Origin of the sequence: Promicromonospora panici (assembly GCF_900608595.1) — a bacterium.
In the GTDB taxonomy this organism is placed as follows: domain Bacteria; phylum Actinomycetota; class Actinomycetes; order Actinomycetales; family Cellulomonadaceae; genus Promicromonospora; species Promicromonospora panici.
Genome location: NZ_UWYY01000008.1, coordinates 57,672 through 173,014, shown reverse-complemented (window position 1 = coordinate 173,014; position 115,343 = coordinate 57,672). Strand labels below are relative to the sequence as shown.

Below are 115,343 nucleotides of genomic sequence, written 5' to 3'. Positions count from 1 at the left end.
AGTCCGCTGCGGTGGTCGTGGCGAGCGCGATGGCGCTCGGCGGCATGAGCATGCCGGCGTCGACGTCGGGCGCGGAGACCCAGCAGGACGACTCGTTCTGGTGCGTGGTCTTCGGGGCCTGCGAGGACGACGGCGCGGCGGACCCCTCCGCCTCGCCGTCGGCGACGCCGTCGCCCAGCACGTCCGAGTCGGGCGAGGGCGAGGACCCGGTCGGGGACGCCGTCGACGACGTCACGGGTGGCGTGACCGACCCGGCAGACGGCTCGGCGGGCGACGGGACCGGCTCGGCAGACGGCGACGGCGCGGGTGACGGGACCACCGCCGACGACGAGCCCGAGTGCCAGGAGCCGACGCAGGACGGCGAGGTGCCCCCGGAGGCGGGGGACAGCGCGCCGTCGGACCCGTGCGGTGAGATCGACCCGCAGCAGACGATCGAGGAAGCGCTGCAGACGGAGCTCGGCACGTGCGTCAAGGTGAGCTTCGGCGGCAAGTACGACCTCAACATCGACCTGCCCGGCCAGTGCGGCGCCAGGGAGGACGGCTCGGTCTTCTCCCTGCCCGCCGACCTGGAGAGCACGGACCTGGAGATCCCGCTGACCGGCATCAACGGCATCGGCCTGGCGAACGTGCCCGTCAAGAACGACGGTAGCCGCCGGGACGCGATCAAGATTTCGGCCGACAAGGTCGTCGTCGACGGGTTCTGGCTCAAGTCGTACGCCTACGACCACGGCTCGACGGCGGGCACGGACACCCGGGCGAACTTCGTTTCGCTCGAAGGCGACGCGCAGATGTACGTGTCGTCGATCCACGCGGACCTGCCGGACGGGCAGGACCTCCTGGAAGTGGCCACCCAGGTGCTCGAGGGTGCTTCGCTCATCTCGATCCTGCTGACCGCCTCGGACGCCCGGATGGGCTTCATGGGCGCGACGTCCGACATCCAGGTGTGGGACAGCTTCCGGGAGCAGGTATGGGGCGACGAGACCGACCCGATCGGCAAGGGCCCGACGGCGGGCACCCCCTGATTTCGCCGAGGTAGAACTCTGGCGAGGTAGAACGGCAGCGAAGTAGAACCGGAGCTCTTGGCTCCGGTCCTACCTCGCCAGAGTCCTACCTCGCCAGAGTCCTACCTCGCCAGAGTCCTACCTCGCCAGAGTCCTACCTCGCCAGAGTTCTACCTCGGCACGGTGGTGCCCAGGGCGTAGCGCATCGGCTCCAGCTTGGCCTCGGACTCCGCCAGCTCCGCCTGCGGGTCCGACGCAGCGACGATGCCGCAGCCGGCGAACAGGCGGATGTGGCGCTGGTTCCGCGGCGAGATCTCGGCCGAGCGCAGGGCGATGCCCCACTCGCCGTCGCCGTCGGCGCCCACCCAGCCCACCGGACCGGCGTACCGCGCGCGGTCCAGGCCCTCGATCTCCCGGATGAGGCTCCGCGCGACGTTCGTCGGCGTGCCGCAGACGGCGGCGCTCGGGTGCAGCGCGGCGGCCAGCGAGAGCGACGACGGCGGACGCCGGCCCGACGCCGCGCCCTGGTCCGTCAGGACGCCCGTCACGTCCGTCGCCAGGTGCATCACGTTCGGCAGGTGCAGCACGAACGGCGCCTCGGGCACGTTCATCGACGAGCAGAACGGCTCGAGGGCCGCGGCGACGGAACGCACCGCGAACTCGTGCTCCTCGAGGTCCTTCGAGGAGCGGGCGAGCTGGGCGGCGTGCAGCAGGTCGGCGTCGTCCCCGGCCGGCACGGCGCCCTCGCCGCGGCCGTGCTCCCGGCGGATGGTGCCCGCCAGCACACGCGAGGCGACCAGGCCCTTCTCGCTGCGGACCAGGAGCTCCGGCGTCGCGCCGACCATGCCGTCCACGCTGAACGCCCAGCAGGCGTCGTAGGCGGACGCGAGGCGGCCGAGCAGGTGCCGGGTGTCCAGCGGGTGCTCCGCGGTCGCGACGACGTCGCGCGCGAGCACCACCTTCTCCAGCTCGCCGGTCTTGATCCGGGCCACGCCCTCCGCGACGACGGCGGGCCAGTCCGCGGCGCCCACGGCCCCGTCGGCCAGGACCACCTTGCCCGGGTTGATGACCGGCTGGTGCGGGTAGGCGGACAGCAGCTCGTCGCCCACAGGCGCGGACCGGTCGCCCACCAGGGAGATCGTGGTCATCCAGGCCCGGTCCCCGCGCCGGCCGACGACGACGCGCGGCACGATCAGCACGCCGCTCGCGCGCGCGGGGTCCTCGGCCTCGTCGCCGGGGGACACGTCGTCGAAGGCGAAGCTGCCGAACGCGACCAGGCCGCTGCCGGGCAGGGTCACGTCGTCGTGCACGACGGCGCGGTCGAGGACGTGGCGCCAGGCGTCGTCGGCGTCGGCGAAGCGGCCCGGGCCGAACGTCTCGAACCGCAGCGCCTCGCCCCAGCCCGCCAGCCCGTCGCCGTGTCGCACCCAGGCGAGCGCGTTGGTGTCGGGGAGCCGGTCGACGAGCGCGGTCGGGGTGTCGGGGAGATCGTCGATCGCGACGGTGCGGACGACGAGCTGCGGACCATGGGGTGCGCCCCGCGGTATGTCGTCAACCGGGGCGGGCGCGACGAGGGTCCAGGTGCTGGGTACGGCGGTGCCGGTCTGCGCACCGGGGGTGCGTCCGGCTGGTGAAGCGATCATCCATCCCAGAATAAGCGCGTGCCAACCTGCCGAACGCACCGGGCCGGGGGAAGGCGGTCGATCGGCAGTTCGTCAGGTGATCGGTAACCCGAGCTACCGATCACCTGACGAACTGCCGACCATTCGGATCCCGCCGCGGCCGGCCCGGTCCCGGGCCGTGAAACGATGGCGCCATGTCCCGCGCAAGCCTGGAAAAGAAGCCGGCCGAGGTCGCGTCGATGTTCGACGGGATCGCCGCCCGCTACGACCTGACCAACGACCTCATCTCCCTGGGTCAGGACCGGCGCTGGCGCCGCCTGACGGTCGAGGCGGTCGCCGCGATGCCGGGCGAGCGCGTGCTCGACCTCGCCGCGGGCACCGGCACCAGCAGCGAGCCCTTCGCCGCGGACGGCGCCTTCGTGGTCCCGTCCGACTTCTCGATCGGCATGCTGCAGGTCGGCAAGCAGCGCCGGCCGGACCTGCCGTTCGTCGCCGGCGACGCGACGCGGCTGCCGTTCGCCGACGAGTCGTTCGACGCCGTCACCATCAGCTTCGGCCTGCGCAACGTCGTGGACACGGACGCGGCGCTGCGCGAGATGCTGCGGGTGGTCCGGCCGGGCGGGCGCGTGGTGATCTGCGAGTTCTCCACCCCCACGTGGGGCCCGTTCCGGAAGGTCTACCAGGAGTACCTGATGCGGGCGCTGCCCGTGGTGGCGAACGTCGTGACGCGCGAGAAAGGCTCCTACGACTACCTGGCCGAGTCCATCCGGACCTGGCACACCCAGGTCGAGCTGGCCCGCCTGATGCTCGACGCCGGCTGGGAGCACGCGGCCTACCGCAACGTGAGTGGCGGGATCGTGGCCCTGCACCGGGCAGTCCGCCCGGCCTGACGCACCGCCAGCGTCCTTACCGAGCAGCGGTCTTGGCGACCCGCTCGGCGCGCTCCTTCTGCTTGCGCTCCTTGGCCACCTGCTCGCCCCTGAGTGTCGTGGATTCGAACCAGTCGAGGGCGCTCGCGGCTCTGGTCTCGCGGAACACCTGGCCGTACCGGATACGGCTGAACAGGTCCGGGAGACGGTTGGTCAGGTAGCCGATCGCGATCCGGCCGAGCAGCCACGCGGCGCCGAAGCCGTTGGCGAACCCGACGGCGACCGTGAGCGCCGCCAGCCACGCTGACGGTGCCGTCGCAAGGGCGACGACCATCCCGGCGGTGGGCACTACCGCGACCGAGATCAGCATCATCACGATCCACACGTGGATGGTGATGTTCCCGACCGCGTCGTTGGGGCCGACCCGCTGCCGTGGGTCGACACCGGGCGAGACACCCACGGCCGCCACGACCACGGCGGCGCCGGAGGCTGCCCCGAACAGTGCCGGGGTCGCGGCGAGCAGGATCGGCACTGCCCACCAGGCCCGGCTGAGCACCACGAACACCGCCGTCACCACCAGCACCTTGGGCAGGAATGCGAGCACGGCGCCCCATTGGCGGCCACGGACGTCCGCCCGGACCGACGTCTCGTCCTGGCCGACGACGTCGAGCCACACCGCGCTGCCGTCCTGGCCGTACATGGTGCAGGCCGAGAGGCCGAGCATGAACGCGACGATCAGGCCGGAGAACGCGGCGATGCCCCGGAGGTCTGCGCTGGTCAGTGCGAGCGCCCCGATGAGCACGCCGGTCCAGACCCCGGACTGCACCTCGAGCAGACGCCAGCCGTCCCGGCTCCACTGCCGTACTTCCTTGGTGATCACCGCGCCGGTCTGCGTGCGCGGCAGGAGCCCGCCGCCCGCGACGAGACCGGCGGAGCGCCGTCGGCCGCGGTGCCGCTGGACGTGCGGCCGGGTCGACGGGACCAGCAGCGGGATCGTCGCCGCTACGACCGCGCCGGCACACAGGGTGAGAGCGCCGAGCAGGACGAGCGCACCGGCCCAGTCGCCACGCGCCGCACGTTCCACGGCGAGCACCGACCACGACGTGGGGCTCATGTCCAGGCCCCGCGTTACGGCGGCATCGGTGATGCCGGTCGCCAGCAGGTCGGGCGTGCGCTCGATGGCGATGGTCACCGGGATCCAGCCGGCGAACATCCCGGCGAACATGAGCCCGAACTGGATCCCCGCGATCTCGATCCCGACGCGGGAGCCCATCGCGGCCCCGAGCAGGCCATACACCAGGCGGGACAGAGCGATCACGAGCACCCAGGTCAGTACCGCGCCGGAGATGGCCACGACGAGCGTGACGGGGTCCAGCAGCACGGCGTGCAGGCCGACTGCGAGCAGCGCGACGAGCACGATCGCGGCAGCGATACTCACGTACACGCTGACCAGGAGGCCTCGGCCGAGGGTCTGCCGGGGGATCGGCAGCAGGGCGAACCAGCCTGGACGGAGCGTGCCGGCTCCGCTCATCAGAACCGGACCGATGGCCGCGCCGACGCCCCAGAACAGCAGCGCCAGCGTGAGGATCGAGTGCCGGGCAGTGTCGCCGCCGGCGAGGAGAGCGGCGACCCAGGTCGCCGCGGCGAGGGCGCCACCGATCAGCCACCCCGCCGGGCGCGTTCCGGCGGCGGTGTGCCGCAGGGCGGTCTGCTTGAGCGAGATCAGCTCCCGATCCACGTCAGGTCCTCCTCTGCGAGGTCGGTTGAGCCCACGAGCTCGACGAACCGGTCTTCGAGGGTCCGCCCGCCGCGGACCTCGTCGAGAGAACCCTCGGCGAGCACCTGGCCTCGGGCGATGATCGCGACCCGGCTGCAGAGCTGTTCGACCAGGCTCATCACGTGGCTCGAGATGATGACCGAGCCGCCCGAGGACGTGAACCGGCGCAGGATGGCCGTGAGCACTCGGGCCGAGACCGGGTCGACCGCCTCGTACGGCTCGTCGAGCACCAGGAGGCGCGGTGGGTGCAGCAGCGCCGTCGCGAGGCCGATCTTCTTGCGCATGCCCGTGGAGTACTCGCCGACGAGCGTGCCGAGCTGCTCGGCCTCCTCGAGCTCGAGGATGCGCAGCAGCTCGGCGGTGCGGTCTGCGACGGTCCGCACGTGCATGCGGCGGAACCGCCCCCAGTACGTGAGGAGCTCACCACCGGTGAGCCGCTCAGGGAGGGCAAGCCCGTCGGGGAGCACTCCGAGCAGTCGTTTGGCAGCGATCGGATCGGCCCACACGTCGACGCCGTGGACCAGCGCGCGGCCGGCGCTCGGCCGCAGCAGGCCGACCGCCATGGACAGGGTGGTCGTCTTGCCCGCGCCGTTGGGGCCTACGAGGCCGAAGAACGACCCGGGCGGTACACGGAGATCGATGCTGTCCACAGCGACCTTGTCCGCGAACTCCCGACGGAGTCCGACGAGTTCGAGCGCAGGAACCGCCGCACCCGGTGGCGGGTCGTAGGAGATCGAGGGCTCTGAGGTCATGGCTCCAGCCTGGCGTGCGGAGAACGGGCTCGCATCGGCCGATCGGCCAGTCCCGAGGCCTGGCCGATCGGCCAGACCTGCGCCGAGCCATGGCCGCACCGCGCAGCGCGTACCTATTCTCGTGGCATGGTCACCGTGGCACTCCCGGTCGAGGGCGGACGGCGGTCCGTCCTCGACGGGCTGAGCCCGCTGCGAACGTCGCGGACCGGGGTCCAGTGGGTCGTGGACTCGGTGCTGTTCGTCCTCGCGCTGATGGTCTGGATGTCGTTCTGGGATCCGGCGCCGGGCGCGGTGGCCAGCTTTCCCGACTGGTTCTTGCCCTGGGACCTCGCCATGGGCGTCGTCGCGTGCTGCGCGCTGTGGTGGACCCGCAGCCACCCGCTGGCGGTCGCGCTGGTGGTCCTCGTGCCGGCGGCGTTGTCGGCGAGCTCGGGGTTCGCCGTCGTCGTGGTCATGTACCGCATGGGCGCCTACCTGCGCCCGCGCGTCTCGGTGCCGCTCGTCGCCGGCTACCTCGCGGCAGGCGTTCCTTACCACGCGCTGTTCCCGGTCCCGGGGGTCAGCTGGGGAACTTGGCTGATCGTGATGATGCTCCTGCACCTGCTGGCGCTCAGTTTCGGGCTGTTGACCCGCTCGCGGCGTCGCGTGCTGGAAGGCCTGCGCGCCGAAGCGACCCGCGAACGGGAGCTCGCCGCCGTCCGGCTCGAGGAGGTGCGCCGGGTGGAACGGGAGCGCATAGCCCGCGAGATGCACGATGTGCTGGCGCACCGCGTCTCGCTGCTCTCCGTGCATGCCGGTGCGCTGGAGTACCGGACCGCCGGGCCGGCCCCGCCCACGCTGGAGGAGGTGCGCGAAGCGGCTGCCGTGATTCGAGACAACGCCCATCTGGCGGTAGAGGAGCTGCGGCAGGTGCTCGTCGTGCTGCGAGACCCGGGAGCGAGCGACGGCAAGCCCGTGGTAGCGCCCGCTGCCCTGCCGGAGCGTCCGCAGCCGCTGCTCCGGGACGTCCCTCGCCTGGTGGACGAAGCACGGGACGCGGGCCAGCGGGTGATGGCACGGCTGGAGCTCGAACCACTCGTCGGCCTGCCGGAGAACGTGCAGCGCACCGTCTATCGGACGGTGCAGGAAGGGCTGACGAACGCGCGCAAGCACGCCGTGGGCGCTGTCGTGACCGTCGAGGTCCGTCCCGCGGAGGGGCAGGTGCACGTCGCCGTGACCAACCCGCTGCCCGTCGGGGTGACCGCGAGCGAGATCCCCGGAGCCGGCGCGGGGCTGATCGGGCTGACCGAGCGTGTGCGCCTGGACGGCGGCAGCTTCGAGTACGGCGTTCACGATGGTGAGTTCCGCCTGGTCGCAGATTTGCCGCAGAAGCGACCATGACGCCCGGCCCGTCCGAACCCGAGACTCAGCCACCGGTCCGGGTGGTTCTCGTCGACGACGACCCGCTCGTCCTCCAGGGGCTGCGCCTCATGCTCACCGGCGCTCTTGGTATCGACGTCGTGGCTGACGCCGACGACGGCGACGGGCTGGTCGACGTCGTGCGGGAGGTGGCGCCCGACGTCGTCCTCCTGGACATTCGCATGCCAAGGCTCGACGGTGTCGCCGCGCTGCGCGACCTCCGGGCGACCGTGGACGTCCAGCAGCCGGCAGTGATCGTCCTGACCACGTTCGACACCGAGCCGGTGGTGCTCGACGCGTTGCGGGCAGGGGCGTCGGGTTTCCTCCTCAAGCACACGCCGCCCGCGGACATCGTCCGGGCGATCCGTGCGGCGGCCGAGGGAGAGCCCACAGTCTCCTCGATCGCCCTGCGACGTCTGATCGACCACGTTGCGGGCGCTTCCGGCGGTGCCGGGCAGGACCAGATGATCTCCGGTGTCACGGCAGGTGTCGCGGAGGAGACCCGACGGGACAGCTCCACAGACGGTCTCGCCCAGCTCACCGACCGCGAGCGGCAGGTGGCAGTCGCCGTGGCGGAGGGTCTCGGCAATGCCGAGATCGCCCGGCGCATGTACCTGTCGCACGGTTCGGTCAAGGCCCATATCTCGAGTGCTCTGACCAAGCTCGGCCTGGAGAACCGCACGCAGCTTGCGATCGCCGTGCATACGGCGGGACTGCTCCGGACACCGCCTCAAAAGTAAGGGGAACCTTCCTACACAATCCCCCCTAAGTGTGGCTAGGGTGTCGGTGTTGTGACAGGGTTCACAAGGGCTTGTCACGAAGCCCGGCCGAACCCTGCACAGCGAGGTCAGAACCGACCAGCAGCGGGTTCCCAACGGGGGTGAACGTGCGAAGAGAGAGACGCGACGACGCAGATGTCATCGTGGTGGGCGCCGGTCCGGCCGGCTCGTCCACCGCGCACTGGTGCGCGGCCGCGGGACTCGACGTGCTGCTCCTGGAGAAGGGCGAGTTCCCGCGGGACAAGATCTGCGGCGACGGCCTGACGCCGCGCGCCGTGGCCGAGCTGGTCCGCATGGGTGTACCCACCCGCGAGGACGACGGCTGGATCCGTAACCGCGGCCTGCGGGTGCACGGCGGCGGCCGGTCCTACGAGCTCGACTGGCCCGCCCTCACGACCTACCCGGGCTACGGCATGGCCCGCTCCCGGATGACGCTGGACCAGACCCTCGCCCAGCACGCGCAGGCGAGCGGTGCCAAGCTCCTGCAGCGCACCAAGGTGACCGGCCCGCTGCGCGACGACGACGGCGGGCGCGTGGTCGGCGTGACCGCCCAGCCGCTCGACGCGCGCGGGCGCGCGGAGGGCCTCGTCAAGGAGCTGCGCGCCCCCGTGGTGGTCGCGGCCGACGGCGTCAGCTCGCGCTTCGCGCTCCGCGTCGGTCGGGAACGTCGCGACGACCGGCCCATGGGCACCGCCGTCCGCGCCTACTACCGCACCCCGCGGCACGACGACCCGTTCATGGAGTCGCACCTCGAGCTGTGGGACGGCGAGCCGGGCAAGAGCGACCTCCTGCCGGGCTACGGCTGGATCTTCCCGCTCGGCGACGGCACGGTGAACGTCGGCCTCGGCAGCGTGCACTCGACGCCCGCGCGCCAGTCGAAGGCGGGCATCGACTACCGGCGTCTGATGGAGACCTGGCTGACCAAGAGCGCACCGGAGGGCTGGGACCTGGTGCACGAGCCGGAACGCGGCCCGATCCGTGGCGCGGCCCTGCCCATGGGCTACAACCGCGGCCCGCTGTACGCGGACGGCGTGCTCCTGGCCGGCGACTCCGCCGGCATGGTGAGCCCGTTCAACGGCGAGGGCATCGCGTACGGGCTGCAGGCCGGCCGGGTCGCCGCCGAGGCGATCAGCCAGGCCCGCCACAAGACCACCGACGCCGCCCGCGAGGCCACACTCGGCACCTACGCGGACCGGATGCGCGACGACCTGGGCGGCTACTACACGCTGGGCCGCTGGTTCGTGCGGCTCATCGAGCACCCCGAGATCATGCGGATCTGCGTCCGGCACGGCCTGCCGCGCAAGGTGGTCATGCAGTTCACGCTCAAGCTCCTGTCGGACTGCTACGAGCCGCACGGCGGCGACTGGATCGATCGCGTCATCGCGGGCCTGACCAGGGTGGTCCCGCGCTCATGAACATCACGTCCGCGAAGGGCAAGTCGTCCACGAAGGGCACAGCATGAATCCCTACGTACCCATCCTGATCCTCATGGGGATCGGGGCCGTACTGGCGCTCGGTGGTGTCGCCGCGAGCGCGATCATCGGCCCCAAGCGCTACAACCGCGCCAAGCTCGACTCGTACGAGTGCGGCATCGAGCCGACGCCGCACGCGGTGGGCGGCGGGCGGCTCCCGATCAAGTACTACCTGGTGGCGATGACCTTCATCGTCTTCGACATCGAGGTCGTCTTTCTCTACCCGTGGGCCGTGGACTTCACGACGCTCGCGACGTTCGGGCTGGTGGCGATGCTGGCGTTCCTCGCCCTGATCACCGTGCCGTTCGTCTACGAATGGCGCCGCGGCGGTTTCGACTGGGTCTGAGACAGAACTTCATGCGCGGCGCCCCAGGGCGCGGCGCAGCGACGCCGGGCGGGTCCCGGCAGCTAGGAGGGGACATGGGTGTCGAGGAAGCGCCGTCGGGGTTCCTGCTGACGACGATCGAGGATCTCGCGGGGTACCTGCGCAAGGCCTCGCTGTGGCCGGTGACGTTCGGCCTGGCGTGCTGCGCCATCGAGATGATGGCGGCGGGGGCGTCGCGGTACGACCTGTCACGGTTCGGCATGGAGGTGTTCCGCGCCTCGCCGCGCCAGGCCGACCTGATGATCGTGGCCGGGCGGGTGAGCCAGAAGATGGCCCCGGTGGTGCGCCAGGTGTACGACCAGATGAGCGAGCCCAAGTGGGTGCTCTCCATGGGCGTGTGCGCGTCGTCGGGCGGGATGTTCAACAACTACGCGATCGTGCAGGGTGTGGACCACGTGATCCCGGTCGACATCTACCTGCCCGGCTGTCCGCCGCGCCCGGAGATGCTGATCAACGCGATCCTCGGGCTGCACGACCAGATCCAGAACGCGCCGCTCGGCGTGAACCGGATCGAGGCGGCGCGGGCGGCCGAGGCGGCCGCGATGGAGGCCACGCCGACCTTCGAGATGAAGGGTCTGCTGCGATGAGCGACGTCACGCCGGGCGGCGACACCCGCTCGACCGGCGAGGTCCAGGCGCCGGAGGACGCCACCAGGCTCGAGGTCGTCGAGGTCAAGCGCGGCATGTTCGGCGTGGGCGGCTCGGGCGACACGTCCGGCTACGGCGGCCTGGTCACGCCCATCGCGATGCCCGCGGCGTCGCCGCGGCCGTACGGGAGCTGGTTCGACCAGGTGGTCGACGTCCTGAGCGAGGTGCTGACCGAGGCGGGCGTGGCGCCCGAGGAGGCGATCGAGAAGGTCGTCGTGGACCTGCACGGCGCCGACAGCGCGGACGCGCAGCAGGCGGAGCTGACGATCGACGTCGCCCGCGAGCACCTGGTCGCCGTCTGCCAGGCGCTGCGCGACGACCAGGACTTGCGGTTCGAGCTGTCCCTCGGCGTGAGCGGCGTGCACTACCCGCACGACGCCGGCCGGGAGCTGCACGCCGTCTACCACCTGGCCTCCGTCACGCACTCGCGCCGGCTGCGGCTGGAGGTCGCCGCGCCCGACGACGACCCGCACATCCCGTCGACCACCTCCGTGTACCCGTCCAACGACTGGCACGAGCGCGAGACGTACGACTTCTTCGGGATCGTCTTCGACGGTCACCCCGCCCTGACCCGCATCGAGATGCCGGACGACTGGGTGGGCCACCCACAGCGCAAGGACTACCCGCTCGGCGGCATCCCCGTCGAGTACAAGGGGGCCACGGTGCCCCCGCCGGACACGAGGAGGAGCTACTCATGAGCGCTCCGACAGACCACCGGCCGCACGCCCCGCATGCGACCAGGCCCGCCGGGAACGAGGACATGTCGTCCACGGTGCGCGCGTTCGAGGCGTACGGCGACGGCGACTGGGACGACATCGCGCGCGAGGCGATCGGCGAGGAGCGGATCGTCGTCAACATGGGTCCGCAGCACCCGTCCACGCACGGCGTGCTGCGCCTGATGTTGGAGATCGACGGCGAGACCGTCACCGAGGCCCGCGCCGGCATCGGCTACCTGCACACGGGCATCGAGAAGAACATGGAGTTCCGGACGTGGACGCAGGGCACCACGTTCTGCACCCGCATGGACTACGTGGCGCCCTTCTTCCAGGAGGTCGGGTTCTGCCTCGCGGTCGAGAAGCTCCTCGGCATCACCGACGACGTGCCTGAGCGCGCCTCCGTGATCCGGGTCCTGATGATGGAGCTCAACCGGATCACGTCCCACCTGGTCTGCCTCGGCACCGGTGGCAACGAGATGGGCGCCACCACCGTGATGACCGTCGGGTTCACTGCCCGCGAGGAGATCCTGCGGCTCTTCGAGGCCGTGACCGGCCTGCGCATGAACCACGCGTACATCCGCCCGGGCGGCGTGGCGGTCGACACCCCCGAGGGCTTCACCACCCAGGCCCGCGCGGCCCTGGTGAAGGTGCGCGGCTACCTCAAGCAGATGAGCGACCTCATGCTCGCCAACCCGATCTTCAAGGCGCGGCTGACCGGCGTGGGGGTGCTGAACCTCTCCGGGTGCATGGCGCTCGCGATCACGGGGCCGGTGCTGCGCTCGACGGGCCTGCCGTACGACGTCCGCAAGGACAACCCGTACTGCGGCTACGAGACGTACGACTTCGACGTCCCCACGTCCAAGGGCGCCGACTGCTACGACCGCGCGGTGCTCCGCATCGAGGAGTGCTACCAGTCGCTCAAGATCATCGAGCAGGCCATGGAGCGGCTCGACCTGACCGAGGGCGAGCCCGTCATGGTGGCCGACAAGAAGATCGCCTGGCCCGCCCAGCTCGCGGTCGGCGGCGACGGCCAGGGCAACTCGCTGGAGCACATCAAGAAGATCATGGGCACCTCCATGGAGGCCCTGATCCACCACTTCAAGCTGGTCACCGAGGGCTTCCGCGTCCCCGTCGGCCAAGCCTGGCAGACCGTGGAGCACCCGCGCGGCGAGCTCGGCGTGCACGTCGTCTCCGACGGCGGCACCCGGCCCTACCGCGCGCACTTCCGCGACCCCTCGTTCAACAACCTCCAGGGCGTGTCCGTGATGTGCGAGGGCGGCCAGGTGGCCGACGTCGTCGTCGCCGTCGCGTCGCTGGACCCCGTGCTGGGAGGTGTGGACCGATGACGGCAGAACCGCTCGAGACCACGACGAAGACCCGCTACGACGCCGACACCCTGGCCGCGCTGACCGCCGACGCCACGGCCATCATGGAGCGCTACCCGGACCCCCGGTCCGGCCTGCTGCCGATGCTGCACCTCGTGCAGTCCGTCGACGGGTACGTGAGCCGGGACGGGATCCTGTTCTGCGCCGAGATGCTCGGTATCACGGCCGCCGAGGTCTCCGCCGTCGCCACCTTCTACACCCAGTACAAGCGCCACCCCAACGGCACCTACACCGTGGGCGTGTGCACCAACACGCTCTGCGCCGTCATGGGCGGCGACGCCATCTTCGACGAGCTGAGCGACCACCTCGGCGTCGGGCACGACGAGACCACGCCCGACGGCGCGATCACGCTCGAACGCGTCGAGTGCAACGCGGCCTGCGACTACGCACCCGTCGTGATGGTCAACTGGGAGTTCTTCGACAACCAGACGCCCGAGACGGCGACGGCGCTCGCGGACAAGCTGATCCTCGGCGAGGACGTCGTCCCGACGCGGGGCGCCGCATCGGTGTGCTCGTTCAAGCAGATGAGCCGGGTCCTGGCCGGGTTCCCCGACGGCCGCGCGGACGAGGGCGTGGGCGCCGGCGAGCCGACGCTCGCGGGGCTCAAGATCGCCCGCGAGCGCGGCTGGACGGCGCCGGACGCGGACACGGGCTCCGAGCCCGAGGGCACCGCCCCGTCGTCCACCCAGCCCGTCGGCAAGCCGGGCTCCTCCGCGGAGCGCAAGCCGGCGACGCCGTCGGACACCGAGGTCGGCAAGGACAAGAAGCCCGGAGAGGACGCGAAGTGACCCTCACACCGGTACTCACGGACACGTGGGACAAGGCCCGCTCCTGGCGGCTGGCCACCTATGAGCGCGCCGGCGGCTACGCCGGGCTCAAGAAGGCTCTGACGATGGATCCGGCCGACCTGGTGCAGACCGTCAAGGACTCCGGCCTGCGCGGCCGCGGCGGCGCGGGATTCCCCACGGGCATGAAGTGGGGCTTCCTGCCTCCGCCCGACGGCGGCCCGCGGTACCTGGTCGTCAACGCGGACGAGTCCGAGCCGGGCACCTGCAAGGACATCCCGCTGATGCTCGCCAGCCCCCAGCACCTCATCGAGGGCGTGGCGATCACGAGCTACGCGATCGGCTGCGACCACGCGTTCATCTACGTGCGCGGCGAGGTGCTGCACGTCTACCGGCGGCTGCTGAACGCCGTCGAGGAGGCGTACAAGGCCGGCTACCTGGGCAAGAACATCCAGGGCTCCGGCTTCGACCTGGACGTCACCGTGCACGCCGGGGCCGGCGCCTACATCTGCGGCGAGGAGACGGCGCTGCTCGACTCGCTGGAGGGCCTGCGCGGCCAGCCGCGGCTCAAGCCGCCGTTCCCCGCCGTCGCGGGCCTGTACGCGCGGCCCACCGTGGTGAACAACGTGGAGTCCATCGCGTCGGTCCCGGGGATCGTCGCCAAGGGCGCCGACTGGTTCTCCTCGATGGGCACGGAGAAGTCGCAGGGCCACGGCCTGTTCTCCCTGTCCGGGCACGTCACCAGGCCCGGCCAGTACGAGGCGCCGCTCGGCATCACGCTGCGCGAGCTGCTGGACATGGCGGGCGGCGTGCGCGCCGGGCACGAGCTGAAGTTCTGGACCCCGGGCGGCTCGTCGACGCCGATCTTCACGCAGGACCACCTGGACACCCCGCTCGACTACGAGTCCGTGGGCGCCGCCGGGTCGATGCTCGGCACGCGCGCGCTGCAGATCTTCGACGAGACGGTGTGCGTGGTCCGGGCGACGACCCGGTGGACCGACTTCTACGCGCACGAGTCGTGCGGCAAGTGCACGCCGTGCCGCGAGGGCACCTACTGGCTCAAGCAGGTGCTGCACCGCATCGAGGACGGCGCCGGCCAGGAGGGCGACCTCGAGCTGCTGCTCGACCTGTGCGACAACATCCTGGGCCGGGCGTTCTGCGCCCTGGGCGACGGCGCCGTCTCGCCGATCACCTCCAGCATCCAGCTGTTCCGCGAGGAGTACCAGGCGCACATCGACGGGCACGGCTGCCCGTTCGACCCGAGCGCGTCGGCCCTCTTCCCGTACACCCCCAAGACACGGACACCGGGCGCTCTGGCGGGCGCCGGCGCGGGAGGTCACTGATGACCGTCACGACGAACAAGCCATCGACCGAAGCCGCACCGGTCGAGCTGGTCACCTTCACCATCGACGGCACCGAGGTGAGCGTCCCCAAGGGCACGCTGATCATCCGGGCCGCCGAGCAGGCCGGGATCCAGATCCCGCGGTTCTGCGACCACCCGCTCCTGGCGCCGGCGGGTGCCTGCCGGCAGTGCCTCGTCGAGGTCGCCATGCCCGACCGCGAGGGCAACGTGCGGCCCATGCCGAAGCCGCAGGCGTCCTGCACCATGACCGTCGCACCGGGCATGGTCGTCAAGACGCAGCACACCTCCGCCGTCGCCGACAAGGCGCAGCAGGGGGTCATGGAGCTGCTGCTCATGAACCACCCGCTGGACTGCCCGGTCTGTGACAAGGGCGGCGAGTGCCCTCTGCAGAACCAGGCGATGTCCAACGGCCGGCCCGACACGCGGTTCGTCGACGTCAAGCGCACGTTCCCCAAGCCGATCGCCCTGTCCACGCAGATCCTGCTGGACCGTGAGCGCTGCGTCCTGTGCCAGCGCTGCACCCGGTTCAGCGAGGAGATTGCGGGCGACGCGTTCATCGCGCTGCAGGACCGCGGCGCGCACCAGCAGATCGGCCGGTACGACGAGGACGTGCTCGGGTTCGCCGACGGCTCCACCGCGAACGGGCCCGTGGACCGCCCGATCGGGGAGGCCACCACCGACACCTCCGGGCGGCCGTTCTCCTCCTACTACTCCGGCAACACCGTGCAGATCTGCCCGGTGGGCGCCCTCACCGGCGCGGGCTACCGGTTCCGGTCGCGCCCGTTCGACCTGGTCAGCACCGAGAGCATCGCGGAGCACGACTCGTGCGGCTCCGCGATCCGCATCGACCACCGCCGCGGCCAGGTGCTGCGCCGGCTGTCGGGCGAGGACCCGGTGGTCAATGAGGAGTGGATCACCGACAAGGACCGCTTCGCGTTCACCTGGCAGTCCGCGCCGGACCGCATCACCACGCCGCTGGTCCGGGAGGACGGCGAGCTCCGGCCCGCGTCCTGGGTCGAGGCGCTGGAGATCGCGGCGGCCGGCCTGGCCACGGCGCGGCAGAACGGCGGCGTCGGCGTCCTGCCGGGTGGCCGGCTCACCGTCGAGGACGCCTTCGCCTGGTCGCGGTTCTCTCGCACAGCATTGGCCACCAACGACGTCGACCAGCGCGCTCGCGTGCACTCCGCCGAGGAGGCCGCGTTCCTGGGCCACGTCGTGGCCGGTTCGGGCATCGGCGTCACGTTCGGCGACCTCGAGCAGGCGCCCGCCGTGCTGCTCGTCGGCCTGGAGGCCGAGGAGGAGGCGGGCATCACGTTCCTCCGCCTGCGCAAGGGATCGATGGGTGGCAGGGCGGGTGGAAAGGCTGGGACCAAGGTCTTCTCGATCGCCCCCTACGCGACCCGCGGTCTGACCCGCATGGCCGGCACCCTGCTGCCGGCCGCGCCGGGCACCGAAGCCGAGTGGCTGCACAGCCTGACCACGAGCCTGGCCGGCGGTCTGCTCCCGGCCGACGCGCCGACGTCGGACATCGACACCAGTGCCCTGGCCCAGCCGGGCGCCGTCATCCTCGTGGGTGAGCGCCTCGCGGGCTCGCCCGGAGCGTACGCGGCGGCCGTCGGCCTCGCCGAGGCGACGGGCGCGAGGCTCGCATGGATCCCGCGTCGTGCGGGCGAGCGCGGCGGCGTCGAGGCGGGTCTGCTGCCCGACCTGCTGCCGGGCGGGCGCCCGGTCGCGGATGCCGCGGCGCGGGCCCAGGTCGCCGAGGCCTGGGGCGCGGAGATCCCGGCGACCCCGGGCCGTGACACGGCCGGCATCCTCGACGCGCTGACGTCGGGCGCGCTGGGCGGTGCGCTGGTCGGCGGCGTCGAGCTCGCCGATCTGCCCGACCCGGACGCCGCACGCGCGGCGCTCGACGCCGCAGGGTTCGTGGTGAGCCTCGAGGTGCGCTTCTCGGAGGTGACCGAGCGGGCCGACGTCGTGCTGCCCGTCGCGCCGCCGGTGGAGCGCGCCGGCTCGTACTGGAACTGGGAGGGCCGCGTGCGGTCCTTCGGCGCGGCCCTCGACTCGAGCGCCCTGCCGGACCACCGCGTGCTGCACGTGCTGGCCCAGCAGCTCGGCGTGGACCTGCAGGCGGCGTCGCCGGCCGAGGCCCACCTTTCGATCGCGATGACCCAGCGTGACGCGTGGGACGGCGACCGGCTGACGGTCCAGGACTCGGGCCCGGCCGAGCCGCCCGCCGTCGGGCCCGGGCAGGCGGTGCTCGCGACGTGGCGGCTGCAGCTCGACGCGGGCCGCGGCCAGGACGGCGAGCAGTTCCTCGCGGGCACGGCCAAGCAGGCCGTGGCCCGCATGTCCGCCGCCACGGCGGACGGCTTCGGCGTGGCCGACGGCAACCGGGTCGCGATCAGCACACCGCGGGGCACCGTCGAGGTACCCGTCGCGGTGACCGACCGGATGGTCGACGGCGTCGTGTGGCTGCCGCTGAACAGCGCAGGCAGCCGCGTGCACGACACGCTCGGCGCGACGGCGGGCGACCTCGTCACCGTCACCGCGACGGAACGCACGGAAGGAAACGCCCGATGAACCCGGTGATCCTGGCCGCGGCCGCACCCGGCGTCGCCGCCGACTTCTCGCAGGAGACCATCTGGGCCTCCATCGTGAAGGCCGTGCTGATCGTGGTGTTCCTGCTGACCAGCGTGCTCTTCGCGATCTGGTTCGAGCGCAAGGTGGTCGCGCGCATGCAGGTGCGCCCCGGCCCCAACTGGCACGGGCCGTTCGGTCTGCTGCAGTCGCTCGCGGACGCCATGAAGCTCCTGCTCAAGGAGGACATGACGGTTACGCGGGCCGACCGGTTCGTGTACCTGCTGGCGCCGATGATCTCGGTGTTCTGCTCGCTGCTCGTTTTTGCCGTCATCCCGTTCGGGCCGAGCCTGCCGTTCCCCTGGACGGACTGGACCACCCCGGCGCAGCTCACCGACTTCCCGGTCGCCGTGCTGTACGTGCTGGCCGCGGCGTCGCTCGGCGTCTACGGTATCGTCCTGGGCGGCTGGGCCTCCGGCTCGACCTACCCGCTGCTCGGCTCGGTGCGTTCGACGGCGCAGGTGATCAGCTACGAGCTCGCGATGGGCCTGTCGCTGGTCAGCGTGTTCATCATGGCGGGGTCGATGTCGACGTCGCAGATCGTGTCCAGCCAGACGCAGATCTGGTGGTTCATCCCGCTGGCCCCCGCGTTCGTGATCTACGTGATCTCGATGATCGGCGAGACCAACCGCCTGCCGTTCGACCTTCCCGAGGCCGAGGGCGAGCTCGTCTCCGGTTATATGACCGAGTACTCGTCGATGAAGTTCGCCTGGTTCTTCCTGGCGGAGTACATCAACATGCTGAACGTGTCCGCCGTGGCGGTGACGCTCTTCCTCGGCGGCTGGCGTGCCCCGGTGCCCGACGGGTTCCTGGGCGGTGCCCTCAACGAGGGCTGGCTGCCCATCCTCTGGTTCCTCGTGAAGCTGTGGGCGGTCATGTTCGTCTTCGTGTGGGTCCGCGGCACACTGCTGCGCCTGCGCTACGACCAGTTCATGGTCTTCGGCTGGAAGGTGCTCATCCCGGTCGCGCTCGGCTGGGTCGTCGTGCTCTCCGTCGTGCAGTGGCTGCAGCGCGTGCAGGGCGTCACCTACCAGCAGTTCATCCCGGTGATCATCGGGGCAGCCGTCGTCTTCATAGCGGTCATGTGGTTCTGGCCCGAGAAGAAGGAAGCACCACCGGGCGCCGGCCAGGAGAAGGAGCCCGTCGACGCGTTCGCCGGCGGGTTCCCGGTGCCGCCGCTGCCCGGCGAGAAGCTGCCCCCGTCCAAGCGGTTCGGAAAGGAGGTCCACGGTGAGTGAGCGAGAGGCGAGCGAGTATCAGCCCCTGCGACCCCAGCCGGGGCCCATCGGGGAGATGTTTGCCCCCGTCGCGGGCTTCGGCGTGACGCTGTCGTCGATGTTCAAGCCCACGGTCACGGAGCAGTACCCACGGGAGAAGGTGCCCACTCAGCGCCGGTTCCACGGCCGTCACCAGCTCAACCGGTACGCCGACGGGCTGGAGAAGTGCATCGGCTGCGAGCTGTGCGCCTGGGCCTGCCCGGCCGACGCGATCTACGTGGAGGGCGCGTCCAACGCCGCCCTGCCGGAGAACGCCGGCCTCCAGGTGAACGCGGACGACTCGCAGGGGGCCCACATGAGCCCCGGCGAGCGGTACGGCGCCGTCTACCAGATCAACTATCTGCGGTGCATCTTCTGCGGGCTGTGCATCGAGGCGTGCCCCACGCGGGCGCTGACGATGACCAACGACTTCGAGCTGGCCGGCCGGACGCGCGCAGGCATGATCTACGAGAAGCAGGATCTGCTGGCCCCGCTCTCGGAGGGCATGCTTGCCGCGCCGCACCCCATGGTGGAGGGCACCACGGACACCGACTACTACAGCGGCGACGTCCTGGGCCCGACGGCGGCGCAGGTCGAGTGGGTCCGCGAGCAGCGGCCGGACGACCCGACGCTCGAGGCCGCGGAAGCCGTCGTGTCCGGCAAGGCGCCCGCCCCGACGCAGCGGCAGCACCAGGCACGCCCGGACGAGGGCCCCGGCGCCGCCGAGAAGTCCGCGGGCGCGGCCGCCGTCGGCTCGGTGCGGGTCTCGCCCAGTGCGACGAGCGCGACCAGCGTGTCGCGCTCGACCAGCGAGCCGGGCTCGGTCTCCGTGGACGACCTGACCGCCGGGGCCTCGACCGGCCCGGCCCGCGGGTCGGGGGTGACGGCATGACCCCCGGCGCGCTGGAGATCTCGGGCGGTGAGACCTTTCTGTTCTGGGTGATCGCCCCGCTCATGGTGCTCGCCGCGCTCGGCCTGCTGTTCGTGAAGCGTGCGGTGCACGCGGCGATGTGCCTCGTGTTCGTCATGGTCAGCATGGCGATCCTGTACATCGCGCAGGAGGCGCCGTTCCTCGGCGTCGTGCAGGTGGTCGTGTACACGGGCGCCGTGATGATGCTGTTCCTGTTCGTGCTGATGCTCGTCGGCGTCGACGCGTCCGACTCGCTCACCGAGACCATCCGGGGGCAGCGCTGGATCGGCCTGCTCATCGGCATCGGCCTCGCGGCCGTGCTCGGCGGTGTCGTGGGCCGCGCCGCGTTCCCGCCCGCCGTCGGCCTGAGCGGCGGCGACCCGGACGGCGTCGCCAACCCGCAGGCCCTGGCCCGCGTGCTGTTCGGCGACTACGTGCTGGCCATGGAGGCCGTCGGCGTGCTGCTCGTGACGGCGGCCGTCGGCGCGCTGGTGCTCACGCACCGCCGCCGGCTCGCCCCGAAGCAGACGCAGGCGTCGGTGGCGGACGCGCGTATCAAGGCGCTGCCCGACGGCGTGGTCCTCACGCCGCTGCCGTCGCCCGGCGTCTACGCCCGGTCCAACGCGATGGACACGCCGGCGCTCGGCCCGGACGGCGAACAGGTGCCGCAGTCGGTGTCGCGCGTGCTGCGCATCCGCGGGCAGGAGCGGCCGGCGCCGCACGGGGCAGTGGTGGTCTCGACAGGCTCGACCCGCGAGGGGACGGGCTCGGCCCGCGACGAGGAGGGCGACGCCTGATGGACATCACCAACTACGTGGTCCTGGCCGCCGTGCTCTTCGCCATCGGGGCGACGACCGTGCTGCTGCGCCGCAACGCGATAGTCGTGTTCATGGGCGTCGAGCTCATGCTCAACGCGACCAACCTCGCCTTCGTCACGTTCGCCCGGATGCACGGCGACGTGACGGGCCAGGTGCTCGCCTTCTTCGTCATGGTCGTGGCCGCCGCCGAGGTAGTCGTCGGCCTCGCGATCATCGTGACGATCTTCCGTACCCGCCGCTCGGCCTCGGTCGACGACGTCAACCTGCTCAAGGGCTGAGGGGGAGACAGTGAACGACGTGATCGGGCTCGCCCCCTGGCTGGTCGGCTTTCCGCTGATCGGCGCAGCGATACTGCTGCTGGGTGGCAAGGCCACCGACCGCTGGGGCCACTGGCTCGGGGTGCTGGCCTCGGCCGCCTCCGCTGTCGTGGGCTTCATCCTGATGTCCCGCATGATCGGCCAGGTGCCGGAGGAGCGCGCCATCGACCACCACCTGTGGACGTGGTTGTCCGCGGGCGGCCTGGACGTGGACCTCGGTCTGCGCCTGGACCCGTTGTCGATGACGTTCGTGATGCTCGTGACCTTCGTGGGCACGCTCATCCACGTGTACTCCGTGGCGTACATGGACCACGACCCGCACCGGCGCCGGTTCTTCGGCTACCTGAACCTGTTCGTCGCGGCCATGCTGACGCTGGTCCTCGCCGACTCCTATCTGTTGCTCTTCGTGGGCTGGGAGGGCGTCGGCCTGGCGTCCTACCTGCTCATCGGGTTCTGGGACACGGGGCGGCCGTCGGCCCGGGAGAACGCGGTGGCGGCCAAGAAGGCGTTCGTCATGAACCGCATCGGCGACATGGGCCTGATCGCGGCGATGGCGCTGATGTTCTCGGCGGTGGGCAGCGTCAGCTTCGCGGACGTGCTGCCCGCCGCGGCCGGGGACGGCGCCGAGGGGATCTCCCCGGCGATCGCCACCGCCATCGGCCTGTGCCTGCTGCTCGCCGCGTGCGGCAAGTCGGCGCAGTTCCCGCTGCAGGCCTGGCTGGGTGACGCCATGGCCGGCCCGACGCCGGTCTCCGCGCTCATCCACGCGGCCACGATGGTCACCGCCGGTGTGTACCTCATGGTGCGGTCCGGTCCGATCCTCGAGGCGGCGCCGACGGCGCAGCTCGTCGTGGTGATCGTCGGTGCGGTGACCCTGCTCTTCGGTGCGGTCGTCGGTACCGCGAAGGACGACATCAAGAAGGCGCTGGCCGCCTCCACGATGTCGCAGATCGGGTACATGATGCTCGCCGCGGGTCTCGGCCCGGCCGGGTACGCGTTCGCGATCTTCCACCTGCTCACGCACGGCTTCTTCAAGGCGGGGCTGTTCCTCGGCGCCGGCTCGGTGATGCACGCGATGGGGGACCAGACCGACATGCGGCGCTTCGGCGGCCTGTCGCGGTTCCTGCCCATCACATGGATCACCATGGGGCTCGGCTGGCTCGCGATCCTCGGGATCCCGCCGTTCTCCGGCTTCTGGTCGAAGGACGGGATCATCGAGGCCGCGTTCATGCCCGTGGAGGGTCAGCCGTGGCGGGCCTGGGTGTTCGGCTCGGTCGCGGTGCTCGGCGCCGCGATCACCGCCTTCTACATGACCCGTCTGTTCTTCATGACGTTCGGCGGACGCCGCCCGCGCTGGACCGAGAACCAGCACCCGCACGAGGGCTCGCCGCTGATGTGGTGGCCCCTGGTGTTCCTCGGCGTCGGCTCGGCCGCGCTGGGTGCGGTGCTCGGCATCGGCGGCACCTTCACCACCTGGCTGGAGCCGGTGGTCGGACACGCCGAGCACCACGAGCCGGTGCTCCCGGTGCCGGTGATCATCACGACCACCCTCGTGGTCGTGGTGCTCGGCGCGCTGATCGCGTTCCGGATGTACGCGGTCCAGCTCGTTCCCGAGGAGGCGCCGCGCGGCTCCGTCCTGACCCGGGCGGCTCGCAGGGACCTGTACCAGGACGCCGCCAACGAGACGCTCGTGATGAAGCCCGCCTTCGGCGTGGCCCGGCTGGTGCAGGTCGGCGACCGTGACGTCGTCGACCGCGGCTGGAGCGTGCTGCCCCAGGCCGTGTCGTGGTTCGGCGCGGTGTTCCGGAGAGCGCAGAGCGGGTACGTCCGCTCGTACGCGGCGGGCATGGCGGGCGGCGTCCTCGTGATCGCCGTCGTCGCCTGGCTCGTGGTCGGCCTCGGTGGTGCCCAGTGATCGGAGGAGAGATGTTTCCCTGGCTGACCGTGCTCATCGCATGGCCGCTGGTCGGCGCGGCCGTGGTGGGCCTGGGCGCGCTCGGCCGGTCCCGCACCGGCCCGGCGAGCGCCGGGATGGGCCTCGCCCGGCCGCTGGCGCTGCTGTTCTCGCTGGTCGAGGTGGTCCTGCTGGTCGGAGCGTTCGCCGCCTTCGACACCAGTGCGGCGGGTGACCACCAGCTCGGCTCGATCTACCCGTGGATCCCGCAGATCGGCGCGTCGTACGCGGTGGGCGTCAACGGCGTCGGCCTGCTGCTCGTGGCGCTGTCGGTGCTGCTGGTGCCGCTGGTGCTGCTCGCCGCGTGGCAGGAGCAGGGCCGGGACGAGGTGCGACTGCGCAAGTTCGTCGCCCTCGTGCTGCTGCTCGAGGCCTTCATGGTGGCGGTGTTCTCCGCCCGCGACGTGTTCCTGTTCTACGTGCTGTTCGAGGCCATGCTCATCCCGGCGTACTTCCTCATCGGCGGGTTCGGGCAGGGCGCCGGACGGCGCAGGGCCGCCGTGAAGTTCCTGATGTTCAGCCTGGGTGGCGGGCTGATCATGCTCGCCGCGGTGATCGCGCTGTACTTCCTCGCGGTCGGCGCCGGCGTGGACCCGAGCCAGGCGTTCCTGGTGCGCGAGCTCATCGAGGTCGATCTGGGCACCGCCGCCGAGCGCCTCATGTTCCTCGGCTTCTTCATCGCCTTCGCGATCAAGGCACCCATGGTGCCGGTGCACAGCTGGCTGCCCGACGTCGCGGGGAACGCCACCCCGGGCACGTCCACCCTGCTGATCTGTGTGCTGGACAAGGTGGGCACGTTCGGGATGCTGACCCTCTGCCTGCCGCTGTTCCCGGAGGCGTCCCGCTGGGCGGCGCCGTTCGTGATCGCGCTCGCCGTGATCTCGGTGCTCTACGGGGCGATCATGGCGATCATGCAGACCGACCTGCTGCGGCTGGTCGGCTGGACGTCGGTGAGCCACTTCGGCTTCATCATCCTGGGCATCTTCACGTTCACGCCGCTCGGGACCGCCGGGTCGAGCTTCATGATGCTCAACCACGGCCTGGCCACCGGGGCGCTGTTCCTGACAGCCGGGTTCCTCGTGTCCCGGCATCCGGAGAAGTCGCAGAAGATCGCGGCCTACAGCGGCCTGCGGTCGGTGACGCCGGTGCTCGCCGGGACGTTCCTCGTGGCCGGCCTGGCGACGCTGTCGCTGCCCGGCCTGGCCACGTTCGTCAGCGAGATCATGGTGCTGGTCGGCGCGTTTGGCGGTGCCCCCACCGGCTCGGCGGCCTGGGCGATCGCGGCCATCCCCGGCGTGGTGCTCGCGGCGGTCTACGTCCTGCTGACGTACCAGAAGATCTTCACGGGAGCGCCGGCGGCAGGGCTCGATGCCCTGCCCGACCTCAGGGTGCGTGAGCGCATTGTCGCGGCACCGCTGGTGGCCGGACTCCTGGTGCTCGGACTCGTGCCGGGCCTGGCCCTGACCTATGTGAACGAGCCGGCCGACCGGACGGCGACGTTCCTGACGGTCGACGAACCGGCGGACGCCGCCGCGCAGATGGGGAGCGACAAGTGACCGAGTTCGTGGCACCCGAGATCGACTGGCTCGCCCTCGCACCGCTGATCGTGGTGCTGGGCGCGGGCGTGGTCGGCGTGCTCGTCGAGGCGTTCGTGCCCGCCAAGGCGCGCCGCGTGACCCAGATTGTGCTGACCCTGGCCGCGCTGGCCGGCGGGTTCGGATTCATCGCCGTCCTGTGGCCGCAGATCGTGGCGCAGCCCGTGCAGGTGGTGGGCGGCAGCGTGACGCTGACGCCGTTCGCGCTCGGCGCGCAGGGCATCATCGCCGTGCTCGCCTTCCTGGGCGTGCTCGTCGTGGCGGACCGCACCAGCACCGGGCAGGACTCGTTCGCGCCGACGGCGTCCGCCGTGCCCGGCACCTCGTACGAGGACCTGGCCCGGCGCTCCGGCCTGGAGCAGACCGAGATCTACCCGCTGCTGCTGTTCGCGGCCGGCGGCATGATGCTGTTCGCCTCCACCGACGACCTGATCGTCATGTTCATCGCGCTGGAGGTGCTCTCGCTCCCGCTGTACGTCCTGTGCGCGACGGCGCGCCGGCGTCGGCTCCTGTCGCAGGAGGCGGCGGCCAAGTACTTCCTGCTCGGGGCCTTCGCCTCGGCGCTGTTCATCTTCGGCGTCGCGCTGATCTACGGGTTCGCGGGCACGGTGCGGCTCATCGGCACCCCGGACAAGCCCGGCGTCATCGGTGTCATCCAGTCCGGCACCGCACCCCTGGCAGGCATGTCTGTCCTGCTCGTGGCCGGCGTACTGCTGGTCACGGTCGGCCTGCTGTTCAAGGTCGGCGCGGTGCCGTTCCACGCCTGGACGCCCGACGTCTACACCGGGGCACCCACGCCGATCACCGGCTTCATGGCGGCGTGCACCAAGGTGGCGGCCGTCGCCGCGCTCGTCGAGGTGCTCTACCGCATCTCCATTGGCGTGCAGGCGGTCGATCCCGAGATCATGCGACAGCTGCAGATCGTGATCGTCGTGGTCGCCGTCCTGACGATGGCGGTCGGTACCGTGATCGGCTCCGTCCAGACCGACGTGAAGCGGCTGCTGGCCTACTCGTCGATCGCGCACGCCGGCTTCCTGCTGGTGGGCGTCGCGGGCTTCAACCCGCAGGTGCAGTCGTCCACGCTCTTCTACCTGCTCGCCTACGGCATCGCCACGATCGGCGCGTTCGGTGTGGTCACCCTGGTGCGGGAGCGCCGGATCACGCCGGGCTCCGGCGAGGACAACGGCCCGGTGGGCGACGACGGCGTGGTGCTCGGCGAGGCGACGGAGATCGCGCAATGGGCGGGCCTGGGCCGCAAGGCGCCGTGGCTGACCGGCGCGTTCGCGCTGTTCCTGCTGTCGATGGCGGGCATCCCGCTCACGGCCGGGTTCATCGCCAAGTTCGGCGCGTTCTCCGGGGCGGTGTCCGGCGGCCTGTGGTGGCTCGCGGTGCTCGGTGTGCTCGCGTCGGTGGTCGCCGTCGCGTTCTACCTGCGGCTGCTGGTGGTCATGGTGTTCCAGCGGGCGCAGGACGAGCCGGAGACCTCGCAGGTCGAGCCTGTCGAGACCGGCGGCTCGACCACCGGGGGAGGCTCGACCAGCGAGGGCGCGACCGCCACCCTGACCAAGACGCAGGTCACGACCGCACAGCGGGTGGTGGTGACCGTGGTGCGTTCCCGCGGGCCGGCCGCCGTCGCCATCGCCGTCTGCGCGATCGCTACAGTGATTCTTGGCGTTTTCCCGTCTCCGGTTCTCGATCTGGTGGAACAGGCAAGTAAGTTCGTGCCGTGACCTCCGCACCGCTGCCGCCCCAGACGACGACGGGTACGTCCGCGTCGGCCCCTCCGGCCGCTTCGTCGAACCCGCCGGACCCGACCGCGCTCGGTATGCCGATCACCGACCCGGAGCTGGCGTCCCGCCTCGCGGACCGGCTGACGGTCGTCGACGAGGCGCTCCTGGAGGCCGTCGCCAGTGCCGACAAGCTGGCGGACGGCGCCTCCCGGCACCTCATCGACGCGGGCGGCAAGCGGTTCCGTCCGCTGCTCACCCTGCTGACGGGTGAGCTCGGCGACGGCGCGGCCCCCGGCGTCGTCGACGCCGCGGTGGTGGTGGAGCTGACGCAGGTCGCCTCGCTGTACCACGACGACGTGATGGACTCCGCGCCGATGCGGCGCGGGGCGCCGTCGGCCCACATGGTGTGGGGCAACTCGGTGGCGATCCTGGTGGGCGACATGCTGTTCGCACGGGCGTCCGCGCGCGTGGCGGAGCTGGGGCCGGAGGCCGTGATCCTGCAGTCCAGGACGTTCGAGCGGATGTGCCTCGGCCAGCTGCACGAGACGATGGGCCCGGACAACGGCGAGGACCAGGTGGCCCACTACCTGCAGGTGCTGTCGGACAAGACGGCGTCCCTGCTGTCGGCGTCGGCCCGCTTGGGTGCGATGCTCGCCGGCGCGCCGAAGGCCCAGATCGAGGCCGTGGGCGCGTTCGGCGAGAAGGTGGGCGTCGCGTTCCAGCTCGCCGACGACGTCCTCGACGTCGCGTCGTCCGGCGCGACCTCGGGCAAGACGCCGGGCACGGACCTGCGCGAGCACGTCCCGACCATGCCCGTGCTGCTGCTGCGCCAGCACGTCGCCTCGGACGCCGCCACCGACGAGGACCGCGACCTGCTCGCGACGCTCGACGGCGACCTGTCCTCGGACGAGGCGCTGAACGCCGCGCTGGAGCGGCTGCGGGCGCACGCGGTGCTTGCCGAGACACGGAACCTTGCGGTGCAGTGGGCGCGGGCCGCCTCGGCCGAGCTGGTGCCGCTGCCGGAGGGGCCGGTCAAGGAGTCCCTGGAGCAGTTCGCGCAGGTATTGGCGGACCGGGCGGCCTGACCCGCTGCCTCACTGCAGAATTTGCCGCGCCCGGATCTGGCCCGGTACCGCGTGGCGATCCGGCTTCTGACGCGCTCGTGTGACCTAGACCTCGTCTGGGACACACCCGTACAATCTGGACGAGTCCTGCAGGGCCGCATGGGTAGTACTACCCACCAAAACTCCAGGACGATTCACCCTCTGCCCCGGTAGGGTGCTCCCGTTACGCCCGTGTGTGTAGACCCGGCGAACAGACTTCGGTGGAGTGATGAAAGAGGAGGACGCATGAGCTTTGTCTCACGCGTGTACGAAAATCGCCGGTCAGCGGCATCGATCGGTGCGGTCACCCTCTTCGGCGCGGGCCTGGTGGGCTTCGCGCTGCTCTACGACGGCGAGGCGACGGCGGAGGTCGAGCTCAACGACTCCGGCGTCTGGGTCACGCAGACGGCGTCAGGCAAGCTGGGCCGGTTCAACTACGAGGCCAAGGCCCTGGACGGCACTCTGCTGGCCAACTCGACGAGCTTCGACGTCGAGCAGGACGCGCAGCGGGTACTGCTGGACAGCAGCGGCGACTCGTCCGCCAGCCCGGTCAACCCCGCACTGCTCTCGCTGGAAGGCACCTTGAAGTTCCCCGCGGGCGCGCAGGCCGCCGCGGGCGGTGCTACGACCGCCGTCTACGACGGTGAGACGGGTAGGACCTGGGTCCTCCCGTTTGACGGCGCCGTTGCCTTCGACGAGAAGGAGCTCAAGCCGACGCTCGAGGCCGGCACCGGCGGCAAGCTGACGGTGAGCAAGGGCGGCACGGTGTTCCTCGCCGTCCCCTCCGAGGGCAAGCTGCACACGATTCCCACCGGCGCGCAGGGCGTCGCCGAGGACCCCGAGGAAGCGGACCTTCCCGTCGAGCCCGACGCCGAGGTGCAGGTCTCCGCGGTCGGTGACGAGCCGGTGGTGCTGGACCAGTCCACGGGCACGCTGGTGCTCCCCGGCGGTGACACGGTCGAGGTCGAGGACGGCGCTCAGGCCATGCTGCAGCAACCGTCCGACGACTCGGACAACGTGGTGCTCGCCACCACCAAGGGTCTCGTCTCCCAGCCGCTCGGCGGCGGGGACGCGACCACGCGGACCGCGTCGGGCCGACCGTCGGCGCCCGTGCAGCTGGGCGAATGCACCTACGGTGCGTGGTCCGAGTCCGGCCAGGTCGTGCGTGACTGCCCCGGCCCGGACAACGACGTGGACCAGGTGCTGGAGGGCGTCGACGCCGCGGCGACGCTGGTCTACCGCGTGAACCGGAACGTGATCGTGCTGAACGACGTCAACGACGGCACGCTGTGGATGGCCGCCGACGAGTTCGAGAAGGTCGATGACTGGGACCTGAAGATGCCCGAGGACGCCGAGGGCGAGAAGACCGAGTCCGAGGACACCACCCCGGAGCAGGTCGACCAGTTCGTGGCCGAGCGCGACAAGGCGAACCGCCCGCCCCAGCCCAAGGACGACGCGATCGGCGTGCGGCCCGGCCGTACCACGGTGCTGAACGTGCTGGGCAACGACGTCGATCCCGACGGTGACGTGATGACCGTCTCGGTGCAGGGCGACGTGGACGGCGACGCCACCGTCGACAGGGTGCTCGACGGCGCGGCCCTGCAGGCCAACGTGCCGGCCGATGCGACCGGCACCACCACGTTCGACTACGAGGTGGACGACGGCCGAGAGAACGGCAAGGCCACCGCGTCCGTCGAGGTCAAGGTGGTGCCGCTCGAGGAGAACAACGCGCCGACGCAGACCGGCGAGCCCGTGCTCCGCGTGGGACAGGGTGGTCTGGCGAGCATCAAGGTGCTGCCGTACTTCAAGGACCCGGACGGCGACGACCTGTTCCTGTCCAGCGCGAGCACCGCGGATCCGCTCGACGAGGTGCGCTTCCGTCCGGACGGAACCATCGAGTTCCGGGACGGCGGTACCGCGATCGGCCGCAAGATCGTGGACGTCGCGGTCTCGGACGCGGCGGGCCTGCCCGTCGAGGGCAAGCTGCACGTCGACGTCGTGGCGAGCAACGTGCCGCCCGTGGCGGTGCAGGATCACGTCACCGTGCTCGCCGGCGAGCCGATCACCGTGAGCCCGCTGAAGAACGACTACGACCCGAACGGCGACAAGGTGCGCCTGACGACCGTCGCGGAGTCGGCGCCGGCGACGATCACGCCGAACGCGACCGCGGGCACGTTCAAGTTCGAGAGCGACGAGCCGGGCACGCACGACATCACCTACCAGATCAGCGACGGCCCCAACCCGGCGATGGGCCTGGTGCGCGTGGACGTCGTCGCCCCGTCGGACGAGGCGGGTCTACCCGTAGCGGTCTCCGACCAGGTGCTCCTCCCGACCGGCGGCACGGCGCTGGTGGATGTTCTCGCGAACGACACCGACCCCGCGGGCGGCGTCCTCGTCGTGCAGGGCGTGGACGTGCCGTCCGACTCGCCGGTCAAGGTGGCAGTGCTGAACCACCAGATCCTCAAGGTGTCGGAGATCAAGCGGCTCAACGAATCGGTGATCATCGACTACAAGGTGGGCAACGGCAGCGGGACGACAACCGGTCAGGTACGAGTGGTGCCCATCCCCGCGCCCGCCCAGCTCCGCCCGCCGGAGGCCGGACCCGACGAGGCGACCGTCCACGCGGGTGACGTGGTGACCATCCCGGTGCTGAAGAACGACTCCCACCCCGACGGTCTGAAGATGACCGTGACCGACGAGCTGCAGGAGCAGCCCCCGGCGTCGGCGGGCGAGGCGTTCGTCTCCGAGGACACCGTGCGCTTCCGCGCGGGCAACGAGGTCGGCACGGTGCACGCCGTCTACGAGGTGGTGGACACGAACGGGCAGAAGGACTCTGCTCAGGTGACCATCAACATCGTGGACGAGGAGTCGAACACGGCCCCGCAGCTGCCCGACATCGAGGCGCGTGTGCTGGCCGACGGCATCGTCCGGATCCCGCTGCCGCTGGACGGGACCGACCCGGACGGCGACTACGTGACGCTGAGTTCGATCTCCGGCGCCCCGTCGCAGGGCACGGCCACGATCGTGGACGGCTTCATCGACTACAAGGCGTCGCCCGACGCCGCCGGGCTGGACTCCTTCACCTACCAGGTGATGGACACGCGCGGGGCGCCCGGCGAGGGCCTGGTCCGGGTCGGTATCGCGCCCGCCCCGGCCACCAACCAGCCGCCGCAGGCCGAGGACGACGAGACCACGGTTCGTCCGGGCCGCACGGTGGCGATCCAGGCGCTGGAGAACGACACCGATCCGGACGGCGACCAGATCGGCCTGTTCGCGAAGGGCTTCGAGGGCACCGAGGAAGCGGGTCTCGACCCCAGGGCCGTGGAGGACGACGTCGTCGTCAAGGCCCCGGGCGACAAGGGCGCGTACTCCTTCTACTACGGCATCCAGGACACGTACAAGGCCCGCGCGAGCGGCGCGATCACGGTGAACGTAGACCCGGACGCGCCACTGCTCCGCCCCATCGCGGAGGACGACGTCGTGACGGCGGACGATGTCGAGGGCTCGTCCAGCGTCACCGTGAACGTGCTGGCCAACGACGTGGACCCGGACGGCGTGGCCGCCGACCTGGAGGTGTCCACGGACCCCTCGCTGGAAGGCGTGCGGATCACCGAGGAGAACCAGCTCGAGGTGGAGCTCACCGAGAGCGCACGGGTGATCACCTACACCGTGACGGACATGGACGGCCTGGAGGCCAAGGCGTTCGTGCGCGTGCCGGGCGACCAGTCCCGGCCGCACGTCAAGCCGGGTCTGGAGCCACTCAAGGCGACCAGCGGCGACCCGCTCACCATCGACCTCGCCGACTACGTGGTGGTCCGCGAGGGCCGCGAGCCGCGGATCACCATGGAGGACACGGTCAAGGCCCTGGAGGGCCAGGTCTCGGTCGAGGACCACGACACCGTCGTGTACACGTCCGCGGAGGACTACGCGGGCGCGGCGTCGGTCAGCTTCGAGGTGACCGACGGCGACGGGCCGGACGACGCCGAGGGCCTGACCTCGGTGCTCACCCTGCCGATCGACGTGGCTCCCTCGAAGAACCTGCCGCCCAAGGTCACGGGCTCCGCCCTGCTGGAGGTCTCGGCCGGCGACCCGGCCTCGGTCGATCTGTCGCGGTACGTCAAGGATCCGGACAAGGACCCGCTGACCTTCGACGTCGAGCCGCGCGAAGGCATCACCGCCACGGTGGATGGCACTACGATCTCGGCGCAGATCGACCCGTCGATCCCGAAGGGGACCAGCACGCTGCTGCCCTTCAAGGTGTCCGACGGCCGGAACCCGCCGGTCGAGGGCCAGCTCACCGTCCAGGTGGTCGGCTCGACCCGGCCGCTGATCCAGACCACGCCCGATGAGGTGCCGGACGCGCACCAGGGCGAGGCGGCGACGGTTCCCGTGCTCGCCAACGACGTCAACCCGTTCCCGGGCGAGCCGATGACCCTGGTGGACGCCGCGGTCGAGACGGGCTCGGGCGAGGTGTCGTTCACCGACACCGAGATCGTGGCGACCCCGTCCGAGGACTTCAACGGCGTCATGACCGTGCGCTACAAGGTGCAGGACGTGACGAAGGACCCCGACCGGCAGGTCGACGGCATCCTCAAGATGACGGTCCTCGGCAAGCCTGAGGCGCCCCGCGCCCCGCGGGTCGAGGAGGTGCGCTCCGAGACCGTCGTGCTGAGCTGGGACCAGCCCAACAACAACGGCGCCGACATCACGGGCTACACCCTGAAGACCAACACCGGCCAGGAGCACGACTGCACGACGACCACCTGCACGTTCGACGGTCTGCAGAACAACGTGAAGTACACGTTCACCGTCGTCGCGACGAACGAGGTGGGTGACTCGGAGCCGTCCCCGGCGTCCCGCGAGGTGCGGCCGGACGAGAAGCCGGACAAGCCGGAGCCGCCGACGCTGAAGTTCGGCGACAAGAAGCTGACGGTGACCTGGAAGAACCGGACCTACACGGACCGGTCGCCCATCGAGTGCGTGAACCTGGAGATCAGCCCGGCCCCGGCCGACAGCGTGACCCAGAAGACCTGTGTCACGGGCAACCAGGTGGTCTGGACGGGGCTGGAGAACGGTACGGCCTACACGGTCCGGGTCCAGGCCAAGAACGCCGCCCCCGACCCGTCGGACTGGAGCGACCCGTCGGCGCCGGAGACCCCGGCCGCTCCGCCGTCCGCCCCGGCCGCGCCGACCGCCACCCGGGTGAACACCGCCGTCGGCGGACAGATCACCGTCAAGTGGAACGCGCCGGCGAACAACGGCGACGCGATCGACAAGTACTGGCTGGGCGTCTACACGGACGGTCAGCTCGTCAAGGCCATCGACACCACGCAGACCGAGGAGACGGTCCAGGATCTCTCGACCGACTCGACGTACACGTTCCGGGTCCGAGCTACGAACAAGGCCGGCAACGGGCCCGCGAGCCCGTTCTCGAACGAGGTGGTGCCGTACGGCACACCGGACACCCCGGGCAGGCCGACGGCGTCCCTCGGGTCCAATACGAGCGGCCAGGCTGACGTGCGGTGGAACGCCATCAACGCCTTCCGTGGCACGGGCCCGCGGTACGAGGTGCAGGCGAACGGCGCGGGTGCGAAGAGCGCGGGCAACGCGACGTCGTACACGTACACGGGTCTGAGCAACGGAACGTCGTACACGTTCCAGGTGCGAGCCTGCAACGAGTACACGTGCTCGGAGTGGTCCAGCTCGTCGAACGCGGTCACTCCGTATGGCGCGCCCCCGACGCCGTCGATCAGCGCCTCCGGTGGGAACCAGCAGGTCACGTTCACGTGGGACGGGCGCGCCACGAACGGCCGGCCAACCACCGTGAGGGTGACCGGCGCGATCACCAGTACGGCCGCGAGCGGCACCCAGTCGGCGTCCGCGGGTTACAGCGACCTGAAGGAGGCGTGCGTGACGGTGACCGACTCCGAGGGCCAGGAGGCCAGCAGGTGCGCCTCGGCGAGGTCCGACGCAAGGCCGGATCCGAAGGCCTGGGTTACTCACGGCGGGTCGGTCAACAACGGTGACTGCGACCATTCCTCGTGCGCGTACTTCCTTGTCAACTGGCAGGACTTCTCGACCGGTGACCACAGCGTCGAGTGCTGGTCGGGCACCAACCCGGACGAGTCCGGCTGGCACAACATCCTGACGCCTGACCGTGCCTACACCGTGAACTTCGGGTCAGCCACCGGCAGCCGCCAGCTCAACTGCTTCTACGGTTACCCGGGTACCGAGGTCGCCGTACGGATCGACGGCAAGCTGTACGAGGCACGCAATTGGTAGAACCGATCGCGCCCGGCCGCCGCGCAGGCGGCGGCCGGACCCGCCATGATCGACACACAATTTCACCCACAGACCGAACGAGCTGTAACGAGCAGTAGGGAACACGAGATGACCACGATGACCCCCGAGCAGGCGGCCTGGTTCGCCCAGACCTTCGACCGGCTCGTCGGTAACGTCGGCCAGGCGGTCCTGGGCAAGGCCCCGGTAGTGCGTCTGGCGCTCACCTGCATGCTTGCCGAGGGCCACCTGTTGCTGGAGGACGCCCCCGGCACCGGCAAGACGATGCTCGCCCGGTCCATCGCGGCGTCGGTCCAGGGCACGCACAACCGCATCCAGTTCACGCCGGACCTGCTGCCGTCCGACGTCACCGGTGTGACCATCTACGACCAGAACACCGGCAGGTTCGACTTCCACCCCGGCCCGATCTTCAACTCGATCGTGCTGGCGGACGAGATCAACCGTGCCTCGCCGAAGACCCAGTCCGCGCTGCTGGAGGTCATGGAGGAGGGGCGGGTCACGGTCGATGGCATCGCGCACGAGACCGGCCGCCCGTTCATGGTGCTCGCCACCCAGAACCCGATCGAGCAGGCCGGTACCTACCGCCTGCCCGAGGCCCAGCTCGACCGCTTCCTCATGAAGACGTCGGTGGGCTACCCGGACCACGCGTCCACGGTGGAGATCCTGTCCGGCGCCTCCGTGAAGGACCGCAGCAAGTCGCTGCAGCCGATCATCACCACGAAGGCCGTCACGGAGATGGCCGACGTCGCGATGACCGTGCACACCGACACCGCGGTGCTCGAGTACGTCAGCCGGCTCAGCGAGGAGACGCGCAACGCGGCCGAGGTGCGCGTCGGGGTGTCGGTCCGTGGCGCGCTGGCCCTGGTGCGCTGCGCCAAGGTGTGGGCCGCGGCGCACGGCCGCAACTACGTGCTGCCCGACGACATCAAGGAGCTGGCCCAGCCGGTCTGGGGCCACCGCTTCGTGCTGGACCCGGAGGCCGAGTTCGCGGGCTCCCGCCCCGACGTCATCCTCGCCCGGATCATGGCGGACGTCGCGGCGCCGCAGGAGCGGGCCTCGGCATGACCGCGACGGGTGTCTCGTCCGGCCGGCTGTCACCTGCCGCGTACGGGAAACGGCAGGAGAAGGCCGGCGGCCTCGGCGGAGCCGTGGCCGCAGGCCGCGCGCAGGTGCTGCGCGGCCAGCGTGGCTGGGTGACCCTCGCCGCCGCCACCCGTTCGCGGGTGGCGGCGGTCGGTCGCGTTCTGGCACCCGTGCGCCGCACGTTCAGCACGTTCGGCATAGCGGTGACGCTCATGGCCGCCGGCGCCTGGGTGGCCGGCCTGATGCTCGGCTGGCTCGAGGTGCTGGTCGCCGCGATCGTGCTCTCCGTGACGCTTGCGTGCGCGATCGTTTTCGTGCTCGGCCGGTTCAAGTACGACGTGGTGCTGGATCTGGCGCAGGCTCGCGTGACGGTCGGCGACCGCGCCGTCGGGCGGCTCGACGTGCGCAACGCGTCGAGCCGTGCGCTGCTCCCGTCGGTCATGGAGCTTCCCGTGGGTACCGGCACCGCCGCGTTCCCGGTGCCGCGCCTGCCCGGCGGCGGCTCGCACGAGGAGATCTTCACCATCCCGACGCGCCGCCGCAGCGTGATCACCGTCGGCCCGGTGAAGTCCGTGCGCGCCGACCCGCTGGGTCTGCTCCGCCGCGAGATGACGTGGACGAACGAGCAGGAGGTCTTCGTGCACCCGCGCGTCAAGAACCTCACGGGCTCCTCGACCGGTTTCCTCAAGGACCTCGAGGGCCGTGTCACCAACGACATCACCAACTCGGACGTGAACTTCCACGCCCTGCGTGACTACGTGCCCGGCGACGACCGGCGGCACATCCACTGGAAGACGACGGCGCGCACCGGGCAGCTCATGGTGCGCCAGTTCGAGGAGACCCGGCGTTCGCACCTCGCGGTGCTGCTTTCCACGCGCGCCGAGGACTACGCGAACGAGGAGGAGTTCGAGCTCGCCGTGAGCGTGTGCGGTTCCCTGGGCCTGCAGGCCATCAAGGAGGACCGCGGCGTCACCGTGCTCGTCAACGAGGCCACGCTGCGCGGCGACCACCGCACCCGCCTCATGGACGACCTGTCCCGCATCGAGCTCGAGTCCCGCAAGTCCAAGCTGGTGGACCTGGCGCGGTCGGCCGCCATGGCCGCGGCGGACTTCTCGGTGATCGCGTTCGTCATCGGCAGCCGCGTCACGCCCACCGAGCTGCGCTCGGCGTCGGCCCGCGTCCCCGCCGGGGTGCAGGTCATGGCCATCCAGTGCGTGCCCGGCGCGTCCCTCGGCCGGCACGCCATCGCTGAGCTGGGCGTGCTCACCCTGGGCCGTCTCGCAGACCTGCCCCTTGCGCTGAAGAAGATGAGCGACGGATGAGCGACGAGAACACGCGCGGGAACGTCCCGCTCGGGGCGGGCGGATCCGGTTCGGGCCGGCCCTCGTCCCGCACGCGCGGTACGGGCACCGGGTACCGGACCGGTACGGGCCGGGGGACCACGCGCCGCAAGGAGGCGGAGCGCCCACGGGCGCTGACCTGGTTCGCCCTGGTCGACGTCGCGGCGCTGGGCGTGATGCTCGGCGCCGTCGCCATCGGCTTCGGGCCCGTCTGGGGCTCCCTCGGGTACGTGGTGCCGACGGTCGGCGGCGCCGTCGTCGGCCTTCTCGTGGCCTGGGTGGGCGCCTGGCGCCGGTTCCCGGCCGTGACCGTGACCGCGCTCGCCGTGCTGGGCTACCTCCTCTTCGGCGGCGCGCTCGCGCTGCCGCACACGACGATCGCCGGTGTGGTGCCCACCCTGGACACGCTGCGCGAGCTGCTGCTCGGTTCGGTGGAGGGCTGGAAGCAGTTCGTCACCACCGTGCCGCCCATGCGGTCGTTCCCCGACATCGCCGTGGTCCCGTACCTGCTCATGCTGCTCACAGCACTGATCTCGGGCACCATCTCCTGGCGTGCGAAGCACGCCGTGTGGGCCGTGGTGCCGGTCGTCGCCGGCCTGGTCGGCGTGATCCTCCTGGGTACCCTCGACGCCGCGATGCCGGTGGTGCAGGGTCTCGTGGTCGCCATAGTCGCGCTCCTCTGGGGCGCCGTGCGCGTCATGGAGGCGCGCGTCGGCACGCACTCGATCAGCACCGAGTCCAGCCGGGAGGCCACGCGGCGCCTGCGCTGGTACCGGGTCCGCACGGGCGCCACGATCCTGGGCGTCGCGGCCCTCGCCGCCGGCTTCACCGCGCCGATCCTGATGCCGGACCAGCCGCGTACCGTCCTGCGCGAGACCATCGTGCCGCCGTTCGACGTCCACCAGTTCACGAGCCCGCTCGTGGCGTTCCGGCACTACGCCAAGGACGCCCGTGAGGACGAGCTGTTCACGGTCAGCGAGCTGCCCGAGGGCAGCCGGATCCGGCTCGCTACGCTCGACCGGTACGACGGCGTCGTCTTCGACGCGTCCGGCGACGGCGGCGACACCGGCTTCTACACGCGCGCCGGCGAGGAGATCGCGACGGCTCAGAAGGGCACCCCGACGCCGATCGAGGTCAGCGTGACGGGTTACAACGGCGTCTGGGTCCCGGAGATCGGCAACCTCACCGGCGTGCAGTGGTCCGGCCCGAACGCCGAGGCCCAGACGGACGGCACGTACTACAACTCGACTACCAGCACCGCCATCACCACGGCGGGCATCAAGCCGGGTGACACGTACACGCTGCAGACGCTGGTGGCCCCGGAGCCGGACGAGGACACCCTGAAGAAGGGGACGATCCTCCCGGCCGACCTGCCGGAGACCGAGCCGAGCGCGCTGCCGCCGGGCCTGGCGGCCAAGGCAGCGCAGTTCACCGGCGAGGAGACCGACCCCGCAACGAAGCTGTTCCAGATCCGGGACCTGCTGATCGCGGACGGCCACCTGTCCAGCGGGCTCGACGGCCAGCCGCCGTCCCGCCCCGGTCACTCCGCGGAGCGCATCGACACGCTCGTCGAGCAGGAGGAGATGATCGGCGACGACGAGCAGTTCGCCGTCGCGCTCGCCCTCATGGCGCGGCAGTCGGGCATCCCCGCCCGCGTCGTCATGGGCTTCTACCCGGACAAGGACAGCACGTACGAGGAGGGCGAGCCCTGGACGGTGCTCGGCAGCGACGTGCACGCCTGGATCGAGGTGCCCTTCGAGGGCTACGGCTGGGTGCCGGTCGAAGCCGTCCCGGAGGAGAAGCCGCAGATCCAGCCAGAGCCGAAGAGCGAACAGGTGCCGAAGCCGCCGGTGCTGCAGGACCCAGAGCCGCCGGAGGAGCCGGACAAGGCGAAGGCCGGCAGCGTCGAGGACGACGAGAAGGACGACGCGGAGAACGACCTCTTCGACTGGGGCCTGCTCGGCGTGATCCTGCTGGCGGTGGGCATCCCGCTGCTGCTGATCGCCGGTCCGATCGTGGCGATCCTGGCCTACAAGGCCCGGCGCCGGGCGCTGCGGCGCAGTGCTGACCAGCTCGCGGACCGGATCAGCGGCGGCTGGCACGAGGTCGTCGACGTCGTGACGGACCTCGGCACCACGGTGCCGCGCGGGTCGACCAGGCGCGAGAGCGCCGGGGTCATCGCCGGCGTGCACCAGGTCCCGTCGACGCTCATGCTCGCGCACCGCGCCGACGCGACCGTGTTCGGTCGGGGAGAACCCACCCAGGCCGACGTCGAGGCCTACTGGATGGAGGTGGACGAGCTGGTCGGCGGGCTACGCTCCACCGTGAGCACGCGACGGAGGGTGCGGGCAGCGTTGTCGCTCCGCTCCGTCTGGGCACGAATCGGTGGTCGCCGCGGGATCCTCGCGGCACTCGGGGGACTCGGGTCCCGTCGGACGAAGGAGAGTCGATGACGGACGTGGTCTGTGCTGGATGTGGTTCTACACAGGATGGGAGCGTGCCGTACTGCGGCGTGTGCGGACGCCCGTTCCCGCGCGCCCAGACAGGTGACGTGGGGACCACGGTGCCCGAGTCGCTCTCGCACACACGGGTAGGTGTCTCGGCGGTGCAGCCGGTGCCGGTCGCGTACGCCGGTACCGGGCGCCGGTTCCTCGCCGCGCTCGTCGACGGCGCGGTGGTCGGCGTCGTGGCCTGGATCATCATGATGATCGGGCTGGCCAGCGCCGGTGGCACCAGCGCGCTGCTCATGACGCCGGACGTCATCGCGTCGTCGATGCTCGTGCCGCAGCTGATCAGCGGCGTGCTGATGCTGGGCTACTGGCTGGGCGTCTCCGCCTGGGAGGGCAAGACCGGAAAGACGGTCGGCAACCTCGTCTGCAAGATCCGCACGGTCGACGCGGCGGGGCACGGCCCGATCGGGTTCGGCCGCGCGTTCGTGCGCTGGCTCCTCGTGGGGCTCGGCTCCGTCGTCTGCCTGGTCGGGCAGATCCTGGTGCTGGTGTCCCCGGCGTTCGACGGCGGCGGCAAGCGGCAGGGCTGGCACGACAAGGCCGCCCGCGCGGTGGTCCTGATGGCGTCCGACGTCGCGGCTGCGCCGTCGGGCGTCGCCCCGAGCCCGGCGACGAGCTCGACCACGGGCGCGGGTGCGAAGGCGCCGGCCGGCACCTCCCAGGTGTGGACCGGTGCGGCGAACGGCGGCCAGGCCGCCGCCCAGCCGACGGCGCACCAGGCCCAGCCCGTCACGCCCGCCCAGGGCGCGGACCCGTGGGCGTTCCCGGACTCCTCGGCTGGTGCGGGCGCCGGCGGCGTCATCACGGGTATCCCCGGACAGGCACCGGGCGGCGCGGGTGCGCTGCCCGCGCAGGAGGAGCCGGCGACGGTCCGCAGGCCCCATCCGGGCTCCGGCGGGACGCCGCACCCGGGCCAGCCGGTGCAGCAGCCCGTACAGCAGCAGCCGGTGCAGCAGCCCGTGCGTCCGACGCCGCCGCCCGTGGCGCCCGTCGAGCCGACTCCCGCCCGGCAGCTGCAGCAGCCGGTGCAGCACGTGCGGCAGCCGGAGCCCGAGCAGCGCGACTCGGCCCCGATCGACATGACGCGGACCCACATGAGCCGCCCCATGACGCCGGCGGCAGTGACGACCGTCGTCCTGGAGGTGGAGAGCGGCGAGCGGTTCGTCGTCGACACCAAGGCGCTGGTCGGCCGCAACCCGCAGGCGCCCGACGGCTCCGGCTGGATCCTGATCAAGGTGGAGGACCCGACCCGGTCGGTGTCCAAGACGCATGCCGAGCTCGGCGTGGACACCGCCGGTCTGTGGCTCACGGACCGCGGCTCCACGAACGGCACGGTCGTCTCGGCGCCGGGCCTGCCGCCGCGCGTGGCGGAGCCGGGCGCCCGGGTGCGCGTGCCGGTGGGTTCGACGATCCACGTGGGCGACCGCCGCGTCGTCGTGCACCCGCAGGCGGCGGCATGACGGATCAAGAGGCGCTGACGCTCGCCTGGGGGGCCGCCTCCGACCGTGGCCTGCGCCGCCAGCTCAACGAGGACGGTTACTTCGCCGGTGGCGGGGCGTTCTTCGTGGCCGACGGCATGGGCGGGCACGCGGCAGGGGAGGTGGCGAGCGCCACTGCGCTGGACGCGCTGCGCGGGCTCTCGGACATCGAGCGGGTGGAGCCGCACCACGTGGAGGCGCTGCTGGAGACCGCGCAGGAGCGGGTCCGGGCCATCGACACCGCCGGCCTGGGCCGTGGTGCCGGCACGACGCTGACCGGTGCCGTGGTCGCCTACCTCGACGACATGCCGTACTGGCTGTTCGTGAACGTGGGCGACTCCCGCACCTATCTGCTGTCCAGGGGCGTGCTGGACCAGGTGAGCGTGGACCACTCCGAGGTCCAGGAGATGGTCGACGCCGGTACGCTGACCGCCGAGGAAGCGCGGAACCACCCGCGCCGGCACGTGATCACGAGGGCGCTGGGCGGGCGGGACGAGGCGCGGGCCGACTTCCGGTACATCCCGATCGGTGCGCACGACCGGATCCTGGTCTGTTCGGACGGGCTGACGGGCGAGCTCACCGACGCGCAGATCACCGAGATCATGCTGGGCCATCCCGACCCGCAGGTGGCCGCGGGGCGACTGGTCGAGGCGGCCATCGCGGCGGGGGGCCGGGACAACATCACCGTGATCGTGGTGGATGCGACAGGGGTGGCGCAGGAGACGGCGGGGTCGAGCACCGGTCCGCGGGGTGGGTTCGCGGCGGACGAGGACACGCTGCCGCGTGAGTGAGGTGACCCACGCGGGGACCACGATGTCGGACAGGGTCAATAGAGTCTGACGCGGGCGCCGGCAGGGGCGGGACACGAGCAAGGTAACAACAGGGAGGCGACCATGAGCACCTCGGACGCTGGACAGCGAACCGGGATCCGGTACACGACGGGGAAGGCGCGCGTCGTCGTGCGCGGCGACGCCGTCGTCGTGCTGCCCGGTGAAGGCGGCGGAGCGGACGGGCTCGACCCGGCAGGCCGCCTCTGGGCCGATCTCGGCGCGCCCGGGGCAGGCGTCGCGGAGGTGCTGGGCGCGTTGACGACGTCGGCGGTGGGCGGCCTGAAGGGCGTCCCGCCGTTCGCGGTGGTGGTGCTCACGGGCGCGGGCGAGGGTGAGCCCGCGAGCGCGCACGTCGTCGCGCGCGGTGACGGGCTGACCGTCACCATCGAGACGGGTGACGGCTCCCAGACCGTGTCGGGCGCGGGCGTTATCTCGTGGACCGAGCGGGTGGTCGAGGGCGTCACGGCCGTCGAGGTGGCGACGGGCGTGTCGGGCTTCGGCAGCTTCGCGGAGGGGCTGCCCGTCGAGTCGGGCGTCGTCCTGGCCGGCGTTGTGCGCCACCAGGTGGTGGAGCCTGCCGCGGCGCAGTCCGAGCCGCCGTCGTCGCTGGTCGAGCCGGTCGAGACTCCGGTTCCGACGAGCTCAACCCCTGAACCGTCCCCGCTGGTCCAGCCCGCCCCGTCGCCGGCCGAGCCGGTCCCGCCGCTGGTCGAGCCGGTCGAGTCCCCGGTTCCGACGAGCTCGACCCCGGAGCCGGCCGAGACGGCGGCCTCGATGGGCACCGTCACGATGGTCCCCGCCTCGGAGGAGACGATCACACCCGCCGAGGACAACGGCGGCGAGGCGCCGACCCCGGCCCCGGTGCCGGAGGCCGAGCCCGTCGCGGACGAGGGCCCGGACGACGACTACATGCACCTGTGGGGTGTCACGGTGGCCCACGGCGTCGAGGCCGCGGCCGTGCGGCCCGAGAGCACGGAGGAGGGCGAGGACGACGAGCCGGCCCCGGCGTCCGGACCGGTGCCCCCGGCTCCGCCGCCCCCTCGACGAGATCCTGACGAACGAGGGCAGCGGGGCCGCCAACGCACCCGAGCCGCAGATCTCGGTCCCGGCAGCGCTGTCCGCGCCGGGTGACTCCGTGGAGACGACCATCGGCGACTCGCCCGTGGTCATCCGGCAGAAGCTCCACCACGCCGACCCGATGACACTCGACGACGCCGTCTACGAGATGGAGATGGTGGGCCACGACTTCTACCTGTTCATCGACAAGGAGACGTCGCGTCCGTCGGTGCTCTACAAGCGCAAGGGCTGGTCGTTCGGTGTGATCCAGCTCGACAACCCGTGCGGCGCAGCCCCGGTCACCGACCTGACGTGACCTGATATCGCCGAGGTAGGACTGTGGCGAGGTAGGACCGCGCTTTGCGCTGCGGTCCTACCTCGCCAGAGTCCTACCTCGCCAGAGTCCTACCTCGGCGTGGGACCGGTGGTCAGCCCGGGAAGGCCACGAGTTCGACGTCCTCGTCGAACGGCTGCCAGACGCCGGTCTCCTCGTGCTCCAGGTGGCCGCCCTCGGTGATCACCAGCATCCCCGGGTCGGCCACCCCGGCCGCGAGCTGCTCGACGTCGGTGAGCCCCGGCAGCTGACGGGCCGCTCCACCGGCACCGGCCAGCCCGCCCACGCCCGCCGTCCAGACGCCGGTCACGCCGTCGTTGTCCTCCGTCAGCAGCGCCAGCGTCGTGATCCCGGCCCAGCGGGCCTCGACGATGTCGTCGATCGGCGCGGCCACCGAGAGCGGTGCCGCGAGCGCCACCGGGACGTCGTCGTGGTTCCGCACGACGCCCGCCACGTGCACCTGCGTGCCCGTCGGCGCCTCGCTCACTATCGCGACGCGCGAGCCCTCCGGGGCCACCGACACGCTGATCACCTTGCGCCCGCTGAGCCATTCGGGCTTCAGGGTGACCTCCTCCATCTCGGAGCCCACCTCGGGGGCCACGCGCAGCTCGCCGCTGCCGCCACTGGTCCACGTGGCGGCGAACTTGTCGACCGACGGTGCGGCCAGGTCCGGGCCCTCGAACAGCGACACCGGGCCGTCCTCCGCGGTCAGGTCCCAGATCTGGTCGTCGCCGTCCCGCAGCACTATCGGCTCGGTAGCGGGGCTGATCGCGAGCGCGGTCGGGTTCATGCCGGACAGGTCGAGGGGCTCCCCCGCATCCTGCCCCCAGGGCTCGAGGGCGCCGTCGGCGACGAGGTAGAGGGCATCGTCCTTCAGCGCCATCGGCTCGGTGAGGGTGGCCGGCAGGTTGACGTCGGCCGTATCGACGGAGAGCCGGTTCTGACCGCTGTACAGGTCGACGGGCACTACCCGCCCTGCGCCTTCGGACAGGGTCGCCGAGAGCTGTGCCGCGATCACGGCGCGCTCCTCGGCGGGGGCCGTGCTGATCTGCTCGCTGAGCCGCACCGCGACGGCCTCCTCGCCGTCCGTGTCGCGGACCGACGGCGAGGAGAGCTGCGTACCCTCCGGCACCAGGGACCGGGCGGCGCCCTGCAGCCACTCGGGCGGCCCGGCGAGCAGCTCCTCCACCGCGACGTTGCGCCAGGTGCGGCGCGGGAACCAGCGCAGGTCGGGGACCAGGCTCGTCGGGTCCGACTCGGCCGGGAAGAAGAGGCGGGTCGCGCGGTACTGGTTCGCGAACAGGTTGGCGGGCACCAGCACTCCGTCGTCCAGCGCGGAGATGCGCCACTCGCCGCCCGACTTCACGAGGGTGAACCGGTAGCCGAGCTCGCGCGGGTCGCCCACCTCCGTGTAGGCGCCGGCGCTGTCGACGGTGGCGATGGTCGTCGCGCGGACGACTACCTCGACGGTGTCGGTGTCCTTCAGCTCCACGCCGCGCTCGACCGGCGCCGGCACCGGCGCCTCGCGGACCACCCGCACCGATGCCTCGGGGTCCCACTTGGCGGCGACGTCGTCGGTCAGGAACTCACGGGCGGTCTGGAACTCCTTGGGGGATGTCGTCGCGGCCACCACCGCGCCGAGGAAGCCGGCCACGATGACCTGCGGGTCCGCACCGAGGGAAGGGCCTTGCGGCAGCATCGCGATATCGACCTGCGTGTCGATGTCGGCGTTCCCCACCCGCACCGGCCCGGACGTCGGGATCTGGGCGCATGCCCCGAGCCCGGCCACGCTGGACAGCGTGACGACGGCGGCGACGGCGACGGTCGCGGCTCTACGCATCAGTGCACCTCGACATCGGTTGTGGCGGTCTGCCCCACGCGGTCGCTGTCGCCGCGGTCACCGTCGCCCGAGTCGCCCTCGCCCGGATCGCCCTCGCCCGGATCGGACAGGTCAGGGATGGCGGTCGGCGTCGGCCCGGTGGGCGGGCCTACCACGGGGATCTGCCCGGTGCGGACCCCGGGCTCGTGCGACGCGGGAGCCATCGTGATGGGCGGCTCCACCACCTGGACGCCGGCACTGCGCGGCAGCGTGAGCCGGAAGCTCGCGCCCTGCCCCGGCCGGCCCCACGCGTCGAGGCGCCCGGCGTGCAGGTGCGCGTCCTCGAGTGCGATCGCCAGCCCGAGGCCGGAGCCACCGGTGGTGCGGGCGCGCGCCGGGTCGGCCCGCCAGAAGCGGTCGAAGACGTGCTCGACCTCCTGCTTCGTCATCCCGACGCCGTAGTCGCGCACCACGACCGCGACCGCGCGGTCGTCCTCGGCGACGGTCACCTCGACGGGCCGCTCCTCGGCGTGCTCGATCGCGTTGACCACGAGGTTGCGCAGGATGCGCTCGATGCGGCGCGGGTCGAAGTCGGCAGCCGCGTCGGCGTCCGGCAGCCGCACCGAGACGCGGACGTCCTTGGACTCCGCGAGCGGGGCCGCCTGTTCCACCACCGACATGACGAGGTCACGCAGGTCACGGCGCTCGGCGTCGAGCACGGCGGCGCCCGCGTCGAAGCGGCTGATCTCCAGCAGGTCCGCGAGCAGCGCCTCGAACCGGTCGATCTGGCCGAGCAGCAGCTCGGCCGAGCGGGCCGTGTCCTCGTCCATCTGGTCGCGGGACTCGTGGATGATCTCGCTGGCCATGCGGATGGTGGTGAGCGGGGTCCGCAGCTCGTGCGACACGTCGGAGACGAACCGGCGCTGCATGGCGGACAGCTCTTCCATGCGCCGAATCTGGTCCTGCAGGCTCTCGGCCATCTCGTTGAAGGAGCGCGCGAGGCTCGCCATCTCATCCGTGCCCCGGGCACCTGGCATGCGCTCGGACAGGTGGCCCTCCGCGAGGCGCTCCGCGACGGTGGCGGCCCTGGTCACCGGCGTCACCGTCTGCCGCGCCATGGTCCAGGTGACGACGCCGAGCAGCGCCAGCATCCCGAACCCGCCGGCGAGCAGCACACGATGCACGAACGACAGCGTCTCCTGCTCGGGCTGCAAGGAGTAGAGGTAGTAGATCTCGTACTCGGCGTCGGGCGAGGCCTGGACCGTGGAGCCCACGATGACGCCGGGTCCGACCATGCCCGGGTCGTCCCGCGACGGGATGCCCACCGCCTGCAGCACCTGGTCGTCCTCGGAGGCGATGTTCGCCTCGCGCAGCTCACGGGAGATCAGCACGTCCGTCAGGTCGGGCCGGGTGGTGACGTCGTTCACCTGGGAGGTGGTGCCGAGCTCGTGCATGAGGAAGTACTCCTCCGCCGTCGAACCGCTCGTGACCCCCAGTGTCGCGATCGTGTCCAGCAGCAGGGTCTGCAGCTCGCCGTTCGACGTCGTCGCCGTCTCGGAGAAGTTCTGCGACACCTGCGCGGTCAGCCGCGCGGCCTCCCGGTCGATCGCAGCGAGCCGCTGGTCGTAGATGCCGTCCCGGACCGACGTCGACAGGTACAGCCCCAGCACCGCGATCGCCGCGAAGCCGATGGCGAGCGCCGTCGTGACGACGCGCAGCTGCAGCGATGCGCGCCACTGGGCGATCCCCCGTCGGGTGGACCGCACAGCGACCACCCGAGCCCGGGACACCATCCGGCGCAGCCGCGTGACCAGGCCGTGCGGCATCAGCGTGTCGCGCCCGCCTTGTAACCGACGCCGCGCACCGTGAGTACGATCTCCGGGTTCTCCGGGTCACGTTCGATCTTGGAGCGCAGGCGCTGGACATGGACGTTGACCAGGCGCGTGTCGGCGCTGTGCCGGTAGCCCCAGACCCGCTCCAGCAGCACCTCGCGCGTGAACACCTGCCACGGCTTCCGGGCGAGCGCCACGAGCAGGTCGAACTCCAACGGGGTGAGCGCTATGCGCTCGCCGTCGCGCATGACGGTGTGGCCGGTGACGTCGATCTCGACGTCACCCACGACGAGGCGCTCCGGGCCCGGGTCCTCGCTGCGGCGCATGCGTGCCTTGATCCGGGCCACGAGCTCCTTGGGCTTGAACGGCTTGGAGACGTAGTCGTCGGCGCCGGACTCCAGGCCCACCACGACGTCGAGCGTGTCCGACTTGGCCGTCAGCATGATGATCGGCACGCCGGACTCGGCGCGGATCTCGCGGCAGACCTGCACGCCGTCCTTGCCCGGCAGCATGAGATCGAGCAGCACGAGGTCCGGCTGGTGGGTCCGGAACATCCCCAGCGCGGAGTCGCCATCGGCACAGAAAACGGTCTCGATCCCCTCGCCCTTGAGGACGATGCCGATCATTTCCGCCAGTGCGGTGTCGTCGTCGACGACGAGAACTCGTACCTTCATACCCTCCAGTGTGCCAGGCTGGTCCACTAAACCCGGCTCAACCGGCCGCGCCGCGGCTTCTTCACCCCGTCGCGCCCCGCCGCCGTGCTCCCGGAGACCGGACCGCCGGGCGGGGGAAAACCCCCGTTCAAGAGGGCGGCCGGCACCCTGTCGCGCCCCGCGCGCGAGGGGCGAACCTGGCAGCATGACAACCATGACCGTCGAGCCGCGCGCGGCCGGCCCCGCCGCACGGGGCCCTACGGCCCACCCGAACTTCCTCACCGCCCCGTTCGCGAGCCGCACGTGGCGGGAGCAGGGCTACCTGGCCCTCATGCTCCTGCTCGCCCCGTTCGCCTTCGCCTACGCGGTCTTCACCGTGAGCCTCACGGCCGTCGTCGCCGTCACGGTGGTCGGGCTGTTCGTGTCCGGCACCGTCCTGCTCGGCGCGCGCGGCTGGGGCAGCAGCTACCGCGGCCTCGCCCGCAGCCTGCTCGACGTCGATGTGGCGGTCCCCGCCCCGTACACCCGGCCGCGCGGGTTCTGGCGCACGCTCGGCTCCCTGCTCGGCGACGCCACGGCGTGGCGTGCGCTGCTCTTCATGTTCGTCACGTTCCCGCTGACCCTGCTGTCCTTCGTCACGAGCGTCGTGTTCCTCGTGGTCGGGCTGGGCGCCATCACCTACGGGATCTGGTACCGGTTCCTTCCGCCGCAGCTGGGGACCGACGGCGAGATGCACGTCGGCGCGCAGTTCGGCCCGTCGTACTACGTGGACACGCCCCCGCGCATCGCGCTGGCCGCGCTGGCCGGCCTGCTGGTGTTCTTCTGCTGGCCGTGGATACTGCGGATGTTCACGCTGCTGTTCCGGGTACTGACGGTCGCCCTGCTGAGTCCCACCCGGGCGAGCCTGCGCGTGGCCGAGCTGGAGCGCTCCCGCACCGGCGCGGTGGACGACGCCGACGCCCGCCTGCGCAGCATCGAGCGGGACCTGCACGACGGTACGCAGGCCCGCCTGGTCGCCGTCGCCATGCAGCTCGGAGAGGCGCGCGAGCACCTGGCCGACGGCGGCGACGTGGCCCAGGCGGCCGAGCTCCTCGACACCGCCCACACCTCGACCAAGGACGCTCTCACGGAGCTGCGCGAGCTGGCCCGCGGCATCCACCCGCCGGCCCTCGACAGCGGGCTCACCGTCGCGCTGGAGACCCTCGCCGCGCGGTCGGCTCTGCCGGTCACCGTGGACGTCGACCCTGCGGTGGAGGCGGGCGGCCGCCTGGCCCCGGCCCTCGAGTCGATCGCGTACTTCACGGTCGCCGAGCTGGTCACCAACGCGGCCAAGCACGCCCGGGCGACGGGCGTCTGGGTCCTCGTCGAGCCCCTGGAGGGCGCCCGCGCGAGCGGCACCGTCCGGATCCGGGTGCGCGACGACGGCCGCGGTGGCGCCCGGGTCGTGCCGCCCGACGGCTCGGGCCTGCGCTCCGGCCTGGCCGGCCTGGCCGAGCGCGTCCGCTCCGTCGACGGCACGTTCGACCTGTCCAGCCCCGCCGGTGGGCCTACGGTGGTGACCGTGATCCTGCCGACCACCAGTCTGTCGGGCCGCCCATGACCGGGCCGAACGATCCGTCGAACCTGCGCGTACTGCTCGCCGAGGACTCGGCGATCCTCCGGGACGGCCTCGCCGCCCTCCTGACGCGGCGCGGGCACACCGTGACCGCCGTCGGGGACGGCGTGGCCCTCGAGCACGAGGTCGCCCGCCTCGTGCGAGAGGAGTCGCTGCCCGACGTCGTCGTCGCGGACATCCGCATGCCACCCACCTTCACCGACGAGGGACTGCGGGCGGTGCTGAGCCTGCGGTCGCGACACCCGGACCTGCCCGTGCTGCTCTTCTCGCAGTACGTGGAGACGCGGTACGCGAGCCGCCTGCTGGCCGGCGACGCGCGCGGCGTCGGCTATCTGCTCAAGGACCGGGTGGCCGACGTGCGGGACTTCGTCGACGCCCTCGGGCGCGTGTCGCGCGGCGCGACGGTGCTGGACCCCGAGGTGGTCTCGCAGCTCATGGGCTCCGCCCGGCAGGACGACGCCCTGGAGCGCCTGTCGGCCCGGGAGCGCGAGGTGCTGGGCCTGATGGCCCAGGGCCGGTCGAACGGGGCGATCGCGGAGCTGCTGCACCTGTCGTACGGGGCCGTCGAGAAGAACGTGGCGGCCATCTTCACCAAGCTCGACCTGCCGCAGGACGCCGCGGACCACCGCCGCGTCCTGGCGGTGCTGCGCCACCTCGGGGCGTGATCGCCGGTCGGCCGTAAACCGGGACCCCTCCCGGCCGATCTTTACTACGATCTCCCAGATTGCTATCAGATCGGATAAACCGGTCAAGGCTGACAGGGAGATCAAGTGGGCAGAACTCAGAGGTTGCGCCTCGTGGCGATGGCGGCCGCCGTGGCCGCCACAGCCACGGTGACCTGCATCCCGGCCTGGGGCGCGGGCGACACCGGCAGGTCGGCCGTGCCAGCCGCGTCCACGGCAGCGGCCGCGGCCGCCGACGCCGAGATCGTCTCGACCGTCGCGCCGGTACTGAGGCCGAACGGCACCTCATCCCGCAAGTACTCGACGAACGAGATGCAGCGGGTCGACGCGGAGGGTGGAGACCCTGCCGTGCTGGCGTACTGGACGCCGGAGCGGATGGCCGCGGCCAAGCCGCTCGATGCTCCGGGGGATCCCGCGCTCGTGAAGAAGATGGCGCAGGACCTCGCGGCAGACCTAACTCCGGCTCCGGGCACGACGGCGGGCCAGGCGAGCACCCTGCGGAGCGCCCCGGCCGGCAGCTCCACCGATGGCGGCACGATCGTCACCCACCCGGCGGAGCCCGAGGACACCGGCGGCGCGAGCACCAACGCGATCAACCGGTGGCCGATCAGCACCGGCAAGCTCTTCATCGGCGGCTACGGGAGCGGGAGCTACTGCTCGGCCTCGGCGCTCAACACCAGGTCCAAGCGGGTGGTCATCACCGCCGGGCACTGCGTGCACAGCGGGCGGGGTGGTAGCTGGCACAGCAACCTGGTCTTCGTGCCGAAGTTCAACGGCGAGGCGGAGAACAAGTCGCCGTACGGGAGGTTCCAGGCCCGCACGCTGCACACCTTCCGGACCTGGATCGAGAAGGGCGGCACGAACCAGGGCTGGTCCCGCGACGTCGGGATGATCACGACGTTCGCGAACGGGCAGGGCCAGCGCGTGGTCAGCGCGGTCGGCGGCAACGGGCTGAAGACCGACAAGTACTACGCCTGGCCGACGACGACGTTCGGCTATCCGCACAACCTGGACAACGGTCGCGTGATGTGGGGCTGCCAGGGCTGGACCCGCAAGAGCGGCGTCGCGCCACGCACCTCGCTGATCAGCGGGTGCAACTTCGGCGAGGGCTCCTCCGGCGGCCCGTGGGTGTGGCACTACAGCAACACCACCCGGCTGGGATACGTCCGGGGCGTCACCTCGTACGGGACCCCGAAGAACCGGTCCATAGGGTCGCCGCACTTCGACAGCGCGGTCCGCCGGCTCGCGGTACAGACCAACAACTGAGCCACCTGACGCGAGGCCCGGTCTTGCCGAGGTAGTCATCTGGCGAGGTAGTCGCGTACGTGACCACCTCGCCAGATGACTAGTTCGGCAGATCCAGGCGCGGCCGCTCCCGTCAGAGGCGGCCCGCCGCCTTCAGGGCCAGGTACTCGTCCGCCAGGCGGGGCGCCAGGTCGTCCGGCAGCGCCTCGACGACGTCGGCCCCGTAGCGGCGCAGCATAGTGGTGACCGCCGTGCGCTCCAGGTCGCCGCGTGCAGCCGCTGCGGCGTCGTACACCTCGGCCACGGTCTCGCGGCCGGCGCGCAGGCCGGCCACCTCCTCGTCCGCGACGGAGGCGACGACGACGGTGTGGTCGCGGGCGAGCTGGTCCACCACGGGCAGGAGGCCGTTCTCCACCGCAGCCGGGTCGAGAGTGGTGAGCAGCACCACGAGGGCGCGCTGCGTCATCCGGGTGCGCACCTGCGTCACCACACCGGGCCAGTCCGTCTCCAGGAGCACCGGGTCGACGGTCGCCAGGGACTCCGCCATCGCGGGCATGAGCCTGGGCCCGGCCGCGCCGACCACACGGGAGCGCACGGTGCGGTCGAAGGCCACGAGCTCCACCCGGTCGCCCGCATGCCCGGCCAGGGCCGCGAGCAGCAGCGCGGCCTCGATGCTGGCGTCCAGCCGGGGTGCGCCCGTCGAGTCCGCGGCGCCTACCCGAGCGGCGGACGTGCGCCCGGTGTCCAGCACGATGAGCACCCGCCGGTCGCGCTCGGGGCGCCAGGTACGCACCACCACCTCGCGGCGCCGGGCGGTGGCGCGCCAGTCGATCGAGCGGACGTCGTCGCCCACCACGTACTCCCGCAGCGAGTCGAACTCCGTGCCCTCGCCGCGGATCTGCACCGCCGCGCGGCCGTCCATCTCCCGCAGCCGGGCCAGCCGTGAGGGCAGGTGCTTGCGGCTCGCGAACTCCGGAAGCACCCGCAGGCGGCCGGGCACCGGCAGTGTCACCTGGCGGCCCGCCAGGCCCAGCGGGCCGAGGCTGCGGATCGTCACCCCGCCCGCCGTCCGGTCACCGCGCCGCGTCGGCACGAGCGTCGTGGGCAGGCGCGCGGCCTCGCCGTCCGGCAGGTTCACGAGATGACGCCCCGCCCCGCCGGGCGCCGGCCGCACGCGCTCGCTGCGCCCCCGCCCCGGACCTGCTCCGGCCGACGGCCCCCACGCGTCCCGGACCACCGCGCGCAGCCGCCGTCCGGAGGCGTTGCGGACCACCAGCTCGCTGGTGGCCTCGGAGCGCAGCCGCACCGAGGCCGGCACCAGCCGCTGCACCGCCACGCGCCGCGGCGACGCGGCCAGCACGATGTCGACGACGCACGCCACGACCACCACAGTCGCCCACACCAGCACCGTTCCGTTCGCCGGCAGCAGCAGCACGGGCACCACACCGAGCCCCATCAGGGCGGCGGCCCGCCACGTCACGACCATGCGGGCCTCAGCGCGGCACGGGCACGGAGGCCAGCACCGTGTCCAGCACGCCCTCGGCGGTGACGCCCTCGAGCTCGGCCTCCGCGCGCAGCTGCACGCGGTGCCGCAGCGTCGGGTGGGCGAGCGCCTTGATGTCGTCGGGCGTCACGAACGACCGTCCGGACAGCCACGCCCAGGCCCGCGCCGTGCGTAGGAGCGCGGTGGCGCCACGCGGCGAGACGCCGAGCGAGAGCGACGGCGAGAAGCGGGTGGCGCGGCAGACGTCCACGGCGTACCCGAGCACCTCGCGCGACACCTGGACGCGAGCCACCTCGGCGCGCGCCCGCTCGAGAATCCCGGCGTCGGCCACGGGGGTCACGCCGGCCGCTGCCAGGTTGCGCGGGTCGAAGCCGGCGGCGTGCCGGGCCAGCACCTCCACCTCCTGGTCCCGCTCGGGCAGCGGCAGCACGAGCTTGAGCAGGAACCGGTCGAGCTGGGCCTCGGGCAGCGAGTAGGTGCCCTCGTACTCGACCGGGTTCTGGGTGGCGATCACCAGGAACGGGTCGGGCAGCGGACGAGGCGTGCCGTCCACCGACACCTGCCGCTCCTCCATCGCCTCGAGCAGCGACGCCTGGGTCTTGGGGGGCGTGCGGTTGATCTCGTCCGCCAGCACGAGGTTGGTGAACACGGGACCCTCGCGGAACGAGAACTCGGCGGTGCGCGCGTCGTAGACGAGCGAGCCCGTCACGTCGCCCGGCATGAGGTCGGGTGTGAACTGGACGCGCTTGGTGTCCAGCCGCAGGGCCGCCGCCAGGGTGCGGACCAGGAGGGTCTTCGCGACACCCGGCACGCCCTCCAGGAGCACGTGCCCCTGGCACAGCAGGGCGATGAGCAGGCTCGTCACCGCCGCGTCCTGCCCGACGACGGCCTTGCCCACCTCCGTACGGACCGCTGCCAGGGCGGAGCGCAGCTCGTGCGACGGCGCCGCGGGTTCGGGCGCTGCCTGCACTACCGGCGTCTGCACGGGCTGGGGAGCCGGCGTCTGCTCGGCGGGCCGCGGCGCGGCGGGAGTCTCCGCGGCGGGCTGCGGCGCGGGCTGGTTCGGGAAGGCTGGTTCGGTCACGGTCGGTGGACCTCGCTCTCCAGGATGTCGAGTCGGCGCGCGAGCTCGGCGAGCGCGGCGTCGTCAGCGGGGGGTGGGCCGTAGAGCAGGTCTGCCACCTGCTGCGACGGGCGGTTGGTTGCGGCCACTACGGCATCGACCACGGTATTGGCATCGGACGAGCGGGCCAGCCCGAGGCGGGAGGCGATCCGGTCGGCGGCCGACGCGCGCAGGCCCGCGGCCGCGTGCCCTCGTGCGCGGGCCGCCCGGTACAGGCGGGCGCGCCCCCGGGTGGCCTCGGCCGACCGGACGAGGATCGGCAGGTCCTCGACGACCAGCGGCCCCATGCGGCGCACCCGCCACAGCGCAAGCAGCACGGCGGCGAGCACGGCCACCAGAGCGACCGGGGCGGAACCCGGCGGCATCAGCTCGTTCACCTGGCCGCGCTCGGCGGGCGTGGGCTGGTCGTCGCCGGTGGAGACGTCCATCGGGTTCGGCACCAGCCAGACCAGGTCTTCGTTCTGGCCCAGCATCCACAGCGCGAGCGCCGCGTTGCCGTCCTCCAGGACCGAGCCGTTACGGAGCACCCCCGGGTCGTTGACCATCGTCACCGAGCGGTTCGGGAAGTCCAGGCGTGCATAAGCGAAGTTCCCCGAGCCGTCGGGCCAGCACAGCACCGGGCGGACGGCGTCGGAGCCGGTGGACGTGTCGTACAGGCCGGGAGCCAGGCTGACGGCGCCGGCCGCCCGGGCCGCCGGGTCGTCGCACTGCGGCTCGACCGGGCCTTCCGCCACGCCGTACGTCGAGTCGACGGTATTGCGGCTCACGCCCGCGACCAGGCCGAAGTCGGGCTGGAGCACCACGAGATCGGCGCCCGTGCGGTTCAGCGACGAGATCTGGTCGTCGGCGAAGAACGCCGGGTTGGGCGTGACCAGGAGCGTGCTGCCCGGGCCTGCGGCCGCCACGGCGTCGGCCACGGAGGTCACGTGCGTGACACGCACGCCCTGGTCCTTCAGCACCTCGGCCACGGCCATGCCCCCGCCCGGCTCCGGGTTGTCCGGGGCGTACGGGTCGGCCGACGTCGGCGGGCGCACCACCGCGAGGAACAGGACGAAGAGGGCGATAACGACGAACACCAGGAACGGCCAGCGCATCCGGCGCCAGGTGCTCGCGGCGCGCGTCCGGCCGGTGGTGTCGTCGCCGACGATCACCGGCGGCTCGTCGATCGGGCCAGCCGCCACCGAGACCGCGGCGGGCGGTGTCGGGGCGGGCGGCGCCGGGGCAGCGGGCGGCTGTGCCGTCATGCGGAGACCTCGGGCCGGGCGGCGGCGACCTCGGCGTCGAGCGCACGCAAGGCGGCGTCGTCCTGGGCAGTGGCTACCCGGTCGCCGTACTCGACGCCGTCGAACAGGTCGGCCCCCGAGTGCAGGCCGGCGGCCTGGGCCACGAGGCGCTCGCCCGCGTCGGCCGCGGCCTCCTGCGCCGTGCGGCCGGGGCGCGGCTCGATGATCACGCGTTCCTCCATTGAGCGGACGACGGCGCGGAAGCGCTCGATGGTCGCGGTCCGCCAGTCCCCGGCGGCAGCGGCCTGGTCAGCCGCCGCACGCATCTTCGCGGCGGTGCGGGCGTCGTCGGCGTCGAGGACCTCGGAGGATCCCGTGCGCTCGCGCCCGAGCCGGACCGGGCCGGCGACCAGCCAGGCGATCGCGAGGACCACCACGGCGATCACGGCGATGGTGAGGCCGAGCTGCGGGCCGGACATCGATGCGTCGGGCCACTCGATGCCGTTCAGCCAGTCCCGCACCCAGTTGATCAGGCGCGTGAGCAGCGACTCGCGCTCCGCGTACTCGGGCTTCTGCAGCTCGCTGCCGAGCCATTCGCGCGCGGTGTCCCGGTCGGGGACGACGGGCAGATCGGCCCTCATGTCACTTGTCCGCCGTGGCTGCGGCCGCGGCCTGCAGCTGCACGTCCAGTCCCTCGCGTCGCATCCGGGTGTCGATGTAGAGCAGGGCGATGACACCACCGAGGAAGAGCACGCTCATGCCGCCGGTGATGACGTAGGTGACCCCGTAGCTGATCGCGAGGCCCACGCCGCTCTCCATCACCATGAACAGGCTCATGAGCAGGCTCACCGGCACGGCGACGATCTGGCCGATGACGCCGAGGATGATCGAGGTGAGCAGGTAGATGCCCAGCACCCGCCAGAACGTGCCGTGCGTCAGCTTCCAGGCGCGCCTGCACGTGGCCCAGAAGCCGCCGCCCTCGACGGCGAGTGCCGGCGGGATCAGGGCGACGCGGGTGAACGCCCACACTGCCGCCACCACGAGCGCGAGGAACAGGACCAGCCCGGTGATCGCGCCGGCGGCCGGGTCCACCCAGATGACCAGGGCCGCGACGATCCCCGCGACGAGCAGGTAGGCCACGAGCACGACGAGGGTGCTCAGGAGCGAGAAGCCGATCAGGAACCACCAGCGCTTGCCGACGCGGGCCCAGGCGTCGGACACCGAGATCTTGCGGCCGATGACCGAGTCGCTGACAGAGATGGCCATGACGCCCATCGCGAGCGGTGTGGCGAGCGTGAGCAGCATGCCGGTGCCGAGCGCCGACCCGTAGGTCACGCCCAGCATGTCCTGCGTGAAGCCGAGCCCTTCGAGCGAGGCGTCGTCGCCGATCTCGGCGAACAGGCTGCCGAACAGGTCGGTGAACAGCGTGGTGAGGGGGATGCTGATCAGGGTGCCGACCGCGACGGCTGCGACCACGATGAGCGCCGTCAGGCCCAGGGTCACGCCCGGGTTGTGCCGGACGGCGCCGAACGCGCCGTCGTACAGCTCACCGAGGGTGAGCGGGCGCAGCGGGACGATGCCCGGCTTGTCGGCCGGGGGCCGGTAGCCGGGTACCTGCGAGGAGTACGGGGAGTACTGCCCGTACTGGCTCTGGCCGTACTGCCCGCCCGCCGGGCCGCCCGAAGGTGCGCCGTACTGCGGCTGGCCGGGTGCCGGCTGCGCGGGCGGCGCCGCCGGGTCATACCCGGGCGCGTACTGCCCGTACCGCGGCGGCTCGCCCCAGCCGGCGGGCTGGGACCCTCCGGGCTGCGGGGGCGTCGGCTGCGCCGGCTGGTCGGGTGCGCTCTCGGGCGTCGTCATGGGGCGTGCTCCGGATGTCGTCTCAAGTCGTGCCTGCGCCGCAACCCTAGTACGGGAGGCTGACAGCGAGCCGCGAAAACGGCGCGGCACACTCTGGCTGCGCGCAACCGTCACCCAGCCGTGACCAGGGTGGCTCCGGCCTCGTGCTCGGCGAGGTCGCCCGTGGCGCCGGCCCGGACGGCCCGGCGGCCCAGGACGTACACGTAGGTCCAGAAGCCGGCCAGCACTATCGCGCCGATCACTATCTTGAGCCACCAGTACATCTCCGACCCCGTGACGAAGCCTTCCACGAGGCCGGAGACGCCGAGCGCCACCGCAAGCCCGATGACCGTGGTGATCAGGGAGCGGCCCTCGGCGGCCATGGCCACCGAGCGCTTGCGGTGGCCCGGGTCGATGAGGGTCCAGAAGAGCCGGAGGCCTGCTGCTCCCGCGACGAAGATGCACGTCAGCTCGAGCAGGCCGTGCGGCGCGATGAGCGTGAGGAACAGGTCGAGCTCGCCGTGGGCGGCCATCATGCCGCCGGTGGCCCCGATCTGCACCGCGTTCTGCCAGAGCACCATGAGGGGGAAGAAGCCGGTGATCCCGCCGCCGACGGCCTGTGCGGCGATCCACGCGTTGTTGGTCCACACGACCGCGGCGAACCCGATGCCCGGGTCGTAGTAGGACGCGAACGCCTCGTTCACGTATTCCTCCTGCGCGGACGGCGTCATCATCGAGTTCATCGCGTCGACGTCGGACGCGATGTAGATGCCGGCGACGACCGCCACGAGCAGGCAAGCCGCCGTCACCGCGTGCGACCACCACCGGATCCGGTAGAACGCGGCGGGCAGCGACACGACGGCGAACCGCACGACCTCGCGCCAGGCGGGCTCGTGCGTGCCGGCGATGCGGGTGCGCGCACGGTTCAGGACGTCGGACAGCCGAGTGACCAGTGCCGGGTCCGGTGCGGCCGACCGGACCGTCGACAGGTGGGTGGCCACCGACTGGTAGAGACGCACCAGCTCGTCGGACTCGGCGCCGTCCAGACGACGCCGGGACGAGAGCTCCTTGAGGCGGTCCCACTCTGCGGCGTGCACGGCGGTGAAGGCGTCGATGTCCACGGCGGTAGTCTGCCGCACAGGAGTTACCGCGTGCCCCCCCAAGGCCCCACACCCCGACCGGAGGAACCGTGCAGGACGGCATAGTCATCGGCGAGGGCGTGGTGCTGGACGCTCGCCCGGCGTCGTTCATCACGCGCGCCATGGGCGCCATGCTGGACTTCCTGATCATCGGCGCAGTCATCCTGACGGCGCTGGTCGTGGGTGGTATCTGGTTCTTCGAGAACGCCGCCCTGGGTGAGGACATCGCGCTCGTGGTCTACATCGTCGCGACCGTCGTGGTCATGGTGGGCGTACCCGTCACGATCGAGACGCTCTCGCGCGGCCGGTCCGTCGGCAAGCTCGCCTGCGGCATCCGCGTGGTGCGCGACGACGGCGGCCCGGTCCGGTTCCGGCACGCGCTGGTCCGGGCGCTGGTCGGGGTGATCGAGCTGTGGCTCACGTTCGGCGGCATCGCGGCGATCGCGTCGCTGGCCAACGCCAAGGGCAAGCGCCTCGGCGACATCGCGGCGGGCACGTACGCGGTACGCGTGCGGGGTGGCAAGCCGCCGTCGGCCCCGGTGGTGATGCCGCAGGCCCTGGCCTCGTGGGCGCACACCGCCGACATGCGGCGCCTGCCGGACGGGCTGGCTCTGGCCGCGCGGCAGTTCCTGGGCCGCGCCGCGCGCCTCGCTCCGGAGTCCCGGGCGCGCCTCGCCGACGACCTCGCCGGGCGCATCGAGCCCTACGTCGCTCCGGGACCGCCGCCCGGCACGCACCCCGAGGCGTTCCTGCACGCCGTCCTCGCCGAGCGCCGCGAGCGGGAGCTGGGTGCCGGCCAGCGGGAGCGCAAGCGGGCCGAGGAGCAGGCCGAGCTGCTGCACCGCCTCCCGTTCGCGGTAGCGGACCCGCCGCGCTGATCCCCCGGCACTGCGACGTGTCAGACGCTCAGGTCCCCCGGGGGACCTGAGCGTCTGACACGTCCGGGGACCCCTCCCGGCGGGCCCGGGTCACGCTTGCCCCGCGCGGACAGCCTGGGGGTGACGACGATGCCGGATCAGCGCGGCAGCGAGTGGCCGCGGAAGCTGTGGCGGGAGTACGAGGGGCTCATCGGAGCAGTCCTCCTCTTCGGGGGGATGGCACTCATCTTCCTGCTGGGCTCCGACGCGCCGGTCTCCGTGCTGAACTACCTGCTCGCGCTCGGCGGCACGGTCGGCGTCTTCGTGCTGTGGTGGGTCGGCGTGGGACTGCTCTTCGCGGTCGGTACTGGCCGCCGCATCCGGTGGCGGCGGCGTCGGACCATGGCCGCCGCGGCGCGGCGTCATCCCGGAGCGGTGCTCGTCCCCGGCTACGCCGGCCAGGGGATGTACGGGCGGGCGGACGCGCGCGGGGTGCTGCCGCGCAGCTGGCGCAAGGAGTGGGAGAGCGACATGCAGGTGGTCCTCGCGGTACTCCCCGACCGGGCCGAGGTCTGGGTCCACAGTGCGAAGGAACCGCTCTGGTCGGTGCCCCGCGTCGAGCACGGCGTCCGGATCGAACGGGTGACGGTCCAGACCTACTACGGGCACGACAACGACCGGGACGAGCTGTGGTTCGACGACGGCACCGATCGCGCGGGTGTCGCCGTCGAGTACAAGGTTCGGGTCCTGGTCCTCAAGGACTACCCGGCGCTGGACCTCGAGCAGTCGCTGCGCGAGATCGGCCTGTCGCCCGGTGACCTGCCGCGGTTGGATCGCACCGAGGGAAGCGAGAAGCAGGAACCAGGTCGGTCCGAGGCGTGTAAGCAGGCTTAGGTCCTGACCTGGTCCCACACGCGCATCAGCCCGCGCGAGCGCAGCGCGTCCGAGCAGCGCAGCAGCCCGGCCTGCACCGCCCGGCGCAGCCGGGCCGACGTCGGTCGCTCGACGCCGTAGTGGATCGCCACCGCGAGGCCCAGGCTCAGCGCGCCCGCGGCGAAGAGCGCGACGGTGCGGGTGGTCTCGTGAGCCAGCAGGTCGATCACGGCGTACCCGAACTGCGTGTGCACCAGGTACACGGGATAGGTCAGGGCGCCGACCGTGCCGAGCACCGCCGCCACCCGCCGGGGCGGGGCGGACCTGCCCCGCAGCGTCGTCGCCCAGACGGCGGCGACGCTGGCCAGCATGATCATCGCCGCGATGACCGGGTCCACCGGGACGCCCTGCAGGTCGGACGCGCGGCCGGACGCCTCCAGCACCCGCACGACGCACAGGACCAGTCCCCCGGCGAGCAGCGTGCTCGTGATGACGTCGAACCCGTCGCGGTAGGCGAGGAACAGCAGCATGCCGACGGCGAAGTACGGCGCGTAGTTCGGCACCAGCAGGTCGGCGAGCCAGTGGGCGCCGAGCATCTGGGCGGCCCAGCCGGCGAGCGGCCAGATCGTGGCGAAGGCCAGGACCCGGTTGCGCGTGAGCGGGCCGAACGCAAGCACCACGAAGACGAGCAGGTAGAACTTGAGCTCCACCAGCAGGGTCCAGAACACCACCTGGACGCCCGTGACCTGGAACAGGTCCTGCACCATCGTGAGATTGAGCAGGGTCTCCGTCAGGGTCGTCCGGCGTCCGCCCGACCACACCTGCTGCAGGCCCGCCGTCAGCACTATGCACGCCCAGTACGCCGGGAAGAGGCGGCCCACCCGGGAGGCGACGAACCCCGCGATCCCCCGGCCGTCGGCGCTGAGCAGGATCACGAAGCCCGAGATCATGAAGAACAGCTCGACGCCGAGCCAGCCATACCGGGTGACCTCGTTGAGCAGCGGGAACGCCTCGACGGGGTCGGTGCCCCAGTAGCCGGTCACCGTCGAGGTCGCCGTGAAGTGGTAGAGCAGCACCGCCGCCGCGGCGGCGAAGCGCAGGCCGTCCATCGCCACGAGCCGACCGGAGGTCTTCCGGACCCGATCGCCCGCTGACGCAGGGGTCGCCTCGGGCACGGTGGGCGAGATGTCAGGGCGAGTCATCGCCGCCGACCCTAGATCACGGATCTATAACGGTCAAAGTTCACCCCATCAACTGGGCTTTTGGCGCCTCGGCCGAGGGATCACCGTGGTATCGCGTCGGGCTCCGGCACCCGATCCGCCCGGATCCGCCCGATCGCGGCGTCGTACAGGCCGAGCATTCGCCGCGCGTGGGTCTGCGGCGCGAACTCGGCGCGGGCCTGCTCGGTCGCCCGGGAGGCGGCCACGACCCGGCCGGGATGTTCGACGAGGTCGACCAGGGCGGCACTGATCTCGGCCTCGTCCACGGGCACCTGGATGCCAGGCCCGGCCAGACCCTCTCTGAGTGCAGGGTCGCAGTAGAGGACGCCGCGCCCGGCGGTGACGGCCTCGACGATGGTCATCGGCTGGTTGTCGAAGCCGTACGAGGTCAGCGCCACCAGGTGCGCCCCCGCGAGGAGCTCCGGGATCCGGTCGTGGTCCTGCCGGCCCAGAAAGTCGGTCTCGCCGGCTCCCGCGATCCGGCTCGCCTCGGCGAGCTGGCTCCCGTCGCCGACGACGACGCCGTGCAGCCGACCCGGCCCGAGCCGGCGCTGCGCGGCGGCGAGCGCCCGGACGAAGGGCAGTATCCGCTTCTCCGGCTCGCACCGGCCGATCCAGATGATCCGCATCGGGTCCTCGACCCGGTCCAGCGCCTGCGCCGCGGGCCCGGACGCCGTGACGGTGTTGGGCACCACCGCCACCCGGTCCAGCCCGGCGGCGCGCAGCCGCTCGGCCTGGTGAGCCGAGGGTGAGACCACCTGGTCGGCCCGCCGGGCGACACCGAGGGTCATGTTGCGGAGCGCGCTGTCCGCCGCTCGGTCCGCCAGGTCGGCCCGGATGGGGCGCCAGCCGGTGATCCCGCGGTGGAAGGCGCGGACGAGTGCGGCGATGAGCGGCTGGGGCCGGAGCGACGTCTGCCAGAAGAACGTGTGCACCGTATGCACCACCGGCAGCCCCAGGTCACGCGCGACGCTGGTCGCGCCGGCGGCCACGCCGAACTCGGAGTGGAGCTGGACCACCTCGGTCCGGTGCTCGGTGAAGACTGCCGCCAGCCGGCGCCGCAGCCGCGCTGAGTTCCTGATCACCGGCAGCTCCAGGCCGGGCAGCACCCACCGCGCGGGGACCTGCACGTAGGTCACGCCCTCGCCGAGACCGGCCTGTGCCGCAGCCGGGCCGGGCGACGGCGCGACCACGACCACGTCGGCACCGGCGGCGGTCAGCGCCGCGACCTGTTCGATCAGGGCGGTCTGCGCGCCGCCTAGGTAGTCCAGCGCGTAGTCGCAGACCACTGCGATGCGCCGGGCAGTGGGGTTCGCCGGCTCGGGCTGGTGCATGACGGGCGTTTCTCCTGGGGTCGGGTCTCCCGAGGCGGGGAGTCTGGTGATCACGCGGGGACCGGGGTCCCGCTCATCACCTTCTCGTAGAGCGCCTCGAAGATGCCGAGGGTCGCGCCCATCGTGTGCGCCTCGATGAGCTCGCGCCCGGCGGTGCCGTACCGCTCGCGCAGGGGCACGTCGGTCAGCAGCGTGCGGAGGTGCCCGGCCAGGCCGTCGACGTCGCCGGGCGTGAACAGCTCACCGTTGGTGCCGGGCCGCACCAGGTGCGGCAGGGCCATCGCGTCCGCGGCCACGACGGGGAGCCCCGCCGCCATCGCCTCCATAGTCACGATGCTCTGCAGCTCGGATACCCCGGGCATGCAGAACAGGTCGGCGGTCGCGTAGGCGGCCAGGAGCTCGTCGTCGGACACGCGACCGCGGAACCGCACCCGCTGGGCCACACCGAGCTTGACCGCGAGCGCCTCCCAGGTGCCGCGGCAGGCGCCGTCGCCGACGACCTCGAGGCGGCCGGGTACGTCGGGTGAGATCCGGGCGAACGCGCGGATCAGCTCGTCGACCCGCTTCTCCTGGTCGAGCCTGCCGACGAACAGGACCGTCGGCTCGTACAGCGTGTCCGGTCCGCCGGGCGTGCCCCGGCGGGAGACGACGGCCGCCCGCGCCTGCTCGTACGCGGCGGCGTCGATGCCGTTGGACACCGGGAACGCGGCGGTCAGCCCCGCGCGACGGTTGATCAGGTCGACGGCGCGGGGGGTCGGCGCGGTGACGGCGTCCGCCTTGGAGTACACACGGCCGAGGTCGCGGTACATCCACTCGGCGAACGCCGACCGCAGCGGCCCGAACAGCGGCAGGTAGCCCACGATGTTCTCCGGCATGAGGTGGTTCGTCGCGACCACCGGCACCTCGGCCCGCAGCGCGGAATGCACGACCGCCCGGCCGAGCAGCATGTGCCCGTTGGTGTGGACGACGTCGGGCCGCACGCTCGCGAACACCCGCTTCACCTCGGACGACGCGTCCCAGGGCAGGGAGACGCGCATGGCGTCCAGCCCCGGCAGGCGGCGGGACGCCATGCGGTGCACGACGACGCCGTCACGGACCTCGGTGCCGGCGCTCCCGGTGGGCGAGGGCGCGACGACGTGCACGTCGTGACCGCGCGCGGCCAGCCCGGTGGAGAGACGGTCCGCGAAGCGTGCGGCGCCGTTGACGTCGGGGGCGAACGTGTCGGCGGCGACGAGGATCCGGAGCATGTTCACTGTAGGGACTCCCATGATTCCGCCCCGGGCGGGGCTGGTTCTGGACAAATGTCTTGTTCAGGCTTCGGGCATACAGGTTCGGCGGGTCGGCGGCTCGGCGGAGCTCGCCCGGTCAGGCACCGACCGCGACGGCGTCTTCGCGCTCGGCGCGGGCGGCCACCGCGTCGGGGTGGTGGTGGGCAAGGGTGAGGACGCCGACCGTCGCGGTGAGAGCCGCGGCGCCGAGCAGCACCCAGGCGCCGACGGGAGTCGTCGCGCCTTCGCCGAGCAGGACGGCGCCGAGCACCACGGCCACGATCGGGTCCACGACGGTCAGGCAGGCGATGACGATCTCCGGCGCACCCGCGTGGTAGGCATGCTGCACGAGCCAGGCACCGGCCGCGAACGCAACGAGCGCGCCGGCCGCACAGCCCAGGACGAGCGGCGAGAGGATCCCGGTGTCGGCGGCCGCCTGGGCGGCGACCCGGACGAGCGCGGAGAGCAGGCCGTACGCCGTCGCCACGGCACTGGCCAGGGCGAGGCAGCGCAGCGGTCCACGGCCGTGCCGGGCCAGCCCCGCGACGGCGAGCACCATGACGAGCGCCGCGACGACCAGTCCGGCCGTAAGGGTCGCCGTGGCCGACGGCGTGTGCGTGGTGGCCGAGCCGGCCGACGCCACGACGAACACCGCGACGCCACCGACGGTCAGGGCCGCACCGAGCAGCACACCGTTGGAGGGCCTGCGCCGCGCCTTGGCCGCCGACAGCAGCACGGCGAGCGGAACGGCGAGGACGCCGACCGGCTGCACCACCCGTAGCGGGGCCATGAGCAGGGCGATGCCGTTCACTACCGACCCGACCGCGGCGAGGCCCGCGCCCTGGAGCCAGCGCCTTCGCCGGACGATCGCCAGGAGGTGCCGCGCGCTCAGCGGGCGCGTCCCGGCGGGCTCGTCGGCCTGCCCGATCTCACCGACACGGCCGGTCTCATCCGGGTGTTCGGTGGTCGTCACGGCGTGGTGCTGCAGCACCGACGCCACAGCGAAGCACACAGCTCCGATGAGCGTCAGGCCGATGGCGAGGATCGTCATGGGCTCCATCTTGACTGTCTCGGCACTCACCAACCATAGGGGTCTCCCCCTATTCATCTGGGGTTCACCCCCCACCTTTTCGTCGGGTTCACCCCCACCTTGTCCCGCAGTTCCCGGAAGGTCCGGTCATGGCGCCTGTTTCGCGCTTCTGAGTGGTTAGGCTCTCCGCGATGGCACGCCAATCCCTTTCCTCGCCGTACACGACGCTGGTCTCCGGCACACCCGTGACCCGCGCGGAGATCGCCCTGCGCGGCGGCACCACCCACCTGTGGCGATACGGGTCCGACGACGCCGCCGCGGACCAGCTGGTCCTGCTGCACGGGTTCCGCGGTGATCACCACGGGCTCGAGCCAATAGTGGCCCACCTGCTCAGCGACCGCCCCGACCTCCGGATCACCGTGCCCGACCTGCCGGGGTTCGGAGCGTCGCCGCCGCTGCCGGAGGAACGGCATGACGTCCCTGGTTACGCCGCCTGGGCGCGCGACCTCGTCCGGGAGGTGGCCCCGGAGGGAGCCGCGGCGCTGGCGGGCCACTCGTTCGGGTCGGTCGTCGCGGCGGCCGCGATGTCGGGGGCCACGTTCGCGGCTCCGCTCGCACGGGCGCTCGTGCTCATCAACCCGATCCCGCGGCCCCCGCTGTCGGGCCGCGGTCGGATGGGGGTCGGCGCCACCGCCGTCGTGCACAGCCTGGCCGGTGCCCTGCCCGAGGCGGCCGGCACCACGCTGCTCCGGCACGGCGCGCTGACCCGCATCGCGAGCGTCGCCATGGTCCGCACGCCGGACCGGGCCATGCGCCGCTGGATCCACGAGGAGCACGACCGGTACTTCGCCGGGTTCGCGACCCGGCGGTCGCTGCTGGAGGCGTTCCGTGCCTCGATCACGGGCAGTGTCCGGGAGTGGGCAGCGGGCATCGACGTGCCCAGCCTGCTCGTCGGCGGCGCCCGCGACGACCTCGCCCCGGCGTCCGACCAGCGGGACCTGGTTGCGCTGTTCGATGACGCCCGGCTCGTGCTGGTGCCCGGCGTCGGGCACCTGACCCACTACGAGACGCCGGGGGCGGTGGCCCGCGAGTTCGCCGCGTTCCTCGGCAGCACAGAGGCCACGCCGGCGGCCTGACCAAACCTCTTGCTGTGGGCGTGATCGTTGCGTCTACGCGCCCGTTTCAGGCGCAACGATCACGCCCACAGCCAAGGCGGGTCAGCCGCCGAAGAGTGGCGCCACCGCCTTGACCAGCTCGTTGCCGCCCAGGAACAGGAACATCGCGGCCACCAGGGCGAGGATCACATTGACCCACCACCGGTTGCGCCACCGCAGCGGCACCGCCTTCGAGTTCATCAGGATCAGCAGCGTCAGCGCGAGGAACGGCATGAACAGCGACCCCAGCGCGCCGTAGATGACGACGAGCAGGATCGGCTTGTCGAGGAACAGCAGCGCCATCGGCGGGAACGTCAGCCACAGGATGTAGGCACGGTAGTAGGTGCCGCCCGCGCCGCGGCGGCGGTCGTCGCTGGGCAGGTTGCGCATCGTGGCGACGAAGTCCGCGAACATGAGCGACACACCGTGCCAGACGCCGAGCACCGACGAGAACGTCGCGGCGAAGAACCCGACGAGGAACAGCGGCGCCATGAACGCCCCGTAACGCTCGGAGAGCACGTCGGCGAGGTCGATGAGCCCCTCCTCGCCGTCGGCCACCGCCATGCCCGCGGAGTACAGGAGCTCCGCACCCACGACGAGCATGGAGACCACGAAGATGCCCGACATGGCGTACGCCCACGCGTTGTCGATCCGCATGACGCGCATCCACCGCGGCGTGTCCCAGCCCTTCTCGGCGAGCCAGTAGCCGTAGGCCGCCAGGGTGATGGTGCCGCCGACGCCGCCCGCGAGGCCGAGCGTGTTCAGCACCGCGCCGTCGGGGATGATCGGCACGAGGCCGGCCACGATCTGGCCGAGGTTGGGCGTGGTCAGCAGCGCCGAGCCCACGACCGTCACGAACATGACGCCGATGAGGACGGCCATGACGTTCTCGAACGGCTTGTACTTGCCGAACCAGACCAGCAGCAGGCCGGCGACGCCTGCGATCATCGCCCAGTACCGCACGTCGATCCCCGGGAACAGCCCGTTCAGCGCGAGGCCGGTGCCGGACATCGCGGCGGCGCCGAAGCTGAAGCCCCACACCACCACGTAGATGCCGAAGTAGATCACGGCCCACAGGCCGAGCGACTTCCAGCCGTCGAAGATGGTGCGGCCCGTGGCGAGCGACCAGCGGCCCGCGCCCTCGACCAGCACGATCTTGATGACGACGCCGAGGATCACCGCCCACAGCAGGGCGTACCCGTAGGTGCTGCCCGCGACCATCGTGGCGACGAGGTCGCCGGCACCGATGCCGGTCGCCGCGACGATGAGGCCCGGACCGACGATCTTCCAGCGCGGCTTCTCGAGTGATCCCTCGTACCCGCCGTCACCTGCGGGTGGATCCTCGGTCAATCCTTGCGAAGTGACCTCATTGTCCTTTTCCATGGCGTGACTGTACCCAGGGATTCACCCGCCCGAAAGGATCAGCCGCGTGCGCCGTGCCGCGCGGCAACGTGAGATCACACCTCGACGCCGCGCACCCGGAACCGGCGCCACCGGGTGCTGATGCCCTGCCCTTCGAGCGACCGGCTGCGGCCGTCGCGGGGCGAGAGCATGGTCCAGATCCCGATGCCGAGCCGTACGCGCTCGGGGATCACGGCGCCGGGCGCCCGGTACACCTCGCGGCCGTCGACGCGCCACGTCGCCGTGGACGCGCCCCGGTCGAGCGTGACCGTGCACTCCCGCAGCCGCGTGAAGTCGTCGTCGAAGTCCTGGTACGGCGACTCGACGACGTGGTTGAACGGCTCGGCGGACCCCCACGGCGCCAGCTGCTCGTGCATCGCGAGCACCCGGGTGGAGGTGCCGCAGACGGCGAACACCGGGCGGCTGCCGTCCACCGCGAAGACATGGAAGGCGGCCATGCCCCGCCGGTAGTCCCCGGGTTCCCCGCCGAGGTTCTCGATCGCGAGGTCGACGGCGAAGGTCGCGCTCCCGTCCGGCGGCAGCGCGAACTCGCCGGTCGAGGACATGACGTACTTCGCGCTGTCGGCGGGCTGCCACGTGTCGTGCGACAGGGAGAAGCGCGGGATCGTCAGCCGCAGCTCGCCGCCGGCGACCGTCACCTCCGCGGCGGGATCCAGCGGTACGTGCACGCCGCCCGTCGGCTGCGGCAGGCGCAGCGGGCTCCAGAGTGCGGCGTCGAGCTCCGGGGCCTCGAGCTCGTCGTACGCGACGAAACCGTCGCGGGTCGTGGCGCTGTCCATGGTCATGATCCGTCTCCCCTCGATCGTGCTCTCGAAGGGGTGACTCGCGGGAAGACGGAAATGTGACGCGGCCTCGCGCGGGATGACGGAGGTGCAGCAGGGACGAGGTTTAACAGAACCGCAACACATTGCATACATCCATGTTGAGACAGAAGTGATTGTATGCAATCGTCCCTGACAGACCCGGATTGGATTCTCCAATGCGCACTCCCCCGCCGCCGCGGCTGCGCGGCACACTCGCCCCCGCCGCCGGCTTCCTCGCCGCGGCCCTCGTGCTGTCCGGCTGCCAGGAGGTGCAGACTGCCACCGCACCCGCCGAGGACGCCGCCGACGTCACGTCCGTCGGCCTCGACGGCAAGACCGTCAGCGAGGGCGGCGACCTCGTCATGGCCCTGTCGGCCGAGCCCGACGTGCTGGACCCGACCACCTCGTCGTCGCTCTACACGCGCTACGTCATGGAGACGATGTGCGAGAAGCTCTACGACATCGACGCCGCGGGCGAGATCGTCCCGATGCTCGCGACCGAGCTCCCCCAGGTCTCCGAGGACGGCCGCACCGTCACCTTCCCGCTCAAGAAGGGCGTGCAGTTCGCGGACGGCACCCCGTTCGACGCCGAGGCCGTGAAGACGTCGATCGAGCGTCACCTCACCAAGGAGGACTCCTCCCGGCGCAGCGAGCTGGGGCCGATCACCGAGGTGACCGCGGTCGACGAGCACACGGTCGAGATCGACTACGAGACGCCGTTCGCGCCGATCGCCGCCGTGCTGGCCGACCGCGCGGGCATGATCATGTCGCCCACCGAGCTCGAGAAGACCGGCGACGAGTTCGGCGAGCACCCCGTCTGCGTCGGCGCGTTCAAGTTCGTGGAGCGCGTGCCCCAGACGTCCATCACCGTCGAGCGCGACCCCCTGTACTACGACGCCGACACCGTGCACCTGGACTCGATCACCTACCGCATCATCACCGACGCCAGCATCCGCGCCGCGAACTTGCGCTCCGGCGACGTCCAGGTCGCCGACACCGTCTCGACCCAGGACCTCGCTGAGCTGGAGGCCGACGAGAGCGTGGGCCTGCTGGAGGTCGGGTCCCTCGGCTACCAGGCGATGACGGTCAACGTCGGCAACACCGACGGCGTCGGCGCCCCGCCCGGGAAGATCGACACCCCGATTGCCACGGACCCGCGCGTCCGCCAGGCGCTGTCGATGGCAGTCGACCGCGAACAGCTCGTGAAGTCGGTGTTCAACGACCGGTTCGACCCGGCCTGCTCGCCGATCGCCCCCGCGTCGACGTTCAGCACCGACGCCAGCGAGGCCTGCCCGGAGTACGACCCGGAGGGCGCCGAAGCGCTCCTGGAGGAGGCCGGCGTCGAGACGCCGTACAAGATCGAGATGAAGGTGACAAACACCCCCGACACGCTGCGCCTCGCTCAGGCGGTCCAGGCGTCCGTGGCCGACGGCGGGTTCGATGTCGAGATCACGCCCGTCGAGTACTCGTCGCTGCTGGAGGTCCAGGAGCAGGGCGACTTCGACCTGTTGCAGCTCGGCTGGTCCGGCCGCGTGGACCCGCACGGCAACATGTTCAACTTCCTCAGCACGGGCGCCGGGAACAACTACTCCGGGTACAGCAACCCCGACGTCGACGACCTGCTGACCGAGGCCGCCACCGTCATCGACCCGGCCGAGCGCGCCGAGCTGTACGGCCAGGTGGTCAGCCAGGTCCAGGAGGACAACCCGATCATCTACCTGTACCGGACACGCAGCCTCACCGGCTACACCAACGAGGTCGCGGGCATCTCCACCTACGCAGACGGCGTCGTGCGACTGAGCCACGCTGCGTTCGTCGAGGCAGGCGAAGGCTGAGAATGCGTAGTTACCTCCTCGCCCGCCTCGGTCAGTCGGCCGTCACGCTCCTGCTGGCTTCGGTGGTGATCTTCCTGGGCGTCCGTATGCTGCCCGGCGACCCCGCGCTCGCCATGGCGGGCGAGGAGGCCACGCCGGAGCGGCTCGCCATGATCCGCGCCGACCTCGGCCTGGACCAGCCGGTATGGGTCCAGTACGGGCGGTTCCTCGCCGAGGTCGCCTCGGGTGACCTCGGCGAGTCCACGCGCACCGGCGCGTCGGTCGCGAGCATGATCGGCGCCACGCTGCCCGTGACGCTGTGGCTGTCGCTGTACGCGATCGTCGTCGCCGTCGTGTCCGGGGTGGTGCTCGGCCTGGTCGCCGAGCGTTACCGCGGGCGCTGGCCAGAGTGGATGGCGAACGCGGCGGCGCTGACCAGCCTGTCCGTGCCGAACTTCTGGCTCGGCATGCTCGCGATCCTGTACCTGTGCATCGGGCTGGGCCTGTTCCCGGCGTCGGGGTACGTGCCGATCACCGAGGACCCGGTCGGCTGGCTGGTGCACCTGACCCTGCCCGCGCTCATCCTGGGCACCGGGCTGGCCGCCGTCATCATGCGGCAGACCCGGGCCTCCATGATCGAGACCATGCGCACCGACTACGTACGCACGGCCCGGGCCAAGGGCCTGGGTCGCACCCGGGTGCTGCTGCGCTACGGGCTGCGCAACTCCCTGATCGTCGTGGTCACGATCGCCGGGCTGCAGCTCGGCGGCCTCATCTCGGGCGCCGTCGTCACCGAGCAGATCTTCGCCCTGCCTGGGTTCGGCAAGCTCACGCTCGACGCCGTCTTCCAGCGCGACTACCCGGTCATCCAGGCCGTGGTGGTGCTGACCACCGTGGGCTACGTGCTGGTCAACCTGGCCGTGGACGTCCTGTACTCCGTCATCGACCCGCGTATCCGAGTGGGAGGACGCTCATGACCGTCATCGAGAGGGGCGACCTCGCACCCGGCTTCGCGGCGCCGTGGCGCCTGCTGCCGCGGCTGCGCACCCCGCAGGCGATCACGGGCGGCGTCCTGCTCGGCGTCGTGCTCCTCGGCGGGATCCTCGCCCCCGTCCTGGCCCCGTACGGGCCTGCGCAGGTGCACTTCGACGCGCCGTTCCAGCTGCCCGGCACCATCGGCTTCGCGCTCGGGACCGACGACCTGGGCCGCGACATCCTGTCCCGCATGATGTACGGCATCCGGGCCTCGCTGATGGTGGGGATGGTCGCGGTAGGGCTCGCGGTCGTCGTCGGGACACCGCTCGGGCTGGCCGCCGGCTGGTGGCGGTGGCTCGACGGGCCTGTCTCCCGCCTGACCGACGTCACGCTGGCGTTCCCGTTCCTCATCCTCGCGGTGGGGCTGGCCGCCATCAACGGGCCCAGCCTCGCGGGCGCCGCTATCTCGCTCGGGGTCGCGCAGGTGCCGACCATGGTGCGGGTGGTGCGCGCCGAGACGATGCGACTCAAGGAGAGCCCGTTCGTGCTGGCCGCGACCGCCATGGACGCGTCAGGACCGCGGATCCTGGCGCAGCACGTCCTGCCCAACTGCCTGTCCGCGATCATCGTGCAGGCTACGGTCATCATGCCGGCCGCAGTGCTCGGCGAGGCGGTGCTCTCGTTCCTGGGGCTCGGCATCCAGCCGCCCACCCCGAGCCTGGGCATCATGCTCGCGGACGCGCAGCAGTACCTCGGCCGCGCACCCACCGCGGCGCTGTTCCCGGGCCTCGCCATCGTGGCGATCTGCCTCGGCTTCAACCTCCTCGGGGACGCCCTGCGGGACGCCCTCGACCCGACCACCGACCGTAAGTGAGTGTCATGAGCTCGTTCACCCCGGCTGCCTTTTCCCCGCCCGCCACCCCGAGGACCCGCCCGGACCTGCAGGGCACGTTCGGGATGGTGGGCTCCACCCACTGGATCGCGACCGCGAGCGCCCAGGCCGTCCTGGAGCGGGGCGGCAACGCCTTCGACGCGGCGGTCGCGGGCGCGTTCGTGCTGCATGTCGTGGAGCCGCACCTCAACGGGCCAGGCGGGGACATGACCGGCGTCTTCGTCACCGCGGACGCGCCGTCGGCCCCACGGGTGCTGGTGGGACAGGGGCCGGCCCCGGCAGGCGCGACCATCGAGCACTACCGGGCCGAGGGCCTCGACCTCGTCCCGGGCTCGGGGACGCTGGCGGCCGCGGTGCCCGGCAGCGTCGACGCGTGGCTGCTGCTCCTGCGCGACCACGGCACGTGGGACCTGGGCGACGTGCTCGCCTACGCGATCGGGTACGCCCGCGACGGGCACCCGCTGCTCGGCCGGGTCAGCTCGACGATCTCCCTGGTCGCGGACCTGTTCCGCGACCACTGGCCCACCTCGGCCACGCGTTGGCTGCCCGACGGCGAGGTGCCCGCCCCCGGCACGGTCGTCACCGACCCGGAGTACGCCGACCTGCTGGACGCCGTCGTCGCGGCGGGCTCCGGTGCGTCGAGCCGCGAGGAGGCCATCGACCTCGCCCGCGCCGCGTGGCGCGAGCGCGTGGGCGCGGCCGTCGAGGCGTTTGTCGGTACACCGCACCGGCATGCGGACGGCGGCGACCACGCCGGCGTCATGACGGCCGCCGACGTCGCGGGCTTCGAGGCCTCGTACGAGGACGCCACCACCGTGACGTTCCGCGGGTACACGATCGCCAAGACCGGTGCCTGGGGCCAGGGGCCCGCACTGCTCGCCACCCTGAAGATCCTGGAGGGGTTCGACGACGCAGCGCTCGACCCCTCGACCGAGCTCGGCGCCCACACGATCCTTGAGGCGCAGAAGCTGGCGCTGGCGGACCGTGACGTCTGGTACGGCGACCCCGCCTCCGACGACGTACCGCTCACCTACCTGCTCAGCGAGGACTACGCGGCCCAGCGCCGGGCCCTCATCGCCGACACCGCGAGCCACGAGGTGCGCCCCGGTGACGTGCCCGGCCGCCCGACGCCGCCGGTCCCGCCCCTGCGCACCGAGTACGCGACGAGCGCACCGGCGGGGTCGCTGCCGGGCGCGCCGACGGGCGGGGCCGCGGCCGGCGTCGGTGAGCCGACGGTGCCGGCGCCGGTGCACCACGGTCACCCGGCCGGTGATACCCCCGACTCCCCCGCGCACACCGGCGCCACACGCGGCGATACCTGCCACATCGATGTCGTCGACCGCTGGGGCAACATGGTCTCGGCGACGCCGTCGGGCGGCTGGCTGCAGTCCTCCCCCACGGTGCCCGGCCTCGGCTTCTGCCTGGGCACGCGGCTGCAGATGACGTGGCTGGACGAGGCGTCGCCGTCGGCACTGGTGCCCGGACGGCGCCCCCGCACCACGCTCACACCCACGCTCGTGCTGCGGGACGGCGAGCCGGTGATCGCACTCGGCTCGCCGGGCGGCGACCAGCAGGACCAGTGGCAGCTGCTGTTCCTGCTGCGCGTGCTCGTCGGCGGGTACACACCGCAGCAGGCCATCGACGCGCCCGCCCTGCACACGACGTCGTTCCCCGGCTCGTTCTGGCCCCGCACCTGGACGCCGGCCGGGGCCGTCGTGGAGGACCGGCTCGGCGACGCCGTCATCACCGGGCTGGAACGCCGCGGGCACGTCGTGACCCGGGCCGGCGACTGGGCGCTGGGCCGGCTGTCGGCCGTGACGCGGGACCCGGCCACCGGCCTCCTGGGGGCCGCCGCCAATCCGAGAGGGGCGCAGGGATATGCCGCAGGACGCTGAGAATCCACTCCTCCTCTCCGTCCGAGGCCTGAACGTCGCCTACGGTGACACCCCCGTCGTACGCGACGTCGACCTCGACGTCGCGCGCGGCGAACGGGTGGCGCTCGTGGGCCAGTCCGGCTCGGGCAAGTCGACGGTGGTCGCGGCGCTCCTGCGGCTCCTGCCCGGCGGGGGCCGGATCACGGGCGGGATCATCGAGCTCGATCGGGAGGACCTCGCCGCGGCGTCCGAGGCGCGCATGCGCGCCGTCCGGGGCGGCCGCATCGCCCTGGTGCCGCAGGACCCGGGGACCAACCTCAACCCGGCCATGCGGCTGGGCGACCAGGTGGCCGACGCGCTGCGCGCCGACGGCCTGCGCGGACCGGCCGTGCGGCGGCGCGTGCTCGAGCTGCTGGCCGAGGCCGGCGTGCCCGAGCCCGAACGGCGCGCCAGGCAGTTCCCGCACGAGTTCTCCGGCGGCATGCGGCAGCGCGTGCTCATCGCGGTGGCGCTGGCCCGCGAGCCGGAGCTGCTGCTGGCCGACGAGCCGACGTCGGCCCTGGACGTGACCGTGCAGCGGCGCATCCTCGACCACCTGGGGGCGCTGGCCGAGGCGCACGGAACCGCGATGATACTGGTCACGCACGACCTGGGGCTCGCGGCCGACCGCGCCGACCGGGTGGTCGTGATGCTCGACGGCCGGATCGTGGAGCAGGGCACGCCCGAGCAGGTGCTGCGCTCCCCGCAGCACGAGTACACCCGGCGGCTGGTCGCGGCGGCGCCCGCCGCCGTCGTCACGCAGGCCGAGGCGGGTGCGTCACGAGAGGCGCCGCCGCCGTCGGACCGTGAAGCGAGCGGCGACGTCGTCACCGTGCGCGACCTGGTCAAGGAGTACAAGGTGCGCGGGCGCGGCGGGCTGCTGCGCGCCGTCGACGACGTGTCGTTCGATGTGCCGCGCGGCGGCACCACCGCCCTCGTGGGCGAGTCCGGCTCGGGCAAGACCACGGTGTCCCGCATCCTGCTGGGCCTGGAGGCGCCGACCAGCGGCGAGGCGCTGGTGGACGGGCGGACCATCGCGGGGGCTGCCCGCGCCGAGCGGCGCGCCCTGCGGCGGCGCGTGCAGCCGGTGTTCCAGGACCCGTACGCGTCGCTCGACCCGACGCACACGGTGGAGCGGGTGATCGACGAGCCGCTGCGGATCTTCGGCATCGGCGACCGGGACTCGCGGCGCGCCCGGGTCGCGGAACTGCTGGACCAGGTGGCCCTCCCCCGGGACGTCGCCCAGCGCCGCCCGGGCGAGCTCTCCGGCGGGCAGCGGCAGCGGGTGGCCATCGCGCGGGCGCTGGCGCCGGAGCCGGAGCTGCTCGTGCTCGACGAGGCGGTCTCGGCGCTCGACGTCCTGGTCCAGGAGCAGATCCTGGACCTGCTGGCTGACCTGCAGGAACGCCTGGGTGTGTCGTACCTGTTCATCAGCCACGACCTCGCGGTGGTCCGCGGCATAGCGGATAATGTGGTGGTACTGCGGCAAGGCCGCGTCGAGGAGCAGGGGTCCGTCGACGACGTGTTCCACGCCCCGCGCGCCGACTACACCCGAGACCTGCTAGGAGCCATCCCAGGTGCCGCCTTCGCCCGATGAGCCTGCGCTCGCTGCCGTCGTTCCTGCGGGCGCCGCTGCTGGTGGTCGTCCGGCGTCCGTCCAGGACGCGATCCGGCGGGACATCATCGCCGGCGTCCTGACCCCGGGCGCCCGCGTCACGGAGGCGTCGCTGGCCCAGCGCTACGACGTCTCGCGCGTGCCGGTCCGGGAGGCGCTGCGCGGCCTGGAGAGCGAGGGCTTCATCGACTCCCGACCGCACGTGGGCTCGCGAGTGGCCCCCATCCCGGTGCCCGATGCCGACGACCTGTTCGCGGTGCGCGAGACGCTGGAGGTGTCCACCGCCCGCAGCGCCGCCCGCCGGGCAGCCGCCCTCTACTCGGGCGACGAGAGCCCGGAGGACTGGTGGCGCATCCGCCGGGAGATCGCCGGCCTGCTCGACGCCGGGGACGCGCACGTCGCGGCCGGCGACCTGGACCCCCTCGTCGGCATCAACGACCAGATCCACATAGCGATCGCCGAGCTCAGCGGCAGCGCGACCATGACGCGGCTGCTGCGCCAGCTCTCCTGGAAGATCGAGTGGCTCTACGCCGCCGAGGTGCAGCCGCGCGGCAAGCGGCTCTGGCCAGATCACCGCGTGATCGTGGGCGCCATCGACGCCGGCGACGGCGAGCGGGCCGCCGCTCTGATGGCCGCGCACGTGCGGGAGTCCCGGATCGGCTACCTGCTGCGGTACGGCGTCACGACGCCGAGCTCGGACCCGGTAGTCGCGGCGGAGGTGGCGCGGCGGCGGGCACCTGAAGCGGCCCCTGATCGACCCTCCGGCCGAACGTAGGAGTAGTCGCTTCAAGAGACCTCTTAGAGCGACTACTCCAACGTTCGACGTCGTAAGCCTACGTTCGGCGCCGACCGCCGCCGGCGCCGGCCGCTACGTCGCCTTACCCCAGTCAGGTCGAGGCCAGGCCAGAAGCGCGAAGATCTGGGTGACGCCCGACTGGTGCAAGGTCTGCGGCCGCAGGGCCGGATCAGGGGCGCCGCCGCCCGACGCCTGGAAGCCGAACAGTCCCGTCTCGGCGTCCCGGTTCTCGGCCCACAGCCGCTCGGCGTAGCCGGTGAACTGCTCGACGATCTCGCGGGAGCGGTCAGGCTGCTCGGACGAGAACAGCAGCAGGTTGGCCAGGTAGATCGCGTTGAAGACGGCCGGCTGGCTGTAGAGGCGGTCAGCGTTCCAGTAGGCAAGCGCGCCGTCGACGTCTTCCTCAGCCGTGCGGAGCCAGGCTCGCCGGCCGGTTGCGCGGTGCAGCAGCGTGGCCGCCCCGATCATGAACCCCGAGTTGTACGTCCACAGCATTTCCTCGACCGTGCCGTCGAGCAGCACGCCATTGCGGTACAGGCCCGGTTCGCGCCGCATGCAGTCGTACACCCAGTCGTGCGTCCGCTCCGCCCAGGCGAGGTAGCGACGTCGGCCCGTCAGCTCGTAGAGGTGGGCCGCGAGCTCGGAGGCGATGCCGGTGACGTTGGTGCCGCCGCGGTACGGGTTCCAGTCGGCGTCGACCCAGTGCATGCCGCCCGGGCAGTCGACGGTGGTGTCGGTGTCCCAGGCCTGCTCGACGAAGTCGAAGGCCCGGACGGCGCGGTCCAGCATCCGCCGCTCCCCCGCGAGCCGGTAGCGACGGACGAACTCGAGCCCGATCACCCCGTTGTCGTCGTAGAACGGGTCGCCGCCGCTGCCCAGCGGCGCGGGCAGGTACGAGTCGTACGTGCCGCGCTCGTCGTTGAAGTAGCGCTCGAGCGCGTCGAACCGGCTGGACACGTCGCCGTCGTACCTGCTCCGTGCCGGGGCGAGCTGGTTGACGTTCTGGGTGGCGGCTGCCGCCTCGCGCAGCGGCCACACGTAGGAGTACGGGTTCTCGCCGTCCCTGGTCGGGTAGTTCTCCTGGTACAGGCCGCTGTCCGGCAGGTACAGGAACCGCTGCAGCGCGGCGTAGCTGCCGTGTGCGCGCCGGGCCCAGATCCCGGTACCGGACGCCGACGCCGTGGCCCGGGCCGACGCCGCAGCGCCGGCCCCCGGGACGAGCGCGGCAAGGCCGGCGGCGCCCATGCCGATCGCGAAGGTTCGGCGCGTCATTGCGCCGGTGGTCGCTCTCATGGCCATCTCCCTCGTGTGGTGTGAACAGGTCAGACGGAAGGAAAGCTCTCGGTTCCGCGGACGTAGGCCTTGACCGTGGCCAGGCTCTGCCCGGGCTCGTTCGGCCGGATGACGAAGCGCCCCACGGCGGCCGGCACGATGAACGTCTCGGCGTAGTGGACCAGGTACGGCTCGAACGCCCCGGTCGGGCTCTCGATCACGGCTTCGGGGCCCTCGACCAGGTTGAGGACCTGCACCGTCCCGCCCGTGTCGTGCTCGACGGGCCCGGTGAACCGGGTGCGCCGCACCTCGATGAACTCCAGCTCGTGCAGGCCGGTCCGCTCCTCGACCCAGCCGTCGCCGACGGCGGTGGGCTGCACTTGGTTGACCAGGTTCTCGCGCACCCAGTCCGTCCGCCGGTCCCACTGGATGTTCCGCTCGGCGTGGTCGAGGTGCACCGGCCGCGGCCGGCCGTCGAGCCCGAGCCGGCCCCAGTCCCACATCTTGAAGGTGAAGATGTACGGCGTGGCCGAGATCTCCAGCACCATCGAGTTCCGCCCGGAGCAGTGCACGGTGCCCGCGGGGATCAGCACGTGGTCGTGCTTGGCGACGTCGAAGACGTTGACGTACTTCTCGGCCTCGAACGGCTCGGCGCCGGCCTCCGCGCGGCGCAGGGCGGCCATCATCTCGGCCGGGTCGACGTCGTCCCGGACCCCGAGGTAGACCTTGGCGTCCGGCTCGGCGTCGAGCAGGTAGTAGCTCTCGTCCTGCGTGTACGGGATGCCGAAGGTCTCCTGGATGTAGTCCGTCAGCGGGTGCACCTGCAGGGAAAGGTTTCCGCCGTCCATCGTGTCCAGGAAGTCGAAGCGGATCGGGAACTCCGCCCCGAACCGCGCGAAGGTCCGCTCGCCCAGCAGCTCACGCGGGCGCTGCAGCACCAGGTCGAGCGCGGGGATCTCGACGATCGTCCCGCCGACGTCGAGCAGCAGGCTCTCCTCCTCCGGCACGCCGTCGAAGCACCACGCGTAGTTCGTGTCGGACGGCGGCAGGCCGACCACCTCGCTCATCCAGCGCCCGCCCCAGACCCCGGGGTCGAAGAACGGCACCAGGCGGAACGGGCCCGACACCGTGGCGGTCAGCGCGGCCCGGAAGCTTTCGCGCGTGATCAGCACGGCGTCGTCGGCGAGCCGGGTCGTGTCGAGGAGGTAGTCCATCGCGTCGAAGAGCCGGTGCTTCTTGTGCCGGTCCGCCGCACGCCACTCGACGAAGTAGCCGCGCTTGATCTTGCGCAGGTTGTCCTCGCCGCCGTTGTCGCAGCGCCAGTTCGGCGCGCCCCGGCGCTGACGCTGCTGGATCTCCCAGCGCGGCATGTCGGCCAGCACGACGACGGCGTCCTCCGCGCCGGCCAGCAGAGCGCCCCAGCCGATCAGCACCACCGGCGTGGTGCGGGCGACCACCTCCGTGCGGAGCCGGCGGAGCGCGTCCGGGTCATAGAAGTCGCCGACCGTCTGGTGGCCCAGCACGCCGAAGACCCGGTCGTCGGTGAGGTTGGCGGCGATCTTCGCGTCGATCTGCGCGATGGGCAGCGCCGCCTCCTGCTCGACGTCGACGATCCCGTAGGCGGGCAGGTACCGCTCGATCGCCTTGCTCAGGTCGGCCAGGTCGACGCCGGGATAGCAGTCGACGACGATCAGGGGGCGGTCGCCCCGGGACCGCGCGGCGCGGTCGAGCTCCGCCCACACCTCGGCGCCCTGGTGGGCGCGGCCGTCGCCCGGGACCTTGATCACCGGCTCGCGGACGTAGTTCCCGTACGACGGATAGGTCATCGCGCGTCCTTTCGCTCGGCGAGCACCGCGAGACCCCGCACCACCGAGTGCTCCGGCGACTCGGCGAACCGCACCTCGGGCCGGCGCAGGGAGCTCCACAGCCGAGCGCGGACGGCGTCCGCCAGAGCGTCCCGGCGGCCGGCCGCCGCGCGCATCGGGCCGCCGGAGAAGATGAGCAGCTCCGGCTGGTAGGCGTGGCAGAGGTTCACCGCCGTCGCCGCCCAGGCGTCGACCACACGGTCGGCCAGGCCCGTCGCGACGGCGTCGCCCGAGGCGGCCGCCCCAAACAGCACGGCCATCGACATCGAGTCGTCGCGGCCGGCGTCCGCCAGCGTGGATCGTTCCCAGCCGACGACGGCGCGCACCTGCGCGGCGAGGTTCCAGCTGCCGCCGATCGCCTCGGCGCAGCCGATGTTCCCGCAGTTGCACGGCGGGCCGTCGAGGTCGACCGTGAAGTGGCCACCGAGCACCCCGCCGTACCCCTCCGGGCCGACCAGGGGCGCGCCGTCGGCCAGCACGGCGGTGCCGATGCCGGTCCCGGTGATCACTATCGCGGCGTCGCGGACGGCGGCCCCGCCGCCGGTCCGGACCGCCTCGACCTCGCCGAGCAGTGCAGCCCGGGCATCGTTCTCGATGACGACGGGCAGGCCGAGCTCCTCGGTCGCCCAGCCCGGCAGGTCGAAGCCGACCAGGTAGGCGTACTTGTCGTGGATCGACGTCAGCCTGCCGCTGCGGGGGTCGACGACGCCCGGGACGGCGACGCCGGCTCGCGTGACCCGCACCCCAGATCCGGTGTGCGTCGCGATCATCCGCCGCCCCAGGTCGGCGACCGCGCCGAGCTCGCGCAGCGTCGCCGGCGCCAGGATCCGGTCCTCGTCGACCAGGACGCCGTCTGCCACCATGCCGAGCTTGACGTGGGTTCCGCCGAGATCGACCGCCAGAATCATCGTCACGTTGGGAACGTTACCTCAGATCTGGGTACCGCCATAGTCCAGGGTGCGGGTCGGCAGCTCGACTGTCTGGGGCAGTCCCTCGTCGGCGCCGTCCAAGCGCGCGATCAGCATCGACGCCGCCTGCCGCCCCAGGTCGCGGGCGTCGTGGTCGATGATCGTCACCGGTATGCCGAGTACGTCGGCCAGCTCGAAGTTGTCGAAGCTCACGAGCGCCGTCGGCCGGGCGCCGCGCTTGCGGCGCGACGTGCCGAGCAGGGCCCGGACCGCCCCGATCGCGTTCCGGTTGTTCGCGCAGAAGACGGCGGTCGGCGGGTCCTCGCGCGCCAGGAGGGACTCCATGGCGGCCTTGGCCGACTCGACGTCCTGCTGGCCGACGAGCACCAGGTCCTCGTCGAGCTCGAGGCCGGCGTCCTCGTGCGCGAGCCGGAAGCCCTCGTACCGGCGCTGCCCCGTGAACACCGAGGTCATCGTGCCGAGGAAGCCGATCCGCCGGTGCCCCGCCGCGATCAGTGCGGAGACCTGGTCATAGCTGGCCTGTACGTCGGCGACCAGGACGGTGTCCGCACGCACGCCCGCCACCGCGCGGGAGGCCAGCACCAGCGGGACGCCGCCGAGCGCGGCGGGCAGCAGATGCCGCCGGGCGCCCGTCGGCACGACGATCAGGCCCTCCACCTGGCGGCCGATGAAGTCCGCGATGAGCAGCCGCTCCTTGTCCTCGTCCTCGCTCGTGCTGCCGATCAGCAGGCCGCGACCCGAGCCGCTGACCACCTCGTCGGCGCCGAGCACGAACTCGCCGTAATACGGGTTGGCGACGTTCGTGATCGCCATGCCGATCAGCCCCGAGCGCTGGCCGGGGCGCAGGCTGCGCGCCTGCTCGTTGCGCCGGTAGCCCAGCGCGGCGACGGAGGCGTGCACGCGTTCCACCAGCTCAGGACGCACGTTCTTGCCGCCGGACAGCACCCGGGAGACCGTCATCCGGCTGACTCCGGCGTGCTCCGCGACCGTCAGGATCGTTGGCTGCCGGCGCGTCGGTGCGGCCAAGTGGCTCGCCTCCCTCGTTCGTCCTTCGTGGGCACAGACCCTTGCGATGCTCGCGAGGATCTGGCTAGGGTAAATCTGGGAACGTTACCAATGGTGGTATCTCATCCGGAGGCGAAATGGTCAGCTCAACGTCGCCCGCGTCGTCCAGGCGCCCGGCATCCCGATGGGGTGACGGCCCCACGCTCTCGCGGCGTTCCGTGCTCGCCGCCGCCGCGCTCACTCCCCTGGCCGCTGCCCTCGCCGCGTGCGGCGGGACCAGCACGCTCGGCGAAAGCAGCTCCACCCGGCTCGCGATGATGAACGACAACGCGGGATGGCTCGCGGGCTACCAGTCCGCCGGCGAGGCGCTGCAGAAGGTCACCGGGTACGACTTCGACGTCAACTCGATAGCGAACAACTACAACCAGATCGTCAAGATGTCGATCCAGACCCGCAAGATCGCCGACGTCGTGAAGTGGCAGTCCGGCTATCCGCTGACGGAGCTGGTCCGCGGGGGCCGCCTCGCCGAGCTGGACGACGTCTGGGACCAGGCGGTCGCCCAGGACCGCGTCGACGAGTCGCTGCGGCCCTTCGTCTCGGTGGACTCGCACGTCTACGGGCTCCCGCTGTACAAGTCCCACTTCGCCTTCTACTACTCGAAGGCCGCCTTCGAACGGTTCGGCCTCCACCCTCCGGAGAGCTACGACGACCTGATCGAGATCGCCAAGACCCTCAAGGGCAACGGCGTGACGCCGTTCTCCGCCCAGTACACCGCGTGGCAGCCGATGTGCTGGTTCGAGGAGCTGCTGACCAAGACCGACCCGGAGTTCTACCTGGCCCTGACCAGCGGCCAGGCGGCCTACACCGATCCGACGCTGCTCGACGTGCTCCGGCGCTGGAGCGAGCTGATGGCGAACGACTGGTTCACGGCGCTCGACCTGGACGTCGCCTCGGCCTGCGGGCCGATGCTCCGCGACGGCACCCTGGGCATGGTCCCGTACGGGACGTGGAACTCCGGCAGCTTCGTCGCGAACGGCGTCGAGCCGGGTGAGCACTTCGGGCTGTTCAACCTGCCCCCGATCACGCGGGGTGTCGAGCACACGGTGATCGTCGAGTCCGGCGTCTTCACGCTGCCCCGCCAGTCCCCCAACCATGCGGCCGCCATGGACGTGATCGGCGAGTGGCTCGCGCCCAGCGTGCAGCAGCCGTGGAGCGACTACCTCCAGGACAGCTCGGCCAACCCGAACGTCCCGGTGCGGAACCCCGCCGTCGTCGAGCTGCAGGAGCAGCTGGCCCGGACCGAGGCCACCCCGCTGCAGCGCTTCTACGAGTCGAGCCCGCCCCAGCTCGTGCAGACCGTCCTGTCGGACGTGTCGGCCTTCATGCTCGCCCCCTCCCGGTACCGCGAGGCCGCCGAGCAGATGGCCAGGCACGCGGACGAGGCCTGGACCGATTGGAACCTGGCATGACCGTCTCCGCCTCCCCCGCCCGCACAGCGGCCCATCCGACGCCGGCCGGCCCTCCCCCGGCCGCACCGCACGGCAGGTCTCTCAAGGACCGGCTGGCGGCGTCCGCCTTCATCGGGCCGGCGACCGTCTTCGTCGGCCTGGTGCTGCTCCTCCCGATGGTCTGGACGATCGCCACCAGCTTCACGCGGTACAACGGCGTGACGATGCACTGGGCGGGACTGGACAACTACACCCGCCTGCTGACGGACCCCGGATTCGGCCAGTCGCTGCTGAACACGCTGCTGTGGTCGGTCGGGTCACTCGTCCTGCCGGTCGCGCTCGGCCTGCTCATCGCTGTGGTCACGCAGGGCAGCCGCCTGGGAACGATCGCGCGGATCGCGGTCATCATCCCGTACGCCCTGTCGGGCACGGCCACCGGCGTCGTCTACAACTTCATGCTGCGCAGCGACGGTGCTGTCAACCAGGTGCTCGGGACGCTCGGCCTGGACCCGGTCGACTGGCTCCTGCACTGGCCGATGAACACCGTGACCATGATCGTCGCGAGCACCTGGCAGGCCACCGGGATCAACGTGGTCCTGTTCATGGTCGGCCTGCAGACGGTCCCGTCGTCGACCATCGAGGCGGCCCGGCTCGATGGCGCGTCCGGCGGCAAGCTCTTCTGGCGGGTGGTGTTCCCGCAGATGGCGTCTTCGACGATCGTCGTCGTCGGGATGGCGCTGGCCAACAGCCTGAAGACGTTCGACCTGGTCTGGCTGCTGACCAGCGGCGGCCCCGGCACGGCGTCCGAGACGCTCGCGCTGACCATGTACCGGCAGACGTTCCTGCTCAGCCGGTACGGGCTCGGCGCGGCGACGGCGGTGGTGCTGGCGATCATCGTGGTCGCGGCGTCCTGGCTCTATCTGCGCCGCAGCCTCCGGCCCGAACCCGCATGACCCGAACTCGTGAGGAGACGACCATGAACACCAAGCTGTGGACGGGTCTGCGTTCGATCTTCCTGGTGCTGATCACCGTGCTCTGGCTGGTGCCGGTCTGGCTGATGGTCGTCAACGCGATCACGCCGTCGGCGCAGTACTCCGGGACGCCCACGTGGTGGCCCGGCGATCTCGGGCTGCTCACCAACCTGACCGAGGCCTGGGACACGGGCCAGATGGGACCCGGCTTCCTCAACAGCCTGTACTACTCGTCGATCTGCGCGGCGGTCGCCGTGCTCCTCGCGGCGTTGGCCGGGTTCGGCACCGTGGTGCTGAAGGTGCGGCACAAGACGCTGTGGTTCTGGCTGATCTACTGCGGCACGCTGGTCCCGCTGCAGATCTTCCTCGCGCCGATGTTCACCGCGGCGGCCCGCAGCAACCTCTACGACACCCGGCTCGGGCTGATGATCGTCTACGTGGCGATCGCCATCCCGTTCGCGTACTTCCTGATGCGCAACTTCATCACGACGCTGCCGCGCGAGGTCTTCGAGGCGTCCTCGATCGACGGCGCCGGGCCGCTCATGACGTTCCTGCGGATCTGCCTGCCGATGTGTCGCCCGGCGATGTTCGCGGCGTTCATCTTCCAGTTCACGTGGGCCTGGAACGACCTGCTGTTCGGGATGACCCTGACGGCGAGCCCGCAGGTAAGGCCGATCATGGCGTCCCTGATCAACCTGAACGGCAACTACTCCGCGGTCGGACCGCCCACGGTGCTGGCCGGCGCCCTGATCGCCTCCGTGCCGACTGTGGCCATCTTCTTCGTCTTCCAGCGCTTCTTCGTCTCGAGCCTGACCCTCAGCAAGTAACGACCGACCCCGCAGCGAAGGAGCTTCACCGTGCCCTCTCACGCCTACATGTCCCCGAGCCCGGTCTGGGACGCGTCGTTGTACCGCAGCAAGATCCTCGACTACGCCGCAGACCTGGAGGTCGCCGTCGAGGGCCACCGGCTCGGCCTGGTCGCCGAGCCGCTGCTCCGCACGGACCCGGAGCGCGGCCGCCAGCAGGTGGTCCGGCTGCAGTGGCTGGACCATGAGGCGGACGCCGCTCCGAGCCTCGAAACCCTCCCGGTCACCGTCGAGCTCGACGGGAGCGCGGTCGAGCCCGGCCGCCGCCCGGTGGGCCCGGCCGGCGTCCGGCTGTTCGTGCCCGCCGTCGACGAGCCGGGCAAGCTCGTGGTCGCGCTGCCCACCCTCGGCGTCCGGTTCGAACACACGCTGGAGCCGCAGCGGCACTGGGAGGTGCACCTGATCCATCACTCGCACCTGGACATCGGGTACACCGACCCCCAGGCGATCGTCCGCGAGCAGCACCTGGGCTACCTGGACGACGCGCTCCGGATCGCCCGCGAGACCAACGACCGGCCGGACGACGCCCGGTTCCGCTGGTCGGAGGAGGCGCTCTTCTCGGTGACGGACTGGTTGGCCAACCGTACGGAGCAGCAGCGTGCGGAGCTCGTGCGCCGGGTGCACGAGGGCCGGATCTCCCTGTCGGCGATGCCGTTCAACCTGCACACGGAGATGTGCTCGACCGACGAGCTGTACGAGCTGCTGCGTCCGGCCCGCGACCTCCGGCAGCAGTACGGGTTGCGGTTCCGGTCGGCGATGCAGACGGATGTGCCGGGCGCCGTCGTCGGGCTGCCGGACGCCCTGTCGGCGCTGGGCGTCGAGTACCTGAGCGTCGCGCACAACTGGGCCGGCCGGTCGGCCCCGGACGACACGGGCGCGATCGACCTGCCGCGACTGTTCCGGTGGCAGGGGCCGCAGGGCGGCTCGGTGGTGGTGTGGCGCACGGACTCGCCGCACGGCATGGCGTACATGGAGGGGCCGACCGTCGGCTTCCACGAGTCCTACGACCTGGCGAGCAACCTCTTCCCCGCGTACCTGTCCTCGCTCGGCAAGCGGCCCTACCCGCTGATGCCGGGCAGCGTCTTCGGCTGGCTGGACACGACCGAACGCCAGGAGCGGAAGCCGTACCCGTGGGACATCCTGCACCTGCGCGTGCACGGGAGCTGGTCCGACAACGCCGGGCCGAGCCGGACCATCAGCGACGTCGTGGCCGAGTGGAACGCCGAGTGGGACTTCCCGAAGCTGCGCCTGTCCACCAACGAGGACTTCTTCGACGCCGCGGTCGAGCGGGTCGGTGACGAGCTGCAGACCTTCACGGGCGACTGGAACGACTGGTGGGCCCACGGCGTCGGCGCGGCCGCCGCGCCGGTCGCGACCGGCCGGACGGCGCAGGCGCGGCTGCGGGACGCCCAGACGCTGTCGGCCGCAGCGCGGCTGATCACTGGCGACGCCGACCGGGCGACCGGTCCTCGGGCCGACGGCCCGCTCGTCGACCCCGAGCGGGGCTACGCCCAGCTCGCGCTGTGGGACGAGCACACCTGGGGCGCCTCCAACTCCTGGGACCACAGCGACCTGGGCTCGTCGTCCGGCGAGCACCAGTGGTACTGGAAGGTGGCCCGCGCCTACGAGGCGCTCGACGAGGCCGAGCACGGCCTGCACGTGGCCGGCTCGGCGCTGGCCGAGCACCTCGGCAGCACCGGCGACGCCTCGGTCTACCTGCTGAACACCAGCGGGCAGCCCCGCACCGAGGCCGTGGAGTTCTTCCTGCCCGCCAGTGTGATCGGGCTGGACCGGAGCGTGACGATCACCGACAGCCGGACCGGCGCCGTTCTCGACCACGACGAACGCGTCGAGGAGCAGCGCAGCCGGGGCATCGGCCGGCACCTGCGGGCCACCGTGACCAACGCCCCGGCGGTCGGCCTGGTGCGCCTCGACCTCACCTCGGCGCCCGCGGCGGACGTGCTGCGTCGTCGGGCCGCCGCGGCGTCGGGCGAGCTGGCCTTCGAGAACGCGGTGGGCTCGGAGACCGGGCCCGTGGAGCGACCGCGGCTGGACGACGAGGTGGTGCTGGAGAACGACCACCTCCGGGTCGAGCTGGACCAGCGCGACGGGACCATCGCATCGATCCTCGACAAGCGAACCGGCCGGGAGATGGTCAACACCGACGCCGCACTGGGCTTCAACGCCTACGTGTACGACCGGTACGCGACCATCGGGCACTCCAACCACAACTCGTCCAAGTTCGCCGACTCCGGCAACCTGGCGCTGCTGAGCTCGCGCGGGATCGGCGGGCCGGTGGCGATCGTCGACTCCGGCAGCGGCGCGGTGGACAGGTGGCTGCAGGTGTCCTCGAAGGTCCCGGGAGCGGAGTCGCTGGTGACGACCTACCGGCTGCGGCACGACCGTCCCCAGCTCGACATCGTCAACCGGCTCGCCAAGCCGGCGGTCCGGGACAAGGAGAGCGCGTTCTTCGCGTTCCCGTTCGCCGCGCGGGAGCCGCGGCTGCTGCAGGAGTCCGCCGGCGGGCTCAGCGGCCGGGACGCCGATCGCGTGCCGGGCGGCGGCGAGTACCTGACCGCCATCCGGCACTGGATCGCCATCGACGACCTGGCCGCTGGTTCGGCTTCTCCGGCGATCGGCTGGGCGACGGCGGACGTGCCGCTCGTCGAGACCGGGCACATCGCCCTGCCGTACGTCCCGTTCCCGAACACCATGCCCGACGACGAGCCGGCAACCGTCTACTCGTGGGTGCACAACAACATCTGGGACACCAACTTCCCGGTGGAGCAGACGTTCGAGATGGACTTCCGCTACACCGTGCTGTTCGGCGAGGGCGAGGCGACGGCGGTGGCCGCGGCTGCCGCCGAGTCCCTGGTCCATCCCCTGCGCGCGGTGCTGGGCGCGGGTGCCGGGGCGCCGGTCGACGCCCTGTCGCTGCTGGAGATCGAGGATCCGCGGGTGCGGCTGGTGGGCCTGCAGGAGTGTGCCGATGGCTCGATAGCGGTCCGGCTGTTCTGCACGTCGCCCGACGGCGCCCGCACCGGCATCCGCCTCCCCGACGGCGTCACGTCCGCGCACCGGAGCAACTACTGGGGCGACCGCGCGGAACCGCTGGAGGTCGTCGACGGCCGCGTAGAACTGGACGTCGCAAACGGCGCGGCAGCCATCACCCTCGCCTGACCCGGGCTAGTTCCGCGAAGTAGAGCGTGTGTCCGGACGCACGCTCTACTTCGGCGAGCTCAGCACGCCCGGTGGGTCCAGCGGCCTGCCAGCAGCGTGCCCGCCACCGGCGTCTTCCGCAGGGCTGCTGCGGCGGCCGCGTCGGCTTCGGCACTGGCACCTTGCCCGACGGCGAACGGATCCGCGTCCAGGATCACCAGGTCCGCCGGGCCGCCCGCCTCCGGACGCAGACCGCGTCCGTCCGTCGAGGCCGCCAGCGCGGTCCGGAGCCCGATCCGCTGCTCGGGATGCCAGGGGGTGCGCCCGTCCCTGGCCCGGTAGACCGCCGCCGCCACAGCGGCCCACGGGTCCAGGAGGGCGACCGGCGCGTCCGAGCCCAGGGCGAGCACAGCCCCGGCATCGTCCAGGGCGCCGTACGGGAAGGCGCGGCCGGTGCGGCCGGCCCAGTGCCGGTCGGCGATGTCGCGGTCGTCCATGGCGTGCTCGGGCTGGACCGAAGCGACCACGCCGAGCTCGGCGAACCGGGCCAGGTCGGCGTCGTCGAGGAGCTGCGCGTGCTCGACCGACCCGCGCGCGCCGCTCGCGGCGAACGCGTCCAGCGCGAGGGCGTTGGCGTGGTCGCCGATCGCGTGGATCGCACACTGCAGGCCGCCGTCGTGGGCACGCTTCATGAGCGGGACCAGCTCGTCCGGGGGCACCGACAGGATCCCGTGCGCCTCGGGCCCGGTCAGGCCCGGGTACGGGTCGTGGCAGTAGGCGGTGCGCGTGTTGAGCGAGCCGTCGGTGACCACCTTGAACGGCCCCTGCTCCAGCAGACCGCCCGTTCCGGGCAGCACGTCGCCGGTGCGCTGGCCCTCGGCGAGCACGTCATCCAGCCAGGGCGTCCAGACGCCGGCCCGCACCCGCAACGCGTCGAACCCGGCGCCGAACCGGCGGCGCCAGGCGGTCAGGTTGTCGGTGATCTCCAGGTCGACGACACCGACCACGCCCCGCGCCGCGGCGGCCGCGGCGGCGTCGGCCACCCAGGTGTCGGCGAGGTGGTCGGGCGCCCGGTCGACGACGGCGGCCAGCGGCAGCCACTCGCTCTCCCGCAGCACGCCGGTGGGGTGCGAGCGGACGCCGACGAACCGCAGGCCCGCGGTGCTGAGCCAGGCGCAGTGCAGGTCACCGGACACGAGCACCACCGGAACGGAGCCCGCGACGGCGTCGAGCAGCGCGGCCGTGGGGGTATCTGGCCACAGGCCGTCCCGGAACCCGTAGCCGACCAGCGCGGTGCCGGGCTCCGGAGGTCCGTCTGCGAGCCGGTCGCGCACGAGCGCCGCGGCCTCGGCGGCCGAGCGGGCGCCCGACACGTCGAGCCTGCGCCGCACCAGCGCCCACTGCGTGAGGTGCACGTGCTTGTCCCAGAGGCCGGGCAGGACGAACCGCCCGTCGAGGTCGACCCGCTCCACGCCCCCGGCGTCCGTTCCGCCCCGGCCGAGCCGCCCGGCAGGCACGACGGCGTCCACCCGCCCACCCCGCACCAGAAGGTCAAAAAGCCCGCTGCCCACTGCAGACTTGGTGCCGAGTGCAGAGCTGGTTGCGCCTGCGCCCCCGGTTGAAACGATGAACTCTGCACTGGGCGGCGGTGCGACCAAGTCTGCAGTCAGCGGCTGGACGCGGGCCGTGGTCAGGCGGGCGTTCGCCAGCAGCAGTGGCTCCATGGGGCTCACAACCCGTCTGACCTGCGGTCGAGCTCCGCGCGCATCTCCGCCGCGAGCGCCGGCTGGGCGTAGTGCGGGTCGGTCTCCAGCGCGGTGGCCACCCGCTCGGCGACAGCGCGCGGCTTGTCCTGGCTCAGCTTGGCCTTGCCCTGCCACCGGACCACGCGCAGGCGGAACCCGGCGGCGCCCTTGGCGATGCGCCGGGCGTACTCCTCGACCCGGGGCAGCCGCACGGGATCGGGCAAGACCGACTCGTACCGGTCAACGGTGTCGGACAGGATCGCGTACGTCTCCTCGGGGCCGAGCAGCTCGACCGTGCAGTGCAGGTGCACGGCGACGTAGTTCCAGGTCGGGACGGCCGGGGTCAGGTCGTACCAGCCGGGCGACACGTAGCCGTGCGGGCCCTGCACGATCAGCAGCGACTCGCGTCCGCTGTCGAGCCGGTGCAGCACCTCGTCCGGCCGGCCGACGTGGCCGAGCAGGCTCATCGGATCCCCCGGCGGCGTCTCCTCCAGCAGCACGGGCAGGTGGGAGGCGACCGGGGCGCCGTCGTCGGCCACCGAGACGAGGGTGGCCCAGCCGTGGTTGCGGATGAGGTCGCGCACGCGGTCCTCGTCCTCGATCTGGTAGTCGCGGGTGTCGATCACAGGGTCATCGAACCATCCGCGGGCACCCACCGGGTGTGACGGCGACGTAAAACTTTCATTTCCTTCTGAAACTTCATTGACCTCGCTCGGCGATGTGCGCTCAACTGTTCGGCACCTGAGCACCACCCCGCAGAGCGCCGAGCGCGCCACCGAGTGGAGGAACCATGAACCCGAGACAACGGCGACTCACCGGCACGGCGGCTGCGCTCGCACTGGCCGTCGGCCTGTCCGCCTGCGGCGCGTCCGCCGGCGCCGGCGACGACGACGCCGCGTCCGGCGGCTCCATCAGCGTCGCGGTGACCGACCCGATCCAGACCGTTCCCGCCCGGCAGACGGTGGCCTACGACCTCAACATGGCCGTGTGGTCACCGCTGACCTGGGTCGACGCCGACGGCGAGCTCAGCTACCTGGCCGCCGAGTCCATCGAGTCCGACGACGCCACCACGTGGACCGTCACGCTCCGCGACGGCTGGACGTTCCACGACGGCACGCCGGTCACCGCGCAGTCCTACGTCGACACCTGGAACGCCGTCGCCTACGGGCCCGACGCGTACGAGAACTCCGGCCAGCTCGCCGGCATCGCGGGGTACGACGACCTCAACCCGGCGAAGGGCGAGCCGAAGACCACCGAGATGTCGGGTTTGGAGGTCACCGGCGACCTGACGTTCACCGTCACCCTGGACGGCCCCGACGGGCAGTTCCCGCTGCAGGTCAGCCAGGGCCAGACCGCCATGTACCCGATGCCCGCCTCCGCGCTGGAGGACATGGACGCGTACAACACCCACCCGGTCGGCAACGGCCCGTTCGCGGTCACCGGCGACTACGTGGAGAACGAACCGATCGAGACCGAGTCCTACACCGACTACCAGGGCCCGGAGCCGACCGTCGACAGCATCACGTTCGTGCCCTACACCGACACCACCACCGCGTACACCGACGTCCAGGCGGGCAACATCGACGTCGCGAGCGTCCCCGCCGCCCGGCTGCCCCAGGCCTCCGCCGACTTCGGCGAGCGCCTGTACACGTTCGAGGCGGCCGGCATCTCGTACCTCGGGCTGCCGCTGTGGGACGAGCGCTACCAGGACGTGCGCGTGCGCCACGCGATCTCCATGGCGATCGACCGCGAGACGATCAACGAGGTGGTCTACGGCGGCCTGTTCACCCCGGCCACCGCGTTCACCCCGGCCGTGGAGGCCGGCACCCCCGAGGGCATCTGCGGCGAGTTCTGCGAGTACGACCCGGAGGCCGCGCAGGCCCTGCTGGACGAGGCCGGCGGCTTCGACGGCACCATCGACATCTACTACCCCGGCGGCAACGGGCTCGACGAGCTGTACAAGGCGATAGCCAACCAGCTGCGCCAGAACCTGGGCGTCGAGGCCGTCGCGACCCCGAGCTCCGACTGGGCGGAGTTCTCCGAGACCCGCACGAACGGCGACATCGACGGGCCGTTCTTTTCCCGCTGGGGCGCGCTCTACCCGAGCCAGCAGAACACCCTGCGCTCGTTCTACGTCGAGGGCGGCGGCTGCCCCAACTGCATCCCGTACTACGAGGAGGACGTCGCGAACCTGATCGCCGGCGCCGACGCCGAGGCCGACCCGGAGGCAGCCGCCGAGGCCTACGCGGCCGTGCAGGAGCGGATTTTCGAGGACTTCCCGGCGCCGCCGCTGTTCTTCGAGACCTACTCGTACGTCACCTCGGAGCGCGTCGCGGAGCTGCCCACCTCCGCCGTCGGCAACCCGACGTTCACCGCCGTCGTCCTCGCGGAGGGTGCATGAGCGGCCTGACCGCCGGCGGGACGCTCGACGCCGGCCTGCTCGACGACGTGCTCGTCCGCGCCCGGGCGGTCCCGCCGATCAGCGACTTCCCCACCGTCGACGCGCTGCTGGACTGGTTCGCGGCCCTGGCCGACGACCACCCGTCGCTGGTGCGACGACGGCGTGTGGGGACGTCGCGGCTCGGGGAGCCGATCGAGATGTTCTCGATCGGCGACGGGCCCCGGCCGCACCTGCTGTTCGCGGGCGTGCACCCCAACGAGCCCATCGGGTTCCGCACCCTGCAGCACCTGGCCGCCGAGCTGGTCGCCGACCCGGAGCTGTGCGCGATGACGGACGCCACGTGGCACCTCGTTCCGTGCATCGACCCGGACGGGACCCGGCTGAACGAGGGATGGTTCGGCGACCCCACGGACCGGACCGCCTACGCGCGGGGCTTCTATCGCCCCGCGCCGCGGGAACAGGTGGAGTGGACGTTCCCGTTCGCGTACAAGGACGCCTACTTCGACGGCGTCATCCCGGAGACCCAGGCGCTCATGCGCCTGATCGACGAGCTCCGGCCCGAGCTGATGGTCAGCCTGCACAACGCCGAGCTGGGCGGCGTCTACTACTACCTCAGCGAGGACCTGCCCGACGCCGTCGGCCCGCTGCACGCCGTGCCCGCCGCGCTCGGCCTGCCGCTCGACACGGGCGAGCCCGAGTCCCCGGCGCTGCGGCGGCTGGCGCCCGCCGTGTACCTCGCCGGCTCCAGCCGCGACGAGTACGACTACCTGGAGTCCCTCGGGCTCGACGCCGCGGCGATGGTCGGCGGCGAAGGGTCCGCGGCCTACGCCCGGCGGCACGGGACCGTCACCCTGATCGCCGAGCTCCCGTACTGGTCGCATCCGGCCGCCGACGACACGAGCGACACGACGGCGGACTACGCCGACGTCGTGCGGGCCAAGGCCGAGGCGCTCGTCGACGTCGGCTCCACCCTGAGCCTCCTGCTCGACGCCGCCCGGCCCGACCTCACGCTGCGCAGCCCGTTCCTGCGCGCCAGCGAGTCGTTCGTGCCGATGATGACGGAGGCGGGCAACAGCGAGCTCGTGCGGGCGGGACGGCTCCCGTCGCGGCCGGCCACGGGCGCCGAGGTGTTCAGCAACGAGGAGGTCGTGCGCATGTTCCGGCTGCGCTACGGCGGCATGCTGGTCCGCGCGCTGGAGGCCGAGGCGTTCGCCGGCCTCGCCACGGCCCGGCTGCACCGGGTGCACGCCCGCGCCCGGGCCGTCTACGACGAGTGGCTGGCCGACGCGCAGGCCGTGACCGGCCTCGAGGTGCTGCCGGTGGAGCGGCTCGTCGGCGTCCAGTACGGCGCCACGCTGACCATGTCGCACGTCCTGGCCAAACGTGGGGGCCGACGCCGATGACGCGGCGCGTAGCCCGGCGCCTGGCCGACCTGGTGGTGGTCTTCCTCGGCGTCACGCTGATCATCCACCTCATGGTGTTCGCCCTGCCCGGCGACCCGATCGCCGCCCTGGGCGGGGACCGGCCGCTGGCCCCGAACGTGGTGGCCGAGCTGCGCGAGCGCTACCACCTGGACGAGCCCGTGCTGCAGCAGTACCTGCGCTACCTGGGCGGGCTCCTGCAGGGCGACCTCGGCACCACGTTCCAGGGCCAGTCCGTGGCCGACCGGATGGCGCTGCGCTGGCCCGTGACCATCACCCTGGCCCTGACCGCCTGGGGCATCGAGGTGCTGCTCGGCGTGCTGCTCGGCCTCGTCGCCGGGCTGCGCGCTGGGGCGGTCAGCGACCGGCTGATCCTCGCCGGCACCGTCGTGGCGACGTCGATCCCGGTCTTCGTGCTGGCCGTCTCCGCGCAGCTGTGGCTCGGCGCGCGGCTCTCCTGGTTCCCCGTCGCGGGCACCGGCGAGGGGTGGCCGACGGCGTACCTGCTGCCCGCCGCCGTCATCGCCGTGTTCGGGCTGGCGTCCGTGGCCCGGCTCATGCGCGGCTCCGTCGTCGACACGCTCCGTACGGACTACGTGCGCACCCTGAGGGCCAAGGGCCTGCGCGAACGGCAGGTGGTCGGGGTGCACGTCATGCGCAGCTCCGCGATCCCGGTGCTGACGTTCCTGGCGATCGACCTCGGCTACCTGCTCGGCGGGACGGTGGTGGTCGAAGGCGTCTTCAACCTGCCCGGCGTCGGGCAGCTGCTGTTCCAGGCGATCCGCGCGCACGAGGGGCCCACGATCGTGGGCGTCTCCACCGCGCTGATCGTCGTGTTCCTGCTCACCAACCTGCTGGTCGACCTGCTCGCCTCCGTCCTCGACCCGAGGATCCGCCATGAGTGAACCCCTGACCGAGTCGCTGGCCGCCGCTACCGCCGACGGACCGGCGCCTGCCGTCGCCCGGCGCGGGGTCTGGCGCACGCTGCGCCGCCGTCCGCTGTTCTGGGTGGCCGCCGCCGTGCTCACGGTGCTCGGGCTGGTCGCGCTCGTCCCGTCGGCCTTCGCCGGCTGGTTCGGCCAGCCCGACCCGCGGGCCTGCGACCTGGCCCAGAGCGCACTGCTGCCCGGCGGCGAGCACGTCCTGGGCACGGACGTCCAGGGCTGCGACGTGTGGGCCAACGTGGTGTTCGGCACCCGGGCGTCCCTCACCGTCGGCCTGCTGTGCACCGCGCTGGCGCTGGCCGTCGCGCTCGTCGTCGGCACCCTGGCCGGCTACTACGGCGGGTTCCTGGACCGGGTCGTGGCCCGGCTGACCGACGTGTTCCTCGGCTTCCCGTTCCTGCTGGGCGCGGTGGTCGTGCTGACGTCGGTCGGTACGCGCTCCGCCGTGACCGTCGCGCTGGTGCTCGCCCTGTTCTCGTGGCCGACGATGGCCCGGCTGGTGCGCGGGTCCGTGCGGACGGTGCGCGACGCGCCCTACGTCGAGGCGGCGCGTGCCATGGGCCTGCCCGACCGGCGGATCATCGCCCGCTACGTGCTGCCCAACGCGCTCGGCCCCGTCCTGGCCGTCGCGACGACGATGGTGGGCGGCGTCATCGTCGCGGAGTCCACCCTGACGTTCCTGGGCCTGGGCCTCAACGCGCCGTCGATCTCGTGGGGCCTGCAGCTGTCCAGCGCGCAGTCGTTCTTCCAGACGTCGCCGCACATGCTGGTCGCGCCGGGGGTGGTCCTCACGATCACGGTGCTGGCCATGATCACCCTGGGTGACGTTCTGCGCGACGTGCTCGACCCGAGGGGTCGCTCGTGAACCCGGAACCTAGGGTGGCCCCATGACCAGCCAGACCCCAGCTGAGGAGCTCGTGCTCGGCCCCGCGGTGGAGCACTTCGTGGAGCAGTTCGCGCTGACGTGGAGCCCGCGGATGGAGGGCCGCATCATCGCCCTCCTGATGATCGTGGACCGGCCCTACCTGTCCTCGCAGGAGATCGCGCGGCTGCTCAAGGCGAGCGCCGGGGCGGTGTCCACGGGCACCCGGCGGCTGGTCGAGGTCGGTTTCATCAAGCGGCACTCCGTGCTCGGCGACCGGCACCACTACTTCCGCGTCGAGGACGACATCTGGGGCAGCTTCCTCGCCGGCGAACGGGCCTACCTGACGCACCTGCGGGCCGTGATCGACGAGGGGCTCGCGATCGCCGGTGACGCCGAGGGCCCGCACAAGCGCCTCGTCAACGCGCGCAACTACAACGAATGGCTCGCCGGGTACCACCGCAAGATGCTCGCCGACTGGGAGGCGTACCGCGACGCCCATTCGGCGGACGGAACAGGAGAACCGTGACCGATCCCGCCTCCGCAGCCGCGACACCGGACGCCACACTGGACAACGCACCCGGCAGCGCCCCGGGCCGTGCGCCCGTGCTCGAGGTCCGCGACCTGACCGTCTCCTTCCGGGTCGACGACGGGCGCGCTCCCGACGTCGCGGCGGTGCGCGGTGTCTCCTTCGACGTGCTACCGGGCGAGGTGCTCGCGATCGTCGGCGAGTCGGGCTCCGGCAAGAGCGTGTCCTCGCTCGCGCTGCTGGGCCTGCTGGGACGCCACGCCGTCGTGGGCGGCAGCGCACGCCTGGGCGGGCCAGGGCAGGAGCCGGTCGAGCTGATCGGGCTCGACCGGCGCGCGCTGCAGGACGTGCGCGGGCGTCGTGTCGCGATGGTCTTCCAGGACTCCTCGGGCGCGCTGGACCCGGTGTTCACCGTCGGCTTCCAGCTCGACGAGATGCTGCGGCGGCACGCCCCGGACCTGTCGCGGGCGCAGCGGCGCGACCGCGCGGTGGAGCTGCTGAGCATGGTCGAGCTGCCCGACCCGGCCCAGCGGCTCCGGTTCTACCCGCACCAGCTCTCGGGCGGCCAGGCGCAGCGGGTCATGATCGCGATGGCGCTCGCGTGCGACCCGGAGGTGCTGCTCGCCGACGAGCCGACGACGGCGCTCGACGTCACCGTGCAACGCGAGGTGCTGGACGTGCTGCGCCGCCTGCGGGAGCGCGTGTCGACGTCGATAGTGCTGATCACGCACGACATGGGCGTGGTCGCCGACCTCGCCGACCGGGTGGTCGTGATGCGCGCCGGCGAGGTGGTCGAGACGGCGCCCGTGCGGCAGCTCTTCGACGCGCCCCGGGCCGCGTACACGCGCGAGCTGCTGGCCGCCGTCCCGCGCGTGGGGACGCACGAGCGGCCGAGCGGCGCCACCGAGTCCGCCCGGCCGGCCCTCGCGTTCGACGAGCTCGTGGTCGAGTACCGCGACCGGCGCGGTCGGGCGGTCCGCGCCGTCGACGGCGTGACGCTGAGCGTGCGGCCCGGCGAGATCGTCGCCCTGGTCGGCGAGTCGGGTTCCGGGAAGTCGTCGATGGGGCGCTGCGCGCTCGGCCTCGCTCCCGTCACGTCCGGCACCGTGGAGGTGGTCGGCACCCGGCCCGGCCACGACTCGCCGCGGACCGTCCGGGCGGCGCGGTCCCGGGTGGGTGTCGTGTTCCAGAACCCGGCCGCGTCCCTGAACCCGCGGTACTCGATCGGCGAGTCGGTCGCCGAGCCGCTGCTGGTCCACGCCGGCCTGCGCGGGGCGGAGCTCGAGCGGCGCACCGCGGAGCTGCTGGAGAGCGTCGAGCTGCCCGCGGCGTGGGTGTCCCGCTACCCGCACGAGCTCTCGGGCGGCCAGCTCCAGCGCGTCTCCATCGCCCGGGCGATCTCCCTGGGTCCGGACCTGCTGATCGCGGACGAGCCGACGTCGGCCCTGGACGTCTCCGTGCAGGCCACGGTGCTCGACGTGTTCCGGGAGGTGCAGCGGTCCCTCGGGTTCGCCTGCCTGTTCATCAGCCACGACCTAGCGGTGGTGGACGAGCTCGCCGACCGGGTCGCCGTCCTGCACCAGGGCCGGCTGGTCGAGGCGGGCGAGCGGACGCGCGTGCTCGGGAGCCCGGAGCAGGACTACACCCGGCGCCTGCTGGCGGCCGCCCCGGTCCCGGACCCGGCAGAACAGGCAACCCGCCGCGCCACGGCCAGGAGCTGACTCGCGTTCAGCAGGCTCGGGACGACCATCTGCCCGGGGGTTACGGCTCTGCCGGAGCCTGCTGAACCACGGTCAGGACGGCTGGCCGGGTGAAAATCCAGTGCTGGGTGTCATGTGCGGTCTACCTGCGCGTAAGGCACCACCTCTACCTTCGGCGGCGTGCCAGTCGTCACCGGTGCGCCGACGGCGCCCCCAGCCCAACGCCCGTCCGAGCGGATCGGCGCCGTCGACGGCCTGCGTGGTCTCGCGCTGATCCTCGTGGTCGCGTTCCACCTGTTCGGCCACGGCCGGGTCTCGGGCGGCGTCGACGTGTTCCTCCTGCTGTCCGGGTACTTCGCGACGGGTGCGCTGCTGCGCCGCGCGGAAGCCGGCACGCTGCGGCTCTCCGCGCACTACGCGCGCACGCTGACCCGACTGCTCCCGGCCGCGCTGGTGGTCCTGGCCGCCGTCACCGTCGCGCTCCTCACGCTGGCGCCCCGGATGCGCTGGTCGTCCGTGCTGCGGGAGGTCGGGGCGTCCGCGACCTTCTGGGAGAACTGGGAGCTCATCCAGGCCGCGCTCGCGTACGGAGCCGCCGGGCCCGACGCGAGCCCGCTGCAGCACTTCTGGTCGCTGTCGGTGCAGGGCCAGTTCTTCGCCGTCTGGCCGCTGGTGGTGCTCGGCCTGACCGCCTGCGCCCGACGGTTCGCTCGCCGCGGCGGCGGGGTTACGCCCACGGTCCTGCTGGCCGTCGTCACGGCCACGGCCACCGCCGCGTCGTTCGGCTACGCGTTGTGGCTCGTCTCTGCGGACCAGCCCACCGCGTACTTCAGCACGTTCACCCGGTTCTGGGAGATCGGCGCGGGCGCGCTGCTCGCGCTGGCCCTGCGCCGGGGAGTCCCGTTCCGCGGGCAGGACGTCGCCGGCTGGGCCGGGCTCGCCCTGGTCGTCGGGTCGGGCTTCCTGGTCGACGGCGCCGTTGTGTTCCCCGGGGCCTGGGCGCTCGTGCCGGTCGGCGGCGCCGCACTCGTGCTGCTGGCGACGGTCCCGCAGCGGACGGAGCCGGGCGAGCTTGCGCACGGCGTCGGACGGCTCCTGGACAGCGCTCCCCTGCGCTTCGGCGCGCGCATCTCGTACGCCCTGTACCTCTGGCACTGGCCGGTCCTGGTCTTCTGGCTCCTCGCGACCGGCGCGCACCACGTGAGCCCGGCCGCGGGCGCCGGGATCCTGGCGGCCTCCACCGCCCTCGCGTGGCTCACCACGCGGTACGTCGCCGAGCCGCTGCTCACCCACGTCACCGACCGCCTGGCGGCACGCCGGGCCACGACCACGAGCCGGCCGCCCGGCCCCGCCCGCTCCGGCGGCGACGCCGCCACCCGGGCCGCCACGACGCCGTCGGGCAGACGGATCCTCGCGGTCCTGGCCGGTGCCGCCGTGCTGGTGCTCGGCGGCACCCAGGCCGCGGCGACCGCACACGACGCGACGGTGCGGAGCAACGTCGCCGGGCTGCTCGAACCGTCGCCGGAGCATCCGGGCGCCGCCGCGCTGGCGCCGGGCACAGCGCGCGCCGAGGCGCCGTCCGCGGCCCCGTTCCGGCCCGCGACCTGGGTCGCGTACGACGACCACCCCGGCCGGCCCGGCTGCGTCCAGGACCGCGAGCGGGCCGAGGTGCTGGAGTGCACGGTCGTGGCGCCGGCGGACCCGGGCGCCGTCGTCTACCTCGCCGGGGCCTCGCACGAGCTGCAGTACGAGGAGGCCTTCGTGGCGCTCGCCCGCGAGCACGGCTGGGAGCTGCGCGAGATGCTCAAGCACGGCTGCCGCCTGGCGACGTCGGGCGACGAGGGCCCGGCGTACACGCCGGCGTGTGCCACGTGGAACGAGCAGGCGCTGGACGCCCTGGTCGCGGCCCGCCCCGACGTCGTCGTGGTCGTGGGCACGCGGACCTACGAGGACGGCTCGCCCGAGGAGGTGCTGCCCGGCCAGGCCGACGCGTGGCGTGTGCTGGACGACGCCGGCATCCAGGTGGTGACCGTGCGCGACAACCCGCGCTTCGAGTGGTTCGTGCCCGAGTGCGTGGACGCCGCCGGCTCCCCCGACGCCTGCGGGCGGCCGCGCGCGGAGCAGCTCGCCGCCGTCTCCCCCGTGACGACGGCGCCCGGCGTGCCCGACGGCGTCGTCCACCTGGACCTCACCGACTCGGTGTGCGGACCGGAGACCTGCGCGGCCGTGGTCGGCAACGTGCTCGTGTACCGCGACGACGACCATCTGACGAACACGTACGTCCGTACGCTCAGGCCCGTGCTCGGCAGGCAGCTCCGATCCGTCACACCCTGGCTGTTCGACGACGGGAACACGGCCGGACCCGGGTAACCTCTGCGGCGATGAGCAGCACACGGCACGACCCCGGACCGGACCAGCTCAAGGGCATCCTCTTGGTGGTGGTGATCTTCGGCCACACGTTCTGGCAGGGCGTCGGCGAATCGTGGACCAAGTGGATGATCTACGGCTTCCACATGCCGATGTTCCTGTTCCTGTCCGGGTACATGATCTCGATGGCCCGGTTCGGCACCCGACCGTGGGGCGACCTGCTGCGCCACTACTGGAAGCGCATGATCGCCGCCTGGCTCGTGGTCAGCGTGCTGTGGCTGGCACTGCAGAAGCCCGAAGCCTTCGCCGACGTGCAGACCTTCCTCGAGGTGCTGCTGCTGCGCCCGGACTTCCACCTCTGGTACGTGCCGATGCTGTTCCTCGGCGTGCTGCTGCTGCGCCTGCTCGCGCGGCCGCTCAACGGCTCGGCGGCGGCCCGGGCCGCCCTCGGGGTCGCCGCCGTCGTCGGCGCCCTGCTCTTCCAGACGCCGCTGAAGGAGCTCGTGCCGCAGGTCGTCCTGGACAACGTCGACGCCCGGTACGCCGGGTACTTCGTCTGGATCCTGCTGGGCGTGGCCGTGCGCAACGGGTGGTTTCCACGCCTGCGCGCGTGGTGGCTCGCGCTGCCGGTCGTCCTCGGCCTCGTGGCCCGGAGCTGGGTCTACACGTCCGGCGGCCCCGGCCCCTGGTGGAGCGTCGTCGCGTTCACCGTGCTCTCGCTGGGCGCGGCGCTGTGCGTGCCCGCGCTCCGCGACGCCCTGCGCGCGCGTGTGCCGATCGTCGGCGAAGGGCTGCGCACGGTGGGCCGGCACTCGCTGTACGTGTACCTGCTGCACCCGTTCGTCACCGACGCGCTGCACACCCCCGAGGTGGGCTGGATCCGCTCGCTGGTGCTCGGCGCCGCCGTCACCGTCGCGATCCTCGTGGCGAGCTGCGTGGTGGCGGGCGTCCTGGAGCGGGTGGGCGTGCGACGGCGTCAGTACCGCGGGTACGCGTAGTACAGCACCTCCGACTCCGGCACCCAGCGCTCCACCACGCCGCGGACGCCCGGGCGCAGCGCGCCGCCGCCACCGGTGTTGCCTTCGATGACCTTGATCCGTGAGCCGGTGACCTGCACCACGAACATCACGTGCGACGCCTCACCCGACGCCACGTAGGAGACGAACGCCAGCGCCCCGACCCGCGGCGACGAGCCCGTCGGCCGCGTGCGCCGGACCGTGTCCCGGTACCGCGTCCAGGTGGTCGACTGCGGCACCAGCGACGCATGCCCCGACGCCTTGAAGAACCACGACTGGAACAGCCCGCACCACGGCGCGTTCGTGCGCGCCCACACGTTGTACTTGCTGTGCCAGTCGTAGCGGGAGCCGTTGTTTGCGTCGTACCGCACGGTGTAGCCCACCTGGGAGCGCGCGGCCGCCACCACCTCGCCCCGGACGCCGGTCAGGCCGGTCAGCGCCTCGTCGCCGTCGGCGTTCGTGTAGAGCACGCCGCCCTCGAACCGCTGCACGCAGCCACCCCGGGCCAGCCCGCACAGCGGGTCCATCACCGGCGCGCCCAGACGGCCCCTGGCGCCGCCGAGATCGCGGTACTCGCCCAGGACGCCGCCGTGCACCCACCAGGTCCGCACCCGGCCGGAGCGCGTCACCTTGACGAGGATCCCCTCCCGGTACGAGCGGGAGACGACGGAACGCGTCACCTGCCGCAGGCCCGACGTCGGCCGCCCGACCGCCGGGCCCATCTGCCGGGCGCGGGACGTCATGGACCGGTCGGCCGTCGTGAGCCGGACGCCGATCCGCGGCGTCCACGACGACCGCGCGGTGGCCGAGCCGCGGTAGATGGCCCGGTACTCGTAGACCGCCCCCGCCCGGATCCGCACGCTGTACCGCCCGGAGCGGTTCGTGGTGTCGGCGCCGACGGTGCTCCAGCCGGACTCGTTCATCCGCTTCCTCTGCACCACGACCTCGCGCCCGCGCGCCGGGTCACCGCCGACCGTCAGCCGGCCGAACATCCAGAAGGTCTCGCCCTTGCGCAGCCGCCGCTCCCGCACGCCCGCGGTGAGGTCGCTCCGCGCCGCGGCCGTGACGACGGTCGGTGGGGCCCCGGTGACGACGTCCGGTGCGGTGGCGACGTCCGGTGCGGCCTCGGCGGCGATATCGCCGACCGGGAGCGCGAGCGCGACCACGAGCGAGGCGCCGAGCCAGCAGCGCAGGAGCAGCTGGGCACCGCCTCGTCCCCGGTCGGCCGGCGGACCGGGCTGCCGCGTCGGCACGCGCCCCATGCCCGGCAGGCTACGTCCGCTCCGGTGGGCCCGCACGACGAGGCCCTGCGGACGATGCCGGTCACAACGCCATGCCGGTCAGAACGACGCCGGCAGCACCTCGCGAACCCGGTCGGTGAGCTGCTCCATGTAGGTGCGCGTCACGTGGTTCGGGTCGCGGTAGACGAGCACGTTGCCGATCACGGCCGGGCAGGTCGACTCGTCGCAGAAGAAGTCCAGGAACTCGCCCGACTTCGCCCGCGGAGCCAGCTCCAGCGCGGCAGGGACCGTGTCGCGGCCGCCCACGGCGTCCGCCCGCGGCTGGTCGCACTGCGTGGGGTCCGTGTAGTTCTCGGTGACGCACTCGATGATGTCGTCCCGCGCGTGCGGCGTGTCCCGCAGCACCACGACCTGCGAGCCCTGGTCCGCGAGCTCGTTCCAGACCTCGGCGAGGCCTTCCGCGCCTGGGTGCTCCTCCGAGCCGCGCGGCGCGAGGGCGTACGACTCCTGGAAGGACGTGACCACGAGCTCGGGCGCCAGCTCGAGCACCTCGGCGCGCGTCTGGGCGTTCGCCGCCGCGCAGGCCTCGACCTCCGGGCTGTCGCCGCTGCGCCGGTCCGCGCTGAACGGGCAGGCCGAGTGCAGGTAGGTGACCACACGCCAGTCGCGCTCCTCGGCGACGGTGATGATCGGCTGCGAGAACATCGCGGCGTGCGAGTCGCCGACGATGGCCACCGTCGCCTTGGGGTTCTCCGTCTCACCGAACTCGCACATGGCGGTCACCGGGTCGCGCTGCGCCGCCTGGCACGCGTTGATCTCGGCGTCCTTGTCCTCGGCGGCCTTGATCGGGTTGGGCGAGATGGCGGTGCTGCCGTCCACGAACGGCGCGAAGTTGCGCTCGATGCCCTCCGGGATGGTCTCGTCCGCCTCGCTCGCGGCGGCCTGCGCGTTGGTGTCCCAGCGGTCGATGGTGCCCTGGACGCGCCACGGCAGGGTGAGGGTGAGGCCGGCCACGAGCACCATCGCCACCAGGGCCGCCACGAGCATGCGCCCGTCGGCCCTGAACCAGCGCACGGTGCGGATGGGCTGCTCCACCAGCGTGTAGCTCGCTATCGCCATCGCGAACGAGGCGATGAGAATGACCATGACGTCCGTCAGCCTCGGGTCCCGGTCGGTGTACACCCCGAAGAACACGACCACCGGGAAGTGCCACAGGTACAGCGAGTACGAGATGTCGCCGATGCGCTGGACGGCCCACGACTCCGCGACCACGCGCAGCGAGCCGGGGCCGGAGGTGCGGCCACCCGCGATCACGGCGCAGGCGCCCAGCGTCGGCGCGAGCGCCGCGACACCGGGGAACGCCGTGCCGTCGTCGTACAGGCAGGCCGCGGTGACGATCGTCGCGACGCCGAACACGACCAGCGTGTTGCGCAGCGGCGCGAACCGCTTCGTGTCGCGGATCACGAGCGCCAGGATGCCGCCGGCCGCGAGCTCCCAGACACGGGTCAGCGTCGAGTAGTACGCGACCGGGTCGTCGCCCGACGACTGGTTGATGCCCCAGGCCAGCGAGGCGACGGCCACCACGCCGAAGATCGCCAGCAGGATCCCCCGCAGCCTGGCCGGGTTCTTGACCACGACGCCGCCCCGGCTGCCGCCCCACAGCACGACGGCGAGCACGACCAGCAGCGGCCAGACCAGGTAGAACTGCTCCTCGACGCCGAGGGACCAGAAGTGCTGGAACGCCGTCGGGCTGTTGCTGGCGGCCTGGTAGTCGACGGACTCCGCGGCGAGCGCCCAGTTCTCCACGTACAGCACGGAGGCGAGCGCCTGTTTCCACCACGACTCCACCAGGGACGGCGGCAGCAGCACCAGCGCGATCACAATGACGCCCACGGTGGTGACCAGGGACGCCGGCAGGATGCGCCGGGCCCGGGCGGCCCAGAACTTCTTGAGGTTCACCGCGCCGGTGGCCGAGGCCTCGCGCCACAGGTGGCCCGTGATGAGGAAGCCCGAGATCACGAAGAACACGTCCACGCCGATGTAGCCCCCGGGCAGAACTGCCGGGTCGATGTGGTAGACGAGCACCAGCAGCACCGCGAGGGCGCGCAGTGCCTGGACCTCGGGGCGGAACTTGCGGGGGCGGGCGGAATGCTCGCGTGACCCGTCCGGTGCCGCGGCAGGCGCGGTCGTCGTTGCCGTCATGGCGCGTCGGGCTCTTCATCGTCGGGGGCAAGGACGGGCCCCACTGTCCCACAGAAACAGTGGGGTGAAAAAACTCTTGTTTCGCCTTTGTTTCAGATGTGCAGATGCGATGGCAATCCTCGTCAGGACGCGTAGGTTGCCCTACGGGCCCCGCACGGGGGCCCGCTTTTCACCCACAGGAGAGTGAACCATGCGCATCTCCCATTCCAGGCGAGCACTCGCCGTCGCCACCGCGACGTCGCTCGCGCTCACCGCGCTCGGCACCGTCGCCGGGAACGCAGCGGATGAGCCCGAGTCGACACCGGTCCCGATCGTCACCCCCGATGGAGCCCTGTTCTCCTACGTGGTGAACACCGAGCACACGAGCGCCCGCGAGACGGCCCTCGCAATCAGGGCGGTCCAGCGGGCCGACGGTGTCGCCGTGCAGGCGTGGCCGCAGATCGGCGTCGTCGTGGCACACTCCGCCAACGGCTCGTTCCGCGAGGACGTGCTCACCGCGGATCGCGCCGGCGTCGTCGAGTCCGTCGGTGCCACCCGCACCGTCTCCCCCACCGAGGGCACGCCGGGCGCGGACAGCCCCTCGGGCGCCCAGAAGAGCAAGTCCGTGGAGGGCCAGGCGAAGAAGGACACCACCGGCTGGACCGTCGACGAGCCGGCCGGCACCGCCGTCGTGCCCGACCCGGGCGAGGCGACGCAGTGGGACATGGAGATGATCAAGGCTGACCAGGCCCTCGAGATCAACCCCGGGTCGTCCGACGTCGTCGTCGGCGTGCTGGACTCCGGGATCGACGCCGAGCACCCGGACCTGGCCAGCCAGGTCGACGCCGACCAGTCCGTGAACTGCACGGACGGCGGCCGTCCGGACATGTCGGCGACCGGCTGGCTGCCGACCACCTCCGACCACGGCACGCACGTCGCGGGCACCATCGCGGCCGCGCAGAACGGCGTGGGCATCGTGGGCGTGGCGCCCGGCGTCAAGATGGCCTCCGTCAAGGTCGTGAACGACGACGGGTTCATCTACCCGGAGTACGCGATCTGCGGCTTCATCTGGGCGGGCATGAACCGCATGGACGTCACGAACAACTCGTACTACATCGACCCGTTCATGTACTGGTGCGAGGACCAGCCCGACCAGCTCGCCGCGAAGGAGGCCGTGCGCCGCGCGGTGGACTTCTCGACCAAGCGGGGCGTGGTGCACGCCGCCGCGGCGGGCAACGCCGCGACGGACCTGGCCAACAACACCACCGACGCGTCCAGCCCGAACGACTCGACGGCGGTGCAGCGGGTCATCAACTCCGGCTGCGAGGACATCCCCGCTGAGCTGGACGGCGTCGTGACGGTCTCGTCGCTGACCCAGGCAACCAACCTGAGCTCGTTCTCGAACCGCGGCCTCGGCAAGATCGACGTGTCCGCCCCTGGCAGCGCGATCCTGTCGACGGAGCTCGACGGCACCTGGGACCTCAAGAGCGGCACCTCGATGGCGTCCCCGCACGTTGCTGGCGTGCTGGCGCTCATGAAGTCGGCGCACCCGCGCTGGAGCCCGGCGCAGCTGGAGGCGGCGGTCCGCGCCCAGGCCGACGACCACGAGTGCACCACCACGACGGCCGGACCGGCCTGCTTGGGCGATCCGGCGGAGAACAGCTTCTACGGCGACGGCATAGCCGACGCCCTGGACGCGGTAACCCCCTGACCACCACCCCACCCCGCCGAGGTAGAACCCTGGCGAGGTAGGACTGGGGCGAGGTAGGACTGGGGCGAGGTAGAACCGCAGCGGTGCCGCGGTTCTACCTCGCCAGAGTTCTACCTCGCCAGGGTTCTACCTCGGCGGGGTGGGGTCAGAAGCGGGTGCGGACCGGCGGGGTGTCCATCGGGTCGACGAACAGCCAGGGCGCCCTCATCCGCAGCGAGTTGTGCAGCGGGCGCGTCAGAGTCGCCGCGTAGGTGGCGGTCAGGTGGTTGTCGTCGCGGTAGATCAGCACGTTCCCTGCCGCGCCCTCGCACAGCCGTACCCCGCAGATGAACCGGGTGAGGTCGACGTGTACCGCCGTCTGCGGTACTCCCTGCGCGGTCTCGACCGGGTTCACTGGCGAGTAGACGTCCGTCCGGGGCCGCGCGCAGCCGACGCCGTCCGGGTGGCTCTCCACGCACGCCGGGACGTCGAACGCGAAGCGCGGGTTGTCCCTGATCGTCACCACCCGGATTCCCGTTGCGGCCAGCCGGCGCCACGCGCGCGCCTCCGCCGGGATCACCGTGTCGCCCGGGGCGTTGGCCGAGGTCCGGCTCCCGACCACCAGCACCGCGTCGGGCCGCAGCTGCTCGAGCGCGGCCAGGGCGTTGATCCGCCACGACCAGCACTTGTCGGTGTTGCTCGCCGGGCCGAGCTGTCCCACCGGCGCGGCCAGGCGGCAGCCGCGACGCGCCATGAGCTGCACCCGCCAGTTCTCCTGCCGCCCGACCTCGGCCATGGCGGGCGCCCACTGGATGATGTGCGAGTCGCCCACCATCACCACCGTGTGGTCCGGATCCGGCCCGTCGGTCAGGACGCAGCTCCGGGCCGCGTCCGACCCGGGGGTGACCACGTTGTCCTGGATGCAGTCCTGGGCGTCGACGTCGGGCAGGTCCTGCGCGGCCACCGCGGGCGCGGGCTGGATCGCGAGGTCGCCCGGAACCGGGTCGCCGTACGCAGGGCTCAGGGCGAGTGCTCCCGGGTACTGGGACGGCCCTGCCGCCTCCGCCGCGGCCTCGGCGGCCGCGAGCAGCTGGGCGTCCTGCCGTTCGAGCTCGGTCACGGCAGCCACCGTGCCGCCCGCCACCAGCGAGGCGCAGGCAGCGGCGGCCACCAGCGCCCGTACACCGCCGAACGCCTCCCGGAACCGCTGCGCGGGGTCCGCCACGAGCTTGGTGGTGAGCCAGGACAGCACGACGGACGTCGTCAGGATGAGTGCGGCGCCGACCCAGTCCACCCGGTCCTGGCCCGTGTAGTGCAGGTACGCGATGAGCAGCGGCCAGTGCCACAGGTACAGCGCGTAGGAGATGTCGGCGACGAAGCGCAGCGGCGCCAGCTGCAGCAGGCCGCGCGGGCCCCAGCCGGCGCTCCCGCCCGAGCCCAGCAGCACGAGCAGGGCGCCCGCCACGGGCCACAGGGCCCAGGGCCCTGGGAACAGCGCACCGCCGTCGAGCACGAACCCGCTGGACACGACCAGCCCGAGCCCCGCCCACCCCAGCAGGGGACGCAGGAAGCCCGGGAACCGGAGCCACGGCAGAGCCAGGGCGAGGAACCCGCCGACGCCCAGCTCCCAGAACCGGGCCCAGGAGTGGAAATACGCGACCGGCTGATCCAGGGCGTGCAGGTTCAGGGCGTACACGAACGACGCCGCCGTCGTGCCGATGACCACCACGAGCAGCACGTCGCGGGCGCTGATCCACAGCCGGCGCGCCAGCGCGACCACAACCAGCACCACTACCGGCCAGACCAGGAAGAACTGCCCCTGCACGGACATCGACCAGAAGTGCTGCAGGGGGCTGGTCTGCGGTCCGGCCGCGCCGTAGGCGAGCTGGCCCGAGATCATCTCCCAGTTCACGTAGTACAGCGCCGACGCGAGGATCTCGCGGCCCGTCTGCACCCACATGCCACGCGGCATGATCCACCAGGCCAGGGCGGCCGTCGCGACGAGCACCAGGAGGGCAGGGGGGACGAGCCGGGAGAACGTCCGCCCGTAGTGCTCCCCCAGGCGCAGCTCGCGCCGCTCGGCGCGGCGCAGCAAAGAGCCCGTCGCCAGGAACCCCGACAGGACCAGGAAGACGTCGACGCCGCCGGACACCCGGCCGTTGCCGAACAGGTGGAACGCGACGACGAGAGCGAGCGCCAGCCCGCGCAGGCCGTGCAGCTCGGGGATGTGCACGGCGGTCGGACGGCGCCCGGTGGCGCTGCGCTCAGGCGGCGAGACGCCGTCCGGCAGCGACGGCCCGCCGGTGGCGATTCCCGGATCCGCGGGCCCGAATGTGGGCGGCAGCGAACTCGAGACGACGGTCACTGGCCAACCTCCGGGTCTGCGTGCGGGCCTGGCCGCGCGTCTCCGGATCACTCGGGACGACTACCCAGGCCAGGCGCGTTTTCTGCAACATGGGAGGGCCGCCGACGTGGGTCGGCGGCCCTCCGGCGTTGCGGAGCGTATCAGGGACTCGGTGGCTCCACCGGTCACAGTCCGGACACGTTCGAGACGGTGGTTCAGTACTGGTGCGCCGGCCCGCCGATCATGCCCGCCGCGACGGTCTTGTTGGTCGCCTCGTCCACGAGGATGAAGGCGCCGGTCTGCCGGTTCGCCTGGTAGGCGTCCACGAAGAGCGGCTGGGTCACGCGCAGGCGGATCCGGGCCATCTCGTTCAGCTTGATCTCGGTGGCGTCCTCGTCGCGGTGCAGCGTGTTGACGTCGACGCGGTAGTTGATGTTCTTGACCATCGCCCGCGCCCACCGGGTGGTGTGCTTGATCGCGTACTTCTTGCCCTGCACCAGCGACGCCGACTCGTCCATCCAGCAGATCTGGGCGTCGATGTCCTGCGTCACCGTCGGCACGTTGTTCGGACGGCAGATCATGTCGCCGCGCGAGATGTCGATCTCGTCCGCCAGGCGCACCGTCACGGACATGGGCGGGTACGCCTCGTCGACAGGGCCGTCCGCCGTGTCGATCGACTCGATGGTGGTCTCGAGGCCGGCAGGGAGGGCCAGCACCTTGTCGCCCGGCTTCATGACGCCGGACGCGACGGTGCCCGCGTAGCCGCGGTAGTCGCGCGCGTCGTTCTGCTGCGGCCGGATCACGTACTGCACCGGGAACCGCACGTCGACCAGGTTGCGGTCGGAGGCGACGTGCAGGCGCTCGAGGTGGCTGAGCAGCGGCGAGCCGTCGAACCACTGCATGTTCTCCGAGCGCGTCACCACGTTGTCGCCCTCCAGGGCGGACACCGGGATGAACGTCAGGTCGGGCACGCGCAGGCGGGAGGCGAACTCGGTGAACTCCGCGCGGATCCTCTCGAAGACCTGCTCGTCATAGTCCACCAGGTCCATCTTGTTCACGCAGACCACCACGTGCGGCACGCCCAGCAGGGTGGCCAGGAACGTGTGCCGGCGCGACTGCTCGACGACGCCCTTGCGCGCGTCCACGAGGATCAGCGCCACGTCGGCCGTCGAGGCGCCCGTGACCATGTTCCGCGTGTACTGCGTGTGGCCAGGCGTGTCCGCGATGATGAACTTGCGCTTCGGCGTCGCGAAGTAGCGGTACGCGACGTCGATGGTGATGCCCTGCTCGCGCTCGGCGCGCAGGCCGTCGGTCAGGAGCGACAGGTCCGCGTAGTCGTTGCCGCGGTCCTTGCTGACCTGCTCCACGGACTCGAGCTGGTCGGCGAAGATCGACTTGCTGTCGAACAGCAGGCGCCCGATCAGGGTGGACTTGCCGTCGTCGACCGAGCCGGCCGTCGCGAACCGCAGGAGGTCGCCGCTGACGATCTCGTGCGGCTCCGAGGGCACGCCGGCCTCGGGAAGAGTCGTCGTCATCAGAAGTAGCCTTCCTTCTTGCGGTCCTCCATGGCGGCCTCGCTCACCTTGTCGTCGCCGCGGGTGGCGCCGCGCTCGGTCAGCCGGACGGCCGCCACCTCCTCGACGACGTCGTGGAGCGTGGTCGCCGCGGACTCGACGCATGCGGTGAGGTTCGCGTCGCCGACGGTGCGGTAGCGCGTGGACCGGACCTGCGCGGTCTCGCCGTCCTTGAGCGGGGTGAAGCCGTTGACCTCGTAGAGCATGCCGTTGCGCTCGACGACCTCGCGCTCCTTGGCGAGGTAGAGGTCGGGCAGGTCGATGTTCTCGGCCTCGATGTACGCCCAGATGTCCAGCTCGGTCCAGTTGGACAGCGGGAACACCCGGATCGACTCGCCCTGGTGGACGCGGCCGTTGTACAGGTTCCAGATCTCCGGACGCTGGTTCTTGGGGTCCCACTGGCCGAAGTCGTCGCGGAAGGAGAACACGCGCTCCTTGGCGCGGGCCTTCTCCTCGTCGCGGCGGCCACCGCCGAACAGGGCGTCGAAGCCGTGCTTCTCGGCGGCCTCCAGCAGCACCGGCGTCTGGATCCGGTTGCGGGAGCCGTTGGGCTCCTCCTGCACCAGTCCGCGGTCGATCGCCTCCGGGACGGAGGCCACGACCAGCTGCACACCTGTGCGCTCCACCCACCGGTCCCGGCAGTCGAGCACGGTCTGGAAGTTCAGGCCGGTGTCGACGTGCATGATCGGGAACGGCACCCGCGCCGGCGCGAACGCCTTGACCGCGAGGTGCAGCATGACGATGGAGTCCTTGCCGCCGGAGAACAGCAGGCACGGCCGCTGCATCTCGGCGACCACCTCACGCATGATGTGGATGCTCTCGGCTTCCAGGCTGCGCAGCTGGCTCAGAACGTGACTCTTCACGACTGGGCACCTTCCTTGCTATCTGCCCCGACCACGGACGCGACACCAACGGTGTCGAGCAGCTCACGCAGGCGCGGAGCCAGTGCCGGGGGGCATACGAACAGGTCAGGGAGCCAGGGGCTCTCCCGGTTGTACTCGAGCTCGGATCCGTCGAGGCGGGTGCAGACGAGCCCCCGGGACCGGGCAACGGCGACAGGGGCCGCAGAGTCCCACTCGTACTGCCCACCCCCGTGGACGTAAGCGTCCACTGTACCGTCGGCGACCGCGAGCATCTTGACACCCGCGGAGCCCATCGGCACGAGCTCCACGTCGTCGCGCTCTGCCAGCGCGGCCACGAACTCCGGTGGACGGCTGCGGCTCGCCGCGATCCGCAGCGGCCGGTTCCCGGCCAGCACGGCGGCAGTGTCGTCGTCCCGCACGACGCCGTCCGCGGTGGTCAGGACCTGCGCACGGGCCGGCAGGGCGACGGCTCCGACGGTCAGCCCGACGCCACGCTCCCAGAGCGCGATGTGGACGGCGAAGTCGTCCCGCCACTGCCCCGCAAGGGGTCCGTCGGCGTGCCGCTCGGCGAACTCACGGGTGCCGTCGAGCGGGTCGATGATCCACACACGATCTGCACCGGTGCGGGACGCATCGTCCTTGGCCTCCTCGGAGAGGATGGCGTCGGCGGGCCGGGCGGCGGCCAGTGCGGCCGCGAGCCAGGCCTGGGCGGCGGCGTCCCCGGCGTCCTTGAGCTCCTTGGCGACGAAGGACCCGCCCGCCGCATCGACGTCGGCGCGAAGCGCCACGAGCACCTCCGCCGCCCCCGAGGCGAGTGCGTGGGCGAGGGCGTCGTCGTCGAGCGACGCCTGAGGAAGGGTGCGGGAGGGCGCGTTCATCGGTCTCCAGGTCTGCGGAATCTTCAGGTCGTTCAGTGCCCGGCGCCCTGGCCTCGGGTGGGGGGTGCGTCTCGTCCCAGGCCGCAGCCGGGTGAACTCCGGCGAATGCGCCGAGGCTACCATTCGTCAATGCGATCCACTGCCAGGGGACCAGATCCATGCTGATCATCAATCCAGGAACACCTATGACTATAAAACCGACCGGAATTATCGGGATTAGCGGCGGTGGAGGCAGGCAGGGGGCGCGCCCGTGAGCATCGATCCGGCACTGATCGCCGGCGGCCTCGTCGTCGGCTTCATCGTGGGGCTCACCGGCATGGGCGGCGGTGCGCTCATGACCCCCATGCTGATCTTCGTCTTCCGGGTGGACCCGCTGGTGGCGGTCTCCAGCGACGTCGTCGCGAGCCTGTTCATGAAACCCGCCGGCGCCTTCGTGCACCTGCGGCGCAAGACCGTCAACCTCAAGCTCGTCCTGTGGCTCTGCGTGGGCTCGGTGCCCGCCGCGTTCTCCGGCGCCCTGCTCATCCAGTGGCTGCCGTTCGGCGACTCCCTCGACGCCGCGCTCAAGATGGTGCTCGGGGTCGCGCTCCTCATCGCGTCCGGCGGCCTCGTGGTCCGCGCCGTGCTGCAGATGATGCGGGACCGCTCAGCGCTCGGCGAGGGCCCCACCGCGCCGTCCGCCCCGCGGGAGCTGGTGGTGCGCCCCGTCCCCACCGCGATCCTCGGCGCCGTGGCCGGGCTCCTGGTCGGCATGACGTCGGTCGGCGCCGGCTCGATCATCATCGTGGTGCTCCTGCTGCTCTACCCAGCACTCAAGGCGTCCCAGCTCGTCGGCACCGACCTGGTCCAGGCCGTGCCGCTCGTCGCGGCGGCCTCGCTCGGGCATCTCCTGTACGGCGACTTCTCGCTCGGTCTGACGACCTCCCTGCTCATCGGCGCGATCCCCGGCGCCTGGTTCGGCGCTCACGTGTCCTCGCGCGCACCGGGCGGCATCATCCGCCGCGCCCTGGCGATCCTCCTGCTCGCCTCCGCGCTCAAGCTGCTCGGCGCGAGCCTCCCCGTGGTGCTGGGGGCCGCGGCGGCCGCGCTGGTGCTCGGCAACCTCGTGTGGTTCCTGGTCAAGCGGCGCTTCGCGGCCGCACCCGTGCCATCTCCGGCAGACTCGGTTTCTCCGGCAGACTCGACCCTGGAAGGTGTCACCGCCGGCCCCTCGACCCCCTCCACAGACGACCCAGCCGACGATCCACTCGACGACCCGACCGACGACCCGGCAGAAACGAGCCCCCGCCGATGACCGAAACCCCCGTCCGCGTCCTGTCCGACGACGAGCTGGACCTCCTCGAGCTGGCCCTCGGGGGCGCGCTCCCGGCGTCGGCGCTTGCCGCCGCCCTGCCGGGCACCCCGGCGGACGCGATACTGACCGACGCCGAGAACACGCCCCTGGCCCGCCTCACCACCCGGCCCGGGGACCTGCCCGCCGCGCTCGAGCCGCTCAAGCCTGTCGCGGCGGCGATCGGCCCCCAGTGGGACGCCGCCGTCCGCCGTCCGGCCCGAGAGGTGCGGGCGGGGCTCGAGGCGGGCTCAGGGGACGACGCCGAGAACAGCCTCGGGCTGCTCGTCACCGAGGTCCCGACCCGTGAGGAGGTCGACGCCGCGGCCGCGCTGGCCACCGCCGGGCCTGGAACGGGACCCGGGACCGGCAGCAGCACCAGCACCGTGCTGCTGCTCGTGCCGGTCGCGCGGCACGCCCCCGAGCCCGGCGCCGTCGGCGCACCCGGCCTGGTGCGGGCAGCGCAAGGGCTGGCCGGCATCCTGGCGGAGCGCGTCGACGCGCGCGTGACCACCGTCGTCGTGCCCTGGTCGGGGGTGGGCACTGCCCCGCTCGAAGACGTGGCCGCCGCCTACGGCGCCGCGCGCGTCGAGACGCTGGCGGCACACCGGTCCCCCGCGACCGCCGAGAGCGTGGCCGCGCTGCCCCGGGTGCGGGACGAGGCGGTCCAGTCGCTGTACCCGCCCGCCTCGGCCGCCGAGGTGACGCGCGCCGCGAGCGGCGCCCACCGCCGGGGCGCCGTCGTGTTCTTCACGGGCCTGTCAGGTTCGGGCAAGTCGACGGTCGCCCGCGCCCTGGCCGCCGAGCTGGACGACGACGGGCTCGGCACCACCCTGCTCGACGGCGACGAGGTGCGGCACCACCTGTCGAAGGGCCTCGGGTTCGACCGCGATTCCCGCGAGACCAACGTGGAGCGTATCGGGTACGTGGCCGCGCTCGTGGCCAAGCACGGCGGCATCGCCGTCGCCGCGCCGATCGCGCCGTTCGCCGCCGGCCGGGCGAAGGTGCGGGCGCTGGCCGAGGAGGCCGGCGCGCACTTCGTCCTGGTTCACATCAGCACGCCGCTGGCGGTGTGCGAGGCCCGCGACCGCAAGGGTTTCTACGCCAAGGCGCGGGCGGGCGAGATCGCCGAGTTCACGGGCATCTCGTCACCCTACGAGGAGCCGACCGACGCCGAGCTCGTCATCGACACCACCGACGTCCCGGTGCCGGACGCCGTGGAGACGGTCCGCCGCCACCTGACAACCCTCCTCCCCTGACCCGCTCCGCCGAGGTAGAACCAGGGTTCTACCTCGGCAGAGCGGTTACGGCGGTCATGCGCGGGCTTCGGCTGCCTTCCTCGCCTCGGCGGTGTCGGCTTCGGACGCCGGCTCGGCGTCGGCATTCTGCGGCTCCGCCGCCTCGGCCTCCTTCTTCGCTGCCTCCTGCCTCGCGCGCCTGCGCTGCAGCTGCCTGCGGCGCGCCGGGCCCATGCCGGGGCGCTGCGCCCGCACGAACTTCTTGTACGCGTCGGCGACCTCGTGCACGGGACCGTCCATGACCAGCTGGCCCTGGTGCATCCACAGCACGCGCGTGCACATCGCCTCGATCGTCGAGATCGAGTGGCTCACGAGGAACACCGTGCCCGCGTTCTCGCGGACCTGCTCGATGCGCGCCTTGCTGCGCTCCTTGAAGGCGGCGTCGCCGGTGGCGAGGGCCTCGTCGATCATCAGGATGTCCGGCTGCGCGGACGACGAGATCGCGAACCGCAGGCGCGCGCCCATGCCGGAGGAGTACGTCTTCATCGGCAGGTACACGAAGTCGCCGATGCCGGCGAACTCCACCACCTCGTCGAACCGCTCGTCGACCTGCTTGGGCGTGAGCCCCAGCGCGAGGCCGCCGATCATGATGTTCCGTTCGCCCGTCAGCTGCGGCATGAGCGCCGCGTTCACGCCGAGCAGCGACGGCTCGCCCGAGACGTGCACGCTGCCCGACGCCGGGGGCATGAGCCCCGCGATCGCCCGCAGCATGGTGCTCTTGCCGGAGCCGTTGACCCCGACGATCCCGATCGACTCGCCGTGCCGCACGGTGAACGAGACGCCGCGCACCGCGTGCACCTCGCTCACGGCGCCGACGTGCCGCCGTCCGGCCTGGAGCAGCCGCTTGTAGAAGGGGACCTTCACCTTGACCTCGCGGATCGCGGCACCCTTCTTCTCGGCCTCGCTCTTGGCCCGGCCGCCGATGACGCGGTAGACGACGTGCAGGTCGTCCACAACGAGGCAGGGGTCGCCCAGCTCGGTCTCGAGGGCTTCCTGCCCGGCGTCCTCGGGCTCGACCTCGAGGTCGAAGTCCATGTGCTCGTCGGCCTCAGTCACGTCCGTACCTCTCCTCACCGCGCCAGAAGACGATGAACCCGATCACGAAGAACACCACTGCCCAGGCGGCGCCGAGCACCCACATCAGGCCGCTGTGCGGATACATGTTCTCCTCCGTCATCAGCACGGAGCGCACCAGGTAGAGGTACACCGACACCGGCTGATAGTCGAGCACACCGGTGAGGATCGTCTTCGCCGCCTCGGAGATGTGCAAGCTGTCCACGCGGGTGGTCACCGGGAAGATCACGCCGGACGCGTACATGACCACGCGCATGATGAAGGGCAGCACGTTCTCGATGTCCGGCGTGCCGGCCACGAACCGCGCCATCAGGAACGCAAGACCGGTGTTGAAGATCCACATCAGCGCCACGGCGGCGGGCAGCAGGAGCCACCACCAGGTCATGTGGATCGTCTCGTATCCCGGTATGTAGCCGCTCAGCAGGGTGATGCCGCACATCACCACGATCGCGGGCACGAGTGTGGTGAGCAGCGACAACACCGTCGACATCGGCAGCACGGCACGCGGGAAGTGCAGGGAGCGCAGGAGCTGCGTCTTGCCGCTGATCGACTTGGCGCCACCGGTCACCGACGACTCGATGAAGCGGTACATGAAGACGCCGATCACGATGAACGCGATGGAGTTGTCCACGCCGCGGTTGAGCTGCAGCAGGATGCCGAAGATCAGCACGTACACGGTCGCGTTGAGGATCGGGTTGAGCACTGCCCAGAGCTGGCCCAGGTAGTTGTTCTGGTTCTTCGCGTACGCGGTCGACGTCGCCAGGACCCGGATGAACGCCCAGCGTCGCGTCAGGTCGCGGATGTACTCACCCAGCGGCGGACGGACGTTCAGGGGGCGCAGGCCGTACTGCTTCGCAAGGGTCAACCGCTCGGCTGACGTCGTGCTGGGGACGAGCGGTGGCGGCGGCGTCTTGGCATCGCCGCTGGCGGCAGCCTTGGCTGGCGCGACCGCGTCGGTAGTAGGTGTGCTCACGGTGCGTGAAATACCTGTCTGGTCGGGGGCACTGCCGGAGGCGATCCGGCATTTCGATCCTAGCGGGTTACAAACCCTAGCATTATGGTAGGGATTGGTTGGCACGCCTCCCACCTCGCACGACGCCGGCGCGTCGCGACCGCGCACGACGTGTGAAACGCGTGACGATCCTGACGTGAGAGACTGCACCGCGTGCATCACCCCCGTCCCGCTCCTCGGGCCACGGACCCACGCGCCACTGCCCCACGCGCCGCGGGCGCCCTGGTCGAGTCGCCGCTGCAGCTGCTCTGCACGGTCGAAGCGCACGCCGCCGGGTACGGCGGCACCGAGACCCATGTGCACGTCCGCGACGACGTCCCCGCCCTGGGCGACGCCCTGTCCGCCGTCCGCGCGCTCACGCTGCCCGAGGGCCTGACCTTCGACCTGGCGGGCCGGCGCAGCGCGCTCACGGCGCGCGAGCCCGTCTGGCTCGTCGGCGACGCCTTCTCGGGCCTCTTCCAGGCCACCGCCCCCCTGCGCCGTCCCGAGCGCATGGTCCTGGTCGACGACGG

At 71.9% G+C, this 115,343-nt stretch carries 88 protein-coding genes (2 of these 88 cut by a window edge); 56 read left to right on the top strand and 32 right to left on the bottom strand.

Annotation, left to right across the window (positions count from 1 at the left end):
* Positions 1 to 1,022: the 3' portion of a DUF6114 domain-containing protein gene (locus EW117_RS11150; protein ID WP_129786670.1), read on the top strand. 742 nt of this gene lie to the left of the window's left edge; 1,022 of the gene's 1,764 nt are visible here — the last part of the coding sequence; the start codon falls outside the window, past its left edge; it ends in the stop codon at positions 1,020 to 1,022.
* A 149-nt stretch (positions 1,023 to 1,171) separates the two neighbouring features.
* Here EW117_RS11150 and EW117_RS11145 read toward each other — a convergent pair whose 3' ends face one another.
* A complete protein-coding gene (locus tag EW117_RS11145; RefSeq protein WP_129786668.1) occupies positions 1,172 to 2,644 on the bottom strand; it encodes an isochorismate synthase in 1,473 nt (490 codons plus the stop codon).
* Between the two features lie 173 nt (positions 2,645 to 2,817).
* Between EW117_RS11145 and EW117_RS11140 the strand changes: the two genes are divergently transcribed.
* The gene (locus EW117_RS11140; RefSeq protein WP_129786666.1) at positions 2,818 to 3,513 is read left to right on the top strand and encodes a demethylmenaquinone methyltransferase; all 696 of its coding nucleotides are present in this window, start codon (positions 2,818 to 2,820) and stop codon (positions 3,511 to 3,513) included.
* Between the two features lie 16 nt (positions 3,514 to 3,529).
* Here the strand turns inward: EW117_RS11140 and EW117_RS11135 are convergent, their stop codons facing one another.
* Both EW117_RS11135 and EW117_RS11130 read right to left on the bottom strand, forming a co-directional pair.
* A complete protein-coding gene (locus tag EW117_RS11135) occupies positions 3,530 to 5,230 on the bottom strand; it encodes a hypothetical protein (protein WP_129786664.1) in 1,701 nt (566 codons plus the stop codon).
* Positions 5,215 to 6,021, bottom strand: coding sequence for an ABC transporter ATP-binding protein (locus tag EW117_RS11130; protein ID WP_129786662.1), 807 nt, complete (start codon positions 6,019 to 6,021; stop codon positions 5,215 to 5,217). The genes EW117_RS11135 and EW117_RS11130 overlap by 16 nt, the downstream gene beginning before the upstream one ends.
* Positions 6,022 to 6,147: 126 nt before the next feature.
* On the opposite strand from EW117_RS11130, the gene EW117_RS11125 reads away from it, so the two are divergent.
* The 26 genes from EW117_RS11125 (at position 6,148) to EW117_RS11000 (ending at position 42,187) form a co-directional block, all read left to right on the top strand.
* Positions 6,148 to 7,401, top strand: coding sequence for a sensor histidine kinase (locus EW117_RS11125; RefSeq protein ID WP_129786660.1), 1,254 nt, complete (start codon positions 6,148 to 6,150; stop codon positions 7,399 to 7,401).
* Positions 7,398 to 8,159, top strand: a complete 762-nt coding sequence (locus EW117_RS11120) for a response regulator transcription factor (RefSeq protein WP_129786658.1) — start codon at positions 7,398 to 7,400, stop codon at positions 8,157 to 8,159. The genes EW117_RS11125 and EW117_RS11120 overlap by 4 nt, the downstream gene beginning before the upstream one ends.
* A gap of 146 nt (positions 8,160 to 8,305) precedes the next feature.
* On the top strand, positions 8,306 to 9,613 hold the full coding sequence (locus tag EW117_RS11115) for a geranylgeranyl reductase family protein (protein ID WP_129786656.1): 1,308 nt from the start codon (positions 8,306 to 8,308) through the stop codon (positions 9,611 to 9,613).
* A gap of 43 nt (positions 9,614 to 9,656) precedes the next feature.
* Positions 9,657 to 10,016, top strand: a complete 360-nt coding sequence (locus EW117_RS11110) for an NADH-quinone oxidoreductase subunit A (RefSeq protein WP_129786654.1) — start codon at positions 9,657 to 9,659, stop codon at positions 10,014 to 10,016.
* Positions 10,017 to 10,090: 74 nt separating this feature from the next.
* Positions 10,091 to 10,642 carry a NuoB/complex I 20 kDa subunit family protein gene (locus EW117_RS11105; protein ID WP_129786652.1) on the top strand — a complete coding sequence of 184 codons (552 nt, stop codon included), beginning with the start codon at positions 10,091 to 10,093 and terminating at the stop codon, positions 10,640 to 10,642.
* A complete protein-coding gene (locus EW117_RS11100) occupies positions 10,639 to 11,400 on the top strand; it encodes an NADH-quinone oxidoreductase subunit C (protein WP_129786650.1) in 762 nt (253 codons plus the stop codon). The genes EW117_RS11105 and EW117_RS11100 overlap by 4 nt, the downstream gene beginning before the upstream one ends.
* Positions 11,397 to 12,764 (top strand): NADH-quinone oxidoreductase subunit D, encoded by a 1,368-nt coding sequence (locus tag EW117_RS11095; RefSeq protein WP_242504225.1) that lies wholly within the window; start codon positions 11,397 to 11,399, stop codon positions 12,762 to 12,764. Before EW117_RS11100 ends, EW117_RS11095 begins: the two co-directional genes overlap by 4 nt.
* Entirely contained in the window at positions 12,761 to 13,591 is an 831-nt protein-coding gene (gene nuoE / locus EW117_RS11090; RefSeq protein WP_129786648.1) for an NADH-quinone oxidoreductase subunit NuoE, read from the top strand. Before EW117_RS11095 ends, nuoE begins: the two co-directional genes overlap by 4 nt.
* On the top strand, positions 13,588 to 14,931 hold the full coding sequence (gene nuoF, locus EW117_RS11085; RefSeq protein WP_129786646.1) for an NADH-quinone oxidoreductase subunit NuoF: 1,344 nt from the start codon (positions 13,588 to 13,590) through the stop codon (positions 14,929 to 14,931). Before nuoE ends, nuoF begins: the two co-directional genes overlap by 4 nt.
* Positions 14,931 to 17,534 (top strand): NADH-quinone oxidoreductase subunit G, encoded by a 2,604-nt coding sequence (locus EW117_RS11080; RefSeq protein ID WP_129786644.1) that lies wholly within the window; start codon positions 14,931 to 14,933, stop codon positions 17,532 to 17,534. Before nuoF ends, EW117_RS11080 begins: the two co-directional genes overlap by 1 nt.
* Positions 17,531 to 18,829 carry an NADH-quinone oxidoreductase subunit NuoH gene (nuoH, locus tag EW117_RS11075; protein ID WP_129786642.1) on the top strand — a complete coding sequence of 433 codons (1,299 nt, stop codon included), beginning with the start codon at positions 17,531 to 17,533 and terminating at the stop codon, positions 18,827 to 18,829. The genes EW117_RS11080 and nuoH overlap by 4 nt, the downstream gene beginning before the upstream one ends.
* Positions 18,822 to 19,739: an NADH-quinone oxidoreductase subunit NuoI gene (gene nuoI, locus EW117_RS11070; RefSeq protein WP_340641084.1), complete on the top strand. Its 918-nt coding sequence runs from the start codon at positions 18,822 to 18,824 to the stop codon at positions 19,737 to 19,739. The genes nuoH and nuoI overlap by 8 nt, the downstream gene beginning before the upstream one ends.
* Positions 19,736 to 20,554 (top strand): NADH-quinone oxidoreductase subunit J, encoded by an 819-nt coding sequence (locus tag EW117_RS11065; protein WP_242504224.1) that lies wholly within the window; start codon positions 19,736 to 19,738, stop codon positions 20,552 to 20,554. Before nuoI ends, EW117_RS11065 begins: the two co-directional genes overlap by 4 nt.
* A complete protein-coding gene (gene nuoK, locus EW117_RS11060) occupies positions 20,554 to 20,853 on the top strand; it encodes an NADH-quinone oxidoreductase subunit NuoK (RefSeq protein WP_129786640.1) in 300 nt (99 codons plus the stop codon). Before EW117_RS11065 ends, nuoK begins: the two co-directional genes overlap by 1 nt.
* 19 nt (positions 20,854 to 20,872) lie before the next feature.
* On the top strand, positions 20,873 to 22,807 hold the full coding sequence (gene nuoL / locus EW117_RS11055; RefSeq protein WP_129786834.1) for an NADH-quinone oxidoreductase subunit L: 1,935 nt from the start codon (positions 20,873 to 20,875) through the stop codon (positions 22,805 to 22,807).
* 11 nt (positions 22,808 to 22,818) lie between these two features.
* Positions 22,819 to 24,402 carry an NADH-quinone oxidoreductase subunit M gene (locus EW117_RS11050; protein ID WP_129786638.1) on the top strand — a complete coding sequence of 528 codons (1,584 nt, stop codon included), beginning with the start codon at positions 22,819 to 22,821 and terminating at the stop codon, positions 24,400 to 24,402.
* On the top strand, positions 24,399 to 26,171 hold the full coding sequence (gene nuoN / locus EW117_RS11045) for an NADH-quinone oxidoreductase subunit NuoN (protein ID WP_129786636.1): 1,773 nt from the start codon (positions 24,399 to 24,401) through the stop codon (positions 26,169 to 26,171). Before EW117_RS11050 ends, nuoN begins: the two co-directional genes overlap by 4 nt.
* Positions 26,168 to 27,256: a polyprenyl synthetase family protein gene (locus EW117_RS11040; protein WP_129786634.1), complete on the top strand. Its 1,089-nt coding sequence runs from the start codon at positions 26,168 to 26,170 to the stop codon at positions 27,254 to 27,256. Before nuoN ends, EW117_RS11040 begins: the two co-directional genes overlap by 4 nt.
* Positions 27,257 to 27,520: 264 nt before the next feature.
* The gene (locus EW117_RS11035; protein ID WP_242504223.1) at positions 27,521 to 33,556 is read left to right on the top strand and encodes an Ig-like domain-containing protein; all 6,036 of its coding nucleotides are present in this window, start codon (positions 27,521 to 27,523) and stop codon (positions 33,554 to 33,556) included.
* A 108-nt stretch (positions 33,557 to 33,664) separates the two neighbouring features.
* Entirely contained in the window at positions 33,665 to 34,639 is a 975-nt protein-coding gene (locus EW117_RS11030; RefSeq protein ID WP_129786632.1) for an AAA family ATPase, read from the top strand.
* Positions 34,636 to 35,979: a DUF58 domain-containing protein gene (locus tag EW117_RS11025; protein WP_129786630.1), complete on the top strand. Its 1,344-nt coding sequence runs from the start codon at positions 34,636 to 34,638 to the stop codon at positions 35,977 to 35,979. The genes EW117_RS11030 and EW117_RS11025 overlap by 4 nt, the downstream gene beginning before the upstream one ends.
* Positions 35,976 to 38,450 (top strand): transglutaminase TgpA family protein, encoded by a 2,475-nt coding sequence (locus EW117_RS11020; protein ID WP_129786628.1) that lies wholly within the window; start codon positions 35,976 to 35,978, stop codon positions 38,448 to 38,450. Before EW117_RS11025 ends, EW117_RS11020 begins: the two co-directional genes overlap by 4 nt.
* Before the next feature lie 98 nt (positions 38,451 to 38,548).
* Positions 38,549 to 39,967 (top strand): RDD family protein, encoded by a 1,419-nt coding sequence (locus EW117_RS11015; RefSeq protein WP_165362647.1) that lies wholly within the window; start codon positions 38,549 to 38,551, stop codon positions 39,965 to 39,967.
* Positions 39,964 to 40,776: a PP2C family protein-serine/threonine phosphatase gene (locus EW117_RS11010; RefSeq protein ID WP_129786624.1), complete on the top strand. Its 813-nt coding sequence runs from the start codon at positions 39,964 to 39,966 to the stop codon at positions 40,774 to 40,776. Before EW117_RS11015 ends, EW117_RS11010 begins: the two co-directional genes overlap by 4 nt.
* Positions 40,777 to 40,878: 102 nt before the next feature.
* A complete protein-coding gene (locus EW117_RS11005; RefSeq protein WP_129786622.1) occupies positions 40,879 to 41,946 on the top strand; it encodes a hypothetical protein in 1,068 nt (355 codons plus the stop codon).
* A 4-nt stretch (positions 41,947 to 41,950) separates the two neighbouring features.
* Complete coding sequence (locus tag EW117_RS11000; RefSeq protein ID WP_422890670.1) at positions 41,951 to 42,187, top strand: sigma 54 modulation/S30EA ribosomal C-terminal domain-containing protein; 237 nt, start codon at positions 41,951 to 41,953, stop codon at positions 42,185 to 42,187.
* Between the two features lie 112 nt (positions 42,188 to 42,299).
* Here the strand turns inward: EW117_RS11000 and EW117_RS10995 are convergent, their stop codons facing one another.
* Genes EW117_RS10995 through mtrA form a run of 3 tightly spaced genes read right to left on the bottom strand, consistent with a single transcriptional unit; the run spans position 42,300 to position 46,530 of the window.
* Complete coding sequence (locus tag EW117_RS10995; protein ID WP_129786620.1) at positions 42,300 to 44,045, bottom strand: LpqB family beta-propeller domain-containing protein; 1,746 nt, start codon at positions 44,043 to 44,045, stop codon at positions 42,300 to 42,302.
* Positions 44,045 to 45,850, bottom strand: coding sequence for an MtrAB system histidine kinase MtrB (gene mtrB / locus EW117_RS10990; RefSeq protein WP_129786618.1), 1,806 nt, complete (start codon positions 45,848 to 45,850; stop codon positions 44,045 to 44,047). The genes EW117_RS10995 and mtrB overlap by 1 nt, the downstream gene beginning before the upstream one ends.
* Positions 45,850 to 46,530, bottom strand: coding sequence for an MtrAB system response regulator MtrA (gene mtrA / locus EW117_RS10985; RefSeq protein ID WP_129786616.1), 681 nt, complete (start codon positions 46,528 to 46,530; stop codon positions 45,850 to 45,852). The genes mtrB and mtrA overlap by 1 nt, the downstream gene beginning before the upstream one ends.
* 184 nt (positions 46,531 to 46,714) lie before the next feature.
* Here mtrA and EW117_RS10980 point away from each other — a divergent pair, with 184 nt between their 5' ends.
* The 3 genes from EW117_RS10980 to EW117_RS10970 all read left to right on the top strand — a co-directional run bounded on the left by EW117_RS10980 (position 46,715) and on the right by EW117_RS10970 (position 50,073).
* Positions 46,715 to 48,109: a sensor histidine kinase gene (locus tag EW117_RS10980; protein WP_242504222.1), complete on the top strand. Its 1,395-nt coding sequence runs from the start codon at positions 46,715 to 46,717 to the stop codon at positions 48,107 to 48,109.
* Entirely contained in the window at positions 48,106 to 48,789 is a 684-nt protein-coding gene (locus EW117_RS10975) for a response regulator (protein ID WP_129786614.1), read from the top strand. Before EW117_RS10980 ends, EW117_RS10975 begins: the two co-directional genes overlap by 4 nt.
* A 105-nt stretch (positions 48,790 to 48,894) precedes the next feature.
* Positions 48,895 to 50,073: a trypsin-like serine peptidase gene (locus EW117_RS10970; protein ID WP_129786612.1), complete on the top strand. Its 1,179-nt coding sequence runs from the start codon at positions 48,895 to 48,897 to the stop codon at positions 50,071 to 50,073.
* 112 nt (positions 50,074 to 50,185) lie between these two features.
* Here EW117_RS10970 and EW117_RS10965 read toward each other — a convergent pair whose 3' ends face one another.
* The 6 genes from EW117_RS10965 to EW117_RS10940 all read right to left on the bottom strand — a co-directional run bounded on the left by EW117_RS10965 (position 50,186) and on the right by EW117_RS10940 (position 56,862).
* Complete coding sequence (locus tag EW117_RS10965; RefSeq protein WP_129786610.1) at positions 50,186 to 51,538, bottom strand: DUF58 domain-containing protein; 1,353 nt, start codon at positions 51,536 to 51,538, stop codon at positions 50,186 to 50,188.
* 7 nt (positions 51,539 to 51,545) lie between these two features.
* Positions 51,546 to 52,640, bottom strand: coding sequence for an AAA family ATPase (locus EW117_RS10960; RefSeq protein ID WP_479725111.1), 1,095 nt, complete (start codon positions 52,638 to 52,640; stop codon positions 51,546 to 51,548).
* Positions 52,637 to 53,923 (bottom strand): DUF4350 domain-containing protein, encoded by a 1,287-nt coding sequence (locus EW117_RS10955; protein WP_129786608.1) that lies wholly within the window; start codon positions 53,921 to 53,923, stop codon positions 52,637 to 52,639. The genes EW117_RS10960 and EW117_RS10955 overlap by 4 nt, the downstream gene beginning before the upstream one ends.
* Positions 53,920 to 54,543, bottom strand: a complete 624-nt coding sequence (locus EW117_RS10950) for a DUF4129 domain-containing protein (protein WP_129786606.1) — start codon at positions 54,541 to 54,543, stop codon at positions 53,920 to 53,922. The genes EW117_RS10955 and EW117_RS10950 overlap by 4 nt, the downstream gene beginning before the upstream one ends.
* A gap of 1 nt (position 54,544) precedes the next feature.
* A complete protein-coding gene (locus EW117_RS10945; RefSeq protein ID WP_129786604.1) occupies positions 54,545 to 55,762 on the bottom strand; it encodes a hypothetical protein in 1,218 nt (405 codons plus the stop codon).
* A 110-nt stretch (positions 55,763 to 55,872) separates the two neighbouring features.
* Positions 55,873 to 56,862: a stage II sporulation protein M gene (locus EW117_RS10940; protein ID WP_129786602.1), complete on the bottom strand. Its 990-nt coding sequence runs from the start codon at positions 56,860 to 56,862 to the stop codon at positions 55,873 to 55,875.
* Positions 56,863 to 56,930: 68 nt separating this feature from the next.
* Between EW117_RS10940 and EW117_RS10935 the strand changes: the two genes are divergently transcribed.
* Positions 56,931 to 57,758 (top strand): RDD family protein, encoded by an 828-nt coding sequence (locus EW117_RS10935; RefSeq protein WP_129786600.1) that lies wholly within the window; start codon positions 56,931 to 56,933, stop codon positions 57,756 to 57,758.
* Positions 57,759 to 57,887: 129 nt separating this feature from the next.
* Positions 57,888 to 58,631 carry a hypothetical protein gene (locus tag EW117_RS10930; RefSeq protein WP_129786598.1) on the top strand — a complete coding sequence of 248 codons (744 nt, stop codon included), beginning with the start codon at positions 57,888 to 57,890 and terminating at the stop codon, positions 58,629 to 58,631.
* Here the strand turns inward: EW117_RS10930 and EW117_RS10925 are convergent.
* The 4 genes from EW117_RS10925 to EW117_RS10910 form a co-directional block, all read right to left on the bottom strand.
* Entirely contained in the window at positions 58,628 to 59,812 is a 1,185-nt protein-coding gene (locus EW117_RS10925; protein ID WP_129786596.1) for an acyltransferase family protein, read from the bottom strand. The genes EW117_RS10930 and EW117_RS10925 overlap by 4 nt on opposite strands.
* A gap of 80 nt (positions 59,813 to 59,892) precedes the next feature.
* On the bottom strand, positions 59,893 to 61,164 hold the full coding sequence (locus tag EW117_RS10920) for a glycosyltransferase family 4 protein (protein ID WP_129786594.1): 1,272 nt from the start codon (positions 61,162 to 61,164) through the stop codon (positions 59,893 to 59,895).
* 50 nt (positions 61,165 to 61,214) lie between these two features.
* Complete coding sequence (locus tag EW117_RS10915; RefSeq protein ID WP_165362646.1) at positions 61,215 to 62,432, bottom strand: glycosyltransferase; 1,218 nt, start codon at positions 62,430 to 62,432, stop codon at positions 61,215 to 61,217.
* Between the two features lie 97 nt (positions 62,433 to 62,529).
* Positions 62,530 to 63,483: a DMT family protein gene (locus tag EW117_RS10910; protein ID WP_129786593.1), complete on the bottom strand. Its 954-nt coding sequence runs from the start codon at positions 63,481 to 63,483 to the stop codon at positions 62,530 to 62,532.
* 170 nt (positions 63,484 to 63,653) lie between these two features.
* Between EW117_RS10910 and EW117_RS10905 the strand changes: the two genes are divergently transcribed.
* A complete protein-coding gene (locus EW117_RS10905; RefSeq protein WP_129786591.1) occupies positions 63,654 to 64,598 on the top strand; it encodes an alpha/beta fold hydrolase in 945 nt (314 codons plus the stop codon).
* Positions 64,599 to 64,679: 81 nt separating this feature from the next.
* On the opposite strand, the gene EW117_RS10900 is transcribed toward EW117_RS10905, so the two are convergent.
* Both EW117_RS10900 and EW117_RS10895 read right to left on the bottom strand, forming a co-directional pair.
* Positions 64,680 to 65,999: an Nramp family divalent metal transporter gene (locus tag EW117_RS10900; protein WP_129786589.1), complete on the bottom strand. Its 1,320-nt coding sequence runs from the start codon at positions 65,997 to 65,999 to the stop codon at positions 64,680 to 64,682.
* A gap of 74 nt (positions 66,000 to 66,073) precedes the next feature.
* Positions 66,074 to 66,823 carry a DUF6081 family protein gene (locus EW117_RS10895; protein ID WP_129786587.1) on the bottom strand — a complete coding sequence of 250 codons (750 nt, stop codon included), beginning with the start codon at positions 66,821 to 66,823 and terminating at the stop codon, positions 66,074 to 66,076.
* Between the two features lie 194 nt (positions 66,824 to 67,017).
* Between EW117_RS10895 and EW117_RS10890 the strand changes: the two genes are divergently transcribed.
* From EW117_RS10890 to EW117_RS10865, 6 genes are read left to right on the top strand one after another with little or no spacing between them, the layout of a single operon-like run.
* The gene (locus EW117_RS10890; protein WP_129786585.1) at positions 67,018 to 68,676 is read left to right on the top strand and encodes an ABC transporter substrate-binding protein; all 1,659 of its coding nucleotides are present in this window, start codon (positions 67,018 to 67,020) and stop codon (positions 68,674 to 68,676) included.
* Positions 68,677 to 68,678: 2 nt separating this feature from the next.
* Positions 68,679 to 69,632, top strand: coding sequence for an ABC transporter permease (locus EW117_RS10885; RefSeq protein WP_129786583.1), 954 nt, complete (start codon positions 68,679 to 68,681; stop codon positions 69,630 to 69,632).
* On the top strand, positions 69,629 to 70,504 hold the full coding sequence (locus tag EW117_RS10880) for an ABC transporter permease (protein ID WP_129786581.1): 876 nt from the start codon (positions 69,629 to 69,631) through the stop codon (positions 70,502 to 70,504). The genes EW117_RS10885 and EW117_RS10880 overlap by 4 nt, the downstream gene beginning before the upstream one ends.
* 5 nt (positions 70,505 to 70,509) lie before the next feature.
* Positions 70,510 to 72,417 carry a gamma-glutamyltransferase family protein gene (locus EW117_RS10875; RefSeq protein WP_129786579.1) on the top strand — a complete coding sequence of 636 codons (1,908 nt, stop codon included), beginning with the start codon at positions 70,510 to 70,512 and terminating at the stop codon, positions 72,415 to 72,417.
* Positions 72,401 to 74,032 carry a dipeptide ABC transporter ATP-binding protein gene (locus EW117_RS10870; RefSeq protein WP_129786577.1) on the top strand — a complete coding sequence of 544 codons (1,632 nt, stop codon included), beginning with the start codon at positions 72,401 to 72,403 and terminating at the stop codon, positions 74,030 to 74,032. Before EW117_RS10875 ends, EW117_RS10870 begins: the two co-directional genes overlap by 17 nt.
* The gene (locus EW117_RS10865) at positions 74,013 to 74,825 is read left to right on the top strand and encodes a GntR family transcriptional regulator (RefSeq protein ID WP_242504221.1); all 813 of its coding nucleotides are present in this window, start codon (positions 74,013 to 74,015) and stop codon (positions 74,823 to 74,825) included. Before EW117_RS10870 ends, EW117_RS10865 begins: the two co-directional genes overlap by 20 nt.
* Before the next feature lie 93 nt (positions 74,826 to 74,918).
* Here the strand turns inward: EW117_RS10865 and EW117_RS10860 are convergent, their stop codons facing one another.
* The 4 genes from EW117_RS10860 to EW117_RS10845 are packed head-to-tail and all read right to left on the bottom strand — an operon-like array spanning position 74,919 to position 79,938.
* Positions 74,919 to 76,139 carry a glycoside hydrolase family 76 protein gene (locus tag EW117_RS10860; RefSeq protein ID WP_165362645.1) on the bottom strand — a complete coding sequence of 407 codons (1,221 nt, stop codon included), beginning with the start codon at positions 76,137 to 76,139 and terminating at the stop codon, positions 74,919 to 74,921.
* Positions 76,140 to 76,168: 29 nt separating this feature from the next.
* Positions 76,169 to 77,944: a class I mannose-6-phosphate isomerase gene (locus EW117_RS10855; protein WP_129786573.1), complete on the bottom strand. Its 1,776-nt coding sequence runs from the start codon at positions 77,942 to 77,944 to the stop codon at positions 76,169 to 76,171.
* Positions 77,941 to 78,891, bottom strand: a complete 951-nt coding sequence (locus EW117_RS10850) for an ROK family protein (protein WP_242504236.1) — start codon at positions 78,889 to 78,891, stop codon at positions 77,941 to 77,943. Before EW117_RS10850 ends, EW117_RS10855 begins: the two co-directional genes overlap by 4 nt.
* 21 nt (positions 78,892 to 78,912) lie before the next feature.
* Entirely contained in the window at positions 78,913 to 79,938 is a 1,026-nt protein-coding gene (locus EW117_RS10845) for a LacI family DNA-binding transcriptional regulator (protein ID WP_242504220.1), read from the bottom strand.
* Positions 79,939 to 80,135: 197 nt separating this feature from the next.
* On the opposite strand from EW117_RS10845, the gene EW117_RS10840 reads away from it, so the two are divergent.
* Genes EW117_RS10840 through EW117_RS10825 form a run of 4 tightly spaced genes read left to right on the top strand, consistent with a single transcriptional unit; the run spans position 80,136 to position 86,382 of the window.
* Positions 80,136 to 81,386 (top strand): ABC transporter substrate-binding protein, encoded by a 1,251-nt coding sequence (locus EW117_RS10840; RefSeq protein ID WP_165362644.1) that lies wholly within the window; start codon positions 80,136 to 80,138, stop codon positions 81,384 to 81,386.
* A complete protein-coding gene (locus tag EW117_RS10835; RefSeq protein ID WP_165362643.1) occupies positions 81,383 to 82,318 on the top strand; it encodes a carbohydrate ABC transporter permease in 936 nt (311 codons plus the stop codon). Before EW117_RS10840 ends, EW117_RS10835 begins: the two co-directional genes overlap by 4 nt.
* Positions 82,319 to 82,341: 23 nt before the next feature.
* Positions 82,342 to 83,163, top strand: a complete 822-nt coding sequence (locus EW117_RS10830) for a carbohydrate ABC transporter permease (RefSeq protein WP_129786567.1) — start codon at positions 82,342 to 82,344, stop codon at positions 83,161 to 83,163.
* A 30-nt stretch (positions 83,164 to 83,193) separates the two neighbouring features.
* Complete coding sequence (locus EW117_RS10825) at positions 83,194 to 86,382, top strand: glycoside hydrolase family 38 N-terminal domain-containing protein (protein WP_129786565.1); 3,189 nt, start codon at positions 83,194 to 83,196, stop codon at positions 86,380 to 86,382.
* Positions 86,383 to 86,441: 59 nt separating this feature from the next.
* Here the strand turns inward: EW117_RS10825 and EW117_RS10820 are convergent, their stop codons facing one another.
* Together EW117_RS10820 and EW117_RS10815 are read right to left on the bottom strand one after the other, a co-directional pair.
* On the bottom strand, positions 86,442 to 87,890 hold the full coding sequence (locus tag EW117_RS10820) for an amidohydrolase (RefSeq protein ID WP_340641083.1): 1,449 nt from the start codon (positions 87,888 to 87,890) through the stop codon (positions 86,442 to 86,444).
* Positions 87,891 to 88,090: 200 nt separating this feature from the next.
* Positions 88,091 to 88,732 (bottom strand): FMN-binding negative transcriptional regulator, encoded by a 642-nt coding sequence (locus EW117_RS10815; protein ID WP_129786561.1) that lies wholly within the window; start codon positions 88,730 to 88,732, stop codon positions 88,091 to 88,093.
* 164 nt (positions 88,733 to 88,896) lie between these two features.
* Here EW117_RS10815 and EW117_RS10810 point away from each other — a divergent pair, with 164 nt between their 5' ends.
* From EW117_RS10810 to EW117_RS10775, 8 genes are all read left to right on the top strand, one after another.
* Positions 88,897 to 90,507, top strand: coding sequence for a peptide ABC transporter substrate-binding protein (locus EW117_RS10810; protein ID WP_129786559.1), 1,611 nt, complete (start codon positions 88,897 to 88,899; stop codon positions 90,505 to 90,507).
* Entirely contained in the window at positions 90,504 to 91,910 is a 1,407-nt protein-coding gene (locus EW117_RS10805; RefSeq protein WP_129786557.1) for a M14 family zinc carboxypeptidase, read from the top strand. Before EW117_RS10810 ends, EW117_RS10805 begins: the two co-directional genes overlap by 4 nt.
* Positions 91,907 to 92,833 (top strand): ABC transporter permease, encoded by a 927-nt coding sequence (locus EW117_RS10800; protein WP_129786555.1) that lies wholly within the window; start codon positions 91,907 to 91,909, stop codon positions 92,831 to 92,833. The genes EW117_RS10805 and EW117_RS10800 overlap by 4 nt, the downstream gene beginning before the upstream one ends.
* A complete protein-coding gene (locus tag EW117_RS10795) occupies positions 92,826 to 93,737 on the top strand; it encodes an ABC transporter permease (RefSeq protein ID WP_242504218.1) in 912 nt (303 codons plus the stop codon). Before EW117_RS10800 ends, EW117_RS10795 begins: the two co-directional genes overlap by 8 nt.
* A 22-nt stretch (positions 93,738 to 93,759) precedes the next feature.
* Complete coding sequence (locus tag EW117_RS10790) at positions 93,760 to 94,263, top strand: GbsR/MarR family transcriptional regulator (RefSeq protein WP_207211835.1); 504 nt, start codon at positions 93,760 to 93,762, stop codon at positions 94,261 to 94,263.
* On the top strand, positions 94,260 to 95,984 hold the full coding sequence (locus EW117_RS10785) for a dipeptide ABC transporter ATP-binding protein (protein WP_242504217.1): 1,725 nt from the start codon (positions 94,260 to 94,262) through the stop codon (positions 95,982 to 95,984). Before EW117_RS10790 ends, EW117_RS10785 begins: the two co-directional genes overlap by 4 nt.
* A 159-nt stretch (positions 95,985 to 96,143) precedes the next feature.
* Positions 96,144 to 98,333, top strand: a complete 2,190-nt coding sequence (locus EW117_RS10780; protein ID WP_129786553.1) for an acyltransferase family protein — start codon at positions 96,144 to 96,146, stop codon at positions 98,331 to 98,333.
* Between the two features lie 11 nt (positions 98,334 to 98,344).
* The gene (locus EW117_RS10775; RefSeq protein WP_129786551.1) at positions 98,345 to 99,328 is read left to right on the top strand and encodes an acyltransferase family protein; all 984 of its coding nucleotides are present in this window, start codon (positions 98,345 to 98,347) and stop codon (positions 99,326 to 99,328) included.
* Here EW117_RS10775 and EW117_RS10770 read toward each other — a convergent pair.
* Together EW117_RS10770 and EW117_RS10765 are read right to left on the bottom strand one after the other, a co-directional pair.
* Positions 99,307 to 100,608 carry a CHAP domain-containing protein gene (locus EW117_RS10770; protein ID WP_129786549.1) on the bottom strand — a complete coding sequence of 434 codons (1,302 nt, stop codon included), beginning with the start codon at positions 100,606 to 100,608 and terminating at the stop codon, positions 99,307 to 99,309. The genes EW117_RS10775 and EW117_RS10770 overlap by 22 nt on opposite strands.
* 78 nt (positions 100,609 to 100,686) lie before the next feature.
* Positions 100,687 to 102,789 (bottom strand): acyltransferase family protein, encoded by a 2,103-nt coding sequence (locus tag EW117_RS10765; RefSeq protein WP_129786547.1) that lies wholly within the window; start codon positions 102,787 to 102,789, stop codon positions 100,687 to 100,689.
* 190 nt (positions 102,790 to 102,979) lie between these two features.
* Here EW117_RS10765 and EW117_RS10760 point away from each other — a divergent pair, with 190 nt between their 5' ends.
* Positions 102,980 to 104,479 (top strand): S8 family peptidase, encoded by a 1,500-nt coding sequence (locus tag EW117_RS10760; RefSeq protein WP_129786545.1) that lies wholly within the window; start codon positions 102,980 to 102,982, stop codon positions 104,477 to 104,479.
* Positions 104,480 to 104,624: 145 nt separating this feature from the next.
* Here EW117_RS10760 and EW117_RS10755 read toward each other — a convergent pair whose 3' ends face one another.
* From EW117_RS10755 to EW117_RS10740, 4 genes are all read right to left on the bottom strand, one after another.
* Positions 104,625 to 106,823 (bottom strand): acyltransferase family protein, encoded by a 2,199-nt coding sequence (locus tag EW117_RS10755; protein WP_165362642.1) that lies wholly within the window; start codon positions 106,821 to 106,823, stop codon positions 104,625 to 104,627.
* 194 nt (positions 106,824 to 107,017) lie between these two features.
* Positions 107,018 to 108,337, bottom strand: a complete 1,320-nt coding sequence (gene cysN, locus EW117_RS10750) for a sulfate adenylyltransferase subunit CysN (protein ID WP_129786541.1) — start codon at positions 108,335 to 108,337, stop codon at positions 107,018 to 107,020.
* On the bottom strand, positions 108,337 to 109,239 hold the full coding sequence (gene cysD, locus EW117_RS10745) for a sulfate adenylyltransferase subunit CysD (RefSeq protein ID WP_129786539.1): 903 nt from the start codon (positions 109,237 to 109,239) through the stop codon (positions 108,337 to 108,339). Before cysD ends, cysN begins: the two co-directional genes overlap by 1 nt.
* Positions 109,236 to 110,117 carry a 3'(2'),5'-bisphosphate nucleotidase CysQ gene (locus tag EW117_RS10740; RefSeq protein ID WP_129786537.1) on the bottom strand — a complete coding sequence of 294 codons (882 nt, stop codon included), beginning with the start codon at positions 110,115 to 110,117 and terminating at the stop codon, positions 109,236 to 109,238. Before EW117_RS10740 ends, cysD begins: the two co-directional genes overlap by 4 nt.
* A 250-nt stretch (positions 110,118 to 110,367) precedes the next feature.
* On the opposite strand from EW117_RS10740, the gene EW117_RS10735 reads away from it, so the two are divergent.
* Both EW117_RS10735 and cysC read left to right on the top strand, forming a co-directional pair.
* Complete coding sequence (locus EW117_RS10735; protein ID WP_129786535.1) at positions 110,368 to 111,411, top strand: sulfite exporter TauE/SafE family protein; 1,044 nt, start codon at positions 110,368 to 110,370, stop codon at positions 111,409 to 111,411.
* Positions 111,408 to 112,706, top strand: coding sequence for an adenylyl-sulfate kinase (gene cysC, locus EW117_RS10730; RefSeq protein ID WP_129786534.1), 1,299 nt, complete (start codon positions 111,408 to 111,410; stop codon positions 112,704 to 112,706). Before EW117_RS10735 ends, cysC begins: the two co-directional genes overlap by 4 nt.
* 54 nt (positions 112,707 to 112,760) lie before the next feature.
* Here cysC and EW117_RS10725 read toward each other — a convergent pair whose 3' ends face one another.
* Entirely contained in the window at positions 112,761 to 113,801 is a 1,041-nt protein-coding gene (locus EW117_RS10725; RefSeq protein ID WP_129786532.1) for an ATP-binding cassette domain-containing protein, read from the bottom strand.
* A complete protein-coding gene (locus EW117_RS10720; RefSeq protein ID WP_129786530.1) occupies positions 113,794 to 114,792 on the bottom strand; it encodes an ABC transporter permease in 999 nt (332 codons plus the stop codon). Before EW117_RS10720 ends, EW117_RS10725 begins: the two co-directional genes overlap by 8 nt.
* Before the next feature lie 192 nt (positions 114,793 to 114,984).
* Here EW117_RS10720 and EW117_RS10715 point away from each other — a divergent pair, with 192 nt between their 5' ends.
* Positions 114,985 to 115,343 carry the 5' end (the start) of a hypothetical protein gene (locus EW117_RS10715; RefSeq protein ID WP_129786528.1) on the top strand. The gene runs 715 nt beyond the window's last position, so 359 of the gene's 1,074 nt are visible here — the first part of the coding sequence; it begins with the start codon at positions 114,985 to 114,987; its stop codon lies off the right edge, out of view.

Excerpts from the sequence above, each read along its gene's own strand:
- EW117_RS11145 (WP_129786668.1), bottom strand. The coding sequence starts at position 2,644 with ATGATCGCTTCACCAGCCGGACGCACCCCCGGTGCGCAGACCGGCACC.
- EW117_RS11140 (WP_129786666.1), top strand. The coding sequence starts at position 2,818 with ATGTCCCGCGCAAGCCTGGAAAAGAAGCCGGCCGAGGTCGCGTCGATG.
- EW117_RS11130 (WP_129786662.1), bottom strand. The coding sequence starts at position 6,021 with ATGACCTCAGAGCCCTCGATCTCCTACGACCCGCCACCGGGTGCGGCG.
- EW117_RS11125 (WP_129786660.1), top strand. The coding sequence starts at position 6,148 with ATGGTCACCGTGGCACTCCCGGTCGAGGGCGGACGGCGGTCCGTCCTC.
- EW117_RS11120 (WP_129786658.1), top strand. The coding sequence starts at position 7,398 with ATGACGCCCGGCCCGTCCGAACCCGAGACTCAGCCACCGGTCCGGGTG.
- EW117_RS11110 (WP_129786654.1), top strand. The coding sequence starts at position 9,657 with ATGAATCCCTACGTACCCATCCTGATCCTCATGGGGATCGGGGCCGTA.
- EW117_RS11105 (WP_129786652.1), top strand. The coding sequence starts at position 10,091 with ATGGGTGTCGAGGAAGCGCCGTCGGGGTTCCTGCTGACGACGATCGAG.
- EW117_RS11100 (WP_129786650.1), top strand. The coding sequence starts at position 10,639 with ATGAGCGACGTCACGCCGGGCGGCGACACCCGCTCGACCGGCGAGGTC.
- EW117_RS11095 (WP_242504225.1), top strand. The coding sequence starts at position 11,397 with ATGAGCGCTCCGACAGACCACCGGCCGCACGCCCCGCATGCGACCAGG.
- nuoE (WP_129786648.1), top strand. The coding sequence starts at position 12,761 with ATGACGGCAGAACCGCTCGAGACCACGACGAAGACCCGCTACGACGCC.
- EW117_RS11080 (WP_129786644.1), top strand. The coding sequence starts at position 14,931 with ATGACCGTCACGACGAACAAGCCATCGACCGAAGCCGCACCGGTCGAG.
- nuoH (WP_129786642.1), top strand. The coding sequence starts at position 17,531 with ATGAACCCGGTGATCCTGGCCGCGGCCGCACCCGGCGTCGCCGCCGAC.
- EW117_RS11065 (WP_242504224.1), top strand. The coding sequence starts at position 19,736 with ATGACCCCCGGCGCGCTGGAGATCTCGGGCGGTGAGACCTTTCTGTTC.
- nuoK (WP_129786640.1), top strand. The coding sequence starts at position 20,554 with ATGGACATCACCAACTACGTGGTCCTGGCCGCCGTGCTCTTCGCCATC.
- EW117_RS11050 (WP_129786638.1), top strand. The coding sequence starts at position 22,819 with ATGTTTCCCTGGCTGACCGTGCTCATCGCATGGCCGCTGGTCGGCGCG.
- EW117_RS11035 (WP_242504223.1), top strand. The coding sequence starts at position 27,521 with ATGAGCTTTGTCTCACGCGTGTACGAAAATCGCCGGTCAGCGGCATCG.
- EW117_RS11030 (WP_129786632.1), top strand. The coding sequence starts at position 33,665 with ATGACCACGATGACCCCCGAGCAGGCGGCCTGGTTCGCCCAGACCTTC.
- EW117_RS11025 (WP_129786630.1), top strand. The coding sequence starts at position 34,636 with ATGACCGCGACGGGTGTCTCGTCCGGCCGGCTGTCACCTGCCGCGTAC.
- EW117_RS11020 (WP_129786628.1), top strand. The coding sequence starts at position 35,976 with ATGAGCGACGAGAACACGCGCGGGAACGTCCCGCTCGGGGCGGGCGGA.
- EW117_RS11010 (WP_129786624.1), top strand. The coding sequence starts at position 39,964 with ATGACGGATCAAGAGGCGCTGACGCTCGCCTGGGGGGCCGCCTCCGAC.
- EW117_RS11005 (WP_129786622.1), top strand. The coding sequence starts at position 40,879 with ATGAGCACCTCGGACGCTGGACAGCGAACCGGGATCCGGTACACGACG.
- EW117_RS10995 (WP_129786620.1), bottom strand. The coding sequence starts at position 44,045 with ATGCGTAGAGCCGCGACCGTCGCCGTCGCCGCCGTCGTCACGCTGTCC.
- mtrB (WP_129786618.1), bottom strand. The coding sequence starts at position 45,850 with ATGCCGCACGGCCTGGTCACGCGGCTGCGCCGGATGGTGTCCCGGGCT.
- mtrA (WP_129786616.1), bottom strand. The coding sequence starts at position 46,530 with ATGAAGGTACGAGTTCTCGTCGTCGACGACGACACCGCACTGGCGGAA.
- EW117_RS10980 (WP_242504222.1), top strand. The coding sequence starts at position 46,715 with ATGACAACCATGACCGTCGAGCCGCGCGCGGCCGGCCCCGCCGCACGG.
- EW117_RS10975 (WP_129786614.1), top strand. The coding sequence starts at position 48,106 with ATGACCGGGCCGAACGATCCGTCGAACCTGCGCGTACTGCTCGCCGAG.
- EW117_RS10965 (WP_129786610.1), bottom strand. The coding sequence starts at position 51,538 with ATGGTCGTGACGTGGCGGGCCGCCGCCCTGATGGGGCTCGGTGTGGTG.
- EW117_RS10955 (WP_129786608.1), bottom strand. The coding sequence starts at position 53,923 with ATGACGGCACAGCCGCCCGCTGCCCCGGCGCCGCCCGCCCCGACACCG.
- EW117_RS10950 (WP_129786606.1), bottom strand. The coding sequence starts at position 54,543 with ATGAGGGCCGATCTGCCCGTCGTCCCCGACCGGGACACCGCGCGCGAA.
- EW117_RS10945 (WP_129786604.1), bottom strand. The coding sequence starts at position 55,762 with ATGACGACGCCCGAGAGCGCACCCGACCAGCCGGCGCAGCCGACGCCC.
- EW117_RS10930 (WP_129786598.1), top strand. The coding sequence starts at position 57,888 with ATGCCGGATCAGCGCGGCAGCGAGTGGCCGCGGAAGCTGTGGCGGGAG.
- EW117_RS10925 (WP_129786596.1), bottom strand. The coding sequence starts at position 59,812 with ATGACTCGCCCTGACATCTCGCCCACCGTGCCCGAGGCGACCCCTGCG.
- EW117_RS10920 (WP_129786594.1), bottom strand. The coding sequence starts at position 61,164 with ATGCACCAGCCCGAGCCGGCGAACCCCACTGCCCGGCGCATCGCAGTG.
- EW117_RS10915 (WP_165362646.1), bottom strand. The coding sequence starts at position 62,432 with ATGGGAGTCCCTACAGTGAACATGCTCCGGATCCTCGTCGCCGCCGAC.
- EW117_RS10910 (WP_129786593.1), bottom strand. The coding sequence starts at position 63,483 with ATGACGATCCTCGCCATCGGCCTGACGCTCATCGGAGCTGTGTGCTTC.
- EW117_RS10905 (WP_129786591.1), top strand. The coding sequence starts at position 63,654 with ATGGCACGCCAATCCCTTTCCTCGCCGTACACGACGCTGGTCTCCGGC.
- EW117_RS10900 (WP_129786589.1), bottom strand. The coding sequence starts at position 65,999 with ATGGAAAAGGACAATGAGGTCACTTCGCAAGGATTGACCGAGGATCCA.
- EW117_RS10895 (WP_129786587.1), bottom strand. The coding sequence starts at position 66,823 with ATGACCATGGACAGCGCCACGACCCGCGACGGTTTCGTCGCGTACGAC.
- EW117_RS10890 (WP_129786585.1), top strand. The coding sequence starts at position 67,018 with ATGCGCACTCCCCCGCCGCCGCGGCTGCGCGGCACACTCGCCCCCGCC.
- EW117_RS10885 (WP_129786583.1), top strand. The coding sequence starts at position 68,679 with ATGCGTAGTTACCTCCTCGCCCGCCTCGGTCAGTCGGCCGTCACGCTC.
- EW117_RS10880 (WP_129786581.1), top strand. The coding sequence starts at position 69,629 with ATGACCGTCATCGAGAGGGGCGACCTCGCACCCGGCTTCGCGGCGCCG.
- EW117_RS10875 (WP_129786579.1), top strand. The coding sequence starts at position 70,510 with ATGAGCTCGTTCACCCCGGCTGCCTTTTCCCCGCCCGCCACCCCGAGG.
- EW117_RS10870 (WP_129786577.1), top strand. The coding sequence starts at position 72,401 with ATGCCGCAGGACGCTGAGAATCCACTCCTCCTCTCCGTCCGAGGCCTG.
- EW117_RS10860 (WP_165362645.1), bottom strand. The coding sequence starts at position 76,139 with ATGAGAGCGACCACCGGCGCAATGACGCGCCGAACCTTCGCGATCGGC.
- EW117_RS10855 (WP_129786573.1), bottom strand. The coding sequence starts at position 77,944 with ATGACCTATCCGTCGTACGGGAACTACGTCCGCGAGCCGGTGATCAAG.
- EW117_RS10850 (WP_242504236.1), bottom strand. The coding sequence starts at position 78,891 with ATGATTCTGGCGGTCGATCTCGGCGGAACCCACGTCAAGCTCGGCATG.
- EW117_RS10835 (WP_165362643.1), top strand. The coding sequence starts at position 81,383 with ATGACCGTCTCCGCCTCCCCCGCCCGCACAGCGGCCCATCCGACGCCG.
- EW117_RS10830 (WP_129786567.1), top strand. The coding sequence starts at position 82,342 with ATGAACACCAAGCTGTGGACGGGTCTGCGTTCGATCTTCCTGGTGCTG.
- EW117_RS10810 (WP_129786559.1), top strand. The coding sequence starts at position 88,897 with ATGAACCCGAGACAACGGCGACTCACCGGCACGGCGGCTGCGCTCGCA.
- EW117_RS10805 (WP_129786557.1), top strand. The coding sequence starts at position 90,504 with ATGAGCGGCCTGACCGCCGGCGGGACGCTCGACGCCGGCCTGCTCGAC.
- EW117_RS10800 (WP_129786555.1), top strand. The coding sequence starts at position 91,907 with ATGACGCGGCGCGTAGCCCGGCGCCTGGCCGACCTGGTGGTGGTCTTC.
- EW117_RS10795 (WP_242504218.1), top strand. The coding sequence starts at position 92,826 with ATGAGTGAACCCCTGACCGAGTCGCTGGCCGCCGCTACCGCCGACGGA.
- EW117_RS10790 (WP_207211835.1), top strand. The coding sequence starts at position 93,760 with ATGACCAGCCAGACCCCAGCTGAGGAGCTCGTGCTCGGCCCCGCGGTG.
- EW117_RS10775 (WP_129786551.1), top strand. The coding sequence starts at position 98,345 with ATGAGCAGCACACGGCACGACCCCGGACCGGACCAGCTCAAGGGCATC.
- EW117_RS10770 (WP_129786549.1), bottom strand. The coding sequence starts at position 100,608 with ATGGGGCGCGTGCCGACGCGGCAGCCCGGTCCGCCGGCCGACCGGGGA.
- EW117_RS10765 (WP_129786547.1), bottom strand. The coding sequence starts at position 102,789 with ATGACGGCAACGACGACCGCGCCTGCCGCGGCACCGGACGGGTCACGC.
- EW117_RS10760 (WP_129786545.1), top strand. The coding sequence starts at position 102,980 with ATGCGCATCTCCCATTCCAGGCGAGCACTCGCCGTCGCCACCGCGACG.
- cysN (WP_129786541.1), bottom strand. The coding sequence starts at position 108,337 with ATGACGACGACTCTTCCCGAGGCCGGCGTGCCCTCGGAGCCGCACGAG.
- EW117_RS10740 (WP_129786537.1), bottom strand. The coding sequence starts at position 110,117 with ATGAACGCGCCCTCCCGCACCCTTCCTCAGGCGTCGCTCGACGACGAC.
- cysC (WP_129786534.1), top strand. The coding sequence starts at position 111,408 with ATGACCGAAACCCCCGTCCGCGTCCTGTCCGACGACGAGCTGGACCTC.